Raw genomic sequence first — 97,234 nt, 5'->3', positions numbered from 1 at the left:
GCCCCTGTTGCTGTCAAGCGGTTATTTTAAGATGTTTTCAAAGTTTCCTCTGTAACATCAACCACTTACGCTTTCGATCTCTCGTCAGCGGGAGGCGAATTCTACAGCGTTACACGCTGCTGTCAACACCTCATTTCCTGCTTCGATAACTTGAAGCTGACACTTTCGAAATCGTTTAACTCTTTGATTCTCAAGGAGTTTTCCGTTTCGACTGCGCCGGAAGTGGGGCGAATTATAGGCCGATGGAATTCTGAGTCAAGCCCGAATTTCATATTTCTGTCATACCACCTAAAAGGCCTGCAAACGAAGAAGCCAGCCTGGCGGCTGGCTTCTCCTTTCAAACAACGAATGCGTCAGAGGCTAGGAAATGCAAACTGCGACGCTTCATGGCTCGCACGCTGCGGCCAGCGCTGGGTAATGGCTTTTCGACGCGTGTAAAAGCGCACACCGTCAGGCCCATAAGCATGCAGATCGCCAAACAGCGAGCGCTTCCAACCACCGAAGCTGTGATAAGCCACAGGAACAGGCAGCGGAACGTTAACCCCTACCATGCCTACTTCAATCTCATCACAGAACAAACGCGCAGCCTCGCCATCGCGAGTGAAGATGCACGTACCGTTGCCATACTCATGCTCGTTGATCAGTTGCATCGCCGCTTCCAGACTGTTTACACGCACGATGCACAGAACCGGCCCAAAAATCTCTTCCTTATAGATGCGCATCTCTGGCGTAACGTGATCGAACAAGCAACCGCCCAGGAAGAACCCGTCTTCATGACCCTTTACACTCAAGCCTCGCCCATCAACCACCAGCTTGGCTCCTGCCGCCACACCGTCAGCCACATACCCACTGACCTTGTCACGCGCTTGCCCCGAGACCAAAGGTCCCATATCGAGGCCGCAAGAAGTCCCTGCGCCAATTTTCAGCGCCTCGATTTGCGGCACCAACTTGGCCACCAAGGCATCCGCCACCTGATCCCCAACGCACACGGCCACCGAAATCGCCATGCAACGTTCGCCACATGAGCCATAAGCAGCCCCCATCAACGCACTCACGGCATTATCCAAATCGGCATCAGGCATCAGTACCGCATGGTTCTTCGCGCCACCTAATGCCTGAACACGCTTGCCGCGCCTTGTCCCTTCGGCATAGATGTATTCGGCAATCGGCGTCGAGCCGACAAAGCTCAGGGCTTTCACTTCTGGCGCTTCAATCAGGGCGTCTACGGCAGCCTTGTCACCCTGCACGACACTCAATACGCCTTTAGGCAGACCCGCTTCCTGAAGCAACTGCGCAATCAACAAGGTCGAACTTGGATCGCGTTCCGAAGGTTTAAGGATGAAACAGTTACCGCACACAATGGCCAACGGGTACATCCACAACGGAACCATGGCCGGGAAGTTGAAAGGCGTTATCCCCGCCACAACCCCGATCGGCTGAAAGTCAGACCATGCATCAATGTTCGGGCCTACGTTGCGGCTGTACTCGCCCTTCAGGATCTCCGGTGCCGAGCACGCGTATTCGACGTTCTCAATCCCGCGTTTGAGCTCACCTGCCGCATCCTCCAGCGTCTTGCCATGCTCTTCGCTGATCAACTGAGAAATGCGGGCCTCGTTCTGCTCTAGCAGCTGCTTGAAACGGAACATCACCTGGGCACGTTTGGCTGGAGGCGTATTACGCCAGGCGGGGAAAGCCGCCTTTGCCGTGTCGATTGCCTGTTGAATCGTCTCGCGGCTGGCCAAAGGAACCTGATGAATCACCTGCCCGGTCGACGGGTTGTACACATCGGCAGTACGGCCGGAATCACTTACCAGCTCACCATTGATCAAATGTTGAATCGTGCTCATTGCCACTCCAAAACAGGTCTGCAGACGCACACATTACGCGCACGTCGAAAGCCAAAAATGTCTCTTCTATATAGAAGGGATCAGTCGATCTGATTCAACGCCTCTCCCACTGCATCGAACAAGCGATCCAGATCCTGAGGTTTGCTATTGAAAGTCGGGCCAAACTGCAGCGTGTCACCGCCGAAACGAACGTAGAACCCGGCCTTCCACAGCTTCATCGCGGCATCGAAAGGACGCACAATCACATCGCCATCGCGTGGAGCAATCTGGATCGCACCAGCCAGACCGTAGTTACGGATATCGATGACGTTCTTCACGCCTTTCAAACCATGCAACGCATTCTCGAAATGCGGTGCAACCTCAGCGACGCTCTGTACCAGATGTTCTTTTTGCAGCAAGTCCAGCGCGGCAAGCCCTGCTGCACACGCCACCGGGTGGGCGGAATAGGTATAGCCGTGCGGGAATTCGACGGCGTACTCCGGCGTCGGCTGATTCATGAATGTCTGATAAATCTCGGTAGAGGCAATCACAGCCCCCATTGGAATCGCACCGTTAGTGACCTGCTTGGCGATACACATCAAGTCCGGCGTCACACCGAAACTGTCGGCTCCAAACATTGAGCCTGTGCGACCAAACCCGGTAATAACCTCATCGAATACCAGCAGGATGTTGTGCTGATCACAGATTTCACGCAGGCGTTTCAGATATCCCTGAGGCGGAACCAGCACCCCGGCAGACCCTGCCATCGGCTCGACAAACACCGCGGCGATATTTGAAGCGTCATGCAGCTCGATCAACTTGAGCAGTTCGTCCGCCAGCGCGATACCACCCAACTCTGGCATACCGCGTGAAAAGGCATTGCTCGCCAGCAAGGTGTGCGGGAGATGGTCGACATCCGCCATGGCCTGACCAAACAACTTACGATTGCCGTTCACGCCCCCCAGACTAGTGCCCGCAATGTTCACCCCGTGATAACCGCGTGCCCGACCAATCATTTTGGTTTTGGTCGATTGGCCTTTCAGCCGCCAATACGCACGCACCATTTTCACAGCGGTATCCGCACACTCCGAGCCGGAATCGGTGAAGAACACATGGTTCAAGTTACCGGGCGTCAACTCGGTAATTTTCTCGGCCAGCTGAAACGACAAGGGATGGCCATATTGAAAGGCTGGCGAGTAATCCAGCGTGCCGAGCTGCTTGGCCACGGCTTCCTGAATCTCTGTGCGTGTATGGCCTGCACCACATGTCCACAGACCTGACAATGAGTCATAAATTTGCCGACCTTTATCATCCGTCAGATAACTGCCCTTGGCGCCGATGATAAAACGCGGATCACGATGAAAATTACGATTGGCGGTGTAAGGCATCCAGTGCGCATCCAGCTTTAGCTGGCTGGCTACGTTTAACTCGGCGTTTTCAGGCATGTTCATCAGCAAAACCTCGCAAGACAGAGTGCAGTGTCGGGTCAAAATCGTGGTTGCAGCTAAATTGCCACGCCTATAAAGTCGATGAAATCCAACTCTTCTAACCTTCAGTTAGGCGTTTACTAAACTATGAGCAGCCGTCGTTCCGATGCCTTGGCGCAAGTCAGCGACTTCGATATTCGCTTGTTGCGCATCTTTCGCAGTGTGGTGGAGTGCGGCGGTTTTTCTGCAGCAGAAACAGTCCTCGGCATTGGCCGGTCTGCGATCAGCCAGCAAATGAGTGATCTGGAGCAGCGCCTGGGCTTGCGCCTATGCCAACGCGGGCGCGCGGGGTTTTCCCTGACGGAAGAAGGTCGCGAGGTCTACCAGTCAGCGTTGCAATTACTTGGCGCGTTAGAGAGCTTTCGCACAGAGGTCAACGGCCTGCATCAACACTTGCGCGGTGAGCTGACCATCGGCCTTACGGACAACCTCGTCACCCTCCCCCATATGCGCATCACCCACGCATTGGCTCAACTCAAAGAACGCGGGCCCGACGTTCAAATTCAGATCCGCATGATTTCGCCCAATGAAGTAGAACAAGGTGTGCTCGACGGACGTCTGCACGTGGGCGTTGTGCCTCAGGCCAGTGCGTTATCCGGTCTGGAATATCAACCGCTGTATAGCGAACGGTCGCTGCTTTACTGTGCTGTCGGTCACCCACTGTTTTATGTCGATGACGTCCAGCTACAAGACGACCGCCTCAACGATCAGGACGCCATTGCGCCGACTTTTCGTCTGCCCTCAGAGATTCAGGCGCATTATCAGGCACTCAAGTGCACCGCCAGCGCCTCAGACCGCGAAGGCATGGCGTTCCTGATTCTGACCGGACGCTACATAGGCTACCTGCCTGACCATTACGCCAGTTTGTGGGTGCAACAAGGTCGTCTGCGTGCGCTCAAACCCGAATCGCGTTTTTATGATTTGAGCCTGGCCTCGGTCACCCGCAAAGGCCGCCGCCCTCACCTGGTCCTTGAAAGTTTCCTTGAGAGCCTTGAATCGACACGCTAACGTTCACTTCTCCTCAGCCCCGCCGCGGAGCCTCCACGCCTCGCGCACAGCCCGGAACCGATATGCCTTCAACCCTGACCGGTCCATGCGAGCACCGCGAAGAAATCCGCAAGAGCCGCTTCATCACCTATGCCGCGCCCATCACCAGTGCTCAAGAGGCCTACGACTTTATTGAGCGGCACAGCGACCTCAACGCGTCCCATAACTGTTGGGCCTGGAGGCTGGGCGATCAGTACCGCAGCAGCGATGACGGCGAACCCGGCGGCACAGCTGGACGCCCCATTCTGTCGGCCATTGAAGCGCAAGATTGCGATCACGTTGTGGTGCTGGTGACTCGCTGGTATGGCGGCATTCAACTGGGCACGGGGGGTTTGGCACGTGCTTATGGGGGTGGTGCCAACAAATGCCTGCAAACGGCCGAAAAGTCACCGCTTATCACCCGGGTCGCACTTGAGTGCGCTTGCAGCTTCAGTGAATTGGCACTGGTCAAATTGCGCGTGTCAGAACTCAACGGCGTGCTGAGCAACGAAACCTTCACCGCCAACGGGGTGGAGTTATGCTTGGAAGTCTGCGACGCGCATATTCCTGTCTTGCAAGCGCAACTGGCCGACCTCAGTCGTGGCCGCATTATGTTGATCCGCAAGCCGATCAACGTTGAAGGCTGACAGGCTTTGTTCCCACCTAAACAGTTGCCCACAACCACTGTGCACCCGACTGTGGATAACCTGAGCACACACGGCTACAGCCCTTATCGGGCGTGGCCTGCATCACTTTGTACGTTTTTTGATCGACACCCACTTCTGAAAAGGAAAAACGCTGTGCAAGCAGCGCGTTAACCTGACTTATACCGCTTCGGACCATCGCCACTCGTACTTATAGCCGGCCGCCCGGGTTGCGCACAGATCCTGTGGAGCAACCTGTGGATAACCCGTGCAAACCCAACCTGAGCGCACATTCTGTAACGGGCGCTCAGGTTTGTATATTTTTTAACCAAACTGTACGGCTGGGCAGTGGCTGGCTGAAGGAGTAAAACCGTGTTCGGTGATCCTCATTTACCTTTCATAGGACGCGACTCATGACAGCTAAAAACGCACTTATCATTGGCGCCTCACGCGGACTGGGTCTGGGCCTGGTCGAGCAACTCATCAAAGATGGGTGGAACGTCACCGCCACGGTGCGTAACCCTGACAACGTGGAAAAGCTTAAAGCACTGGGCAAGGCCAGCATTGAACAACTGGATCTGGACAACGTTGAGGCCATCCGGGCCTTGAGCCAAAAACTGGACACCGAAGTATATGACCTGGTGTTTGTGAACGCTGGCATCAAGGGCCCGGACGATCAAGCGTCGGGGCGCGCCAGCCTGACCGACATCGGCCAATTGTTCCTGACCAACAGCGTAGCGCCGATCACCCTGGCACAAGCCTTTGTCAGCAAAATCCGTAAAGGCAGTGGGGTTTTGGCGTTTATGAGTTCCGGGCTCGGCAGTATTACATCGCCTGACGCGCCTGAACTTGCCCTCTACAAAGCCAGCAAGGCCGCACTCAACTCCATGACGAATACGTTCATCAGTCAACTGGGTGAAGACCGGCCTACCGTACTGACCCTGCACCCGGGGTGGGTAAAGACCGACATGGGCGGTGAAGGCGCCGATATAGATGTTGAAACCAGTACCCGTGGGCTGGTTGAACAAGTGAAGGCATATGCAGGGAAAGGCGGGCATTACTTTATCGACTACAAAGGTCAGACGATTCCCTGGTAAGCAGAACAGAGGGCGGCGCGTTCAAGCCGCCCTTTGCCTCAAAGCCCCAATAGCGACAGCATGATGAACGTCGCAAACAGCACAAAATGCGTCATGCCTTCGATCGCATTGGTCTCGCCGTCATTCAAGTTGATGGCACTCACGACCAACGTGATCAACACCATCACCGTTTGCACGGGCGTCATGGCCATCTGGAACGGCTGGCCGGTGTACAGCGCCATGGCCTCCATCACGGGCACCGTCAAGATAACAGTGGACAGCGAAGCCCCGAGCGCCACATTCACCACCGACTGCATGCGATTGGCCAATGCTGCACGCAGGGCCGTCAAGATTTCTGGCGCCGCCGAGATCGCGGCCACCACAATCGCGGTAATCACGGGCGGTGCGCCCGTCCCTTCCAGCCCCAAGTCGAGCGCCTTGGACATCACCTCGGCCAAGGCGCCGATCACGATAATGCCAAACACCAAAACCCCGACCGACAGTTTCAGGTTCGCGGGTTCCCCTTCTGGCGCACGTTTACGGCCCTTTTTTTCGGGGTAGCTGTAACTGAAAAAGTAACTGTGCGGCCCGACCTGCATGCGCAAGAACAGGGTGTACAGCAACACCATCGCGCCAATCGTGAAGGCCGAATAAATTTTCCAGTCAGCCTTGGGGATGAATTCCGGCACCACCATCGACACGCCCATGGCCGTCAGAATCATCACACTGTAGGTGCGCGCCGAATCGTCGTTGTAGGACTGTTCACCGTGCTTGATCCCGCCCATCAGTGCTGCCAGGCCCAGAATCCCGTTGATATCCAACATCACGGCCGAATAGATCGTATCCCGCACCAACGTTGGAGATGCTTCATTGCTCATCATGATCGCAAGGATGACGACCTCAACAAGAACGGCTGACAGTGTCAGGATCATCGTTCCGTAAGGGTCACCGAACTTTTCAGCCAGCACTTCAGCGTGATGGGCCACGCGCATGGATGCACACACAATGGCTGCAATCAGTACGCCACCAGCCACCAGCGCTGTCACTTGCCCGTTATGCAGCAGCCAGGGCTCCAGCGGGAAGGCAGCGCACGCCAGGACAATTGCCAGTAGCAGGAGTTTTTCATCTTTTAAGAAAGTCAGCATCGCGAGCCTTTTGCCTGAGAACCAATACACGTCGTTGGGTTACAGACTGCCGCAACTCGCTAACGTTTCGTTACATCTTAGTTCACTGAATGCACAACTCCGCGCTTGCGCACCTCACCAATGACAAAGGTGTGGCAAATAGCTTGGTCGGGTTTTACCAAATATGTCGGCCCGGGCCTGTAGAATGCCGCCATCTGCACGTGATTTGATGAGAAAAACTGATATGTATGACTGGCTAAACGCCCTGCCAAAAGCGGAACTGCACCTGCACCTTGAAGGATCTCTGGAACCTGAACTGCTGTTCGCTCTGGCTGAACGCAACAAGATCGCCCTGCCGTGGAACGACGTCGAAACCCTGCGCAAAGCGTACGCTTTCAACAATCTGCAAGAGTTTCTCGACCTGTATTACCGGGGCGCGGACGTATTGCGCACCTCGCAGGACTTCTACGACCTGACCTGGGCGTACCTGTTGCGCTGCAAAGAGCAGAACGTCATTCACACGGAACCGTTCTTCGACCCGCAAACCCATACCGACCGGGGCGTGCCGTTTGAAGTCGTGCTTAACGGCATTGCCGCTGCACTCAAGGACGGCGAACAGCAACTGGGCATCACCAGTGGTTTGATCCTCAGCTTCCTGCGCCACTTGAGCGAAGAAGAAGCCGAAAAAACCCTCGATCAGGCCTTGCCGTTCCGCGATGCATTTATCGCCGTGGGCCTGGACAGCTCCGAAATGGGCCACCCGCCCAGCAAATTTGTGCGCGTATTTGATCGTGCTCGCGCCGAAGGCTTCCTGACAGTGGCCCACGCTGGCGAAGAAGGTCCGCCGGAGTACATCTGGCAAGCCCTCGACCTGCTGAAAATTGAGCGGATCGACCATGGCGTACGCGCCATTGAAGATGAGCGTTTAATGCAGCGCATTATCGACGAGCAAATTCCGCTCACCGTGTGCCCGCTGTCCAACACCAAATTGTGCGTGTTTGATCACATGTCTCAGCACAACATCCTCGACATGCTGGAACGCGGCGTGAAAGTCACCGTGAACTCCGATGACCCGGCCTACTTCGGCGGGTACATGACCGAGAACTTCCACGCCTTGCACACGCATTTGGGCATGACCGAAGATCAGGCCAAGCGCTTGGCGCAAAACGGTCTGGATGCGCGTTTGGTCAAGCCGTAACGCCTTGTCCGTGATCGCTGCCGTCGCGTGCGGCGGCGATTACGGGTACCGAGCCAGTTCTGCACAACGCTCGCCAAGCATGTCCCGTAATAATTTCACCGGTTTGCTCAACTGTGCCCGGTGAGCACACAACATGTTCAGCGGTGCCCGCTCGCCCACCAGCTCTGGCATCAGCACGATGAGCCTTCCCGCTCGCACATCCGCCGACACGTCCAGCCAGGACTTATAAGCAATTCCCGCCCCGGCCAATGCCCACAAACGCACCACATCCGCATCATCGCTGAAACGGTCCCCGCTCACTGTCAGGCCTGACTCACGCTTGCCATCATGAAATCGCCAGTGGTCATGTACGCGTGTGCCGAGCATATACAGCAGGCAATTGTGTTGCAGCAGTTGTTCGAGTTGATGCGGCTCGCCAGCACGCGCCAGATAAGCGGGCGACGCGCATAACACCCGGCGATTGTCCGCCGCCACCGGCAAGGCAACCAAACTGGAATCCTCCGGCTCGCCATAGCGCAAAGCGATGTCCACCGGCTGACGAAACAGATCGGCAATGCGGTCCCCCAGCAGTAGCCGAACCGTCAGTTGCGGGTGCTCACGCTGAAAGGCATCAAGCCATGGCAACAGGACGTTTCGGCCAAAGTCTGAAGGCGCCGAGAGCTGCAAAACCCCACTGACCTGATCCTGCCCGCGGGACAAGAGTCGCCTTCCTTCATCCAGACTGCTCAACGCCTTACGGGCATACTCCAGAAAACCCTGCCCCTCAGCTGTCAAACGCAGGCTGCGGGTCGAACGCGCCAGCAAACGCGAGCCCAACTGAGCCTCAAGCCGTTTGAGTGCCGCACTCGCCACTGCTGGCGACATGTCCATCACCCGCGCCGCCGCGGACAGGCTGCCCAGATCGGCAGCGCGCACAAACACTTGCAGGTCATCAAAGCGCAGCATGGTGGATAAACCCGCCTATTATCAAAAATATATTGAAAGAGCCTGCCGTTTTAGCCGGTTTTACAACGGCAGGAAATAGCGAATCATCGCCCCACGTTTTCTCCCTCTTCAGGATGCGCCCTATGAAAGCTGTCGGTTATTACCATTCTTTGCCCATTGAAGATCCGCAGGCCCTGCAAGATATTGAACTGCCGGAACCGGTCGCCGGGCCGCGAGACCTGCTGGTGGAAGTCAACGCCATTTCCGTGAACCCGGTCGATACCAAAGTGCGGCAAAACGCACAGCCCGACCCAGGCACTGCCAAGGTTCTGGGGTGGGACGTGGCCGGTGTGGTCAAGGCCGTGGGCAGTGATGTGAGTCTGTTCAAGGTCGGCGACAAGGTGTTTTATGCCGGTTCCATCGCCCGCGCCGGTGCCAACAGTGAGCGTCACGTGGTCGACGAACGCATCGTCGGCCATATGCCAAAAAGCCTGGGCTTCGCAGAAGCCGCTGCACTGCCTTTAACGGCCATCACTGCGTGGGAACTGTTGTTTGACCGCCTCGGCATCGCACAAGGCAAGACTGACCTGCACCAACGCCTGTTGATTGTGGGTGCGGCGGGCGGCGTAGGGTCGATCCTGACCCAACTGGCCAGTCAGCTCACCGGGCTCAAGGTCATCGGCAGCGCTTCGCGTCCGGAAACCCAAGCCTGGGTGCGCGAACTGGGCGCCGATGTGATCGTCGATCATCGCCAGCCCCTGAGCGAAGCGTTGCTGCAGGCCGGTATCGACGCCGTAACTCACGTCGCCAGCCTGACCCAAACCGATCAACACCTGGCGCAACTGGTCGAGGCATTGGCGCCGCAGGGCAAACTGGCCCTGATCGACGACCCCAAGGCGCTGGACATCTCACTGCTTAAACGCAAGAGCCTGTCGCTGCACTGGGAGTTCATGTACACCCGCTCGTTGTTCGAAACCCCGGACATGATTGAACAGCATCACTTGCTGAACCGGGTCGCGGAACTGATCGACGCTGGCACCCTGCGCACCACCGTGGGCGAACATTTCGGCACCATCAACGCGAACAACCTGCGTCGCGCCCACACGCTGCTGGAAAGCGGCAAGTCCAAGGGCAAGATTGTACTGGAAGGATTTTGAGAGGCAGGTGACGGGACTGGACCGGCCATTTTGTAACCGTCAGTCAGAGACTTGATGCCCGTCATATTTCTCAGCGTTATCGGGCATACACTGGCCTCCTTTGCGAACCTGAGGAGGCCAGAAATGAAAATCCTGATAAAAGCGTTAGCAAGATCCCGCGACTGCCAGTGGCAGGTTCAAATCGACCAACAAGCGATCAATTTTCGCAGCGAGTCCGAGGCCAGAGCCTTTGTGGATACGCTGCGTACACGTTTGCAAGCCCCGCACAGATTGCCTGAACGAATGGCTGGCTAAATCAAATCGACGTTTGAGCGGCAATCCGCGCGGTGTACAGCCGCCGGGTTGCCAGCGCAATCGACACCGCCAAAATCCCGCACAAGCTGATGACCATGGCCATCGGCATGGCGCTGCCATCGTGTAAAACCCCCACCAGCCATGCCGCAGCCGCCGCCACGCTGAACTGCAGGCAACCGAGCAATGCCGAAGCGCTTCCCGCCCGTGCGCCCTGCCCGCTCATGGCGCAGGCCGAGGCATTGGGAATGATGCAACCCAGGCTGGCGATGCAGATAAACAGCGGGATCAACAGCGGCCACAGTTGCGCCGTGTGCAAGGCGCTGACGCCCAACAGAGTCAACCCGGCGGCCAGGTACACCCACACCATGCGCGACAGCAAAAAGGCCGGGCCACGCTTGGCCAGTAACCGCGCGTTGATTTGTGCCACAAGAATGAAGCCCGCCGCATTGCTGCCGAACAGCCAACCGTAGTGCTCGGCCGGGACGCCATACAACTTGATGAACACAAACGGCGAGCCGGCGATGTAGGCGAACATTCCGGCCATGGCAATCCCGCCGGTCAGCGCATGCCCCAGGTATTCACGGTCTTTGAGCAAGCGGCCGTATTGGCGTAACGCGCCGGACAACGGCTGACGCGGCACATTGGCCGGTAAACTTTCCGGCAGGCCCAGCGCCACGGCGAGCGCTGCCAGGGCACTGAAACCCGTCAGGACAATGAAAATCGCCTGCCAGCCGTACACATTCACCAGCAGGCCGCCGAGCATGGGAGCAAGGATCGGCGCCAGCCCCATGACCAGCATCAGTTGCGAAAACACCTTGGCTGAGCCCACTGCATCGCACTTGTCACTGACAATCGCCCGCGACAGCACCATCCCTGCACAACCGCCAAGGGCCTGGACAAAGCGCGCCCCGATCAGCCAATCCAGCGAGGGCGCAAAGGCACAGGCAAAAGACGCCGCAGTGAACAGCCCGACGCCCACCAACAAAGGCACGCGCCGCCCAAACCGATCCGCAATGGGGCCGTAGACCAACTGGCCGATGGACAAGCCCAGAAAGTAAACCGCCAGAGTGAGTTGAATGTGTTTTTCATCGGTCGCGAATGCTTGAGCCATCGCCGGGAAACCCGGTAAGTAAAAATCGATGGCCAAGGGACCGAAGGCGCTCAAGGCACCGAGAATCAAAATGGTTCTAAAGTTCATCAGGGATCCAGGTCGGACGAGTGTCAGCGCGACCCGGTAGTCTAGCTGTGCTGACGGATCTTGAACATAAAGATAGCGAGCTAGCTAATAAACTGGCGATTACATTCCATCGTGACCCCATGGCCTCCTCTGTTGCCGAGCAGCAACGTGCAGCTGCGATTGGCAACAGAAAATGCCAGGTATGTTAATGCTGAGCGCTCATGGAACGCGCTTCAAACCCTGCATTGGTGATCGCGTCGATGATATCCAGCTTGGGCAATTTGCTATCCACTGTGACGGTTTTCTTCGCCAGATCCACTTCAACTTTGGCGTCCTTGTCCACCCCGTGGACCGCCCGTGTTACCGAGTTCGCGCAACCGCCACAGGTCATACCGGAAACGTTAAGTACGTGCATTGTGTTCACTCCTTGGTGAGAGAGGTTCAAAGTGTCCACCTTGCCATTATGGCAAGGTCAAGCCCTGGTGCAGAGACACGATACTGGCAATCTGTTTCGCGGTCGGCCAAGCTGCAAACTTTCCGATTAGAAAACAGGATACGTAGCCATGCGCTGGTCCGCTTTGAGCCTAGTCAGCCTTTTAGGTCTTGCCAGCTTGCCGTTGTGGGCAAACGCTGATCAGGACTACGGTGTTTTGATCATTTCCCGCGAGCGCCTTGAAGTGCCCACCAATTGTGAAATCGGCCTCTATATAGATGACCAACTGGCGGGCCGCTTGTTTCAGGAACAAGCCACGTCCTTCAACCTCCCGCCCGGGCGTATCAACCTGCGCCTCAAGTCATTGCCGGGCCAGGCCCCGGGTTGTCTGCCGGGCATGCTGGCCCTGCCGTCTCAAACCATCACCTTGAAAGCGGGCGATGTGCGCAAATATCGCATTGCAATGCGAGCGAGCGGCCCTTACCTCACGCCTGCCCAGCTCGAATATTAAGCACCGCCCAGTAGACGGCCGCCACAATCAACAAGCGCCTTGACCTTCCCACCGGGTCAAGGTCGATTCTAGGGATAGATAACTTCTTGAGGAGGATTGTTCGTGCCCATTCAATACGACTTGCCGATCGCCGGCATGACCTGCGCCAGTTGCGCTGGCCGCGTAGAAAAAGCACTGGCCAACGTGCCGGGGGTGACATCGGTCAGCGTCAATCTGGCCACCGAACAGGCGCGTGTCGAGGCGCCTGCCGACAGCTTGCCGCTGCTGGTTGAAGCCGTTGCCCGAGCTGGCTACAGCGTGCCCAGCCAAACGGTGGAACTGACCATCGGCGGCATGACCTGCGCTTCCTGTGCTGGCCGGGTCGAGAAAGCGCTGGCTAAAGTTCCCGGGGTGAAAAACGTCAGCGTCAACCTGGCCAGTGAACGGGCGCATATTGAATCGATGGGGCATGTCGACCCTGCCGAGTTGATTAAAGCTGTGACGACGGCGGGCTACAGCGCCCACCTCACAGAAAACGTACACGCTACACAAGACGATCAACACCAACGCCTGCGCCGTGAGCGCTGGTCACTGGTGGCGGCCATCGTGTTGGCATTGCCGTTGGTGTTACCGATGCTGGTCGAGCCGTTCGGTCTGCACTGGATGCTACCTGCCTGGGCGCAGTTTCTGCTGGCCACGCCTGTGCAGTTCATCCTGGGCGCACGTTTTTATGTCGCCGCCTGGAAAGCCGTCAAAGCCGGTGCGGGCAACATGGACTTGCTCGTCGCGCTCGGCACCAGCGCCGGTTACGGCCTGAGCCTGTATGAGTGGGCCATCGCCGCCCCCGGCAGCATGCCGCACCTGTACTTCGAAGCCTCAGCCGTAGTGATCGCACTGGTGCTGCTGGGCAAATACCTTGAGAGTCGCGCCAAACGCCAGACCGCCAGCGCCATCCGGGCGCTTGAGGCCTTACGTCCCGAACGCGCCCTGCGGGTGGTCGACGGGCAGGAACAGGATGTAGCCATCAGCGACCTGCGCCTCAACGACCTGGTGCTGGTCAAACCCGGCGAACGCTTCCCGGTGGACGGCGAAGTGGTCGAAGGTCAAAGCCATGCCGACGAAGCGCTAATCAGCGGCGAAAGCCTGCCCGTGCCAAAACAGCCGGGGGATAAAGTCACCGGCGGCGCCATCAACGGTGAAGGCCGTTTGGTGATCAAAACCCTGGCGCTGGGCACTGAAACCGTTTTGGCGCGCATCATTCGCCTGGTTGAAGACGCGCAGGCGGGCAAGGCACCGATTCAAAAGCTGGTGGATAAAGTCAGTCAGATTTTTGTCCCCGTGGTACTGCTGATTGCGCTGGCGACGCTACTCGGTTGGTGGTTCTACGGCGCGCCGATTGAGACCGCGCTGATCAACGCCGTTGCGGTGCTGGTGATCGCGTGCCCGTGCGCGCTCGGTCTGGCCACCCCGACCGCGATCATGGCCGGCACCGGCGTCGCCGCGCGGCATGGCATTTTGATCAAAGACGCCGAAGCCCTTGAGCGCGCCCATGAAGTCAGCGCTGTGGTCTTCGACAAAACCGGCACGCTGACCTCCGGCACCCCGCAAATCGCCCACTTAAGCGCCATCGACGGTGATGAAGCGCAACTGCTGCAAGCTGCCGGAGCGCTGCAACGCGGCAGCGAGCACCCGCTGGCCAACGCCGTACTCGATGCCTGCGCAGCGCGTCAGCTGACAGTGCCCGATGTCACGGACAGCCAGTCGCTGACGGGCAGAGGCATTGCAGGCACCTTGCTGGACCGTCGTCTGGCGCTGGGCAACCGTCGCTTGCTGGACGAATCCGGCCTCGCTCCCGGCCCGCTGGCCGACGCCGCCGCGGCCTGGGAGGCTGAAGGCCGTACCTTGTCCTGGCTGATCGAGCAAAGCCCGCAGCCCAAAGTATTGGGCCTGTTCGCCTTTGGCGACACGTTAAAGCCGGGGGCACTGTCTGCCGTGCAACAACTCACCGAACGCCATATCAGCAGCCATTTACTGACCGGCGACAATAAAGGCAGTGCCAGGGTGGTAGCCGAGGCGCTGGGTATTCAGGACGTTCACGCCGAAGTTCTGCCCGCCGACAAAGCCGCTACGGTGTCTGCGTTGAAAAAGACCGGCGTGGTCGCCATGGTGGGTGATGGCATCAACGACGCTCCGGCCCTCGCGGCCGCCGATATCGGCATTGCCATGGGCGGCGGTACAGACGTGGCCATGCACGCAGCCGGTATCACCTTGATGCGCGGCGACCCGCGGCTGGTGCCCGCCGCGCTGGACATCAGCCGCAAAACCTACGCCAAAATCCGTCAAAACCTGTTTTGGGCGTTTATCTACAACGTGATCGGCATTCCGCTGGCGGCTTTCGGCTTTTTGAACCCGGTACTGGCCGGGGCAGCGATGGCTTTTTCCAGCGTCAGTGTGGTCAGCAACGCGTTGTTGCTGAAGTTCTGGAAACCCAAGGACCTTGAGTAGGAGACAGTCGTCATGAACATCGGTCAAGCCGCCAGGCACAGTGGATTGAGCGCCAAGATGATTCGCTATTACGAATCCATCGGCCTGCTCAAGCCCGCCCATCGCAGTGACAGCGGCTACCGGCTGTACAGTGACGACGACCTGCACACCCTGGCCTTCATCAAGCGTTCGCGGGATTTGGGATTTTCACTGGAAGAAGTGGGCAAGCTGCTGGCCCTCTGGCAAGACCGCCAACGCGCCAGCAGCGATGTGAAAGCGCTGGCGCGTCAACACATCGATGAGCTGAACCAAAAGATCGTCGAACTGACCAGCCTGCGCGACACCCTGCAAGAGTTGGTCGATACCTGCCAGGGTGACCATCGCCCCGACTGCCCGATCCTCAAGGGCCTGGCGTCGGGGCGTTGTTGCGCGTAAACAGGGGCGTTTGTCAAAGGTTGAACATCAGCACTTTGGCGAACATCAGCACACTGACGAGCGCACACAACACGGCAAACCCTTGTTGCAGCAACTGAGCGGAGACGTGGGGCGAAATCACCCGACCCGCGATCATTCCGACCAGTGTCGCGACAATAAACAGCACGCCGTCGGTAGACAGGCTCACGCCCTGACGCATCAAGTTGCCCAGGGTGCCGAGTGACACCAACGCCACCACCATCAGCGAGGTGGACACCACCGCATGAATGCGCACATCACTGAACTTGCGAAACGCAGGCACGATCAAGAACCCCCCGCCCACGCTCAACAGCCCCGTTAGCAACCCCGAGGTGGCGCCGATCGATACCAGTGTGAGGCTACAACGCGCATTCCACGTCAGGCGCCCGGTGGCAGGATTGAGCATGCAGTTTTTTTCCAGCACCCCTTCACTCGCCCCTTCCCGACCATCGGCGCGGGCCTGTAAAAACATGCGCCCGGCCACAAAAATCATCACGCAGCCAAACAGCAGCACCAGCACGTTGGCCGGCAACAACGTGGCCAGGTACAACCCCACCGGTGAGGTAATGGAGCCGACCAATGCCATGAGCGCGGCCGCTTTATAGCGCACTAACCCTTTACGCAGGCCGTCGAGCGCACCCAATGCCGCAGCAGTGCCTACCGCCAGCAACGCCACAGGCGTGGCTTGCGCCAGCGACCAACCCAACCCGAGCGTTAAAGCCGGAATCGCCAGAATGCCGCCCCCGGCACCGGTCAACCCCAGCACCACGCCCACCAACAGGCCAAACAGAATGGTCAACATACCTGGCTCAGCTTCCCGAGCAGTCGGTAAACCACTCGCGCCCCTTGAGCATCCCTTGCCAGTAGAACCACGGCAGGAATGACGCCTTGAGCCACCACGCCGACTGACGGGCCACGGTCGGGTCAAGCGGGAAAGTGGGCAGCAGTTTGCCCCCATAGCCGAACTCGGCGAGGATCACTTTGCCTTTCTCAACTGTCAGCGGGCAGGAACCGTAACCGTCATAACGCAGGGGCAACGCAGCCCCCTTGCGCAAGGCAATGAGATTCTCAGCCACCACCACGACTTGCTTGCGCACCGCCGCGGCGGTTTTGGCATTTGGCGTGCCGCACACATCGCCCAAGGCAAAGATCTCGGCGTGACGCGGGTGTTGCAAGGTGGCCGGGTCGGTTTCGAACCAGCCCGCACTGTCAGCCAAGGGGCTGCGACGAATCACATCCGGGGCCTGCTGCGGCGGGACGACATGCAGCATGTCGAAAGTTTTCTGTTGACGGGTCACGTTGCCGTTCGCGTCAGTGACCTCAAACCATGCTGTTTTATTAGGACCGTCGACCTTCACCAGTGTGGACTGAAACGCCAGCGTCGCGTTGTAGGCTTCAACGTATTTCATCAGCGCAGGTACAAAGGCCGATACGCCGAACAACGCCGCACCCGCCAGGTTGAATTCAACCGCAATCGCGTCCAGCACGCCCTGCTTGCGCCAGTGGTCACAGGCCAGGTACATGGCTTTTTGCGGAGCACCCGCACACTTGATCGGCATGGGCGGCTGGGTAAACAACGCCTTGCCGCCGCGTAACGTGCGCACCAGCTCCCAGGTATACGGCGCGAGGTCATAACGGTAGTTGGAGGTCACGCCATGCTGGCCCAGCGTGTCTTCAAGCCCCTCAATTTTCTCCCAGGCCAGTTCAAGCCCCGGGCACACAATCAGTTGCTGATAGGCCAACTCATTGCCATCACTGAGCAGCACCACGTGACGTTCGGGAGCAAATGCGGACAGCGACGCCTTGATCCATGTGGCGCCCTTGGGCATCACGTCAGCCGTTGGGCGCACGGTGTTTTTTACGTCATACGCGCCGCCACCCACAAGCGTCCACGCCGGCTGGTAGTAATGCTCGGCGCTGGGCTCAACCACGGCGATGCGCAACGCTGCATCCCGTTTTAGCAAACTCGCGCACACTGAAATTCCGGCCGAACCGCCACCAATCACCACCACGTCATAGGAGGCCGCACTGCGGGCACCTCGGGTCGCCAGTTCATACAGTTTGGAAGAGCGATTGCCGGTGCGGCAAAACGCCAGAACGGGCGTCGGCAGTTGCGCGAGCAAAGCGCGCATCTGTTCGACGTCCTGCGCCGTCGCCCCGGTGGTGGCCACTGGCACATACGCAAAACTCAAACCCAGGGCCTGCGCTGCGTCACGGAGTGCCGTGTGTTCGGGTTGTTTGGGGCCGCCTTCATGATCGGGCCGGTTGCAGATCACACTGCGAAACCCCTGCCCCGCTAACGTTTGGAGATCAGACTGACCGATTTGACCCGTCACCGAAAAGCACGCGTCGATTCGCTTGATGTTTTGCTCCATTGAGCACTCCAGGCACAACAAAAATGAATGGATCGGGTCCCGCTACGCCTTACTGCTTAAGCGCTTGACCACAGTACAACCCCGACAGGGTTTGCATGACCGAGACCACTTCGAAACTGGCGAGTGAATAGAAGATGAACTTGCCCATGCGCCGGGTATTGACCAATCCTTCGTCGCGCAACACACCCAACTGCTGAGACAGCGTGGGCTGCCGAATGCCGGTCAGCCCTTCAAGCTCGCCCACGTTGCGTTCGCCCTGTGTCAATTGGCACAACAGCAGCAGGCGATCTTCGTTGGCCAGCGCCTTGAGCAGCATGCAGGCTTTGGACGCTGAATCGCGCAGCAGACCTATTTCGTGGTGGGTGAGCTGTCCAGACATTAAAAATTCTCTGCCGATATAACGGTCGACAGTTTACGATTCAATAATATATATTTCAATATATTATGAATTGTATCGAATGATGTGAGGCCGCCATGCACCCCGAAATACAGGGCTTTTACGATCCCGCTACGTCCACTGTCAGCTACGTGGTCTACGCAGCCATAAATGGCCCCTGCGCGATCATCGACCCGGTGCTCGATTACGACGCCGCTGCCGGGCGTATCAGCACCCGGAGCGCGGACCGGATTGCGGCATTTGTTGAAGCCCGAGGCCTGACCGTGCAATGGCTGCTGGAAACCCATGCCCATGCCGATCACCTGTCGGCCAGTGCTTACCTGAAGAAAAAACTCGGCGGCCAGATTGGTATCGGAGCGCCCATCACCCGCGTGCAGGGTGTGTTCCGCGACCTCTATAACCTTGAGCCTGAATTCCGGCAGGACGGCTCGCAATTCGACAAATTGTTTACCCCTGACGAGGTGTTTCACATCGGCCCGCTCGAAGTGCGCGCCCTGCACGTGCCCGGGCACACCCCGGCGGACATGGCATACCAGATCGAGGGCAGCCATGTGTTTGTCGGTGACACGTTGTTCATGCCCGACGTGGGCACCGCGCGTTGCGACTTCCCCGGTGGCGACGCCAAGCAGCTGTATCACTCGATAAAACGCCTGTTGGCGATGCCACCGCACACCCGGCTGTACATGTGCCACGACTACCCGCCCGAGGGCCGCGACGTGGCCTGGACCACCACCGTGGGCGAGCAGCGGGCGCACAATATTCATGTCAATGACAGCATCGACCTTGAAGGGTTTGTGGCAATGCGCACCTCCCGTGACGCCACCTTGTCTGTGCCGCAGCTGTTAATCCCGGCGATCCAGATCAACATCCGCGCGGGTAACCTGCCGCCTGCGGATGACCAGGGCGTGCACAGCCTGAAAGTCCCGCTGAACCGCTTCTAAGCCAGGGTCATTAACGCGCCCACAAAAAATCCGGCCGCAGCCGGATTTTTTGTTTCAGCGAATTACTGCATCCACGGTGGTGGCGGCTCTTCGGTTTTGCCGGGTGGCGCCTCATCGGCGGCCCGCACGGCCTGACGTCGCTCTTCATCGAGGCGCGCCGCTTCGATCTCGCGCATGACGCCGCCCACATCGGCCAGCTCGTCCGGCTCATCAAACTCGCCCGTCAATACACTGCTCGGGTGCAAGGTGCCCGCTTCGTAGAGCGCCCACATTTCCTTGGCGTATTTGGTCGTTTTCAACTCCGGGGCAAATCGGCCGAAATACGACGCCATGTTGCCAACGTCCCGCTCCAGCATGCTGAACGCGTGGTTGTTACCAGCCGCATCGACCGCTTGCGGCAGGTCGATAATGACCGGGCCAGTCGGCGTCAGCAGGACGTTGAACTCGGACAAGTCACCGTGAACCAGACCGGTGCACAGCATCAGCACAATCTGCTGAATCAAAAACGCGTGGTATTCACGGGCTTGATCCGGCTCCAACACCACGTCGTTCAAACGTGGCGCCGCATCGCCGTATTCGTCGGCCACCAGCTCCATCAACAGCACGCCTTCAAGGAAGTCGAACGGTTTTGGAACCCGCACCCCGGCGCCAGCCAGACGGAACAGCGCAGCCACTTCGGCGTTTTGCCAGGCGTCTTCGGTCTCTTTACGACCGAACTTCGAGCCCTTGGCCATCGCTCGGGCCTGACGGCTGTTACGAACCTTGCGACCCTCCTGATATTCGGCGGCCTGGCGAAAACTTCGTTTGTTAGCCTCCTTGTAAACCTTGGCGCATCGCAGCTCATTGCCGCAGCGGACTACGTACACAGCTGCTTCTTTGCCACTCATGAGTGGGCGCAGCACCTCGTCGACCAGACCGTCCTCGATCAGGGGTTCTAAGCGTTTTGGAGTCTTCATCAGCTTTTATTGTGGGTCCTTTATTACCAAACACGCGAAAGTCACTCGTTATACGGCAATCCGCGCACCACGGGGAGAGGGGCACTGTATTCCAAGTCGCTTGCAGCACTCCCTGTACTCAAATCTGCCAGCCGCATCCTGCGTCAAAGCTTTTGAATAATAGACGAGCCCCGGTTGCCCGGCACCGCCTAATATCCCCAGCTTCAGTGTTGACGAAACAGTTCGCCGGGTGTGGCGCCAAACATTTTCTTGAACGCCGCGATGAAGGCCGATGTGGACTCATACCCGCAGGACAAAGCAGCCCGCGTGACATGGCCTCCCGCTTCGAGCACCTGCAACGACGACAACAATCGCACCCGTTGCCGCCACCCACGAAAGCTCAAACCTGTCTCACGCTGAAACAATCGCATCAGGGTTTTCTCGGACATGCCCAACCGGCCCGACCACAGCCCCACGTTGACTTCGGCATCGGGGGCTTCAATTAATTCATTGCACAACACCAGCAAGCGCGGGTGACGGGGCAACGGTAACGAAAACCCGACCTCCGGCAATTCAGCCAATTGGTCCAGCAACACACTCACCAGACGCTGCTCCGGGCTGCCGTGTTCGGGGTAATTCACGGGCAACGCACAAAAGCGTTTGATCAACTCGCGAGCCAGCGGCGTGACTTCCAGCACACGGCAGTGATCCGGCGCCCATCGACAGTCTTCGCGACGCACATACAAGCTGCGCATTTCGGCACGCATGGACGTAATGACTTCGTGCTCTAGCCCCGCCGGAATCCAGATGCCCCACTGCGGCGGCGCGAAAAAACTGCCTTCATCCGTGTGAACGCCCAACACGCCGCTGATGGCGTAAGAAAACTGCACCCAGTCATGCCGATGACGCGGCGTCCACGAGCCCGCCCCCAAACTCTCAGCCCGTGCATATAACGGCCGAGGCAGTGCATCCAACTGTGGAATCGCCCGTTGAGGGCCACGTTGTCCGTTTGGCGGCATGGATTGGCCTTATGTCGCGATACGTCAGAAAGGGCCAACGTTAGGCTACGTCATCAATTCTTACAATATTGCGGTGCCTGCCATGTCTGTGCTCAAACACTTCAAACGCCTATTCACCGACTGGTTTCTGTGCGGCATGTTGCTAGCCACGTTTCTGGCGTACGTGTTCCCTGCATTCGGCAGCACCGGCGGGGCGATGCACGCAGAATGGGTCATCAATATCGGCGTGTTCCTGGTGTTCTTCCTGCATGGGGTCAACCTGTCCAGCGAGCAGATCCGCCACGGCCTGAAAAACCTGCGCCTGCACCTAATGGTGCAAGGCTTCACGTTTGTCGTCTTCCCCCTGATCTGGTGGGTGGCCGACCTGCTGCTGGGCAGTCATGTACCGCCGTTGTTGATGCTGGGCTTCTTTTACCTGTGCGCGCTGCCGTCGACCATCTCCTCCTCGGTGGCGCTCACGGGCAGCGCAGGCGGCAACGTACCCGCGGCGATTCTCAATGCGAGCCTGTCGAGTGTGCTGGGGATTTTCCTGACGCCATTACTGGTGAGTTTCGTGGTCGGCAGCGGCACGGGCGGGATCGACCTCGGTGCCACCCTGCTCGACCTGTGCGCCCTGTTGTTACTGCCGCTGGTGCTGGGGCAGCTGGTACGCCCGCTGTTCGGCCGCTTTTTTGCCCGCCACAAGCGTTACACCGGCATCGTCGACAAGTTGGTGATTCTGCTGCTGGTGTACGCCGCATTCTGCAACTCGATGGTCTCGGGGATGTGGCAACAACAAGGGGCTTCGGTGATTTTCAGCGCCTTTGTCGGCAGCGCCCTGCTGCTTGCGGTCATTCTGTGGATGACCACTCGCACCGCTCGCGCGCTGAAATTCAGCACGCCGGATGAAATTGCCGCCGTGTTCTGTGCCAGCAAAAAATCCCTGGCGGCCGGGGCGCCCATGGCCGCGCTGATCTTCGGCGCCAACCCCGGGCTGGGCTTGATCCTGCTGCCCATCATGATCTATCACCCGCTGCAACTGATCGTGTGCTCGGTGATGGCAGAAAACTATGCCAGCCGCCAGCGGCAAGAGGCCGAAAGCCTTACCCTCAATGCCGCGCCAGCGCCGATGTAATCAGCAACGGGTCAGCGCTCAATAATCGCAGTGACGCCCTGCCCGCCCGCCGCGCAAATGGAGATAAGCCCGCGCCCTTGGCCTGCGGCGTCCAGCAATTTGGCAAGGTTGGCCACGATGCGGCCGCCGGTGGCCGCAAACGGATGCCCCGCGGCCAACGAACTGCCCTTGACGTTAAGCTTGCTGCGGTCAATCGCCCCCAACGGGGCGTCCAGCCCCAGACGGGTTCTGCAGTACTCGGGGTCTTCCCACGCCTTCAACGTACACAGCACCTGCGCGGCAAAGGCTTCGTGTATTTCGTAGTAGTCAAAGTCCTGCAAGCTCAAGCCATTACGCGCCAGCAAGCGTGGGACGGCATACACCGGAGCCATCAGCAACCCTTCGGCACCATGGACGAAATCCACCGCTGCGGTTTCGCCATCGCGCAGATACGCCAAAATCGGCAAGCCGCGCGCCTTGGCCCAGTCCTCACTGCCTAACAACACCACCGAGGCGCCATCGGTCAGCGGCGTCGAGTTACCGGCCGTCAGCGTGCCTTTGGCGCTGCGTTCAAAGACCGGCTTGAGCGCGGCCAGTTTCTCCAGGGTCAAATCCGTGCGCAGGTTGTTGTCCCGGGTCAGGCCTAAAAAGGGCGTCACCAGATCGTCTTCCCAACCTTCGTGATACGCCGTGGCAAGCGCCTGATGGCTGTGCAGGGCCAAGGCGTCCTGTTCGGCGCGCGGGATATGCCAGGTTTGCGCCATCAGTTCACAGTGCTGGCCCATCGACAGCCCGGTACGCGGCTCGCCGTTGCGCGGGAACGCGGGTTTTAAAAACTGCGGGCGCAAGTGCAGCACCGCCTTGAGTTTGTCCAGCGGCGCCTTGGTGCGATTGAGCTGCAACAACCACCGACGCAGCCCATCGTTCAGGCCAATCGGCACATCAGATGTGGTGTCGACACCGCCCGCGATCCCGCATTCGATTTGCCCCAGCGCGATTTTATTGGCCACCAGCAAGGCGGCTTCCAGTCCAGTGCCACAGGCTTGTTGCAGGTCGTAGGCCGGGGTCTGTGGCGACAGACGCGAGCCCAGCACGCACTCGCGGGTGAGGCTGAAATCCCGCGAGTCCTTGAGCACCGCACCGGCCACGACTTCGCCAAGACGCTCACCGTGCAGGTTAAAGCGTTCGATCAGCCCTTCCAGCGCGGCCGTCAGCATCGCCTGATTACTGGCCGTCGCGTACGCACCGTTAGCCCGGGCAAACGGAATTCGGTTGCCGCCAATAATCGCCACACGCCGCTGAGTCATAAGATTTCCCCTTTAATTGAGTCACCATTGGTCGTTACAGCGTAGGTGCTATCACCCTTTAACGAACGACCCTTGTATTTTTGTGGTCAACCCTTTGAACCCCATGTGTCGGAGAGTGTTCCATGTCAGACCGTTATATCGACTTCGCCAACTCATCCCTCGGCCAGCGTCTGGTCGGTGCGATAGGGCTTCCGTCACTGGTGCGACTGGAACGCTGGCAGGCCGGGCGCCTGCGTCCGGTAGAAGGCCCGTTGTTGATCGGCGGTGGCCCGCTGAGTGAACACATCACGGCCTTTGCCAGCAAACTCACGGATGCCGTGTTCAGCTACGGCCCAGAACCCTCAGTCACCAGCCCGTGGATTCCCGGTCAGGGGCCAACGCTCAAAGCGGTAGTCTTTGATGCCAGCCATTTGCTGCACACCGATCAACTCAAGCAACTGCGCGAATTTTTTCAGCCCTTACTGCGCAGCCTGCAACACAGCGCGCACTTGGTCATCCTGGGCCGTGCACCCGACACCCAACGCGATCCATTGGCCGCCAGCGCCCAGCGCGCCCTTGAAGGGTTCAGCCGCTCACTGGCCAAAGAATTGCGCAACGGCAGCACGTTGCAACTGCTGTACGTCGACGAGGGTGCCGAAGAGCAACTGGAAGGCGCACTGAGGTTTTTCCTGTCGCCCAAAAGTGCATTCATCAGCGGCCAAGTGCTGCGCCTGTCGGCCTGCGCGACCCAAGTCAGTGATTGGACCCGACCACTGGCCGGGCGCAAGGCGCTGGTCACCGGTGCTGCCCGCGGCATCGGCGCGGCCATTGCCGAAACCCTGGCCCGAGACGGCGCCGACATCATCCTGCTGGACGTCCCTGCGGCCAAAAACGACCTGGAAGCCCTCGCTGCCCGCCTGGGTGGGCGCAGCATCATGCTGGACATTTGCGCCGAAAACGCCGCCGCGCAATTGATTGAACAGCTGCCGGAGGGCATCGACATCGTGGTGCACAACGCAGGCATCACCCGGGACAAAACCCTGGCCAACATGACCCCCGAATACTGGGACGCCGTGCTGGCCGTGAACCTGAATGCGCCCCAAGTGCTGACCAAAGCCCTGCTCGACAGCGGCACCCTGCATGACAACGGACGGGTCATCTTGCTCGCGTCTATCAGCGGCATTGCCGGTAATCGCGGGCAAACCAACTATGCCGCGAGCAAGGCCGGGTTGATCGGTCTGGCCCACGCATGGGCGCCGTTGCTGAGTGAACGTGGCATCAGTATCAACGCCGTGGCGCCGGGCTTTATTGAAACGCAGATGACTGCGCACATCCCGTTTGCCCTGCGTGAAGCCGGTCGACGCATGAGTTCACTGGGCCAGGGCGGCTTGCCCCAGGACGTCGCTGAAGCGGTGGCATGGTTGGCTCAACCGGGGTCGGGCGCCGTCAGTGGCCAGGCGCTGCGGGTGTGCGGCCAAAGTGTATTGGGGGCCTGAGCCATGACTGTGAATTGGCTTGACCTCGACACCCCGCCGCACCTGACGGCGCTGTACGCCCACGCGGCGAGCAAGCGTAAAATCACCGGCGACACCTTGCCCGATAAAGGGCTGCGTTGCTGGGTGGCGGTGGACGCCAAACCGCTGGAGGCCTTTCGCGAGGCGTGCGACCTGCCCGCCAGTTCACTGTTGCCACCGACGTATCCGCACATCCTGGCGTTCGGGTTGCAAATGCAGTTACTGACCGACCAGGCGTTTCCGTTTCCGCTGCTGGGGTTGATCCACCTGAGCAACCAGATTCGCGTGTTGCGCCCCATGGGCAGCGTCTCTCAACTGCGCATTGGCGTGTACGCGCACAACCTGCAAAAACACCCCAAAGGCGCGACGTTTGACGTGATCACACGGGTGGACGATTTGATCGGCCCACTGTGGGAGGCGCAAAGTACCTTGCTGTGTAAAGGTGTCGATTTACCGGGCGAGGCGCACCAGCCTGCCACCCCTGTTGCAGGTGGCATGACCGAGTTGACGCGCTGGTATGCCGCCAAAGACATCGGTCGCCGTTATGCCAAGGTGTCCGGGGATTACAACCCGATCCACCTGAGCACCGCCAGCGCCAAACTGTTCGGCCTGCCGACGGCCATTGCCCACGGGCTGTGGCTTGAAGCCCGGACGCTGGCCGCGTTGAGTTCGCACTTGCCAGCGGCCAACGTCGAAATCACGGTGGACTTCAAAAAACCGGTGCGCCTGCCTGCAGAAGTGATTTTGCAAAGCAGCGCTGGCGGTTCCAGTGGCGACTTCCAGGTCAATGGTCATCCCGACCTGGTGCACATGGTCGGGCGTTGGCGGCCGCTGAGTTAAATAGCCCTCCCACGCGTCGCGGTTGTCGGATGCGCCAGCGACTACTTGCGCCCACGTCCATTCGGTCGCAAGCTTTGCGCCTTCTGGAGAGCACACCTGCAATGAACCTCGACGAACTGACCCAACGCCTGCACCGCATCCGCGACAAGAACGACTGGAAACCTTTCCACAGCCCGAAAAACCTGGCCATGGCCGCCAGTGTTGAAATGGCCGAGCTGGTGGAAATTTTTCAATGGCTGACCGAAGACCAGTCCCGCCAGCTTCCCGCTGACAAATTGGCCCATGCCGGTCAGGAAGTCGGCGATATCGTGCTCTACCTCTTGTTGCTGTGCAGCGAACTCGGCCTGGACATGAACGACGTGGTACGCAGCAAATTGGCGGACAGCGAAAGGCGTTTCGGCCAATGAGCGACCGTCACTTCGATCTGCTGGCCACCCGCTTCGCGGAAAAAATCTACGGCGGCGCCAAAGGGGCGATCCGCCTCGCCGTGTTGCAAGCCGACCTGAAAGAGTCACTGCCCAAACGCCGCTTGCGCGTGCTGGACATCGGCGCGGGGCTGGGGCACATGTCGCTGTGGCTGGCCGAACAAGGCCATGATGTCACGCTGGCGGAGCCCGCTGCCCCAATGCTTGAAGGCGCGCGTCAACGCTTTGCCGAAGCAGGCCAGAGCGGCACCTTTATTCAGGCGTCCTGGCAAGAGCTCTTGGGCCAACTGACCGAACCGTACGACCTGGTGCTGTGTCATGCGGTGCTGGAGTGGCTGGCCGAGCCCCATGCGATCCTGCCGGTGCTGCATCAACTGACAGCCCAGGGCGGCTGGCTGTCGCTGGCGTTCTACAACCGGGATGCGCTGATCTACCGCAACCTGCTCAAAGGTCACTTCCGCAAAATGCGCAAGAACGACATGGCTGGCGAAAAGCAGAGCCTCACCCCGCAGCAGCCCCTTGATCCACGGGAGCTGGGGCAGGCCATGCAAGGTCTTTGGCAGGTTGAAAGCCAAAGTGGCGTGCGTGTATTCCACGATTACATGCCGGTCGAGTTCCAGGCCCGCGCAGAACTCGACGCACTGGTTGAGATGGAGCTGGCCCATCGTCGCCACCCTGCGTTTGCAGGGTTGGGTCGTTACCTGCATTGGGTATGCCGCCCGCGTTAACTGTTCACCTCTTGGGGGAGTTTCATGTATCGCCGCATTGCGCTTGTGATTCTGAGCCTGGGGCTGGGCGCCTGCCAAAGCCCCAACCCGTATACCGCCACGTCGCTGCCTATGCCTGCCGCCCCGCCGCAGGCTGCCAACGCCATTGATTTGAGCGCCTACCCGGCGCCCCCGCGCGACTATGCTCGCTACCAGAGCTGGGCCTGGCTCAACGACCGCCTGCCTGCAGGTTCGGCCTGGGCCGACTCGGCACAGATTGCCGAAGCCGTGAGCACAGCCCTGGACCAGCGAGGCTTGCGCCCGGTCCAGCCTGGCCGCGCACCGGATTTACGGGTCAGTGCAGATTTACATACAGAAAAACGCTTGCGCCAGGTTCAGGACGACTATGGTTATGGGGCGGGTTACGGCGGGTTCTATGGAGATCGCTACAGTCGTTATGGCAATCAGTTCGGTATGTACAACACCGTACCCATCATTCGAACGTACGAAGTGGAAGTCATGGTGGTGCGGCTTAACCTGTACGACGGCAAAACCGGTGAGCCTGTCTGGAGTTCCAGCGCCGAAACCAGCAGCAAGGGCAGCCTGAGCGAGCGCGGCAACTCTTTACGCGAATCGCTGAACACAGCAGTACAGGCCTATCCTCCTCATTAAGACTCATCGTTGAAGTGGAGAATCATCATGCTACGTCGAATAGCGCTCGTGGGGCTGGCACTGCTGCTCAGCGCCTGCGAATCGATGCAGGTCACGCACGACTACAACCCTTCCGTTGATTTCGCCAGCTTCCACACGTGGGCCTGGAAGGAACCCGCACTGCAATTTGTCCCCAATAACCCGATGCTGAAAAGCGACCTGACCCAACAACGCATCACCCAGGCCGTGGCCTATCAGTTGGACCAGCGCGGCTTGCGCCAAGTGACCCCTGCAACCAAGGCCGACCTGTGGGTGCAGACCTACTTGATCGTTGCTGAGCGTCAGGAGCAAGTGGTGACTAATTATGGCTATGGCTACGGCGGCCCTTGGGGTGGACCGTGGGGCGGTTATTGGGGCGGCCCGTGGGAAGGTTACTGGGGCGCGCCGGTCTACGATGAAGTGCGCAACATCAACTACCAGGTAGGCACCCTTCAAATTGACCTGATCGACGCCAAAACCGACCAACTGGTGTGGCGTGGCAGTGCTGAAAAAGTGGTCGACACAAGCCCGACGCCTGCGCAACGCAGCGCGGCGATTCACGAAGCCGTGAGCAAGATCCTCAGCGACTACCCGCCCAAACCGCAGGCCAAATGACCGCCCGGCAGCAACTGCATACCCTGTAGTCGCTGCCGTTCAGTCCCCCGACTGGCAACTTGCCAGCGCGTGCTGCGCACCTTGACTACACTCCTTTGCACCCTTGGAGAGTTGCGCTCGGCAGCAAGCCGGCAAAGGAGTGCTCGATGTCTCCCCAATTGCGTGGCATCCGTTTTAGCAGCCCTCGTTCGCAGCGGGGAGCAATTGGTTTGATGGCGGCCCTGACCTTCGGCCTGGTGCTGTTGTTTATGTTGCTGGTAGTCGACAGCGGCCGCTTGTACCTGGAGCAACGCAAGTTGCAACGGGTCGCGGATGTCGCGGTATTGGAGGCCGTCAGTCGGGGCGGCAATTGCCTGGCGACCGGCACCAACACGGCCACCACGTACGCTATCGCCAGCGCGACGCGCAACAACTTCCCTCCCGGCAGTACACAAACCTTAAGCGCCACTTGCGGCACACTGGTGACCGGTAGCGACATGCTGCGCACATTCAGCGCCGATGCAAGCAAGTCTGACGCCATTCGCGTCATTACCACCACGGTAGTGCCAACCAGTGTGGCGGGCGGCTTGTGGAACCTGTTTTCCAACGGGAAATTTGGCTTCAATACCCGATTGACGGCGAGCGCGGTGGGGGCCTCGCCCAGTGCGACATTGGCGCAAATCAGTATTCGCAGCACGCTGACAACCATATCTACGAATTCACAAGCGGCCGTGCTCAACGCGGTGATCGGGGGATTGGCCGGCGGAAGCCTTAATCTGTCCGTTGCGGGCTGGAACGGTTTGATTAACAGCGACATCAATTTACTCAGTTACCTTAACCAACTGGCCATAGACCTGAAATTGACGGCGGGGGATTACACTAATCTGCTCGCAGCAAAAACAACGTTGACCCAGCTTATTCAAACAGCGGCCACGGTTATGGACATGAACGGCGCTACGGCTGATGTGAAAGCGGCGCTGCTGGGGTTACAAACTGCCGTAAAACTAAACCCCGCTGTGGTCACGCTTGGGGATTTGCTCAAACTCAACACAGGCAGTTCCACTGCCGGTCTGGATGCCAACCTTCAACTGATACAGATGATTCAGGCGTTCCTACAAGTGGCGAATGCCAACAATGCTGTTGCGCTCACTTTGCCCGTCGATATCCCCGGCGTTTTGAGCGTTAACGTACGTTTGAAAGTGATCGAGCCCCCGCAGTTTTCAATCATAGGCGATCCGGGCAAACAAACGTTGCAAGTCAGTACCGCTCAAGTCAGGGCACTGATATCGCTGAATGTTCCCTTATTAAGCAATATCGCCGGTCTGACCAATGCAGTCACCGACTTGGTCGGTTCGCTCACGCCCGTCCTGAACAGCCTGCTGAGTCTGAATCTGGTCGACACGCTGGGCAGCGCCCTGTGCCTGCTCGGTGCAGGCTGCCAACAACTCGACACGGTGCTACTGCCAACGCCGCAGATTGATATCAGCATCGATGCCGCTTCAGCTACCGCAAAAGTAACCGGTTATACCTGCCCCTCAGGGAGCGATAACACCAAAAGCCTGACGCTCTCCACCACCAAGTCACTGGCAACCCTTCGTGCAGGAAAAATTGATCCGGTTGCCGCTTTCGCTTCCAACGTCCCGCCCACTGCCCAGGCCGTACCGATTGTAGATATCGGGATAAAAACCTGTCATCGCATTCTTGGGTTCTTGGGCACTTGTGGCGCACGTGTACCGTTCGCGGGAGGCGGCATTGCATTAACCGTCAACGCGCCTCTTGGAAGCACGCCCCCCACAGCCAACGCGCAGACACTGATTTTCTCTAAAAACATCACCCCTGACGCCACGCCGCCCAACCTTAAGCTGCCGCCAGCTGTTCGCAGCCTTGCGCCCACAAACGATGTCGTCAACAGTTTGAGTACAACCCTTTCCGGCGTGAAAATCCAAGCATACGCACCGTCGAACAGTAATCCGTTAAGCACAGTAGTGGGGACGGCAACCACTGCGATTAGCGGGGTCGTCACTCTGTTGCTACCAACCCTTACCAAATTGCTGGGGGCCTTAGTGGACCCCATCGTTAATAGCCTGTTGAAGAACTTAGGCATCAGTCTGGTAGACGTTCAAGTCGGCGCTAACCTGACCTGTGGCCAAGGCGGCCGCGCTCAACTCGTGCTCTGATCCTCCGCCACGGGCAGTTCCACACAAAACCGGGCGCCGTGTTCGGTGTTGCTGACGCTGAGCCGTCCGCCCATGTTGTCGATGATGCCGTAGCTCACTGACAACACCAGCCCCGTGCCTACGCCGACGGGTTTGGTGGTGAAGAACGGTTCGAAGATGCGCTCCAGCAACCGAGGGTCGATGCCGCCTGCGTTGTCCTGTACCCACAACCGCACGTGGCGGGGGGCTGTTTCGATGCCAAGGCCGATCCACGGCGCGAAGTCACGGTCTTTTTCACGCTTGCCGAGCAAGGCATCACGGGCGTTGACCAGCAGGTTAATCAGCACCTGTTCCAATTGGTCGACATGGCCGCGCACGTTGACGCCGCAGTCCAGCCCTTCGCAGCGAATCTCTACGCCTTTGCCGCGCAGCCCGTCACTGAGCAGTGACAGCGTGCCATCGATGGCAATGGCGGGGTTAAACACTTGCTGTTCGATCTCCGAACGCCGACCAAACACCCGCATGTGGTCTACCACCCGCGCCGCACGTTGCACTTGGGTATCGAGGCGATTGAGTTTGTCTTGCAGGTAATCGATCTGCACATCGCCGTTGCTCAGGCGTTTGAGCACATTGACGATGGCCATGCGCATCACGTTCAGCGGCTGATTGATCTCATGGGCCAGCCCGGTGGCCATCTCGCCCAAGGTGGCCATTTTGGCGCTCTGGGTCAGCTGCTGTTGCGAACGCCGCACTTCGGTGTTGTCGCGCCCCACCGCCTGCACTTCGATCAACGTCCCGTGCTCATCAAACACGCCGCGGTCCGACCAGACCCACCACGCGTGTTCGCGCCCCGGCAGTTGCAGGCTGATTTCGGCGGTACTGACCGGGAATTCGGGGGTCAAGGTGGCCAAACGTTGTACAAACGCCAGATGTTGCTCCGGCGACAACCAGCCGCTGAGGTTGATGCCCGGTAACTGTTCGGGCGCGCACTCCAGGTAATTGGCTAACGGGCGATTGCCAAAGGTCAGGGTCAAGTCGGGGGTGTAGCGGCAGATCATCGCCGGGGAATCTTCCACCAGCATGCGATAGCGCTCTTCGCTGTGCTTGACCCGCTCCGCGGCTTCCGTGGCATCGGTGATGTCCAGCCACAGGCCCACGGCCTCGACCGGCAACCCCAAGTCGTCACGCAGCAACTTGGCCTCGTCCAGTAACCAGTGGTAGTCGCCCTGGAGGTCGCGCAGTCGATAGCGACTGCGCACACTGCCTTCGCGCAGCAGTCGTCGCGTGCGTTCGAAGTAATGCTCACGGTCCTCAGGGTGCACCCACTCGATCAACGCGGTGGCCGTGCACGCTTCCCGCGTCCAGCCCAACAAAGGTTGCAAGCTGGCGCTGAAGAATTCAGGCAGCAACGCGCCCTCAGCATAGCGCTGCACATAAATCACGGCCGGGGAGCTGGCAATCAGGTTGTCGAGCCGCGCATGGGCCGCCGCCGCTTGCTGTTGCTGGTTTTGCATGTCACTGACATCCAGCATGAACCCCACCACACGTGGCCCGCCCTCTGCGCCCAGCACCTGGCCCTGAATGCGATACCAGGTCACCGGCCGCGTACTGTCGGGTTGGCGCAAGCGCACGCACAACAACAACAACAACAACAGGGGGGTATCGTGGGACAACAAATCATTGAAACGGCTGGCCAGCTCTTCCCGGTCTGCCGGATGAAACAGCCCCAACCACGCGTCACGGGACATATGAGCAGCTTGAGCAGGGAGCAGGCTCGCAGCCAAAGGCGGGGCAAGCATCAGTTGCTGCGTGCTGGGCGACCACTCCCACCAGCCGCTGCCCAGCAGGCCCTGTAACGCCTCCATGCGCTCCATCTGCTGCACGTGTTGCTGCTCGCGCAGGCGATTAAGCAGCGGCCCCGCCAATGCCGCGCACACCTGTAGCCAATCGTTGTCGCCCATGGACGGGGCGTGACGACTGGCCGGGTAGTGGCCGAACAAGAGCCACGCACTCACCCCTTGATGATCGTTGTAAGGCACCAGCAAGCCATCGGTATTGCCAAACAGCCCGCTCAGCCGGGGCTTGTCATTGATGCCATGCAGCGCTTCAAAACGCTGGGGGACGTGACCATTGAAGCTGTCGAGGGTGCTGCCCAGCGCTTGGTCGACGTCCCACAACGCAGGCGCATCATGGCGCTGGTAAACACTGTAGATACGCCATTCGGTCTGCGTGGCGTCTGGCAAGGCCAGCGCCACACACGGGATATGCCAATGCTGCGCCACCTGCTGCAACAGATCGGTCACCACCGCTGGCACGCGCGCTGTGCCGCAGCGGCGCAATTGCTCGCCCATGTGGGTGGTGAGCAGGTGGGTGAGCTCGCGGTGGCGCGCCTGCTGTTGGCCCAACAACAAATCGCTGATGTCCAACAGTTGCAGCAACCAGCCGTCACCCTGTGGCTGTACCCAGCCGCGGGTATGCACAACAGGGCCACCGCCGACCTGAAACATGAGGTCCAGGCTTTGCCCATGCCAATCTCGGGGCGTGCCTTCGAGGGCCAGCGTGCTGCCCGGCACCAGATAATCGACTAATAGCCGCGGCGGGCCATTGCCCATCGCCATGACCAATGCATGGGGCTGCGCGGCCTGTATCTCCAGCACATGGCCGTGCTGATCGAGCCGTATTTGAATACCCGCCTTTACAAGCAGCGGGGTAGGCGCCAACGCAACGGGCTCATCAGCCCGGCCCAGTAGCCGCCCGAACAGGCGCTCGCCGCTGATCAAAACTGCAAACTCGATTGAGCCGTCAAGGTGGTCGGCAAGCTGGGCACCTTGATGTTCCCCGGCAGCACCAGCACCGGCATGATGGCGCTTAACGCGGAGGCTGGCAGGCTGACGGTGACGGTTAGCACCCCACCGCTATAGACCGCCTGTTTATTAAGGCTGCTTTTCAAGGCGGTCGGCACCCAAGAGAGTTGGTCACTCAACACGCTCAAGGCGCGATTTTGTACATCTTGCGTGTACGTCGCGGGGGAGACGGTCGGGTCCAGCGCCACACTGCGGCGCACCGCTTCAGCCGTGGAGTGGTTGAACGACTGCATCAGCAAAAGCGGCAGGCTGTAACTTACGACGCCGTAAAACACGGCGAAAAACACCACAAACACCAGCGAAAATTCGATGGCCGCTGCGCCTTTTTCCTTTGTGGAGAGGCTTGTTTTCATGACTGCGTCTACCCTGAAAACCACACGTCAAATGAGCATAGAATCATTCGCCAAAAAGGGACGCCGATTACGTGACACCGCTAATAGTCCTGTACCTCTGGTTAAGCGCTTGCGCACTTCAGGATCTGTACCAGCGCCAGATTGCCAACACCCTGACACTGGGCGGCATGGCGCTGGCCGTGTTGTATCTGCTCTGGAGCGGCCACACCTGGCTCGGCGCACCCGCCAGCGAAGCCGGGGTCGCGCTGCTGATCGTGCTGGTGCTGACGTTGCCTGGGTATGCGCTCAATACGTTCGGCGCCGGCGATGTAAAACTGCTGATCGCCCTCGCCCTGGCCACCGATCGTCTGACGGTGTTGGGCACGGTGATCGGCGCAGGTGTGTGTGCTGTGCTGTGGATGCTGATCGCGTCAAAAATCCTGCCGCTGCTTTATCAACGGGTTACAACGCCTGATGTTGAAGAGCCCGGGAATCTGTCAAAAAAAATCCCCTTCGCTCCCTTTTTGCTGGCGGGTTTTACCCTGGTTTGGCTGTGCATGCCCTAGTGCATGCGTAGGATTTATTCCGTGTACAGCAAGGGAAAGTGGGTCTACTTTTAAACCAGCCTTCTCATGATGAGAGGGGCAAGTTGCCTTGAATTGGCTTGCCAGGCATGGAGTAACGCGTGAACAAGCTTAGCCCACTCATAAAAGTGCTGGTGGTTGACGACCAGCCCTTGATCGTCGAAGAACTCTGCGAGTTTCTGGAAAGCAGCGGCTACCGGTGTGTGCCTTGTGAATCGAGCCGCGAAGCGATTGAAAGTTTCTGCGCAGACCCCGAAATCGGTCTGGTGCTGTGCGATTTGCACATGCCGGAGATGAATGGCATCGAACTGACCCAACACCTGCAAAAGTTCGCCGGCAAAAAGCGCTTGTTTGAAAGCATTCTGCTGACCGGCCGTGCCGATAAACAGGACGTGATCAAGGCCTTGCGTATCGGCATTGCGGATTACTACCAAAAACCGGTCGACCTCAATGAATTGCTCGAAGGCATTCAGCGTCAGGAAGAGCGCGTGCGCGAACGCATGAAAAGCGCGCAACTTGGGCACTTGAATCAGAAGCTACAGTTTTTGGCGGACTCGATTGACGACCTTTATCAGGACATGGAATCGGTAAGACGCCCGCCGCTGTCAGCCGCCGATGAGGGCGCCAGTGGCGACGTGTCTGAAACCATGCCAGCCATCTTTCAGCAGTTGTCACCACGCCAGCTGGACGTGGCCCGTCTGGTGGGCAAGGGCCAGACCAATTACCAGATCGCCTGCGACCTGGGCATCACGGAAAACACAGTCAAACTCTACGTGTCGCAAGTGCTGCGCCTGACCCACATGAACAACCGTACCCAGCTGGCACTGGCGCTGTCACCCAATGCCAGCGCCAAACAGCACCGGCTGACGGCCCACTGAAGCCCGCACGCCTATACGCGCGCCGGCCCAGCGAGTACAGGCGGTGGCGGGCGTTTTAATTGGACGTACCGCCCCCGCTGCCCGATTCCTGCTTGTAGTACTCAGGGATTTCGTGATCGTAACTTTTCAGCAACCGTTGCAGGCTTTGTTCGCGCTCCTGCGGCGTGACCGTTTGCGGCACGTTCGATCGCTCTTTACCGCTGACCTGAATCTGCAACCAGTTTTCGGTTTCCTGCTGATAACGTGACGCCGGGCCCGGCTCGATGGCCAGTGCGCTCAACGGCACCCACAGCAGTAACACCCCGACACGTACGCTTATTGCCATCGCACACCTCCGTTATTTGAGCACCGCCACCTGATTACTGGCCGGGGCTTTAAGTGCTTGCGCACGCGCTTGGGCTTCGGTCACTTGTTCCGGCGTCAATCCGGCACGGGTGACCAGTTCCGCCGCCTGCTTCCAGTTGTCCTGATAGATCAACAGCGTCACCAGGTTCAACGCCGCCAACGCGTCGTCATCTTTGCTGAGCTCCAGCGCGGTCAAAAATTCAAAGCGTGCGTCGTCGATGCGCAGCAGGTTCAGGTAAACCACCCCCAAGTCATTGCGAATCTTGTCATCGGTGGGCGCCAGACTGGCCGCTTTTTGCAGGTAGGCCAGCGCTTGCGCGTTGTCTCCGCGCCCCGCCGCCAATTGTCCCAAACCATGCTCGCCCTCGGCCGCCAGACAGGTGCCCAGCAAGCTTTGATAAAGGGCTTGCGCCTCGCTGCGGCCCAACTGGCGATAGATGCGTGCCTTACGCAACTGGACCTGCCCATAGCGCTCAGGCAGGCTTTGCAGGTTGGCCAGACTGGCGTGCAGTTTGCCTTCCTTGGCCATGTCGTCGGCCAGGTTCATCGACAACTCTTGATCGCCACTCAACTTGGCGCAACTGCCACTCAAGGCCAGCCAAGGCGGGTTACTCGCGCCCCCGGTCGCACAGCCGCCCAGCATCAGCAGCCCACACGCGACGATCACAGCTTTCATGCTCACACTCCCGGTCAAGAGCCAAAGGCCCGCGAAATAGCCATAAAACTGGGGCCGGCCAATACAATCAGTAATGCAGGAAACAGAAACACCATCATCACCACGGACATCTTGGCCGACATTTTCGAGATGTATTCCTGCATGCGCGTCAGGCGCCGGTCATCCAGCAACGCTTTCAGCGCCTGCAACGACTTCATTGCGCCGCCGCCCTGCTGGATCAGTTGTTGAAGAATCACGCAGGTATCGTCGAACTCATCGACCGCCAGCAGGCTCGCGGTTTTTTGCAGTTCCTGACCCAGCTCCAGCCCGGAGTCGACACGGGCCAGCACCAGCCGCAGTTCCCCGGTCAACACGGGTAACAATTGCTGCCCCTCCTGGCTCAACACGCGCAGCGCTTGCTCCACCGCCATGCCGGACTCAAACAGGATGCGCAGCAACGGGATAAACGTGGACACCTCATTCGCGATCTGTTGCTGGCGCCGGGCAGCCGCCAATGCCAGTAAGCGTTTGGGGATCAAGTAGCCGATGGCCAACCCGAACAGCAGTGCAACCCCGAGGTTGCCCGCGTCGGGGTAAAACACCTTATGGCCTACAAACACCAGTCCGGCCAGCACCACCGGGGTGCCCACCTGAAAAGCGGCAAACAATGAGCGCTGACTGGCCGTGCGCCAGCCCAGCCGGGTGAGCAACGCCTGAGTTTCGTTATCCAGCGACACCGAGCGCTGGCCCACCTTGCTGCTGCCCACCGCGCGCAGCCATGAACTGAATTTGCCCGGCCCGGTTTTCGCCCCCTCCAGACGCTGCATGACGCGTTGCTGGCGCATCCGCTGCTGGATCACGGTGTTGATCACCAGTGCCAGGGCGGCCAGCAACAAGACAACGCTTATCAGCAAGGCCATGTCATACGCTCCGCACCATGCGCCACAGGGTAAAGCAGCCAATCACCTGCATTGCCAGCGCTGTCAGCAACAAGTGCTGACCGGACGTGTCGTTCCACATCTTGGGCAGGTACTCGGGATTGGTCAGCATGAAATACACCATCACCAGCACCGGCAAGGCCGCCAGCACCATGGCCGTAAACCGTGTTTCACCGGTCATGGCTTTGAGCTGGCGCGCCCCTTGTTCACGCTCGCGGATCAGGGTGATGAGGTTTTCCAGCAGTTCGCTGGCGTTGCCGCCATAGCGGTTGTTGACCTTCAAGCCGAGGGCAAACAGGCGAAACTCCTCACGCTCGTAAAGCTCGGCAAAGTCCTGCACCGCTTCGGGCAAGCTGACACCCAGTTGCACGTTGCGCGAAACGCGACTGATAGCAGTTTTGAGGGGGTCACTGGACGCCTCGATTGCATTCAGCACCGCATCGGCCAACGTGCGCCCAGCCTTCAAACTGCGTACACAGTGGTCGAGCAACTGCGGCAACTGCTCAACCATGCGCCGCACCTGTCGGTGATAACGCCAGCTGAGGAACAGTTTCAGACACACAGGCGGCAACACCGCAAAGGCGACTGACAACGTCCAGCCACCCACGAGCCCCGCCACCACTATCGCCGCGGCCCACACGCCGAGCCACAGCCCCAGGCGCTCCGACGGCCGTGGCAGCCCGGCCTGCAAGAAGGCGCGGTCCAGCCAGGCCAGACCGCCGAATTTTGCGGCCGGTGGCGGCTGCCCTTCGGCCAGCCGACTGAGCACCCGGCTGGTGGTCGGATTACGCAAGACGCGAAAAACAATAAACAGCGCCAGGCCCAACATCAGTAAGGCAATCAGTAACAGCAGCAAGGCCGGGATCATGTTCTGCCCCTCAGCCGTGAAGGTTCGCAATCGGCTCGCGACGTAACTTGTCGCCTGCCGGGTTCAGCGCTTCGCGCATAAAGCCAAACCCCGTGCGTCGATCCAGCCGGAACAGGGTGTTGGTGACGTACACATCATCGCGCACGCCCACCACTTCCAACACTTCACTGACGCAGCGACGCCCGTCTGGCATGCGCGTGAGCTGGATGATGACGTCCAGCGCGGCGCAGATCATTTGGCGCAGGGTTTTCTCCGCCACTGTGCGCCCGGTCAGGCCCACCAGTGTTTCCAGTCGCAACAGCGCATCCTGTGCGGTGTTGGCGTGCACGGTGCTCATGGAGCCATCGTGCCCGGTGTTCATCGCGGTCAACACGTCGAGCACTTCAACCCCGCGGATTTCCCCGAGAATGATGCGGTCGGGGCGCATCCGCAGGGCGTTGCGAATCAGGTCGCTGGCTTTGACTTCACCATGGCCTTCAGCATTGGGCGCACGGGTTTCCAGGCGCACCACGTGCGGGTGACCGAGCTGCAATTCGGCCACGTCCTCGATAGTGACCAGCCGCTCATAGGGGTTGATCAACTGGCTGAGGATATTCAGCAAGGTGGTTTTCCCGGTGCCCGTGCCGCCGCTGATGAGGATGTTGCAACGCTTGCTCACGGCTTCCTGAATGAAGTCGAAAATCGCCTGATCGATGGTTTGCATGGCCATCAGGTCCGTGCTTTTGAGCATGTCCTTGCGAAACTTACGAATCGACAGGCACGGGCCGTCCAAGGCGATTGGCGGAATGATCGCATTGACCCGGCTGCCGTCGGGCATGCGGGCATCCACCATGGGCGAGGATTCGTCGAGGCGGCGCCCCAACGGCGCGAGAATGCGCTGCATCACCCGCTCGACATGGTGGTCGTCGATAAAACGCAACTCGCTCTGGTGCAGAATGCCGTCGCGCTCGACAAACACCCGGTACGGGCCGTTGACCAGAATTTCGGTCACCGCCGGGTCGCGCAGCAGCACTTCCAGCGGGCCAAACCCGGTAAGTTCATCCACGATTTCCTCGGCCAGACGCTCCATTTCATAACGTGAGATCGCCAGGTGCAGGCGTGACACGTATTCGGCCACTTTGTCCGTCACGAACTGGGCCAGCGCATGGCGCGAGTCTTCCAGCAGGTTTTTCCCGGTTTCTTCAATGGCATCGATGATGTAGCGGTGCAGCACCAGTTTCAGGCTGTCGTGATCGGCATGGCCATTCTTGCTGTGCAGGCCCGCGCCAAACAGTTTCTCGCTGCTCATTTAGGCCCCCAGAGGCGTGTCAGCCAATGGGCGGGCGGCTTGGCCAGCCCTTGCGAGCGTTTGGCCAAGCGCTCACCCAAGGTTTTCAGGCCTTGGCTCAGGGCCTCGCGCGGGCCCAGCTCGAACAGCGTGGTGGCCTGGTTTTTGGCGTTCATTCGCAACTCGTCGGCGGGCGGCAAGCTGACCAGCACTTCCAGGCCAAACGTCTTGGCCAGAGCGTCGGCGTCGGGCGCCACACCCCGCAGGTAACGGTCCACCAACAGCCGCGCATGTTCGAGCTTCATGCCTTTGGCGCGCCACAGGTTGAGGATCGCCAGATTGCGTCGGCAGTCGAGGATGTTCTGGTCGGTGTACCACAACAACTTGTCGCAATGGCTGACAAATGTGCGCAATGCTTCGCTGTCAGGCTGGCCCGTGAGGTTCACCACGATGTGTTGAAAATGCTGACGCAAAGCACTGAGCAGCATGTACAGCTCGGCCGCGCTGGTGTGCTCCAGCGGTTCATCGCTGTCGCTGTAGGCCAGGATGCGCAAACCGCCGGGGGCGGCGGTGAAGGCGCTGTCGATCAGCGTGCTGTCCAGTCGCCGCAAGTGGCGCAGGGCATCGCCAAAGTAGAACGAACTTTCCAGCCCCAATAGCGTGAGGCTGTCGCCACGGGGCAAACCCAAATCAAGCAACAGGGTTTGCTGATCGCTCTTCTGCACGACCAGCCCGAGATGACTGGACAGCAAGGCGCCATCGGCGTTGCACTGCGCGCTGTACATCACGGTCAGGCCGCCCAGCTGCGCATTGGGTGTAACGGCGGGCAGCCGCTTGTTCAAGCGTCGAACCAACCCGGCCACTTCGCTGGAGCGCGAACCATATGCGACAAAATCCCGCGCACCGGCGCGCATGGCGTTGAGCACCAACTGATTGTCCATGCCATCGCCCAGCGCCACGATGGCCAACATCGGTTTGGCTTCCAGCGCGCCTTCAATCAATGCGCACTGCGACACCACTTTCTCGCGGTCCAGTCCCACGAACACCAGCCCGGCGAAGGTGACATCCACCAGCGCCAGCAACTCATCCAGACTGCCCGTGCCAGCGCCCACCACTTGGCCCATGGGCGCCAGTGCGCCTTGTAACCACTCAAGATCGGTGTTGTTTCGCGTCAATGCGAGAAACGTCTGGCTCAAGCTCTGGCTCATTTGGATAACCCGCTACGGCGATTAAAGTTGCCGTTTTCGAGGAAGTACAAGCGGTACCAATTGGGGTCGTAATTGCGCAGTTTTTCTCCGGGCAGAGAAGGCAATTGGGCATTGGCCGCCAACGGTTGAATCAGGTGCGGGGTCACAATCATCAGCAACTCGCGCTCTTCGCGGCTGATGTTGGAGGAGCGGAAAAAGGCCCCGAGAATCGGGATGTCGCCTAACCCCGGAAACTTGTCCACCTGCGAGCTGTTGCGCGAACTGATCAAGCCGCTGATGACAAAACTTTCGCCATCGGCCAGGGAAATACTGGTATCGGTACGGCGCACATTCAGACCCGGCACCATCGTGCCCGCGATATTCACCGCATTGGTGTAGTCCAGTTCACTGACTTCAGGGGCGACTTTGAGCACGATGCGGTCGCGGCTTACGATGGTGGGGGTCAAGGTCAGGCGGATGCCGAACTCTTTGTACTCGATCGACACGTTGTCGCTGCCACTGCTGGGCACCGGCACTGGCACTTCGCCGCCGGCGAGAAACGTTGCGCTCTGGCCGCTCAGCGCCACCAGACTCGGGCGCGCCAGGGTGTAGGCAAAGCCGCTGCCTTCGAGGGCATTAATCATGGCCCTGACACGCCCGCCGCCAAAACCGATGTTGAAGTACTTGTTGTTGGCCGGAGGACCGCCGGTGATGACGTTTTCCGCCGTGGTAATCAGCGAGCCCGGCGAACCGAACAGGAAGTTGCTGCCCATGCCGAAAATCGAGGTACTGGCTTCTTGCAGCTTGGTGCGGCTGACTTCTACGAAGCGGATATCCGTCTGTACCTGACTGGGCAACGTCGGGTCTTCAGACGGTGACAGCGCGGCACTGGTCAGCGCTGCAGTCGCTTTGCCCTTGACGAACACCATGCTCTGGCGCGGTGATTTGGAACAGGCGGTCCAGACCATCAGGCTGGTAGTACCCGGCGCAACGCCGGTCAGTAAAAAGGCACTGTCGCCATTGGCGTGTACATCGGCAATGGTCGGGTCACCCACGGCAATGCGGGTGATGCTGACGGGTGAATCCAGTGCTTGTTGGGTGCCCTGCGCCACTTCCAGCACAGCGGGCAACGCCCCCAGTGACGCGCATTGGGCCGATGCCGCCACAGCCATTTGCACAGACAGGCCGCTCAACATCAGCGTCCAGACAACTTGTTTGAACAGCGGCACACAACGTTGACTCATGCGAGGGCTTCCTTGCAGATCGGGCATTTCTTATTGGGTTGACGGCTGGGCTGCTTGATTGCCGCGGATGATTTCGATGCCACGGGGTCGCGGCACACCGGTCGGGGCATTGAGTGGCGCCTTGAGCGGGCTGGCCATCGCCAGTTGATTGAACTGATACAGGCTGCGCCTGGCGGTCTCCAGATTGGCCGCAGCGTCCTGCTCACCTGACCAGTATTTGCTCAAGCGTTGTTCTTGTGCGCTGCGCACCGCCAGGCGCAAAGTGCCAGCTTGTGCGGCGAGCATCAGTTGATTGACCAGTGGCTCCGGGATCGCCAGGACTACGGTGCGGGCCGCCACGCGCCGCTGAGCTTGTTGCTGCGCCTGCTCGGCGGTCAGCGCCTGACTGAGTGGCTGGCCATCGCTGCTCAGGCCTAATTCATCGCCGATGCTCAGGACCCGCACTGCGGGCAACACCACTTGGGTCGAAGGTTCAGGGTTGGCGGTGTCCTGACGCAGAAACAGCAAAATGTCGACGTAATCGCCGGGACCGAACTGCCCGGCAGCGCCGGCCACTTCATCAATCGCCACCGCCAGTGCGCGTTCGTCAGGGCGAATCATGCGCGCCAACGGTCCGCCGATTTCAAAGCTTTGCTCATTGAGCCACGTGCCAGCATTCAGCCCGCGCCACGGGGTGCGACCCACCGCCTGATCGATAGAGGTAAGGCTGCCGACAGGCGCCGTGCGCAATTTTTCCAGCGTCAAATCATCGGCGGTCAGGGCCACATGCGGGGCTACATCGCGGGTTAACACCACCACGGCATGTTTGGTCTGGTCTTCAACATTGGCCACACCTTGCTCCATCACCTGCGCCACAGGAGCAGGTGGCACAGGCTGATGACGGGTCAGCATCAGCCCCCAAAAACCGGCGGCAATGGCCCCTAAAAACAGCACCGCTGCTAGCACCAGACTGCGGCGATTGTTCATATGGTTCTCCCTTCCCCACTGCGTACAACAGACAAAAAATCATGCGCAATCAGGTAGCTATGAACGGTCGGACGGTTGCAACCATTTCGCTATTTGAAGGTAGCGCAGGTAGGACAAAACGCCATTACTGACCGGATTATTTCTGACAGGAGATTTAAGGACTTTGATTTGTTTACGTTTTTTGGATCCGCACCTCATCGTCCGTTTGGATTAGTACTTTGTGATTAATCCTTTATTACAGTTGTGAGGTCCGGCTTTGTTGACAATGCTCTGATGGCACATCGGAAGTATGTAGCACCCACGTTACACAGTGCCCGTTGCGGCGCACTAAGGAGAAGTCAGATGCTTCTAGATACTGTTCTGAAAGTGTATGTGCCGACTCAGGCGTTTTGCGTGTACCAGACCCGGCAACTGATCAAACGCCGGGATGGCGCTTCAGGTATTGAATACGCCCTGATTGCCGCGATGGTTGCCGTGGTGCTTGCATTGTTTGTCACGCCGCTGTCGGGTGTGGTCAAGTCCACATTCAACGACTTGGTCAGAGGATTGGGCGGAACGCCAGTGACATAGGTCTGTGCATCAGGCCTACACTCTGCACCCTACCCTTTTTCAGGAATGCAACATGACCTCCTCTTCGACACGCCAACAGCTTCTCCTAGTGGATGACGAAGAGGATGGACTTTCTGAACTGGCCGAGTTGCTGGAGGGCGAAGGCTTTTGTTGCCACCTCGCCACCTCGGTCAAGATCGCTTTGCAACAGCTGACCAACCACCCGGACATTGCCCTGGTGATTACCGACCTGCGCATGCCAGAAGAGAGTGGTATTGCCCTCATCAGGCGCTTGCGTGAACACACCTCGCGTCAACACCTGCCGGTGATCGTCGTATCCGGACATGCCGACATGGATGATGTCAGCGACCTGTTGCGTTTGCAGGTATTGGACCTGTTCCGCAAACCCATCTATCACATGCGTCTGCTCGATACGCTGGACAGCCTCTTCCCTAAGCCGAACCCCAAGTCCATCGACAGCTGAAGCCCCGATTTGCGCGCCGAAAAGCCCGCGAGGTTGCCCTCGCGGGCCTGGCTCGCTATAGCTGATAACTGAAACTCAAGGTGTAGCGCGGGCGGCGGTTGAAGCTGTCCAGCGCCATGTCGGACATCGGCTTGGCCGCTTCAAGGGCAATGTTGTAATAACGCTTGTCGCCAAAACGCAGCCCGACTGCCGCCGAGGACATGTCCGAGCCCTTAAACGGCAAATCGTTAAACCAGGTTTTGGCCTTGTCCAGCACCACGTAGGGCTGAAGCAGTTTCACCCACGCACCCTCGCGGTTGAAGCTGTAATTGACCTCGTAGGCGACCCCCCACCCCTTGTCGCCGGACGCTTGATCGTCGGGGTAACCGCGGCCAAAGTTTTGCCCGCCAAACACTGCCCGTTCGCTGTCGGGCAAGCTGTCTGCACTCCAGTACAGGGCGCCGGACATCACACCCTGCCAATTCTCGAAAAAGCTGTCGCTCTGCACGCCGGATAAACGCAGCCGAAAAAAATCCAGGTCGTACTGATTGCCGGTCAGGTTGGTTTCACTCTTGGCGCCCAAACCTTTCATGCCCTGATAGACACCGGCGCTGACGATGCGCAGCTGCTGTTTATCAGACTTGCGCCAGTCGCCCTCGAACGCCAGGGCGCGCACATCCGTTTTTTCGCTGAGGCTGACCGGGTAACCGACCACGTCGTAATCGGTACGGTCATTCACGCCATACAACCGGGCACCGACACTCAGCCATTGATTGGGCGCTGCAATCAGCGGGTGACTGACGCCTACCGAGAAGCGGTCGTTTTCGCGATGCGGCTTGAGTTCGAAGCCGTCGCTGGTGGCAATGCTGCTGCCCGGGTCGCTGCGATAGCGCGCTCCGTACAGGCTTAACTGAGTGCCTTCGGCGTTCAGATACTGGCTGTAGTCGATGCGGTAGTAATGCTCTTTGTCGTTGCCCGGCGGGAACAGCCCACTGATGCTCAACTGCTCGGCCATCGACGTTTGTGAATTGCTGCTGACCCCGAACAGTGCCTGCGTACTGTCACGGCTACCTTCGGTGAGGCTCATGCTGGTGGTGAAGGGTTTGCGGCTGGCGTTAATGGTCAGGGTCGAGGCACCATCTGTAGTGCCGGGGGGTGGCACTTGAGCTTGCAGCGTCACACCGGGAAGACGGCCCATCAGCGTTGCGTAACGGTCGAAGGTTTTGCGGGTCAGCGGACGCTCGCCCTTGAGCTTGTCCACCAGTTCATCAATAAAGCCCTTCACACGCCCCACATCACCCTGCACGGTGTAATCGCGGATATACCCCTCGACCAGCACCACGCGCACTAACCCTTGATCAAAATTTTGCGGCGGCAAAAACGCGTACGACAGCAAATAGCCATCCGCTTGGTAACGCTGGGTAATGGTGCGCGTGGCATCGATCAATTGGGCCAGGGTGATCTCATGGCCCAGTAACGATTGATAGGCGGCGCCCAACTCCTTGAGCGGGTACACAGTGCCACCTTCAATCTGCAATTTGCGGATGGTCAGTTTGGTGCCCATCACCAACGGTGGCGGCTCGACCGCGCCCGGCTTGGGCAATTGCAACGCAGGCTTTTGCGGGCGGTAAGCATCTACCGGCAGGTTGGGGGTGGGCAGGGTCTGCATCATTTCGTTGCTGTTCAGGTAGCGCGGCAAGGGCTCGGCCGTGACGCACGGGGTCAGCACAAAAAGTACGAGGGGAACGTAAGTACGCATATGACACTCCATGGTCAACAACAGCGACATAACCAGGTGGGCGCGTCATCTCAGGGCGACGCTACCCGGTGCAAGCCCTAGATCCTTGGCTCAAAAAAAAGACGAGAGGCTCATCAGAACCTCTCGTCTCAACCAAGCGTAGGCGCTGTAGGTGAGGCCGTCGAACCGGCCAGGTGCAATTCGTTAGTTTTTCTTGCCCAGATTGCCCAGGCCTCCGAGTACCCCACCCAAACCGCCCAAACCACCGGTTGCCGCACCGCCTTCAGCGGTGGTGCCGCCGTTCAACAGCCCCCCGACCGCACCCACCGTTGCGCCCACGGTATTGACCGTTTGACCGACTGCGCTCACGACTTGGTTGTTGCTGCCCGCATCCACTTTGACGCCAATACTGCTGACCGCGCCGCCGACCTGATTGAGCAAGCCACTGACCGGAGCACCCACACCTGTGGCGGCGCCTACGTTTTGCGTCACCGTCGTCACAGCGCTGGTGACCGGATTAAGCGCTGTGCCCACCGTGGTGGTGACCGCTGCCAGCGGGGCGCCCGCTGCATTATTCGCAACCCCGGTGCCGCCCAGCGCGCCGCCAACAGACGCCACGGTATTGCCGATGGCATTGCCGTTGGCGCCTGCCGCATCCACCACACCACTGGTGCTACCACCAGCCAGGCCGGTGCTGACTCCGTTGACCACACCGCCCACAGTCTCCAGCAGGCCCGCCCCCCCGACACCCGGCAAACCGCCGATACCCCCGGTTCCGCTGCCTGTTCCCCCACCCGCAGCAGGCGCCGGATTGACATAACCGCCCGCTTTGTCAGTGGCACCGGCGACACCGTTGAGTACGCCACCTACCAAGCCGGTCACTGGATTGCCATTCCCTGTCCCCGCCACTTTGTCGCCCAGACCGCCGACGACGCCCCCTACCTTATTCAGCAGGCCATCTACAGGCGCACCGATTCCGGTCGCTGTTCCCACTTTGCCCGTGGTGTTCTCCACCAGTGAAATCACTGGCACCACCACTTTGTCATTCAGCCCGCCGGTCACTTTGCTCAACGGGCCCGTGGTGGCTGCACCGGTGAGGGTGTTGCCGATCATGGTGACCGTTGTGCCGACATTGCCGACCAAACCTCCCGTTGCATCCGTGACTTTATTGACCATCCCGCCGACCACAGGGATCTGGCTGATCGGTGTGTTGTCGATCAACGTACTGACACCTGTGCCGAGGGAGGTCACGCCCTTGCCGACATCGCTTACGGCATTGGTTGCGCCTGCCACAGTGATGCCCAGCGAGTCTTTATTGGTGCCCAACGAGCCAAGGCCATTGGTGACGCCATTGGTGACAGAGGTCACCGCGTTCCCGGTATTGGTCACCAGCCCGCCTGCCACACCGACCACCGGAACAGCGGCCAGAGAAGTGCCAATATCACTGACGGTCGTGCCCACGCCGCCGAGTGCTGCCCCCACCTGACCGACGACTTGACCGGTCACCAATGGGGTCGTGCCTGCGCCTGTGCCGCCACCGGTTCCACCACCTGTGCCACCGCCTGTGCCGCCACCGGTTCCACCACCCGTGCCGCCGCCTGTGCCGCCACCGGTTCCACCACCCGTGCCACCGCCTGTGCCGCCACCGGTTCCACCACCTGTGCCGCCGCCTGTGCCGCCACCGGTTCCACCCCCCGTGCCGCCGCCTGTGCCGCCACCGGTTCCACCACCCGTGCCGCCGCCTGTGCCGCCACCGGTTCCACCACCGGTTCCACCACCCGTGCCGCCGCCTGTGCCGCCACCGGTTCCACCACCTGTGCCGCCGCCTGTGCCGCCACCGGTTCCACCACCCGTGCCACCGCCTGTGCCGCCACCGGTTCCACCACCCGTGCCACCACCCGTGCCACCGCCTGTACCGCCGCCAGTGCCTCCATCTGTACCGCCACCGGTTCCACCATCAGTGCCGCCATCGCCGCCACCCGTGCTGCTATCAGGTGTGCTGGCCGCTACATGACTTTTAGACCCGCCACCACCGCTGTGGCAGCCACTGAGGCTGACAGTCATTACCAACAGTAGGGCAGTACTTGTTTTTAACCACAGTTGAGTATTCATGATTGAGTCCCTTGCACCTGCTTGCCTGAGTTCAAACGTTTCCTGATCTGTCGTCAGAAATACGTTTATCCGTGGCAGACATAACAACCCCGAGGGACGCTTTGAACAATTCACAACTTGGTATTAACCCCTTCTATAACAGGCGTTTCCTTGCTCTTTTGGGTTAATACTTTTGTCAGGGTGAGTGATTCAAAAATCGTTATTTATCAACACGCCGCATAGACACACTGCGGCCCTATCACCAACGTGATAAACACAATTAGCAGCGTTTTTTTTGCACTACGCAGTCGCTGACGGGCAGCGACTCGCCATTACTCCACCACGCTGAATTCGACGCGTGCGGTTTGACCGCCTTCGTCCAGTACGCTCAGCTCGTAGCGCCCGAGTTGTTCAAGGGCGGTGGTGAGTGCCTCCTGATGGGCGCTGTCCCCTAATGGCACACCATTGAGAAACCACCAACGACGCCCGTCGCCGCCCAACGCTGTCAAGGTGAGCCGCAGCGCTTGCACACTCGCCGCAGGCCTGCGCAACCGGTCGCCTTCGCGCACGCCGACAATCGACAACGGCGTGACCGAATGCAGCGCCGGTGGCGGGCACTCGACGGAGGCTGGCGGCAAGCGAGCGTCCCGTCGTTCCGCCCGCGGTAACCAAGGCTCCAGCGGCGCGGGCCACAGGGCTACTTCTCGGGGGTGCGCGCCGGGGCATTGCGGCCCGACGCGCTCCCCTTGCGGGTTGACCCACATTTTTTCGCGCAGCCCCACGCCCAACGGCTGATCGGCCGCCAGCAAAGTCGGCGGCGTGGTGTGGTCCAGCGTCCAGGCAAAACGCTGGCGGCGGCAATTGGGATCGCCTTTGCTCAACGGCTGGCCCAACGGCCAACAAATTGCAGCCACACCTACATTGGCCGGCACTGCCTGCACCGGTGCAACGATGCCACGTTGGCTGTCGCGGTTACTCAGTACATCGTGCACTTGCAGCATCAGCGGTGCTGCCGAGGCCAGCCCGAACTGACCCGGCACCGGCGTGCCGTCCGGGCGCCCGATCCACACGCCAATCAGGTAACGCGGGCCTACGCCAATGGCCAGTGCATCGCGAAAGCCATAGCTGGTACCGGTCTTCCACGCCAGCGAGGGGCGTTGGACGAGTTCGGCGCGCGGGTCACGGTCCGGGCGTGCCTGACCACTCAGAATGCGCCGGATGACCCACGCCGAGCCCGGCGACAGTAGGCGTCGCTCATGCAGCTCATCGTCAGGCTGCAAGCGTAAATTGGCACTTTTGCCGTCGCGGGCCAACGCGCTGTAGCCACTGACCAAATCTTCCAGGCGGCTGCCCGCGCCACCCAGAATCAACGCCAGATTGGGTTCTGCCAACGCGGGCAGCGTCAACGGCACGCCGCCGTTGCGCATATCTGCCGCGAACCGTTTCGGTCCATAAGCTTCAAGTAACTGCACCGCAGGCAAGTTGAGGGACATGGCCAGCGCGGCGCTGGCTGAGACCGGGCCACTGAAGCCCATGGAGAAATTCCCCGGACGGTAGTCGCCGTAGCGCCGGGGCACGTCTTGGAGCAGCGACTCGGAATGAATCAACCCGGCGTCCATCGCCATCCCGTACAAAAATGGCTTGAGCGTTGAGCCCGGCGAGCGCATGGCGCTGATCATGTCGACATGACCAAAGCGCCGTGCGTCGTTGATGTCCACCGACCCCAAATAGGCACGTACCGCCATGTTGTCGGTTTCTACCACCACGATGGCCGCCGAGGTGTGATCGGGCAAGCGCGCCCGCCAGCCCAACAACAGGTCTTCCAGACGACGCTGCAGGTTGGCGTCCAGCGTGGTACGTATCAACGGCGGGCTGTGGGGGCGATTCAAACGCCGCGCCAGCAAAGGGGCGAGGCTCGGTTCCAGGCGCGGCGCCAACAGCAGCGGCTCTTGCAAAGCATCGTCCACCACGGTGTGCGGCCACACATCGTACTCGGCCAGCCGCCGCAACACTTTGTCGCGCGCCACCTGCGCGCGCGCCGGGTGGCGGTCCGGGCGCAAACGGCTGGGGGCTTGCGGCAACACGGCCAGCAGCGCGGCCTCCGAAGGCGTGAGGTGTTGCGCAGACTTGCCCAAGTACGCCCAACTGGCAGCCGCCACCCCTTGCAAAGTGCCCCCGAACGGTGCGCGGTTAAGGTACAGGTTGAGGATTTGCTCCTTGGACAAATGCCATTCCAGCTGAGCCGTACGCCACAGCTGGCGCAGCTTGCCGGGCAGCGTACGTGCATGCGGGTCAAGCAAGCGCGCCACCTGCATCGACAACGTACTGCCGCCCGACAACACGCGTCCGCCACTGAGGTTTTGCCAGGCCGCACGCGCCAGCGCCAGCGGATTAACACCGGGGTGATGGAAAAACCAGCGGTCTTCGTAGGTCAGCAAAGCGTCGAGGTAATAGGGCGACACCTCGTCGGTAGTCACCGGGTAACGCCACACGCCGTTGGCATCGGCAAAACGCCACAGCGGCGTGCCATCTTCGGCCAGCACCACGCGTGCCAGATCATCCTGGGGCAAGGGCAGCGGCCAGATCCTGTCGGCCAGCCACAGTGCGGCACACAGCAGCACAATAGCGACGAACAACCCGCGCAGGCATTTTTTAAGCCGCGATCCCATTAACATCCGCCCGTTACGCAACTTTGCGCCCTGACTGGTTGCCCAAGGGGTATCTCTGGCACAGTGGCCGTCTTCTTAATCGGAACATCCCCATGCACGTCGAAAGTTTTGTAGGAAATCTGGGCCTTTGGTTGGGCACGCTGGTTCGCTGGATCGTTGAAAGCCTGAGCGGTCTGTTCAATGCAATCACCCAGGCCGGCAGTAATTTCATTGATGGCATGGCCCGTGCGCTCGGCATGGACACCTCGATCGTCAGCATTGCGGTGCTGGTGATCGGCCTGCTGTTTTTGTACAACGCGGTGCGCGCCTTCATGCGGGCTTCCATCATCGGCGGCGTAATCTGGCTGTTGCTGGGGTTGTGGGTGTTGAGCTGGGTCATTAGCTGACACGCCACGAGGCTGCAGGGATGCCGTCGATGCCCCCTGCTCCAGCCTCGTGCCGCGTGTCAGCGGCGACCGGGCTTACCGGCCCTTGATCACCATGTCACCGGGCGTCTCGCCCACGGCTTGCCAGTTCGGGCGGTACATCGACTCCACTTGCGGCGGCGGCACGCGGTAGGTACCGGGTGTCACAGCCCGCGCCAGATACAGCAAGTGCGTAGTGCCGTAGCCGTCCAGATTCAACGCTGCCACATAACGGTCATCGCGGTATTCCTGATGTTGCACACCCGCGTTCTGCATGGATTCGCGCCATTGTTTGACCTGGCTACTGGCGTTCTCAAGGCTGGCCGCGCTTTGGCCCAGGTTCTGGTTTTCCAGCTCCAGCCCCGCTGGCAACAGGTCAACCACCAGGGCATCCGGCACCCGTTGCTTGGCCGTTACGGCCAAGTGCACCAGCACCAGATCGCCGCTCTGCAAGTTGTTCAGGTTCAGCGGTTCGCCATTCATGCCCAGGTAATCACGGCGAATGCTCATGTTTTCGCCTCCTGCAGGCGGCGCTTGCTGTGGATACCCTGAAATCGTCAACTGTTGGTACACCGGCACGCTGCCTTCATTGCGCAGGCTCAGGGGCGAAGCCAGCAATGGCCCTTCCAGCTTGAGACCCGGCTGAGCGTTGTTCAGCTCACGGGTTTCGCTGCCACTGGCCAGTTGCACGGCCCACGGTTGCTCTGGCTGGCTCAGCAAATCCCGACCGGCGAGGAACAGCGAATTGCGCTCCTGAGTCGACAGCCATTGGCTCGCGGCTAGCTGGTCGGCCAGCGCGAACACCCGCGCTTCGCGCTGGCCGCTCATCACGTTGTTCTCTTCGAGCAGGGCCAGAATCAGTGCTTGATCGCGCAGCGGACTGCCGTAGTCGCCCAGCCATTGATTGGGTTTGCGCGTCACGGCCAGACCGGCGACCAGCGCTTGATCGGCACGCGGCTGGTCACCCATCTTCTGCAAGGCAATCGACAACTGCACCAACGGCAAGCCGGAGCGCGCATCGCTGCGACGTTCGAACAGGCTGCGCAAAGCACCCAACGGCGCCTGCTGGCTGCGGGCCAGCACCAGCGCGGCGTACGCTTGCACGGCAAAACGGGTGTGATCGAGGTTTTCGCTGTAATCCGCCTCGATCAGGTTGCGTTCCTGGGTGTAGCGCAGCAGTCGCTCACTCGCCTTCTTCAGCGCTTCAGGGGGCACGGCATAGCCTTGATCGCGCGCGCGCAGCAAGAAGTCGGTGATGTATGCGGTCAGCCAGTACTCTTCCTGACCGTCTGCGCCCCACAGGCCGAAGCTGCCGTTGTACCGCTGCATGCCCAGCAGGCGCTCGATGCCCAGTTCAATTTTGCGTTTACGGTCGGCATCCGGCTCGCCTTCCAGTCCCAGACGCTTGAGCAAGGCGGCATCGGCATACAACGCCGGGTACAGACCGCTGGTGGTCTGCTCGGAACAGCCATACGGGTACGCCTTGAGCGCACGGATCTGCTCGCCAAGGTTCAACGGCGGACGGCTCGACAAGCTGAGCAAGGCTTCACGCCCGGCCGGTTCGAAGGCCTGCAGCCCGGCTTCTGGCAACGTCCATGGCTGATCGTTGAGCACGGCGCGGTAGTGCTTGAGCAACGCCGGGTAAGCCGGGCGCACACCCAGCGTCCATTCGCGGGTGAAAGGGGGCAGCGTCTCGCCGGGCAGGTTGAGACCATTGACGGTCACGCTCACCTTGCCGGTGCCATAGCCGCCCAGCGCTTTGACCGGCACCTGCAAGGTGCTGCGCTGACCGGGGCTGAGGGTGAGTTTTTGGCTGCTCAGACCTGACAGGCTCAGTTGGCCTTCGGCATTCAACTGCACCTCAAGGGTTTGTGGCGTGGCCGTCAGGTTGGACACGTCCAGCGCCAGCCGGGTCTCGTCACCCCCCGCCATGAAACGCGGTGCGGCCAGTTCGGCCACCAGCGGCGCGGCGACCACGGTTTTGGCTTGCGCCATGCCGTAGCGGTCGTCGGTCCAGGCTTGGGCCATCACGCGCAACTCGCCATTGAAGTCGGGGATGGCGAGGCTGACTTCACCTTCGCCCTGTTCGTTGAGGGTCACGGGCGCACTTTGCAGGGCAACGATGGTGACACTGGTGGCCGGGCGCTTGCCGCCCTTGGCCAGCCCTGCATCACCGCCAAAGGCCAGGCTGGCCAGGCGGCCTTGCCCGGCTTCAATCAGTTGCCCATAAATGTCCAATTGGTCAGCGCCATAGGCCTTGCGCCCGAACAGGCTCGCGTAAGGGTCTGGCGTCGGGTAATCCGTGATGTTCAACACCCCGACATCCACTGCTGCCAGCAGCACATGGGCGTGCTTGGGGACGCTGCCGTCAGCGTTTTTAGCCTGAACCTTGACCGTTAATGGCTGCTTGGGGCGCATGGTTTGCGGAGCATCGAGGGTCAGTGCCATTTTGCGCTGCGTACGGTCCAAGGGCAGATGCAGCACACCCACAGCACGCTTGGGCGTCACGTTGGCTTTGCGCTCGCCGGGACGAATCACCAGTGCGCTGACGTACAGGTCGTGGCGTGCCCAGCTCGGGTCGAGTTTGACCTCGAACGTTTTGCCCTCGGCCGGAACGTCGATTTCTTCCCACCACAGCGGACCGTCGCTGCCTTCGAGCAGCAGATAGCCTTTACCGGCGGCCGGAGGTGTCACCGTCACGTGCGCGGTTTCGCCATCGAGATAGGCGGCTTTATCCAACGCCAGCTTGACCTGATCGGGACGTACAGCGCCGCCTTCGGCATTGTCCTGCGCCTGATAGCCCGCCCAGAAACGCAGGCTGCTGATCAAACCGGTTTTCGGGTCTTGCACTTCAACCCGATACGGGCCCCACTCCACCGGAAAGCTGACCTTGGCCGTGCCACCTGCCTTGAGGTTCACGGTTTCTTCGCCCAGGTTCAGAAACTTCTCGTTGTAGTGATAGCTCCAGCCGTCGTTGTCCGAGTAGTTCCAGTAGTAGTCCCGACGCTCGCGCACCAACCGGACGGTGACGTTGTCAGCCGCCAGTTTGTTGCCCGCGTAATCGGCAATCAGCACCTCGAATTCAGCAGGGCCGTCGCCATCCGTTTCAGTGCCATCGAACAGACCGCGCAGCCCCGGCAGACGCTCGGCAGGCCACACCGGTTGCACCAGGCGACGGGTAATCGGGCGCCCGCCGGACTCTTGCAGGCTGGCTTGCACAATCAGTTGCAGCGGTGATTTGGCGTCGCTCCATTTGCTCTCCAGGCGCAGGGTTTCTTCGCCCTGGGCGTTGAGCACGCTTTCATCCAGCTCAAAATCCTGAGTCAGTTCTTCTTCGGTCAACGAACCGAACTGATACCCCGGCAATGCTGTAACCGCTTCACGCAATGGACGCACATACACCTGCCCGCTCAAGCGGTTCCCGGCAGCCGGCGCGCCATACAAGTAGCGGCCGTTCACGTGAATGTCGGCGGTTTGATCGGGACGCAGCGGTGTATCACTGCCCTTGAGCTCCAGCGCCAGGCGTTCGGGCAAGAAGTCTTCCACCAAAAATTCATAGAGCTGCGGCTTGCCGTCACCCAGGTCGAACACCAGTTGCCAGCGACCGGTGGGGGCTTCGGCTGCCAGTTGCAGCGGGTATTGATAGAAGCCGGACGCGTCGGGCTCCCATACAAACTTGCGGCTGACCTGCTCGTCCGGGCGACGGACTTCTACGCTGACCGGCTGCGGCTTGACCGGATTGCCATCACGGTCGCGCAGCAAGGCATTGAGCAGCACGGTCTCGCCGGGGCGGTACAGGTCGCGTGGGCCAAAAACGAAGAATTGCAACGGATGCGCCTTCGGCCCGCCGATGTCGAACTCGGCCAGGTCGAGCGCCGCCGTATTCAAACGCAACAGACTGGTTTGATCGCCCTGACGCGCCAATAGCACCTCAGCCTTGGGCGGCAGGGCCAGCTCGGCATGACCGTCCTTGTCGGTCTTGCCCTGCGCCAGCATTTTGCCCTTGCCGTCGAGCAGTTCCAGCTCCACGTCGCCCAGCGCACTGCCGCCTTCGAGTGCCTGGGTGAACACATCCAGGCGTTTCTGATAACGGTGTACGGAAAGGCCAATGTCACTGAGGGTGAACAAGGTGGCCGGGGCTGAATAGTTGTAAGTGCCGGAGGCTTTCATCACCGCCAGGTACACACCCGGCTGCTGCAAAGGCTTGATACCGGAGGTTGGCAGGATCACGGTTTCACGCGTGTTGCGTGCCGGATTCAGGTCAAACCGGGCGCCGTACACCAGATCGGCCATGCCCAGCAGGTCTTTGGCTTCGTAGCTTTGCAGGCTGCTGTTGCGGCCCCACTGGCTAAGGAATGCAGGCAACGACTGGGGTTTGACGCGGAAAAACTCCACATCGACTTTATCGACATTGAGCGCGATGACGGGCAAGCCTTCAGCCAACCGTGTCGGCAGCAACGTGCCGCGACTGGCAAAACCGACCGTGGGTTGCAGGTCACGGGTTTCAAGACGGCTGACATACTCGGCGGCCAGTTTGGCATCGTTGACCGCGCGCAGGCCGGGGTCGACGGTGAGGATCAGTTTGCGTTGCGGCTCAAGGTGACGCAGGCGCAGTTCCATCAGGTTGTCGGAAAGCTCCCAGGCACCATCGACCTTGCCGGATTTGGCATCCACCAGATGCAGTTTTTCGGCAAAGGACTGATCCGGGTCCAGTGGCACCGAAAAACTCACGGACAGGGTGCTGGCACCGTCCACTTGCACTTCGGAGACATCCACCACACTTAACTCGCGCCCTGCGTAGCGTTGCGCGAGGGCTTTGACATCCTGCACTGGCTTGGCCGCTTGCGTGCCGACCGCCGCCGACGGCGCAGGAGGGCTGGCGGTAGAGGAAGCATCACAAGCGCTGAGCAGCGCCAGTGCGCAGGCCAGGAACAGTCCTTTGTTAAGCATGGTGTACTCGTTGGCTAGGCAATGAAGGGCACGACTATATAACAAATACCCCGGCCCCTCACCCCGCTGGGTATAGGCCGCGTCAGCTACAATGCCGCTCCCTCAAGGAGCCTGCATGTCGTCTTCCCTACTTGCTGACTGGCGCGACCGCCTCACCCATCGACGGGTGTGGGCGCTGGCGGCGCCGATGATTTTGTCCAATATTTCCGTTCCACTGGTGGCGCTGGTCGACAGTACGGTCATCGGCCACCTGCCCCACGCGCATCAGTTGGGCGCCGTAGCCGTGGGCGCCAGCCTGTATGTGTTTCTGGCCTGGATGATGGGCTTTTTGCGCATGGGCACCACCGGTTTCGCGGCCCAAGCTGCAGGACGGGGCGATGGCACGGCGCTGCGCCAGATTCTGTTACAGGGTTTGCTGCTCAGTGTGCTCCTCTCGCTATTTTTAGGGGCAATCGCACTGCCATTCAGCAGCCTTGCCCTGACCGTGATGCAGCCCTCCCCCGCGTTGCACGCGCTGACGCTGGATTTCTTCTATACCCGCCTGTTTGGCCTGCCCGGCGCATTGGCCACCTATGCGCTGGTGGGCTGGTTCCTCGGCACGCAAAACGCCCGGGCCCCGCTGGGGATTTTGCTCACCACCAACCTGGTGAATATCGCGCTCAACCTCTGGTTTGTCCTGGGGCTGGACTGGGGCGTGGTCGGGTCGGCCCGTGCCTCGGTGATTGCCGAGTGGAGCGGCGCTCTGCTCGGGCTGTGGCTGACACGCGGCGCGCTGCGGCACTTTCCGGGCAAGGTGGTGTGGCAGGCGTTACGCGTGTGGCAAAACTGGAAGCCGTTGCTGGGGGTCAACCGCGACATTTTTATCCGCAGCCTGATGCTGCAATCGGTGTTTTTCCTCATTACCTTGCAAGGTGCGCGGCTGGGCGATGCCACCGTGGCGGCCAACGCACTGCTGCTCAACGGCTTACTGCTGGCGGCCCATGCGCTCGACGGCCTGGCCCATGCCGTGGAGGCCCTGTGCGGTCACGCCATCGGCGCCAGGGACCGCACGGCCTTGCGCCGTTCAATGGTGGTCGCCAGTGGCTGGTCGCTGATCGCCAGCGCAGGTTTTGCGGTGTTGTTTCTGTTTGGCGGGCACCTGTTTATCACGGTGCAAACTGACATCCCGAGCGTGCGCGAAACAGCCTTTCAATACGTGCCGTATCTGGCGCTGCTGCCGTTGATTGCCGTGTGGAGTTACCTGCTGGACGGGCTCTTTATTGGCGCCACGCGCGCCCGCGAAATGCGTAATGCCATGGTCATCAGCGTCATCATCGCCCTGCCTGTCGCGTGGGCGATGCAAGGCTTCGGCAACCACGGGCTGTGGATAAGTTTCCTGTTGTTCATGGTGCTGCGCAGTCTGACGCTGGCGGGGTATGCATGGGGGATGCAGCGCAGGGATCAGTGGTTCAACCCCAACACCTGAACCGGGGGGGGATTGTGCGCGCATAAAAAACGCCGCCCGAGGGCGGCGTTTTTATCTGGCTTGGAACGGTTACGAAGACAGGTACGAGGAACGGGTCAGGCCCAGACGCAGGGCGTCGAGGTACTGGGCGCGTTCTTTGACGCTGATGTTGGCGCTGGCCACTTTGTCGCGGTAGTGGTTCATCAGTTCTTCAGGCGACAAGTGCACGTAGCGCAGCATGTCTTCGATGGTGTCGTGGGTCTCGATACCGGCGTGGTACACGCTGCCGTCTGCCTTCTGGTAGATGTTCACCGAGTCGGTATCACCGAACAGGTTGTGCATGTCACCCAGAATCTCCTGATAGGCGCCCACCAGGAAGATGCCCAGCAAGTAGTCTTCGCCTTCGTTGAGGCTGTGAACCGGCAGGCTGGTTTCGATGCTCTGCTCGTCGACGTATTGCTTGATCTTGCCGTCGGAGTCGCAGGTCAGGTCTTGCAGCACGGCGCGGCGCAGCGGCTCTTCGTTCAGGCGGTGCAGCGGCAGGATCGGCAATACCTGGCCGATTGCCCATGTGTCCGGCAGGCTCTGGAACACCGAGAAGTTGCAGATGTACTTGTCGGCCAGCTTGTCGTTGAGTTCGTCCAGCACCTGACGGTGCGAACGCTGACGCGCTTTGAGCGAGTTGTGCAGGCGACGGCACACGGCAAAGTAGCATTGCTCGGCCAGGGCTTTTTCGGCCAGGCTGATTTTGCCATCGGCATACTGGGCAGCCACGTCGCTCATGTAGTGGGTGGCGCGCCAGTAGGTTTCGGTCACCATCTCGATGTCGGTCGGGCCCAGCAGGTCGATCAGCCACTGCACGGTTTCGGGCAGGCTTTCTTTGTTCTCGATCACCGGCACGTCGTCGTTGTGTTTCTCAACGTCGGTCACTTGCACCACCAGCATGGCGTGGTGCGCGGTCAACGAGCGGCCGCTCTCGGAGAATATGTGCGGGTGCGGCAAGCTCTGCGCATCGCAGAACTCTTTGAGCATGCCCACCACCACACCGGCGTAATCGTCCATGTCGTAGTTGATCGAGCTGGCGTTGCGCGAGTGCGTGCCGTCGTAGTCAACGCCCAGACCGCCGCCCACATCAATGTGGTCAACCGGCAGACCGAGGTTGCGCAGTTCGCCGTAATAGCGAATCGCCTCTTTGAAGCCGTGCTGGTAATCAGCCAGGTTGGCGATCTGCGAACCCATGTGGAAGTGCAGCAGGCGGATGCCTTGGTCCAGACCCGCCGTGCGGAAACGCTCGACCACCGACAGCAACTGTGCCGCCGACAGACCAAACTTGGATTTCTCGCCGCCGGTGTCTGCCCACTTGCTCGATGCCAGGGACGACAGGCGCACGCGCAGGCCGACCTGCGGCTTGACCTTGAGCGATGCTGCTTCTTCGATGACCAGGTCCACTTCGGATTCTTTTTCGATCACGATGAACACGTTATGGCCCAGCTTCTGGCCCATCAGCGCCAGACGGATGAACTCGCGGTCCTTGTAACCGTTGCAGACGATGGTGCCGCCTTTCGGGGCCAGCGCCAGCACGGCCAGCAGCTCAGGCTTGGAACCGGCTTCAAGGCCGATCGACACGTCCTGGGTGGCGATGATGTTTTCAATCACGGCCTCTTGCTGGTTGACCTTGATCGGGTACAGCGCGGTGTACTGGCTCTGGTATTCCAGACGCGCGATGTTGGCATCGAAAGCGCCGGTCAGCTGGCGTACACGGTCTTGCAGGATATCGGGAAAGCGCACCAGCAACGGCAAGGACAGACCGCTGCTTTTGCGCAACTCGTCAACTTGCTCGTACAGGTCGATGGGCGAGCTGTTCGGGCCGTTCGGACGTACTTCTACGCGACCGGCTTCATTGATCGCGAAATATCCGGCCCCCCAATGGCGAATCCCATAAACGCTGCGGCTGTCCGCAACTGTCCATTGGCTGCCATCGTCTTTGCGTGTGCGTCGTACGGACATCGAAGTCCCCTATATATAAGTCAAATAGCCCAACCTGAAACCAGGCTGGCGCAGTCTAAGGCGTGAAAGTGACGATTCGTCTGTGCAAGGTAGACCCTGGCAACAGCGCGGAGTTTAGAAACCCGTCATAACAGGCTCTGTGAAAACCATGGCCGCGCAACACCTGTCAGCCCGGCAGGGCAACAGGCGCGCTCAACGGTGGCTTTCACAGAGGCTGCTAACCGCCGGACTTTTTGGCCTTGAACCCATGCTTGACCAGTTCGGCCAGCAGTAGGTCGACGTGATCGCCCTGGATCTCGATGATGCCGTCTTTCAACGCACCACCGGTGCCACAACGTTTTTTCAACGTGGTGGCCAGCTCCTTGAGCGCGTCTTCAGCCAGCGGCACACCGGTGATGGTGGTCACGGTCTTGCCGCCACGGCCTTTGCTTTCGCGGCGCACGCGAGCGATGCCGTCACCGTCGGGGATGCGGGTCTGTTTGCAGGTACAGGCGTCCACCGGCTGGCGACAGTCCGGACAGTGACGACCTGCGTCGGTGGAAAATACCAGGCCACCAAGGGCGGCGAAGGATGCGGCTTTTTTGGCCACCGGCAATCCTCTAGATGGAGGACAAAAAATTGGCCGGTGCAGGACGCGGGAGCGCCATGGGATACCGACCGCGAAGCCCCACTCTGGCAGGGGCAGCGCAACTCAGGCGGGGACGCCGCTTGAGCCTGAAAAAGGTCGCGCAGTGTAACGACAAATTCGCCGGTGCCCAAGAGCCAATCGGCGCAATTTTTTTGTATCGCGTTGGGTCGCTTGCGCGGGACAAGGCTGCAATCAGGCGCTCTCGAGATAACGCTTGAGCGCTGCCAGTGAATCCGGGCAATACGGCTGGGTTTGACTCAAACGCAAGGCTTGCTCCACGGGCATGAAGCAGGCTTGCTGGACCTCTTCGGGCTGCACGTGCAACGGCCCGTCCCACACGGCCGAGAACACGGCGCACCACAGGTGGTTGTCCGGGCAGTCGAAGTAAAAGCGTTCGTGCGCCGTCAACGGTACGCCACTGACGCCAAGCTCTTCGTGGAGCTCCCTGGCCGCTGACTCGGCATAGGTTTCGTCCACCCCGACCATGCCGCCAGCCGCCACGTCCCAATAACCCGGATACAGCGCCTTGCTCATCGTGCGTTGGTGCACGCACAGCTCGCCGGACGAGTTGAACAACAAAATGAACGTGCCGCGCCCGATTAACCCCCGATCACGAAGCTCGGCACGGGGCAATCCGCCCAGCAGCGTGTCTTCGCGATCGACCCAAGCCACCTGCTCGGCATCAGAGGCCGCACGGTGGGCGGCCTCCTCGGGTGAAATAGCCATCACCTAACCCTGTGAAAGCAATTGACGAAGGTCCATGACCGCCGCGTTGGCGCGGGAAATGTAGTTGGCCATGACCAGTGAGTGGTTGGCGAGCATGCCGTAGCCGCTGCCATTGAGGATCATCGGGCTCCAGACCGGCTCTTGAGCAGCCTCCAGTTCACGGATGATCTGACGGACACTGACGGTTGCATTCTTTTTAGCCAGCACGTCGGCAAAGTCGACTTCGATGGCACGCAACAGGTGCGACAAGGCCCAGGCCTGACCACGCGCTTCATAGAACACGTTATCAATTTGCATCCAGGGGGTTTCGACGACTTCTTCGTCAACCACCGGCACTTGACCCGGCTGCAACGATTCGGTCTTCAGCGTGCTGTTAAGTTTGACCCGGCCCACACTGGCAGACAGACGCTGCGACAGCGAACCCAGGCGCGTGCCCACGTCACCCAGCCAGTTGTTCAAATTGTCGGCACGGGCATAGAACAGCGCGTTTTTTTGGTTCGGGTCAGACAAGCGGGCCTGATAGCGACTCAGCGAATTGATGCCTTCCTGATACTCGGACTCGCTCGACGGCAGCATCCAGCTCTTGTTGTCAAAGTTGAAACGCGGTTCGGCCTTGGCCAGATCCGCGTCTTCAGCCGATTGCGACTGGGAGCGGGCGAAGTCTTTACGCAGGGCACGGGTCAGGTCGCGGACTTGCACCAGCACGCCGTATTCCCAGCTCGGAATATTGTCGAGCACAAGGCCTGGTGGAAAACGGTCATTGGACAGGTAACCGCCCGGTTTGTTGAGCAACGTGCCGGCCACGGTTTTCAGGGTTTCGACGGTGGTGAAGCCCGGCACCATTTGCTTGCCTTCACGCTCGGCAGCCTGCTGGGCGTTTTGCTGCACCGGGAACAGATCCGGCTCCTGGCTCCAATACCAGCCGAGCCCCAGGCATACCAGCACATAGACAACCAACAGGGTTGCAATGGAGCGGCTCAGCAAGATGCTTTTGAAATAGCCACGCGGCTCTGTCCTGGTCTCCTTGACCGACTCGTGGGCACTGCCCTCACGTTTTTTCCAGTCCAGCATGGCTATATCCTTTCGATTACTGAATTCAACGGTTCGACCACAACCCTAACCCATCGTGCCTCATCTGCCTGTTTTTAATCGAAGGCCGGTTGATCTGCAACAAGGCGCTTGCGACAGGCGGGGGCCACTATAAATGATGCTCACAGCACCGCCACACACATCGCGACGCATAAATGTAACCGGGCCTGCGTAAATTTCGCGTCAGGGCTCGTGCATTTCCAAAGAGCTGCTAGCATAGAGCCACTAGTCGAACCTCAGCATGCCCCCTCACGAAGCAGCCAGGATATGACCGAGCAAGAAGACCCGAGCCGCGAGCGCCTCAAGAACCACTTTGCCCAGCGGGTCATCCATCAGGCACGTCAAATTCTTGAGATCTGGCAGCGCTTGCAGGGCAATGAGTGGGCTCCTTGCGACCTTGCTGAACTCAGCGATGCAAACCTGCGCTTGCTGCGATTTGCCGAACGCTTCGAGCAACCCGAGCACTCGCAACTGGCCCGTGCCATCAGCCAGGCATTGCAGCAGGTCGAGGCCAACCGCGGGCGCCTGAGCAGCACGCTGATCACAGAACTCAATCGTTTGATGCAGCGTTTGTCGCGGACCGGTTTGCGCCACGGCGATCAATTGGACCACACCTTCCTGCCGCCGCTGCGCAAGCCCGTGTACATCCTGCTTCAGGACCATGACCGGGCCGAACGACTGGCCAAACAACTGGAATTTTTCGGCCTGGGCGCGCAATCACTGCCCAGCGTGAATGCCTTTCGCAGCGCCATGGGTGAGCGCCTGCCCTCCGCGATTGTGATGGACGTGGATTTCAGCGGTTCCGGCAACGGGCTGCTGCTCGCGGCTGAAGCGCAGTCAGGGCTTGAGCAAAAATTGCCGCTGCTGTTTTTCAGCCTGCACGAAACCGACACCCCTACCCGCCTGGCCGCCGTGCGCGCTGGCGGGCAAGAGTTTCTGACCGGCACCCTCGAAGCCTCCAGCCTGATGGAAAAAATCGAGGTACTGACCTGCGTCGCGCAGTACGAACCGTACAAAGTGCTGATCATCGATGATTCCCGGGCTCAGGCGTTGCACACCGAACGCCTGCTCAACAGTGCCGGGATCGTGACCCGCACCCTGATCGAGCCGATTCAGGCCATGGCCGAACTGGCCGACTTCCAGCCCGACCTCATCATCCTCGACATGTACATGCCCGCCTGCACCGGCACCGAGCTGGCCAAGGTCATTCGCCACAATGATCGCTACGTGAGCGTACCGATCATTTATCTGTCGGCTGAAGACGATCTGGACAAACAACTGGACGCCATGAGCGAGGGCGGCGACGACTTTCTGACCAAACCGATCAAGCCGCGACACTTGATCACCACCGTGCGCAATCGCGCTGCCCGCGCGCGGCATTTAAAAGCGCGCATGGTGCGCGACAGCCTGACCGGCCTGTACAACCACACGCATATCCTGCAGCTGCTCGAAGATTGCACCTTCCGCGCCCGCCGCGAAGACCGGCCGCTGAGCTTTGCCATGATCGACATTGATCATTTCAAGCGCGTCAACGATTCCTACGGCCATCCGATGGGCGATCGGGTAATTAAAAGCCTGGCGCTGTTCCTCAAACAGCGTCTGCGCAAGACCGATTTTATTGGGCGATATGGCGGCGAAGAGTTTGCGATTGTGATGCCAGACACCGATCAAGAAGCGGCCCATGCGGTGTTGAACACCATCCGCGAGCGCTTCTCGGAGATTCATTATCCGGCCCAACCCAAGGACTTATGCTGCACCTTCAGCGCGGGCGTGGTGGAACTTAAAGACGACACAGACGGCCTGGCCATGGCTTCCCAGGCTGACGAAGCGCTGTACCGCGCCAAGCACAACGGGCGCAACCGGATCGAGCGATTCCATGCAAAAAGGCCAATTGCCACTATTTCTGCGACCTTGCCGGACGCCGTCACATCGCTGTAACGCAGGTGCAATAACTTCAGCCGCTTCTCATTGCGTCGTAGGCAAAATTCCACATGCGCCTGAAGCTGCTTACCAACCTCAACACCCTGTTGCTGGTCGCCGTGTGCCTTGCCCTCGGCGCCACCCTCGGGTGGTCGCAACACGCGCTTGAACGACCGTTTCAACTGATGGAACGCTACTTGAGCCTGTCCCAACAGTTCCAGAACCAGGTAGCGCGCAATATTGAGGATTACCTGACCAGCGGCGACGCCCTGCGCTTGAGCGGTGCCACGCGCGCGCTCAAGACACTGGAAACCGAACTGACCCCGCTCCCTGCTGCGCTGTCCAACGCCCTGCGCCCCAGCCTCGAAAGCCTGAATACCTACAGCGCCAACGAGCTGTTGGCAGCGGGCAAACTGGCCGGTGACCCGCAAGCGTTACTGCTGCAGGCCGAGCGGGAGCTGGGCGCCAATCTGGAGCAACTCAGCCAGTACGCCAATCAAGCCACCGGCGCCGATGCTCACGCTTACCTGATGCCGCTGCTCAATGCTTCCCAACACTTGGCAAAGCTCTCTTTAAGCCGCGACAAACTGGTCAGTAGCGGGCGCAGTGAACTGGCCGCGGACGTGGCCCGCGAACTGGACGCCCTGCGTGCGCAAGCGCGCACCATCGAGGCGCTGCCCTTGCTGGGGGTCAGCACCAAAAGCGACTCGGGGCGTGACGATTTTGCGGCCTTGATGGGCCTTGATTCGCAACAAACGGGCGCAACGGAGGACGCAGGCATCAGCCTCAAGCGCGAACTCAACAACCTGCTGAGCCGCTATCCCGCCGAGTTGCAGCGCACCCGCAGCCAGATCGAACAACGCGCTCAACTGGCTGACGCCACCCATGAGAAGTTGAGCGCAGTGCAACAGGCCATCGCCGGGCTGGAGCCAGCCGTACGCGCCGAACACGGGCAGATTCAAGACGAAGTGCGGCTGATTCAGGGGGCGATGATTGCCCTGATTTTGCTGATCGCCCTACTGATCGACACGTTGCAGCGCAGACTGGCCAATGTGCTGACCCGACTGGCGCCGCTGCTGTCGACCTGGGCGCAAGGGGATTTCAGCCACGACATTCAACTGGGCAAGACCAATCGTGAACTGCGCGATATCCAGGCCTCGCTCAATCACCTGCGCAACTATCTGGTCAATCTGGTAGGCACCTTGCGCGTCAATGCCGAGCAAGTGGCAGGCAGCAGTCAGGCGCTGGCCGAGGTGAGTAACGGCTTGCACAGTGGCGCCGAGCGTCAGGCAGGCGATACGGCCCAAATCCGCGACGCCTTGGGTGAACTGGAAGCGACCATTTCACAAGTGGCGGGCGACGCCAGTCAGGCGGCCGATGCCAGCCGCAGCGCCGGGACTGCGGTTGCACAGGGCCAGCGGGTAATTGGTCAAAGCTTGACCGGGCTGCATGCGCTGGTGGGCGAAGTGCAAAGCAACGCGCAAATGATCGAGCAACTGGCCGAAGAGTCGGCCACCATCGGCGGCGTGCTGACGGTAATCCGCTCCATCGCTGAACAGACCAACTTGCTGGCGCTCAACGCCGCCATTGAAGCTGCCCGTGCCGGCGAAATGGGACGCGGGTTTGCGGTGGTCGCCGAAGAAGTGCGCACCCTGGCCCAACGCACAGCAGGCGCGACTGGCGAAATTCAGACCCTGATCGGAGGGTTGCAAACGGCTGCCCGCCAGTCAGTGGAGGGCATGCGCGCTCAGGTCGTGCATGCTCAGGCCACGGCCCGACAGGCGCAGGCAGCCGATGGCGCGCTGGATGAAATCGTCGACGCGATCGTCACCATTTCCAATACGGCCATTCGCATCGCAGACGTCACCGCCCAGCAAAGTGGCGCAGTCAGTGAAATCCGCGACCACAGTGAGCGCATCCATCAGTTGGGTGACGATAACTTGCAACGCATAGGCCAGGGGCGCCAGCAAGGTGAGCGATTATTGGTGTTGGGTGGCGAGTTGAATGCTGCCGTGCAGGCGTTTCGGGTGTAATGCCGGGCAAGCGGGTGGTTGCCATGCAGGCGCTTCCCCTCAGCGGCCGGCCTCGCTCGGCACAGCGTTTCTCACTCCGCTATCATGCGCGCACGTTTGATAAGCGAGATCACTATGCGCCGCCTGTTTTTGCTTCTGTGTTTGCTCGTCGCCGTGCCCGCCATGGGCGCGGGGCTGCTCGATAATCGTCCAAGCGCCACATTGGGCGCGGTCAACAACAGCCGCGATTTTCTGCCGGTCAGCGAGGCGTTCAAGCTCAACCTGATCGAAAGCACGCCCGATAACATCAAGCTGCGTTTTGTGCCGACCGACGGTTATTACCTTTACCAGCACCGTTTCGCGTTCAAGACCGACCCCGCCGATATCGCCATCGGCCCGGTCCAACTGCCGCCAGGCGAACCCAAGCATGATGAGTATTTTGGCGATGTGCAGGTGTATCACGGCATTGTCGACGTGGACGTGCCGCGCCCGGCGAACGCTCAAGGCGCCTTCACGCTTGTCGTGACCTATCAGGGCTGCGCCGACAAGGGCTTGTGCTACCCGCCCGAAACCGTGCGTTTGAACATCGAAAGCACGCCCGCCGCGTTGGATGACACTTCAAAAGCGCCCGCCACCACCTGGAGTTGGCGAGAACTGGCGATCTTTTTCCTTGCGGGCCTGGGCCTGACCTTTACCCCATGCGTTCTGCCGATGCTGCCGATTCTGTCGGGCGTGGTGCTGCGGGGCCAAGTGGGCGGGTGGCGCGGTTTCAGCCTGTCGCTGGCCTACGTGCTGCCCATGGCGACCTGTTTTGCCCTGCTCGGCGCCCTGATGGGAATGTTCGGTGCGCAGCTCAACCTGCAGGCGCGCCTGCAGTCGGCGTGGGTACTGGTACCCTTCGCGCTGTTCTTTGCCGTGTTTGCACTGGCGATGTTTGGGGTGTTCGAACTCAAACTGCCACGTGCCATCAGTAATCGCCTGGACCGTGTGGCCAATAACACTCAGGGTGGCTCGCTGTGGGGCGCCGCCGTGCTGGGCGTGGTTTCCAGCTTGCTGGTTTCGCCGTGCGTATCGGCGCCTCTGGCCGGTGCGTTGCTGTATATCAGCGCCAGCGGCGATGCGCTGGGCGGTGGCTTGAAGCTGCTGGTGCTGGGGCTCGGCATGGGCACCCCGTTGGTGCTGGTGGCGACCGGCGGCGCGGCTTGGCTGCCCAAAAGCGGCCCGTGGCTGGTGACCGTGAAAAACACCATCGGCGTGTTGTTGCTGGGGCTGGCGGTGGGGTTGCTCAGCCGGGTGCTGCCGGGCCCGGCTACCCTGCTGTTGATCGGTTTTCTGGCGGCAGGTGTCAGCCTGTTTCTGGGCACGCTGGAGTTTGCGTTTAAATCACCACGCCAACGTCTGGCCCAACTGCTGGGCCTTTTCTTGCTGGTATATGCCCTCTTCTGTTGGTACGGCGCCTTGAGCGGGCAAGGCGATCCACTCAAACCTTTGACAGTCCAAACGTCCACGGCCGTCGATAGCAGTGCCGAACCCGTAACAACTCAATGGCAAACCGTCAGCACCCCGCAACAGCTGGATGCCGCACTGGCCGAAGCAAAGGCCGCGGGTCAGCCCTTGTTGCTGGATTGGTACGCCGACTGGTGCATCAGCTGCAAAGTCATCGAGCACGAGGTGTTGAATAACCGGCACGTGCTGGATTTGCTCAAGGGTTATCGACTGGTGCGTTTTGACATCACGGCCAGTAATCCCGAGCAACGCGCCCTGCTCGACCGCTACCAATTATTCGGCCCGCCGGCACTGATGTTCTTTGCCAAAAACGGCAGCGAAATCAGTGACCAACGGGTCATCGGTGAGATCAATGCCGCGGACTTCGCCGAACGTGTCGCTAAAGCAAATGACCAGATTTAAAGCCTGAGTCACAAACTTTGCGTGAACATCGGGCATCGTGCTGGCTATTGCAGTTAACTGGACAGCGTTTACGCTTTTGGGCATAGTCGCCCCGCACTGACATAACAAGGAAAAGCAGATGGCGACCTTTCTGGTGCTGCATGGCCCCAACCTGAACCTGCTGGGCACCCGCGAGCCGGGCGTCTACGGCGCCACTACCCTGGCGCAGATCAATCAGGATCTCGAACAACGGGCCCGCGAGGCCGGCCACCATTTGCTCTACCTGCAAAGCAATGCCGAGTATGAATTGATTGATCGCATCCATGCCGCACGCGATGAAGGCGTGGATTTTATTTTGATCAACCCGGCTGCTTTTACCCACACCAGCGTGGCATTACGTGACGCGCTGCTGGCGGTGAGCATCCCATTCATCGAAGTGCATTTGTCCAACGTGCACAAACGCGAACCTTTCCGCCATCACTCCTACTTCTCCGACGTTGCGGTAGGTGTGATCTGCGGCCTTGGCGCCAGCGGTTATCGACTGGCCCTGGAGGCCGCCCTGGAACAGCTTGAACTACAAGCTAAACGCCCCTGACCGACCCATTGGGAGTTGACGATTCATGGATATCCGTAAAGTTAAGAAACTGATCGAACTGCTGGAAGAGTCCGGCATCGACGAGCTGGAAATTAAAGAAGGCGAAGAGTCCGTACGCATCAGCCGTCACAGCAAGACTCCTGCTCAGCAGTTCTACGCACCGGCTCCAATGCAAGCTCCGGCGGCCGCTGCTCCTGTTGCCGCGACCCCGGTAGCAACCGTAGTTGACGCACCGGCTGCACCAAAACTGAACGGTTTTGTAGTCAAGTCGCCAATGGTGGGTACGTTCTACCGCACGCCGTCGCCAACCTCGCCAGCGTTCGTGGAAGTGGGCCAGACCGTTAAGGTCGGCGACACCATCTGCATCGTTGAAGCGATGAAAATGATGAACCACATCCAGGCTGAAAAAGCCGGTGTTATTGAATCCATCCTGGTCGAGAACGGTCAGCCGGTTGAGTTCGACCAACCGCTGTTCACCATCGTTTGAACCACGGGGAGCCAACGATGTTGAAGCCTCAGAAGCTGGAAAAAGTTCTCATCGCCAACCGCGGCGAGATCGCCTTGCGCATCCTGCGGGCGTGCAAGGAACTGGGCATCAAGACCGTCGCGGTGTACTCCACTGCTGACAAGGAACTGATGCACCTGGGCCTGGCAGACGAAACCGTTTGCATCGGTCCGGCACCAGCCAACCTGTCTTACCTGCACATCCCGGCCATCATCGCGGCAGCCGAAGTGACCGGCGCCACGGCGATCCACCCGGGCTACGGCTTCCTGGCGGAAAACGCCGATTTTGCCGAGCAGGTGGAGAAATCCGGTTTTGCGTTCATCGGCCCGAAAGCTGACACCATTCGCCTGATGGGCGACAAGGTATCGGCCAAGCACGCCATGATCGCTGCGGGCGTTCCAACGGTTCCAGGTTCCGACGGCCCACTGCCCGAAGACGCTGAAACCGCCCTGCGCATTGGCCGCGAAGTCGGCTACCCGGTGATCATCAAAGCCGCTGGCGGCGGCGGTGGTCGCGGCATGCGCGTGGTGAACCGCGAAGAAGACCTGATCGAAGCCGCCAAGCAGACCCGCGAAGAAGCGGGCGCCTGGTTTAGCAACCCGATGGTCTACCTCGAAAAATACCTGACCAATCCGCGTCACGTGGAAGTTCAGGTGCTTTCCGATGGCCAGGGTAACGCGATCCACTTGGGCGACCGCGACTGCTCGCTGCAGCGCCGTCACCAGAAAGTCCTGGAAGAAGCGCCGGCGCCGGGTATCGACGAAACAGCCCGCCAGGAAGTGCTGGCTCGCTGCGTTCAGGCCTGTATCGATATCAACTACCGTGGCGCGGGCACCTTCGAGTTCCTGTACGAAAACGGTCGTTTTTACTTCATCGAGATGAACACGCGCGTGCAGGTAGAGCACCCGGTATCCGAAATGGTCACCGGCATCGACATCCTGAAAGAGATGTTGAGCATTGCGGCAGGCAACACGCTGTCCTTCACCCAGGACGACGTGAAGATTCACGGTCACTCCCTGGAGTGCCGGATCAACGCGGAAGACCCGGCCACGTTCATGCCAAGCCCTGGCATGGTCAAGCACTTCCACGCACCGGGCGGCAACGGCGTTCGCGTCGATTCGCACCTGTACAGCGGCTACAAGGTTCCGTCCAACTACGACTCCCTGATCGGCAAGCTGATCACCTGGGGCTCGACCCGTGACGAAGCCATGGCGCGCATGCGCAATGCCTTGGACGAAATCGTGGTAGACGGGATCAAAACCAACATCCCGCTGCACCGCGATCTGGTGAATGACGAAGGCTTCTGCGAAGGCGGCGTCAACATTCACTACCTGGAACACAAACTGGCTAACCAGTAAGTTTGTTTTCTGCTCAACAAAGCCGCTTTCGAGCGGCTTTGTTGAGTCCGGGGTTCCAGGTTTTTGAGTACCCGGCTACCGAATTGATTCAGGCCGCGTAGAAGCGATGGGTGAAGGCATGGCGTTCATTGTTTGCGCTTTTATTCGCGGGGTTATCGCCTGTGCAATCGGGGAGATCGGAGGCGATGATGATCAAACCGGTCACAACATAGCCCCGAGCCATAAGCCTCTTCTTTTACGTAGCCCCTAAAGGGAGCACGGCTGAGAACCATGAAGCCCAGTCATTGAATGAATGAACCTCATACACAGTAATCAGGAAGAGAGTGCCCAGATTGGCGATCACGGTATGTAGGACGTGTCCATAAGCACCATCCGCCCAATTCGAATTCCTGCTCGAATGGCCCTGGCACACCCCTACAGATGGCCTGCCATAGCAGGGTGGCCTGCGTTGGCGTAAACTTGCGCGCTTCTCGCAGCCCGCTGGCTGCACATTCCTATTTTTCAAAGGTGCCCGCCATGCCTTGGCTGCAAGTACGCCTCGCCATCAGCCCGGAACAAGCCGAAACCTACGAAGACGCGTTCCTCGAAGTCGGTGCTGTTTCGGTCACATTTATGGATGCCGAAGACCAGCCGATCTTCGAGCCCGAGCTCAACACCACCCCGCTGTGGTCGCACACCCACTTGCTGGCACTGTTCGAAGGCGGCACTGAAGCCGAACTCGTCCTGTCCCATCTGGCACTGCTGACCGGTGCGCCATTGCCGGAACATCACGCTGAAGTCATCGAAGATCAGGACTGGGAACGCAGCTGGATGGACAACTTCCAGCCCATGCGTTTTGGCCAGCGCCTGTGGATTGTGCCGAGCTGGCACGCCGCGCCTGAACCCGAGGCTGTGAACCTGCTGCTCGACCCGGGCCTGGCGTTCGGCACCGGTACCCACCCGACCACGGCGCTGTGCCTTGAGTGGCTCGACGGCCAGGACCTCAAAGACTGCAACGTGCTGGACTTCGGCTGCGGTTCGGGCATTTTGGCCATCGCCGCGTTGCTGCTGGGCGCCAAACAGGCCGTCGGCACTGACATCGACGTACAGGCACTCGAAGCCTCGCGCGACAACGCAGGCCGTAACAACATCGCTGAGGCGTTGTTCCCGCTGTATTTGCCAGAAGACCTGCCACCCGTTCAGGCAGACGTACTGGTGGCCAACATTCTGGCCGGTCCGCTGGTCGCCCTGGCGCCACAACTGTCGAGCCTGGTCAAGCCAGGTGGCCGTCTGGCGCTATCCGGCATCCTTGCCGAGCAAGGCGACGAAGTGGCAGCAGCCTACGCGCAAGACTTTGATCTGGACCCGATCGCCAATCGCGATGGCTGGGTGCGCATCAGTGGTCGTCGGCGCTAGAATGCACGCCTGTCTAATCCGGGTGGCCGCATGAGCGATAGCTTCGTAACACAGTGCCCACATTGCCAAACCAGCTTCCGCGTCAACCATTCTCAATTGAGCATGGCCCGCGGCGTGGTGCGCTGTGGCGCTTGCCTGCAGGTGTTCAATGCTGCGCAGCAACTGCTCAACAAGAGCGCTGAAAAGCAACAGCAAACCGCTGTTTCTGTCGCCGCGCCTCAGCCCGTCGAGCCGCCTGCCCAGCCTGAGCCCATCAGCCAGAAACAATGGCAGGCTTCTGAGCTGGACCTCGACCATCTGGATCTGGACAAAGAACTGGCCCGGCTTGAAGAGCTGGAGATTCAGCCCAGCAAAAGCTTCGGCCAGGCCTCTGCCAGCAAGCAAGATACGCTGAGCGCACGTCGCGACAGCGATGCCAACGAAGAAAGCCAGTGGTCGGACAGCCTGTTCAGCGAATCGGCCGCCGAGCGCGCCGAAGCCATCGAGGCAGAACCTGCGCATGTTGAGCCTGCCGAGGCTGGCCGTACCGAACCGTCGTTGTCCCTGGACCTCGACGATCCGGATGACACTCCGCCCCTTCAGCTATCGCTGGATAAGGATTCGGAGCCGCCGCTGATGCACCTGTCGGCCGTGGATGATGACGATGACGACGAGCCATTGGCGCCGCCATCTGTCCTCAAGGACAAACGCAAGCGGCACGAACCTGGGGTACGAGAAGAGGTTCTGCAAAACCTGGTCGACGATCCACTGCACCTCGACTGGCAAAAACGCCGCACACCCTGGGGCAAGCGCCTGTTGTGGTTATTGCTGGTATTGGTGGCCGCCGCTGCGCTGGGCGGCCAATACATTGCCTACCACTTTGAAGAACTAGCCCGCCAGGACCAATACCGCCCGATTTTCCAGCAACTGTGCCCGACTCTCGGTTGCACCGTGCCGTCCAAGGTTGACATCGACCGCATCAAAAGCAGCAATCTGGTCGTGCGCAGTTACCCTGAGTTTGCCGGAGCGCTGGTGGTCGATGCGATCCTCTATAACCGCGCGCCCTTTTCGCAACCTTTCCCCTTGCTGGAGCTGCGTTTTGCGGACCTCAACGGAAAAATGATTGCCAGTCGTCGTTTCAAACCCGGCGAGTACCTGAGCGGGGACATGGCGGACAAGGCTGAAATGCCACCTCAAACCCCGATCCACGTGGCACTGGATATTCTGGATCCGGGGCCAAAAGCGGTGAATTACAGCTTGAGTTTTCATTCTCCGGAATGAAAAGCCCGCTTTTTTGGCCGAACGCTTGAGCCCCCCCCTGAACAGCGACCTGCTTTTAGCGCCTCCATAGGCGACTCTTGCATTGGCCCGCTGTTCAATTTTTATCCAATTGCGTCTTTATCCGGTCATCGAGAGCGGGTATCATGCCAACCCTTTTTCGAACTCCCAAGATCCGGCCCCACAACAGGGAAGTCCTATGTCGGCGGTACGCATCGGCCCATATACATTGCACAACGGTTTGATCCTCGCCCCGATGGCGGGTGTCACCGATCAGCCCTTTCGTCAGCTTTGCCGACGAATGGGTGCAGGCCTGGTTGTTTCGGAAATGGTCACCAGTGACATGAGTCTCTGGAACAGCCGTAAATCGCGCCTGCGCATGATTCACGACGGTGATCCCGAGCCCCGTTCGGTACAGATCGCCGGCGGTGATGCGCACATGCTGGCAGACGCCGCCAGGGCCAATGTGGAACTGGGCGCACAGATCATTGATATCAACATGGGTTGCCCGGCAAAAAAGGTCTGCAACAAGGCTGCCGGCTCCGCGCTACTGAAAGACGAAGCATTGGTGAACGAGATCCTGCAGGCTGTCGTGGCTGCGGTTGATGTGCCGGTCACCCTGAAGATCCGTACCGGCTGGGACCGGGACAACAAAAACGGCCTTACCGTGGCAAAAATCGCCGAACAGGCCGGCATCACAGCACTGGCGGTTCACGGCAGAACCCGTGCTGACCTCTACACCGGTGAAGCGGAGTACGACACCATCGCCGCGATCAAGCAGGCGGTGTCGATTCCGGTCTTTGCCAACGGCGACATCGATTCACCCCACAAGGCCCGTCACGTCCTCGACGCGACCGGCGCAGATGGACTGTTGATAGGCAGGGCGGCTCAAGGGCGGCCCTGGATTTTCCGCGAAGTGGATCATTTTCTGCGTACCGGGCAGCTATTGCCGGCACCGGAGATGAGCGAAGTGGAACGTATTCTGCTAGAGCATCTGGCCGCATTGCATGCCTTCTATGGGGAGGTGTTGGGCGTTCGCATTGCCCGCAAGCATGTCGGCTGGTATCTCGCAACCTTGCCGGGCGCCAAGGAGTTTCGCGCCCACTTCAATCGTTTAGAAGATACGGAAGCACAATGCGCCAACGTTCAGGCGTTTTTCGCCGAACGACACAAGAGCCTGGGGACAGGGGACGAAGGATGGGTGGCCGCATGACGATGATGACCGAGACATTAGTGAGTGGAACAACGCCCGTGAGCGACAACGTCAATTTGAAACAGCACCTCAATACACCGAGCGAAGAAGGCCAGACCCTTCGCGGGAGTGTCGAAAAGGCGCTGCACAACTATTTCGCCCACCTGGAGGGCGCTGAAGTCACGGACGTGTACAACCTGGTTCTTTCCGAAGTCGAGGCCCCCTTGCTCGAATGCGTCATGAACTACGTCAAGGGCAACCAGACCAAGGCTTCCGAGATGCTGGGGCTCAATCGCGGCACCCTGCGCAAGAAACTCAAACAGTACGATCTGCTGTAAGCATTCAATCAAACCTGAAAGGCGTCCTCGTAAAACGGGCCGCCTTTTTTGCTGACTCCTTTGCTTTTGATGGAAATCGAGATGACCGATCAGACTACCCGCCTGCCGATCCGCCGCGCTCTAATCAGCGTTTCCGACAAAACCGGAATCCTTGATTTCGCCCGTGAACTGGAAGCCCTCGGCGTCGAGATCCTGTCCACTGGCGGTACATTCAAGTTGTTGCAAGACAACGGTGTGGCCGCAGTTGAAGTCGCCGATTACACCGGCTTCGCGGAAATGATGGACGGCCGGGTGAAAACCCTGCACCCGAAAATCCACGGCGGCATCCTGGGCCGTCGCGGTATTGACGATGACATCATGAACGAGCACGGCATCAAGCCGATCGATCTGGTTGCGGTCAACCTCTACCCCTTCGAAGCAACGATCAACAAGCCCGGTTGCGACCTGCCGACCGCCATCGAGAACATCGACATTGGCGGCCCGACCATGGTGCGCTCTGCGGCCAAGAACCACAAAGACGTCGCCATCGTGGTCAATGCCAGCGACTACGCCAATGTGCTGGAAAACCTCAAGGCCGGCGGCCTGACGTACGCCCAGCGCTTCGACCTGATGCTCAAGGCGTTCGAACACACGGCGGCCTACGACGGCATGATCGCCAACTATTTGGGCACCATAAACCAGACGGCTGACACCCTGAGCACCGAAGACCGCGGCCAGTTCCCGCGCACCTTCAACAGCCAGTTCATCAAAGCGCAGGAAATGCGCTACGGCGAGAACCCGCACCAGAAAGCGGCGTTCTACGTGGAGGCCAAACCGGCCGAAGTCAGCATCGCCACGGCTACCCAGCTGCAAGGCAAAGAGCTGTCGTTCAACAACGTGGCCGATACCGACGCTGCGCTGGAATGCGTGAAGAGTTTCGTCAAACCAGCCTGCGTGATCGTCAAGCACGCCAACCCGTGTGGCGTTGCCGTAAGCCCGGACGCCGAAGGCGGCATCCGTCAGGCTTACGAACTGGCCTACGCCACAGATACCGAGTCTGCGTTCGGCGGCATTATCGCCTTCAACCGCGAGCTGGACGCCGAAACGGCCAAAGCCATCGTTGAGCGTCAGTTCGTTGAAGTCATCATCGCCCCGTCCGTCAGCGAAGAAGCCCGCGCCATCGTGGCCGCCAAAGCCAACGTGCGCCTGCTGGCTTGCGGCCAGTGGAGCGAGAACCGCGCCCCGGCGTGGGACTTCAAGCGTGTGAATGGTGGTCTGCTGGTTCAAAGTCGCGACATCGAGATGATCGGCAGCGAAGACCTGAAAGTCGTGACCCAACGCGCACCGACCGAACAAGAGATCCACGACCTGATCTTTGCCTGGAAAGTGGCCAAATACGTGAAGTCCAATGCCATTGTTTACGCTAAGGGCCGTCAGACCATCGGCGTGGGCGCTGGCCAGATGAGCCGCGTCAACTCGGCACGCATTGCAGCCATCAAGGCCGAGCACGCAGGTTTGCAGGTTCAGGGCGCGGTCATGGCCTCGGACGCGTTCTTCCCGTTCCGTGACGGCATCGACAATGCAGCCAAAGCCGGCATTACTGCGGTGATCCAGCCAGGCGGTTCGATGCGCGACAACGAAGTCATCGCCGCGGCTGATGAAGCCGGTATTGCCATGGTGTTCACCGGCATGCGCCATTTCCGTCATTAATTAGGCGACGACCGTTCTGAACCCGGCCTCTGCTGCGCAGGGGCCGACCTCGATGATGTGTATTGCCAACAGGCGACTGCGCTCACCAAGGTCGACTCCGCCTGCATCGACCGGTCTCAGTACGGGCTCCTGAAGCGTCAAGCGTTTTGGGCTCTCATTAGAATTCAGCGTCATCCGAGGTTTTTGAAATGAATGTTTTGATCATTGGCAGCGGTGGCCGCGAACACGCACTGGCCTGGAAAGTCGCTCAGGACCCACGCGTTGCAAAAGTGTTCGTAGCCCCGGGCAATGCCGGTACAGCCATTGAAGCCAAGTGCGAAAACGTCGCCATCGACGTGCTGGCCCTTGAGCAACTGGCCGACTTTGCCGAGAAGAACGTTTCCCTGACCATCGTGGGCCCGGAAGTGCCGCTGGTGGCAGGCGTGGTCGATCTGTTCCGCTCCCGTGGCCTGGACTGCTTTGGCCCTACCGCAGGCGCGGCACAGCTGGAAGGCTCCAAGGCGTTCACCAAGGATTTCCTGGCGCGTCACAAGATCCCGACCGCCGATTACCAGAACTTCACCGAAATCGAACCGGCGCTGGCCTATCTGCAAAAAGTCGGCGCGCCGATCGTGATCAAGGCCGACGGCCTGGCTGCAGGCAAAGGCGTGATCGTGGCCATGACCCTGGCCGAAGCCGAAGACGCCGTGCGCGACATGTTGGCCGGCAACGCCTTTGGCGAAGCGGGTTCGCGTGTGGTAATCGAAGAGTTCCTCGACGGCGAGGAAGCCAGTTTCATCGTGATGGTCGACGGCAAGAACGTATTGCCTATGGCAACCAGCCAGGACCACAAGCGCGTTGGCGATGCGGACACTGGCCCGAACACCGGTGGCATGGGCGCGTACTCGCCTGCTCCGGTGGTGACCGCCGAGGTTCACCAGCGCGTGATGGATCAGGTGATCTGGCCGACCGTTCGCGGCATGGCCGAAGAAGGCAATGTCTACACTGGCTTCCTGTATGCAGGCCTGATGATCGACAAAGCTGGCAACCCTAAGGTCATCGAATTCAATTGCCGTTTTGGCGACCCAGAAACCCAACCGGTGATGCTGCGTCTGCAGTCGAGCCTGGTGTTGCTGATCGAAGCTGCCCTGGCTCAGGCACTGGACAAGGTTGAAGCGCAATGGGACCCGCGTCCAAGTCTGGGCATTGTCCTGGCAGCCGGCGGTTACCCGGGCGATTACGCTAAAGGGGCGGTGATTCACGGTCTGGACGCTGCGGCGAAGCTTGAAGGCAAGGTATTCCATGCCGGTACGGCGTTGAATGCTGCGCACGAAGTGGTCACAGCCGGTGGTCGTGTACTGTGTGCAACGGCCATGGGCGACACCGTGGAAGCGGCCCAGCAGCACGCTTACGCGCTGGCCAAAGCCATCGAATGGGATGGCTGTTTCTACCGTAATGACATTGGTTATCGTGCAATTGCACGCGAACGTGGCGACCGTACGGAATAAGCAATCCATATGGATAGGCAAGGGCATCTCACCCTTGCCTAACTATTCCTGCGCCGCGCATAGTTATCTTTAGGCTTTACTCTACGAAGGGATTTCGCCGTGCGCTGGCTCAGGATCGCCACTGGTTTTTTTGTCAGTTTATTGACCGTTTTACTTGTTTTACTGCCGGCACATGCTGCTCAGGGCAGCAATTGGTCAGTGCTGTCAGATCCCCAGGGCACCCTGCAAATCAGCGATGTACATTCGCCACGATTTGCCACTCAATTCAGCCCCATTGAACTCGATCAGCTTAAAGCCGCTGAGCCGGGCGAAGCACTGTGGCTGCGGTTCCGGCTGGTGCCGGACAAACACGAACAAATCCTGAGGGTATTTGCGCCCGATGTGTCCCGGCTGGACCTGTATGTGCTCGACGATCAGAAACTGATCGAAGAAGTCACCGCCGGCAACAGCCTGACCCAAGCCGACAAACCCTTGCCAAGCAGCGACTACATGCTGCCGCTGCCCCAGAGCAGCCGTACGCTCGACGTCTACTTACGGCTGGTTTCCGACCATCAGTTGCGCCCGTACATCACCCTCGACACGGCTGTCATGCTGGCGGCCAATCAAGGTAAGCCCTTGATGTACGGCTTGATGCTCGGTTGCCTGCTGATGCTGATACTGCACAACCTCACACGCTTTGCGTTCACCCGCTCGATCAGCAGCCTGTGGCTGGCAATCTGTGAAGGGCTGCTGCTCACCAGTTCTGCGCTGTTCCTGAACCTGCTAGGACCCTGGCTGCCCGAGTGGCATGGCGCGCAAACCCCCGGCGCTTATCTGGCGCTTCTGCTGACAGCGCCTTGCGGGCTGATGTTCGCCTACAGTTTTTTCTCGTCCCGCGGCCCGCATCCGCTCAACAGGCTACTGCTGGCCGACATCCTCATCATCGCCCTCGGCGGCCTGCTGTTACTGTTCATCGACGGCTTGCCCCTGAACGTAATGACCTACGTCCTGGTCGCCCTGGCGAGCCTGAGCATCTTGTTGGTGTCGGTCTATCACCTGCAAAAAGGCTATCGCCCGGCACGCCTGTTCGTGGTGGCCATTGCCATTTTCAATCTCGGCACATTGGTGATTCTGCCCGCCCTGCTGGGCCTGACCCTGATCGCACCGCAAGAGTTGGTCATGGCGTTGATGTTTATCGTCTGCGTCAGCGGCTTCCTGATGAGCCTGGCGTTGAGTGAGCGCAATCGAAGCATCACTGAAGACGCATTCAGCATCAGCCGCGAACTGGCGGCCAGTAACGCCGAAGTCAATGCCAAGGCCGAGTTTCTGGCCAAGATCAGCCATGAGATCCGCACCCCGATGAACGGCGTGCTGGGCATGACCGAGCTGCTGCTGGGTACGCCGCTGTCCGTCAAACAGCGGGACTACGTGCAAACCATTCACAGCGCTGGCAACGAGCTGCTGACGCTGATTAACGAGATCCTCGACATCTCCAAGCTGGAGTCCGGGCAAATCGAGCTGGATGACGTTCAGTTTGACCTCAATGCCCTGATTGATGACTGCCTGAGCATTTTCCGCACCAAAGCTGAGCAGCAGAACGTTGAACTCATCAGTTTTATTCAGCCGCAAGTGCCGCGTGTCATCAGCGGCGACCCTACCCGCTTGCGCCAGACGTTACTGAGCCTGCTCGAAAGCGCGCTAAAGAAGACCGACGAAGGCGAAATCCTCATCGTTGTGGCACTCGAAGAACGAAGCGACCCGCCACGCCTGCGCATCACCGTTCAAGATTCTGGCCAGCCCATGGATGAGCAGGAACGCGACGCCCTGCTGCACGCGGAGTTACACAGCAAGAACTTCCTCGCCGCCACACGTCTTGGCGGGCATCTGGGGCTGGTGATTGCACGGCAATTGATCATGCTGATGGGCGGCGAGTTCGGCATCAAACCCGGCCAGAGCAAAGGCAGCAGCCTGTGGATGACCTTGCCGCTGGACCCTCAGCACCTGGAACACCAGACCTCGGACCTCGACAGCCCGCTCAAGGGCGCACGCGTGCTGGTGGTCGACGACAACGACACCTGCCGCAAAGTATTGGTGCAGCAATGCACCGCTTGGGGTTTGAACGTCAATGCCGCAGCGTCTGGCAAAGAAGCCCTGGCACTGCTGCGGACCAAGGCTCACTTGCGTGACTATTTCGATATCGTCTTGCTCGACCAGAACATGCCGGGCATGACGGGAATGCAGTTGGCGGCCAAGATCAAGGAAGACCCGAGCCTCAATCACGACATTCTGCTGGTCATGCTCACAGGCATCAGTAATGCGCCGAGCAAAATCATTGCGCGAAACTGCGGGATCAAACGCATCCTGGCAAAACCAGTGGCCGGTTACACCCTGAAAACAACGTTGGCCGATGAGCTCAGCCAACGCAATAAAGGTCAGGCCCTCAGTAAACCCGTGCCGGGCAAGCCCACGTCGCCCACCACCGTTCCAAGTGACTTCCGGATCCTGGTGGCTGAGGACAACAACATTTCCACCAAAGTGATTCGCGGCATGCTCGGCAAACTCAATTTGCAACCCGACACTGCCTGCAATGGCGCCGAGGCACTGAAAGCCATGAAGGCCGAACGCTATGATCTGGTGCTCATGGATTGCGAAATGCCGGTGCTGGATGGCTTCTCGGCCACTGAACAATTGCGGGCGTGGGAAGTCAGCAACCAACGGGTACGCACGCCCGTTGTGGCATTGACCGCTCACATCCTGACCGAACATAAAGATCGCGCCCGTCAGGCTGGCATGGACGGTCACATGGCCAAACCGGTGGAACTTTCGCAACTGCGCGAACTGGTCGAATATTGGGTTGCACAACGTGAGCTGCGTCAATCTCAGGAACAATCGCCCTCGCTACATTAAGGGTGAGTTTGCCGACAGATTTCCAACCGCCTGATAGACTTTCGGCGCCTTCCCTCGATGTGAGCCCATACCATGCTCCATATACTGTTCAGTGTGTATTTGAAGATGCTGGTGCTCTACAGCCCGTTCTTCGTGCTGTCGTGCTTTATCAGCCTGACGCGGGGTTACTCGAACAAGGAACGTCGCCGTCTGGCCTGGAAAGTCGCTCTGGCAACCCTGATCTCCAGCGTGTTGCTGTACCTGTTCGGGCGCACGATATTCAACGTCTTCGGGATCACGGTTGATGCGTTCCGCATCGGCGCCGGCAGTGTGCTGTTCATCTCGGCACTGGGCATGGCTCAAGGCAAGTCGGCAGTGCAGACAGACAACGTGCAGCAGGACGTCACCATCGTTCCACTCACTATCCCGTTGACGGTCGGCCCGGGGACGATCGGTGCATTATTGGTGATGGGGATTACCCAGCCGCACTGGGACGACAAACTCATGGCAATTACCAGCATCGCGCTGGCCAGCCTCACGGTCGGAATCGTGCTGTACCTGTCTAACCGTATTGAACGCATTCTGGGGGAACAGGGGCTGCAGATTGTCAGTCGCTTGATGGGTCTATTCGTATGCGCGCTTGCAGCACAGATCATCTTTACCGGGGTTAAAGGGTATCTGGTGCCTTGAGCGCTTACTTATTGCTCTGCACAACGTAGCTGCGGCCTTAATGCTTCAGGTTTCTGAAAAATTCATCGCCAATTTCACTCAACTTTTGCAGGACAGTTTCCCGGTATGGGTCATAGGCTTCAGTCTTCAAATAAAACCCTGCCCAGGCTGTTTGTACATCCAAAGCAGCATCCGTCTGAATTTTTTCGTTGTTGAAAAAAATATTATCGAGCTCGATGCGTGTTGTAACCCTCATCCCGCTTATGAATATAAAACTCCCCAATTCGTTACGCGGCTCGCAAGGAACAAACTGGTAATGGGCCATTGAGTTTTTACGATTACGGCTTTCAAATATTTCTTGAGACGCTTTATCCAGCCTCAACATCTCAATTGAATGTTTAAGTGCTGCGCGAAGCGATGCTTGCTTAACGTGTTTAAGGTCATCTAAAACAGCCTCTTCCAAACTATAAAATATGCCCGCTTTCGGAGCGTGGGGCAGCACATCTTCATCAACCTCCCACCCAACATCCAGCAAGCTATCACAGAACAAGTCGAACCAGTCCGTAAGAGGACTGTTCGGCTTTACGTTCTTGTCTGCACTGTATTGAGCAAGTGCAAGGCTGTCCATAATATCCTGTTGTTCTTGGGGCGAGAATCCGTCAACAAATGAAAGAAGACTACCACCGACCATAACGACGCGATTACTCATTCAGTATGTTCCTTTGCAGCACGTGTGCTTTAAATAAGTTGCCGCGCAAACCCGCCGGGCTCGGCAAATCACATTTCTGTTCCATCCCTATTCGTTGCGCGGGGTAGAGGGGGTATCTACTCGATTAAACAGCCCGATACTTTAATTAATCGCCACGTCGACAATCTGATCGGCTGCTACATCTTTCACAAAAGCATTTATATTACCTCTGACCTTTTCGTACATACGCGCATTCAACTCAGCACTTGATACCGTCAGCGAGGGCGTGCCAATCAGTTCTTTTCCCTCTAAGGGCCGAATAAAAATACTTGCGCCCAGATCCCCATGAACGCTCATACGAACCTGAACCGTTAACAACTGATTATGAGGATTGAGCACACTGAGCAGGAAAGAAACATTTAAAGAATCTTGATCATTCGGGGTCAGATCAGAGACAGAACGCTTGAATACTGAATCAAAAAACACTTTCTGCGCCCGCGCGTCACACATTAAAGCCTTTAGCCCATCGCGCAGCAGCTCCAGTGAAACCCCGGGGTTAATAGCGTGCGCGTGATTAATTAGCTCTGATACCACAGAGAGCACGTCAAAAAAGCATCCTCACTTGGCTTTACATCAACATTCTGCGAAAGCGTTGTTATCCACTTCGTCTGTACGCGCGCCTCACCAATACGTTGATCCCAGCTGCCGAGCGAAGAGAATCTGTCAGCTCTACCGTCCGCGTAAAACTGCATAAACAATTGCGAACAGGCAAGATCACTTTCAAACGGTACAGGTAAGTTATCCGGTAAAAAAATTAACTGCCCTGATACGACTTTGAGCTTGTACTCCATGTAGCCCCCTATTCGGACAAAGCGCTAATGAACGAGGCGACACTATAAAATGCCGCCCCGCTGACGAATTATTTCATATTTATTTTTGCAAAAAACTCATCAGAAGACTTATCCAGCTGACCGAGTATATGGTGCTCACGGCGCTTATACGATTCAAAGTTCAGGTTCATCTGAGTCGCCGCTTTTTGAACACTCAGACTCGAAGCCTTCCACTTCCAGAACCAGGCACCGCCTTCGGAGGAGTTAAAAGTACATTCCAGACCGGCCAGGACAGTCACTGCAATACCGCCCTCAGACTCCATGCACGGCATGATCTGACAACTGCCTACGCTACTGCCCTTACTGTTGTTATCAAACAAGGTGATGATGGCATTATCTTTTTTGATTCTATCGAAGACTTTACCCAGCAAAGGAACGATCGCTGCGGCATTCGCCCCTGCAGCCATAGCAACTATTTCCAAAACGAGACTGTCCATGGTGACATTGACATTCTTCGTATCATGGGTGGTGTATATATAATTCGTGAAGGTCCAACCACAATACTTCATTGCTTCATGGTAAGCCTCGTACCATGCCAGGGCATTGGTTTTACGGTTTGCTTGTGTATCGGCATGAGATTCAGCGAGCTGGGCAATATTCATAACCGCCTCACGCTTCTCACGCGCCACACCATCAGCAAATGCAATAACGATTGGCGTTTCCTTCCCGACCAGCGCAGTTTCTTCTTTTGCCTCGCCTGCCACGTTTGGCGATTCAGGCGTCGTTAAAAACTGCATTTTTTGCTTGACTGGCAATGCATTAAAAAACTGTTCGGCTTCTTGGTCTGTGACAGCAACGCCTTCACTAATAATCATACAATCACTCCATTTAATTTTATTTAGCGAGCCTTCCCGACCCGTTAAATAAAACATAGCCTGCTTTTTCTACAATACAAAAAGGGTTCCATACTTAATATTACAGAAACACGCATTACTAAAACTCTGCTTCCCACCCCGATCAACTCCATCCGACGTTTATCCCTGAATAGAACAATAAGACAGCACTTATCAGACTGGACTGGAGAGTCGCCCCGACTACCTTGATGTACCCTGGGGTTTGGTTGCAGATATAGTCGAACAACCTCGCCGTGGCGGGCGCACGAGAGCCGATGGTCGATTGATGCTCAACGGTTTGTGCGATGCCGTGTTTGTGACATTACTTTTCGTACAGCGCCGAACCAACGCCCTGAACACTTTCCAATGGCCTGCCCGTCAACCGAATCCTTCGCATTAGAAGCAATGACGCTTAAATCGCGTTCATTACAGCTAACTTAATCGACTTCTCCCCCTTCGCACACGTGCTTTTGCCACGCACTCCACCTGAATCAAACTTTATATAGCCAGCATAAGAGTTATTCACACTGCCAAACTAATAAAAGCCAGTAAGCCTCATAGACTTATTTGACGCACACTGACGAATATTCCGACAGTGTTAAGGCATCAGGATGGCAAAACATTACCGTTTATAAAAAAATGGCCTCATTAAAGAGGCCATTTATTCAGTACGTCAGGGCTTTTGCCCATACCAACGCGGCGTGTAGACCCATTCCAGTCCGTCAGCACGACGGAATGCGCATGTCGTCGACGAACCAATGATGACCATGGTGCGCATGTCCACCTGATCCGGGGTCAACGCGCCAAGGGTCGTGACACGTAGCGTCTGGCCCGGACGGCCGATATCGCGACCCAAGACGACCGGCGTAGCAGGCAGACGATGACGGGCGACGATGTCCAGTGCCACACCTAGCTGCCAGGGGCGTGAGCGGGAAATCGGGTTGTAGAACGCCAGCGCCAGATCCGCCTCGGCCGCCAGGTCCAGACGTTTTTCGATGATGGCCCATGGCTTGAGGTTGTCCGAAAGCGACATCACGCAGAAGTCATGCCCCAATGGCGCTCCGGCCTGCGCCGCCGTCGCCAGCGAGGCCGACACGCCCGGCAGGATTTCCAGGTCAACGCTGTGCCAGAGCGGATTGTTGGACTCGTGCAGCGCTTCCAGTACGGCTGCTGCCATGGCAAACACACCAGGATCACCAGACGACACCACCACCACTGAGCGCCCTTGGGCCGCCAGCTCAAAGGCATGCCGGGCTCGCTGCATTTCTTCGCGGTTGTCGGTGCAGTGCATCACTTGATCGTCACGGAACGGCCCGGCCATGCGCACATAAGTTTCATAGCCCAACACGTCGTTGGCCCGTTCCAGCTCGGCCTTGACGGCGGGCACCATCAGCTCCGCAGCGCCTGGCCCCAACCCGATGACGGCCAGGCGTCCACGCGCACGTCCCAGTCGCTCAATGACCAGTGGCGCGGGCGCCACCCCCACGGTCACAGCATTCACAGGCTCACCCCAGGCGACTGACTGCTCGGCAAACTCATCATCGTCAGTTGCAAAGCGTAGCGGCACACCCAGTTCAGTGGCCACTTCACGCAGTTGGGTGTCAGCCATCAGGGGGTCGTCGGCCACGACGCACGCCAGGGATTGCCAAGCGACCTTCGCTTCGCGCAGCACGTCGCCAACGGTTTGCGCTGACACCACGGCGTTGACTTTCACCAGCACATTGCGCGGGTAAATCCGCAACTCGTCCGCCACAGGCTCGCGCGCTTCGCTGCCCACATGAATCGCCAGACGCGCGTCCCGGTGTTGGGGCAGTTGCGCACTGTCCAACCAGGGCGCGTCCCCTTCGATGCGCACGGATTCCCCGGCCAGCAGGTCTGACACAAAGCGCTTGCCCAGCTCCAGATCACCCAAGGCATAGCCGCTCGGCGGGTTTAGCAGGCAGGTGCCAAACCGCAGTTCTCCGCTGGTCGTAATCGCCGGTGCAATGCCCAGCCCGGCAGCGATTTCCCGAGCCAGATCGTTCACACCGCTCAGGCCACCCAACAAGGGGACCACGGCGCTGGCATCTTCTGCCACCGCCAGCACCGGCGGCTCTGCGCCTTTCTCCAACAACAACGGCGCGAGCGTGCGAATCACAATGCCCGCCGCACACAGGGCAATGATGGGCGTGTCCTGTTGGTACAACTGACGCAGGTTGGCGCCAAAGTCGCTGTATACCCGGTCCGCGCCATCAACCCGCTCGGCCAAACCATGAATCAGCGAACTCGGGTACAGCTGCTGGATACGCCGGGCAGTCGCGAGGCTGCCATTGCCAAGGATCACAATGGCCGCAGCTGGGCGGTTCATCCTTGCCACCGTTCGCCGGGCACGATAATCAGCGAGAAATACGGCGATGACATCGGGTCCACGTCATTGAACGGGACGATTTTCTGATTGCTCATGGTGGCGCGTTCCACATACAACGCGCGCTCGGCCAGGCCAAGCTCGCTCAATACTTCACGCACCTTATGGAAATTTCGCCCCAGCTTCATGATGACCGCAGCATCAGCATCCGCCAGACGACGCTTGAGTTCTTCATGAGGCAGTACCCCCGAGAGCACTGACAGGCTCTGATTGCGGTACACCAGCGGCACGCCCAGCACCGACGCGCCGCCCAGCATCGAGCAAACACCGGGCACGACTTCAGCCTCAAATTGTTGCGCCAGTCGGTCATGCAGATACATATATGAGCCGTAAAAGAACGGGTCGCCTTCGCAGATCACCGCCACATCACGCCCTGCTTGCAGATGCTGCGCCACCTCAACCGCAGCGTGATCGTAAAAATCGCTAATCACTTGTTCGTACGACAACGGCGCCGGTAAGGCTTCAGTGGTCACCGGGTACACCAATGGCATCAGCGTTTGCGCACCTTGCAAGTGCGCTTCGATAATGCCGAACGCGTTGCCTTTTTTACCTTTGGCAACGAAATACGCCACCACGGGCGACTCGCGCAGCAGGCGCAACGCCTTGACCGTAATCAGCTCAGGATCACCGGGCCCTACGCCCAGTCCGATCAAACGTCCTGGTTGCACCATCACTCGATCTCCGTCGCCAAGGCGTTAACTGCAGCCGCTGCCATTGCACTGCCACCACGACGGCCTTGCATGATTACAAACGGTACGCCACGGCTGTCCGCGGCGAGCATGGCCTTGGATTCGGCGGCGCCGACAAAACCCACCGGGAAGCCCAGGATCAGCGCCGGTTTGGGCGCACCTGCGTCGATCATCTCAAGCAGATAAAACAGGGCGGTCGGCGCGTTGCCGATCACTACAACGCTGCCTTCGAGGTACGGACGCCACAGCTCAAGGGCGACAGCTGAGCGGGTGTTGCCCTTCTCCAGCGCCATCTCGGCAACACCCTCTTCCTTGAGCGTGCAAATCACTTTGTTGTGGGCCGGCAAACGCGTGCGGGTCACGCCTTCAAGCACCATGCGCGCATCACACAAAATCGGTGCACCGGCGGCCAGCGCGTCGCGCCCGGCCTTGCCCGCACCCGGTGAGAAGCGCAGGTCGTCGACGGCATCGACCATGCCGCACGCATGAATCACCCGCACGGCCAGTTTTTCAAGGTCCGCCGGGATGTTGTCGAGGTTGGCCTCGGCACGAATGATGGCGAACGAGTTGCGATAGATCTCTTGACCGTCGCGGATGTAATCAATCATGGGTGTTGCTCCGTTGACGGGCTTCAAGCCAGGCGCCCGCCGCTTCAATAGTAAGGTTGCGCTCACGCAGCACACCGAATCCGGCGTGCTGCGGGTCACGTAAATAGAGGTCGTAATGACCGGGCGCCACGGCCAGCAACGTGACCGGGACCACATGGGCCGCCGCGCAAGAGCGCTGGCATCCCGTCAGGTGAATGTTCTGTGGCACAGCCATCAAGTGTGCGAGACGACGCGCATCCTGCTTGGTATCGGCCAGCCCTTTGGCACAAGCACTGGAGCCGGTGCAGGCAATCAGTTGCGTCAGCGGGTTGTGCGCATCACACAGCAAACCCAGTGTTTGCAGCGCTTGAGTGACCAGCGCCCCTTGATCGGTGCGCACATTTGGGACGATTACGCTTTGCCACGGGGTAAATCGCAACGTGCCGTCGCCATAGCGAGTGGCAATCCTCGCCAGCCCGCTGAGCATGGCGGCATCGAGTCGACCCAACGCCGGGGCGGCCCCTACGTAAACCCGGTTCGGTTCACGCTGTGGATAACAGCCGATGGGCGATTGCCCGCCCCTGGCCTCACGATGCCACGTGTACGCAGGGACGATTGCCACGCTGATTCGCTGCGCCAGTTGCTCGACAAAGTCTGTAACCGCCCGCTCCTTGAACAGGTGGCGCATGCGTGTTTGCTCGGGACGCGCTACATCGAGAAACAACGACAGGACGGCCATCACCAGCTCATGCCCCTGTTCGACAGGCACGCAGCCCAACGCTGCATCCTGCGCCGGGCTGCCCGCAAGGCCGAAGGCCAACAGGCGCTGGCCCTCGCATTCATAAGCCGATAACCACAGGTCGTGATGATGTTCCAGCATCGCCAGCGCTTCGCCGCCGTCCAGTTGCACGGCAAATTTGGCCGACAATTCGGCATAGCGCGGTGTGCTTTCTAGGCTGGCGAGAACCTGACGCGCCAAGGGCCACGTGTCGACCACCTGTTGCGGATCAATCCCCGCTGCGGGGCTGAGCATCAGGTTGCGCACGTCGTCACTGGCGGCGTTCGCCGGCCCTAAGCCCGCGTCCAGCAGTGGTTTAATCAGCGCTGCATGCGCCGGCCCCACACCCCGAATTTGCAGGTTGCTACGATTGGTCGCTTCGATAACCCCGCTGGCATACCGCTGCGCCACGTCAGCCACGGCTAGCGCTTGTGATGCGGTGATTAATCCGCCTGCGAGTTTGACGCGACAAATTCCGCCATCCATCGCCTGGACAATGCGCAATAGCCCCGGGCAACCCGAAGGGCGCACAGGCGTCGTGACAGGGAACTCAGGTGGCAAGGTCAAGGATCAATCCAGAGCAGGCAATGCGCTATTGCGGGTCGCGCATTATGCCTGCTTTGGACCGGCGCATGAAAAGCTTGCCGGACGGAATGCCCGTGCCGTTCACTTGCCCGGCACCCACGGCCTATGACAAGACCGGGTAAAGGCGCCCCAAATGAACAATCAACAGCACCAGCGAATCGGCATTGGCCAGCATCAGTTCTACACGTTTGATCGAGTCATTTCTAAAGACCAAACGTGCCTGGTCCAGCGTGCTCACACCCGCAATCTCCAGGAGACGACTTTTGGCGGTGCCATTGGGGATGTCTTTCCACCCCATGGTTTCGGGGTTGAGTTCCTGAAAAAGGTTCTCGGTTGGGACGTGCGGGGAATGGATTTTCTGAATCTCGACTATCAGATCCTGAAGGTAGCGGCCAAACGGCAGATCGGTGTCTATCAAGTCCAGATACGGAAACCCGGGGTTCAAATAATGAATGTCCTCTGTTTCCAGAACCTCATGGGTAAGCTCGTGCAGCAAAAATGAGGCGCGCATTTGCTGACTCACCGGAAAGGGTGGCGACGCGGCTTTTAAATACGGATGAGTCAGCGCATAGGGCTGCTCGAACAGGGTGGAAAAGAACTCATCGGTCAGGTAGATCCGCCTTGAACTGTCAGCACGGTTCACAAACGCCGAAGCCGTTGAGTTGAATCGCGAGCGGCACACCACATATTTTGGCGAAGTCGCGGGCGACAGGTCGGGGTGAAGGAAGCGCGCCAGCAGCGCATCCACACCAGACTGAACGCGCTCAAGGTGAGCAGGCACCAATGCGTCCAGGTCGAAGAAATGTTGCAAAAACTCCCGATTCCTTCTGTTCGCACTGCCGGGTGCATGCAAGTCATGCAGCGCTTGAGTAGTGCGCTGCAAATACGTGGTAGCCAACTCATGCGCTTTACGGATGCTCAATGCCTTATCCGGGAAGCGCCGCTGGATGCTGTCCATGCCGATTGCCTGAATCTCATAGGTCAGGGCGTTAGCCGCTAATGTTCCGTACCCGCTCATCGTCGAAGCGACGGGGCCGCCCCCCAACAGCGGCTCATTCACATCGATCTCCCACTGTTGATCTGTATTGAGCTTGATCAGCGGGCCCTCTCGCACATCGTCCAGATAGAGTCGCCAGCGATTGCGCCACGCCAGTACGCGGTACACCTGCCCACTCAGCTGTATGTAATGGAGACCGGATGGCGGATCGCTGTAAATCCGGGTCTGCGCGTCAAACGTCAAGTCCATCAGCGCCACCTGGTTGGCACGCAGTGAGGCCAATCCAGAGGCCGAACCTTGAAACTGCACATCGGAGCGCGGTATTGCAGCAGGGAAAGGTTCCAGGTCGTGCGCCGAAACGGCGTCAACCGAGCGAATCACTGAGTGCCAGGCTCGGCGGGTCGTCGCCAGCAGAACCAGCGACATGGCGAACTCGCTGACAGACTCCGCCCACCTGCCCTGCCTGGCTGCACTGACGCCTTCGCGCAGCAGGCCCAGCCCCTGCCAGACCACAATGGGCAGGCTCAGTTTTCCGGGGGCAAACATCGCGGCCGTGTTAACCACCAGCGTCAACACGTACTTGAAGGACTCCCAATCGACCTGGGCTGTGGTTTTGGATTGCTGGGCCGCCATGTCCAGCAACAGCCGGTAGTTATCGCGGTACAGGGTCGCGAACAGATTGCCCAGGATGGGCCGGTTGGCCAGCGTTACCGGGGCCGGGGTTTGCCAGCCGTTGAGCAATATTGAATCTTGAAAGTGCGGCAAGTGCGGCTCGACAAAACCGCCATGTGCGTAGGTTTTGCGTTCGAAGGCCGGCAAGCGTTGCAACACCAGGTTTTGCAGGGATTCGCGGGTGTACAGATCTGCCAGCAGTTGACCTTCACTGGCGTATTCCTTCAGGGAAAAATGCTCGCTGTACATCGTCCACAACAGGTGCGGGCCCGTATCGCCTGACTGTGGCCCCAGCACATACATACCTGTCGCCAAATCCGGTTCGCGACCACTTTCAGCCACCAGCTCCAGGGGCCTGATGATCAGCGAAACGCCGTTAAGCGGATTACGGGCCAGGCCGTCAGGACGTTCAATCACATGCTTGAGGCAGGCATATGCGTTGGCCGAAAGCGCGCCGTCCAGTTTTTCTCTCAACCCTTGCTCCAGCACTTGCAGCAACAATTGTTCGGCAAACTGCTGTTGTCGTCGGGCCGAGCCCTGTTTTTCTGGCGCCAGGCTGCTGTTAAGCAGCGCCTGGTAGTGACGGCCAATGTCCAGTTTGCGCACCAGCCGTTTGGCATAACGCGGGTCCAGCCCCAGGGGTAAGGTACTTTCATCGAGCGCACGCAAAAGCATGGCGCCGCCTTCAAGCCGGTTGAAGCCGTTCAGTGCAAAGCGGGTGAGTGACTGGATTTCGCGCGTCGTCGCTGCAGCCAGAAAGGACGGGGTGCTGCCCACAGCAACCGGCGCGGGCACATACGTGTCGAGCACCACTTCAATGGCGTCCGGCTCCAGGACCTGATCGGGAAAATCCAACGCCAATTGCGCCCTCACCGCCTCGCGCGCATAGGCCTCGATGTCAGGGATGCCGTGGAGATAAGACCCCTTGTCTTGTACTGCGAATTGATAGCGTTGCAGCACGTTGGCGTACGCCAGTTGATCGGCTCGGGAAGCGTTTTTTAACCAGGATGGCAACGCGCTTTCAAATTGCTGCGTCGCGGCCACTTCACGGTGGAGCTCAAAATGAAGACCCGCATGTTCTTCAAGCAAAAGGCTGCGACTGAGGTTTTCAAAACTTTGCGCCGTTAACGGGACTTCACGGGCTTGTCGGCACACGTAATGAGCGTCCACCACTACTTTGTTGATCGCCGCAACCTGACATTCATAGACAAAATCGTCTTCGATACGCTCAAAGTAGACCCATTGATTCTGCCCCTCCACCGCCCAATCGCTGCGCCTGTCCAGGTGGGCGCAGATCAGTGATTGGACATCGCACCGAACATTGGCCAACACGTCTTGGCGCAGGCTTTTGTCGAGTAGCAGCGCCTCAAGGTGAGCCTTGCATTGATCCACTGTCGCAAAACGTTCAAAGCCCGACACCGGTGTCCAGAGTATCGCTCGCCCGGCGGTACTTGATTCCTGCCCGCCACGCTCGGTTATCAACACACAGTTGCAGACGCTGATAGCGTCCAGCCCCCCGCCCATGTCCAGAAAAACGGCGAATACGTCCGGTACAAACTGGTTGAGGGCCGGCCGGTGAGTACTGACCGGGTAGGTTAATACCGTCGTGATGACGCGCTTGTCATCGGCCTCAAGGTGGTTGCCCCTCAACATCAATCGCATATCGGCGCGCAACATGACGTGCCGCAAGGTCGCCAGATGCTGGGCAAGCGTATCTGAAGGTTGCGAGGTAGAAGCTGTGTAAAAGAACGCCGACAGATGTTGCGTGTATGCCTGCTCGAAGCCTTTGGCAAGCGCGTCGAGCAAGGTCAGCAGTTTGGTCCCGCTCAGGCGCCGAAGCGGCTTGATCGTCTCATCACGTGAAGACCTGAGACCGCCTTCAATGAATGCCGGATTGTGCGGTAACGGGTTGCGACCGGTGACCCGTTCAAGCAGGGCGTCGACCAGGGTCAGCATGCGTATCGGCACACGCGTCAACACAGCCGCATCCACGTCGAAGACGTGCACCCACACCTCAGCCACATTGACGAAGCGTTGACCGCCTTCATTCAATACCTCTGCCAATAAATGCCGGGCAAGCATGCGCGGAGTCGGCCAGTGCTTGAGTAATGCGTCTCTCTGGGATTGGGTTTTGGGCAGTTTGAGGCTCAACACGTCGGACAACCCATTTTCGTTCAGGGCTAACGGCAGCCCATTGCTGCCTGGCAAAAATCGGCTGTCCCAACGCCCATGGCTGTTGAGTTTCAGTAACTGTGGGTCAATCAGCTCACGCACGTCGAGTGCATGGTCCACTGCCGCCAGTGTCAGGCGGCGGGCCTGGTACTGCCCCGTCAGATAGACAAAATCGCGGATCTGCCTGGCGCGCACCGCATGGATGCAATCATCAAACACGCTGCCCACGACGTTCTCGACCCGTAGCATGGGGGCGACCATCCCGGCTAGCAGCGGATGCTGATCCTGAGGGGCATAGCGCGCAATGGCGTCGAAGGCTGTGGGGCTTCTCAGTTTGCTCAGCACATAACTGGAAAGCCGGGCCCGGGACGAGATCTTTACCAGCCCGGTCGAGGCTCCAAACAACCACACCCCGTTGCTCTGCCCCGGAAAATAGAAGCACATCAAACCTGCGAGCTCGACCTCCGGGCCTTTGGCCTCATACACCAGCAAGCGCGCCGCACTGATCGTTGTCACGTCATGCCGGGCTGCAAGCAGTTGCTGCAACGCGTGAAAAGCGTCCGATGACATCTCAGGACGATGGCGGGCCTGTAATAACTGCTGAAAGAAATGGTCGCCCAACCGCGCCGCACAATAGGTATGCGGGCTCGGCTGCGCCCCTGCCGGTTGATCCCAAAAAACTGAAAGCGCCTCGCTCATGTGAGGGATTAAGTGCTCCGTGGCTGAGGTGAGCACGCGAGCGAATCGCTTATCAAGGTCTGCGTCACTCTCATGCGGCAGGCGCGTAAAAGGCCCGGTGTAGGTGTAGGCATGCCCCGTGGTCTGCGGGCCACTGATAAAAAGCTCCAGCGCAGCACTGCTCAAGGTGGTGCTGAGTTCGGGCTGTTGCTCGCCATTAGGTGTGACGAACCGGTGGACGTTGTGAGCATTCACCGGTTGCCCCGCAAATGCGCGCTCTAGATGAATCTGTAACTGGGCATCCACCAACGCCCGCAGGGTGGGCGTAGCCAATAACCGCTCAAGGGTATCTGCCTGACAGCTGCTCAAAAAAATACGTAGCGCCTCGCTGATGTGCGCCACGAACGGCACGGGCACCTCCCGGGTTCTGAGGGTCAGGTCTCCCGCCAGGCTCAAGAGCGGCCGCACATCCACGGGGCAGAATCTCAGCACGGCCTCTCGGTGCGCGGGATCGTCCAGTTGACGCTCAAGCGCGTCTCGCAGCGCGTCGAGGTCCGTGAACGTTTGAAGCGCGCCCAAGGGGGTCAGCAGAAACAGTGGCGTGGGGTCTGTAAGGGCTTGCGCGAGCAGCAATGCCCCAGCCCACTGAACCGGCCGGGATTGGTTTCGACTCAAAAATACACTGTTGGCGCGTACAGGCAATGGGCCAACCGGGCCGACTGGCAGGTAACTCAACGCTTTACTCAGCCAGTCATGCTCAAACGAGCTGATGGCGCCGGATGCCTGCGCCGCGTCAAGACGGCTTCTGTACAGGGCCTGCAAGGCCTGCGCGGAATGAAACGGGGGCACATTAACGGTCACGGGAACTCCTGACGGTTGCCGGGCCGCATATCGCGTCCCGCAAAGGGTTCGAACGCTACCGTGCCCGTTACACCCCCTGGCGCTACATAGTTAAGGCATCAGGCCCGTGCGCAGGCACCCTCACTGGCACGTGCAAGGCGCGCTATCATGCGCACCGTCCCTGCCTGTGGGCAGACGCTTACATCAGTGTTCAACAAGAGGATTGGCATGTCGCCCTGGCTAACAGTTGTGGGAATAGGTGAAGACGGCTTCAGCGGTCTGGGCAAAACGGCCCGGCGCGCGCTGTTGAGCGCTGCCCGGGTGTTCGGCGGGCAGCGCCAGCTGGATTTACTGCCCGCGTGTATCGGCGCTGAACGCCTGGCGTGGCCCAGCCCCTTTTCGCTGGCGCCGGTACTGGCGTTACGTGGTGAACCCGTATGCGTGCTGGCCAGCGGCGACCCGATGCTGTTTGGCGTGGGCGCAAGTCTGGCGCGCGTCATTCCGGGCGACGAAATGCACGTGCTGCCGTCACCGTCGTCCTTCTCACTGGCGGCGGCGCGACTGGGTTGGGCGCTGCAGGACGTCGTAACCCTGTCGGTTGTGGCCCGTCCCGTCGCGGCGCTCAATGCCCACGTGCACAGTGGCGTACGCCTGATGGTGCTGAGCAATGACGGCAGCAGCCCTGCCCTGGTCGCAGCGCTGTTGCGCGAACGCGGCTTTGGCCCGAGCCGAATGCATGTTCTGGAACACCTCGGCGGCCCGACTGAGCGGTGCATCGAAGCGAACGCCGATGACTGGTGCGCTGGCGACAGTGCCGCGTTGAATCTGATTGCTATCGACTGCATTGCCTCTAACGACGCCCACCCGTTATCGCGCATCGGCGGGCTGCCCGACAGCGCGTTCAAGCATGACGGTCAGTTGACCAAACGCGATGTGCGCGCCATGACCCTTGCGCGTCTCGCTCCGCTGCCCGGCCAACTGTTGTGGGACGTAGGCGCAGGCAGCGGTTCGATTGGCATCGAATGGATGCGCAGCTACCCGAGCTGCCGGGCGCTGGCGATCGAAGCGGATGAAGGCCGTCAGCACTTAATCGAACAGAACCGTGACGCACTGGGCGTGCCCGGTCTGCACGTGATCCGGGGCAAGGCCCCGCAGGCGTTGGCAGGGCTCGAACGCCCGGACGCGATTTTCATTGGCGGTGGCGTCACCCGTGAAGGTGTGCTCGACACGTGCTGGCAGCAACTCAAGCCCGGCGGCCGTTTGGTGGCCAATGCCGTCACCCTGCAAAGCGAACTGCACCTGATGAACTGGCGCGCACTGCATGGTGGGGAACTGACCCGCCTGCACGTTGCTCACGCCCGGCCACTGGGAGAGTTCGATACTTGGCGCCAAGCGCTGCCCATCACCCTGTTAGACGTGACTAAACCCCTTGATGCGTGACGAGACCGCTGAACAACCCGCGCCGCTGCGCAGCGGCCTGACCACAGGCAGTTGCGCGACGGCCACCAGCCTGGCTGCCGCCCGCCTGTTGCTGAGCGGCGTGAGCCATGACGCCGTTGAAATTACGTTGCCCAAGGGCAAGGTGGTGACGATGCGCCTGGAGTTTTGTCGCCTGCTGGCCGCGGGCGCCGAAGCCGGCACCCTGAAGGACGCCGGCGACGACCCGGACGTGACCCATGGCGCGCTGCTGTACTCGCAGGTGCGCCTGATCCCCGAGGCGAGCATTGTCTTCGTGGCCGGCCAGGGCGTGGGGACCGTTACCCGTCCCGGGCTGGTGCTGGCGGTGGGCGAACCGGCGATCAACCCGGTGCCGCGCAAAATGATCACTGATCATTTACTGCAACTGGCCCGCGAATGCGATTACGCCGGGGGGTTTGAAGTGACTGTCAACGTTCGCGATGGCGAAGCACTGGCACTGAAAACCATGAATCCGCGGCTGGGTATTCTTGGCGGACTGTCGATTCTGGGCACCAGCGGCATCGTGCGACCGTTCTCTTGCGCGGCGTACATTGCCTCGATCCATCAGGGCATCGACGTCGCCAAGACCAACGGTTACCTGCACATTGCCGCCTGCACCGGCAATGCCAGCGAAGACACCATGCGCCGCGTGTACAACCTGCCGGAGATCGCGCTGATCGAAATGGGCGACTTCGTCGGTGCAGTGCTCAAGCATCTGCGCAAAGTCCCTGTGGATAAATTGAGCCTGTGCGGCGGCTTCGGCAAGATCAGCAAACTGGCCGCCGGGCACATGGATTTGCACAGTCGTCACTCCAGCATCGACCTGCCGCAACTGGCTGACTGGGCCGCCGCCATTGGAGCTGACGCCGAGCTGCAAATAGCCATTCGCCAGGCCAATACCAGCCAACAAGCGTTGGCAATGGCCAGTGCCGCCGGTATCGCATTGGGCGATGCCGTGTGTCAGCACGCGCTGAATTTTGCCCGCAGCGTGGTGCCCGCGCAGGTGCAGATTGAAGTGTTCGCCATCGACCGCCAAGGCGGGATCGTGGGCCATGCGGGAGCATTTGAATGAAACGGCTATTGTTGCTGGGCGGCGTTACCGAAGCGCTGGCCATTGCACGCACCCTTGGGCCCCAGCACGTCTATAGCCTCGCCGGGGTGGGCCGTGTGCCGACCGACCTTCCCTGTGAAGTCCGGGTCGGCGGCTACGGGGGCGCCGAGGGCTTGACCCGCTACATCCGCGAACAGCACATCGATTTGCTGCTGGATGCGACCCACCCGTATGCCGCGCAAATCAGCCGCAATGCCGCCTTGGCCGCCCGTGCCAGCGGCATTGAATGCTGGGCGTTGCGACGCCCGGCCTGGGAACCGCAACCGGGCGACGATTGGCGTGAGGTGGCGGACTGGGACGAGCTGGTCAGGGCGCTCACGCCTTTCAAGCGTCCGTTGTTCACGCTGGGTAAAGAACCGCTCGGGCATTTGGATGAGATTCCCGCCGATCAATTCTGGACCTTGCGGGCGCTGGACCCGTATCCCGGCAACGCACGCTGCAACGTCATCGGCGCCCGTGGCCCGTTCCGCATCGACGACGAACGGCAGCTGTTTGAACAACACCATATCGATGTATTAATCAGCAAAAACAGCGGCAGCAGCGCGACCGAGCCCAAACTGGAAGTCGCCCGCGAACGCGGCGTGCCCGTGTTGATACTCAAACGGCCCGAGCTGGCGCAGGTGGACCGGGTGTTTGGGGCGGTGGGAGATGTGCTTCAGGTCTTGAAGCAAGAAGAATATTTGTGAATGTGTATTCAGTGGCGATGCTGTATCCCGAGGGATACGATTCGCTCCATGATCAATCTCGAGCAACCCCTTGAATTCGCAAAATGGCTAAGCTCATTAAAAGACAAGAGTGGGCAAGCACGCATTCTGGCACGCATTAGAGCCGCAGGATTAGGGCATTTCGTTGACTGTGAACCTGTAGGAGATCGTGTGTACGAAATGCGCATTCATTGCGGGCAGGCTATCGGGTTTACTGCACCCGCAAGGGAGAAGTCATTTACCTGTTGCTCATTGGCGGCGACAAAAAAACCCAGGTGCGAGACATAAAACGCGCACAACATATAGCCAAAACATTGAGTTGTGAGGA

The 97,234-nt window shown here is 59.5% G+C and carries 79 protein-coding genes and 2 pseudogenes (1 of these 81 cut by a window edge); 43 read left to right on the top strand and 38 right to left on the bottom strand.

Features of this window, described 5'->3' with window-relative positions; genetic code table 11:
• Positions 1-353 precede the first annotated feature (353 nt).
• Positions 354-1,847 carry a CoA-acylating methylmalonate-semialdehyde dehydrogenase gene (locus HBN61_RS01095; protein WP_170046000.1) on the bottom strand — a complete coding sequence of 498 codons (1,494 nt, stop codon included), beginning with the start codon at positions 1,845-1,847 and terminating at the stop codon, positions 354-356.
• A gap of 80 nt (positions 1,848-1,927) precedes the next feature.
• Positions 1,928-3,277 carry an omega-aminotransferase AptA gene (gene aptA, locus HBN61_RS01090; RefSeq protein ID WP_094992092.1) on the bottom strand — a complete coding sequence of 450 codons (1,350 nt, stop codon included), beginning with the start codon at positions 3,275-3,277 and terminating at the stop codon, positions 1,928-1,930.
• A gap of 123 nt (positions 3,278-3,400) precedes the next feature.
• On the opposite strand from aptA, the gene HBN61_RS01085 reads away from it, so the two are divergent.
• From HBN61_RS01085 to HBN61_RS01075, 3 genes are all read left to right on the top strand, one after another.
• Positions 3,401-4,321 carry a LysR family transcriptional regulator gene (locus tag HBN61_RS01085; RefSeq protein WP_169963874.1) on the top strand — a complete coding sequence of 307 codons (921 nt, stop codon included), beginning with the start codon at positions 3,401-3,403 and terminating at the stop codon, positions 4,319-4,321.
• 62 nt (positions 4,322-4,383) lie between these two features.
• A complete protein-coding gene (locus HBN61_RS01080) occupies positions 4,384-4,986 on the top strand; it encodes an IMPACT family protein (RefSeq protein WP_170045999.1) in 603 nt (200 codons plus the stop codon).
• Positions 4,987-5,396: 410 nt separating this feature from the next.
• Positions 5,397-6,080, top strand: a complete 684-nt coding sequence (locus HBN61_RS01075) for an SDR family oxidoreductase (protein WP_170045998.1) — start codon at positions 5,397-5,399, stop codon at positions 6,078-6,080.
• A gap of 38 nt (positions 6,081-6,118) precedes the next feature.
• Here HBN61_RS01075 and HBN61_RS01070 read toward each other — a convergent pair whose 3' ends face one another.
• A complete protein-coding gene (locus HBN61_RS01070; protein WP_094992088.1) occupies positions 6,119-7,204 on the bottom strand; it encodes a calcium:cation antiporter in 1,086 nt (361 codons plus the stop codon).
• Positions 7,205-7,427: 223 nt separating this feature from the next.
• Between HBN61_RS01070 and HBN61_RS01065 the strand changes: the two genes are divergently transcribed.
• Complete coding sequence (locus HBN61_RS01065; RefSeq protein WP_094992087.1) at positions 7,428-8,381, top strand: adenosine deaminase; 954 nt, start codon at positions 7,428-7,430, stop codon at positions 8,379-8,381.
• 39 nt (positions 8,382-8,420) lie between these two features.
• Here HBN61_RS01065 and vimR read toward each other — a convergent pair whose 3' ends face one another.
• Positions 8,421-9,326 (bottom strand): transcription regulator VimR, encoded by a 906-nt coding sequence (gene vimR / locus HBN61_RS01060; RefSeq protein WP_094992086.1) that lies wholly within the window; start codon positions 9,324-9,326, stop codon positions 8,421-8,423.
• A gap of 122 nt (positions 9,327-9,448) precedes the next feature.
• Here vimR and HBN61_RS01055 point away from each other — a divergent pair, with 122 nt between their 5' ends.
• Both HBN61_RS01055 and HBN61_RS01050 read left to right on the top strand, forming a co-directional pair.
• A complete protein-coding gene (locus HBN61_RS01055) occupies positions 9,449-10,462 on the top strand; it encodes a zinc-binding alcohol dehydrogenase family protein (RefSeq protein ID WP_094992085.1) in 1,014 nt (337 codons plus the stop codon).
• A 123-nt stretch (positions 10,463-10,585) separates the two neighbouring features.
• Positions 10,586-10,756, top strand: a complete 171-nt coding sequence (locus HBN61_RS01050) for a hypothetical protein (RefSeq protein ID WP_162841622.1) — start codon at positions 10,586-10,588, stop codon at positions 10,754-10,756.
• A 1-nt stretch (position 10,757) separates the two neighbouring features.
• Here the strand turns inward: HBN61_RS01050 and HBN61_RS01045 are convergent, their stop codons facing one another.
• Together HBN61_RS01045 and HBN61_RS01040 are read right to left on the bottom strand one after the other, a co-directional pair.
• The gene (locus HBN61_RS01045) at positions 10,758-11,954 is read right to left on the bottom strand and encodes a multidrug effflux MFS transporter (protein WP_094992084.1); all 1,197 of its coding nucleotides are present in this window, start codon (positions 11,952-11,954) and stop codon (positions 10,758-10,760) included.
• A 184-nt stretch (positions 11,955-12,138) separates the two neighbouring features.
• Positions 12,139-12,348: a heavy-metal-associated domain-containing protein gene (locus HBN61_RS01040; RefSeq protein ID WP_094992083.1), complete on the bottom strand. Its 210-nt coding sequence runs from the start codon at positions 12,346-12,348 to the stop codon at positions 12,139-12,141.
• A 148-nt stretch (positions 12,349-12,496) separates the two neighbouring features.
• Here HBN61_RS01040 and HBN61_RS01035 point away from each other — a divergent pair, with 148 nt between their 5' ends.
• The 3 genes from HBN61_RS01035 (at position 12,497) to cueR (ending at position 15,775) form a co-directional block, all read left to right on the top strand.
• Entirely contained in the window at positions 12,497-12,877 is a 381-nt protein-coding gene (locus HBN61_RS01035) for a hypothetical protein (RefSeq protein WP_094992082.1), read from the top strand.
• A gap of 102 nt (positions 12,878-12,979) precedes the next feature.
• The gene (locus tag HBN61_RS01030; RefSeq protein ID WP_170045997.1) at positions 12,980-15,361 is read left to right on the top strand and encodes a heavy metal translocating P-type ATPase; all 2,382 of its coding nucleotides are present in this window, start codon (positions 12,980-12,982) and stop codon (positions 15,359-15,361) included.
• Between the two features lie 12 nt (positions 15,362-15,373).
• Positions 15,374-15,775, top strand: a complete 402-nt coding sequence (cueR, locus tag HBN61_RS01025) for a Cu(I)-responsive transcriptional regulator (RefSeq protein WP_169963864.1) — start codon at positions 15,374-15,376, stop codon at positions 15,773-15,775.
• 13 nt (positions 15,776-15,788) lie between these two features.
• Here cueR and HBN61_RS01020 read toward each other — a convergent pair whose 3' ends face one another.
• Genes HBN61_RS01020 through HBN61_RS01010 form a run of 3 tightly spaced genes read right to left on the bottom strand, consistent with a single transcriptional unit; the run spans position 15,789 to position 18,547 of the window.
• Positions 15,789-16,595 (bottom strand): sulfite exporter TauE/SafE family protein, encoded by an 807-nt coding sequence (locus tag HBN61_RS01020; RefSeq protein ID WP_094992079.1) that lies wholly within the window; start codon positions 16,593-16,595, stop codon positions 15,789-15,791.
• Between the two features lie 7 nt (positions 16,596-16,602).
• Positions 16,603-18,168, bottom strand: a complete 1,566-nt coding sequence (locus HBN61_RS01015; protein WP_170045996.1) for a bifunctional protein tyrosine phosphatase family protein/NAD(P)/FAD-dependent oxidoreductase — start codon at positions 18,166-18,168, stop codon at positions 16,603-16,605.
• A 49-nt stretch (positions 18,169-18,217) separates the two neighbouring features.
• A complete protein-coding gene (locus HBN61_RS01010) occupies positions 18,218-18,547 on the bottom strand; it encodes an ArsR/SmtB family transcription factor (protein WP_094992077.1) in 330 nt (109 codons plus the stop codon).
• A 95-nt stretch (positions 18,548-18,642) separates the two neighbouring features.
• Here HBN61_RS01010 and HBN61_RS01005 point away from each other — a divergent pair, with 95 nt between their 5' ends.
• Entirely contained in the window at positions 18,643-19,506 is an 864-nt protein-coding gene (locus HBN61_RS01005; RefSeq protein WP_169963858.1) for an MBL fold metallo-hydrolase, read from the top strand.
• Positions 19,507-19,568: 62 nt separating this feature from the next.
• On the opposite strand, the gene HBN61_RS01000 is transcribed toward HBN61_RS01005, so the two are convergent.
• Complete coding sequence (locus tag HBN61_RS01000; RefSeq protein WP_094992075.1) at positions 19,569-20,462, bottom strand: PA4780 family RIO1-like protein kinase; 894 nt, start codon at positions 20,460-20,462, stop codon at positions 19,569-19,571.
• Between the two features lie 203 nt (positions 20,463-20,665).
• Positions 20,666-21,460: an AraC family transcriptional regulator gene (locus HBN61_RS00995; RefSeq protein ID WP_094992074.1), complete on the bottom strand. Its 795-nt coding sequence runs from the start codon at positions 21,458-21,460 to the stop codon at positions 20,666-20,668.
• 82 nt (positions 21,461-21,542) lie between these two features.
• Between HBN61_RS00995 and HBN61_RS00990 the strand changes: the two genes are divergently transcribed.
• Positions 21,543-22,574: a bile acid:sodium symporter family protein gene (locus HBN61_RS00990; protein WP_170045995.1), complete on the top strand. Its 1,032-nt coding sequence runs from the start codon at positions 21,543-21,545 to the stop codon at positions 22,572-22,574.
• 11 nt (positions 22,575-22,585) lie between these two features.
• Here HBN61_RS00990 and HBN61_RS00985 read toward each other — a convergent pair whose 3' ends face one another.
• The gene (locus HBN61_RS00985) at positions 22,586-23,860 is read right to left on the bottom strand and encodes an acetyl-CoA C-acetyltransferase (protein ID WP_169963855.1); all 1,275 of its coding nucleotides are present in this window, start codon (positions 23,858-23,860) and stop codon (positions 22,586-22,588) included.
• A 122-nt stretch (positions 23,861-23,982) separates the two neighbouring features.
• On the opposite strand from HBN61_RS00985, the gene HBN61_RS00980 reads away from it, so the two are divergent.
• From HBN61_RS00980 to HBN61_RS00950, 7 genes are all read left to right on the top strand, one after another.
• Positions 23,983-25,335, top strand: coding sequence for a 3-oxoacyl-ACP reductase (locus tag HBN61_RS00980; protein ID WP_170045994.1), 1,353 nt, complete (start codon positions 23,983-23,985; stop codon positions 25,333-25,335).
• Between the two features lie 3 nt (positions 25,336-25,338).
• Positions 25,339-26,193, top strand: coding sequence for a MaoC family dehydratase (locus HBN61_RS00975; protein ID WP_170045993.1), 855 nt, complete (start codon positions 25,339-25,341; stop codon positions 26,191-26,193).
• A 101-nt stretch (positions 26,194-26,294) separates the two neighbouring features.
• Positions 26,295-26,600, top strand: coding sequence for a MazG-like family protein (locus tag HBN61_RS00970; RefSeq protein WP_094992070.1), 306 nt, complete (start codon positions 26,295-26,297; stop codon positions 26,598-26,600).
• Positions 26,597-27,346, top strand: coding sequence for a methyltransferase (locus HBN61_RS00965; protein ID WP_169963851.1), 750 nt, complete (start codon positions 26,597-26,599; stop codon positions 27,344-27,346). Before HBN61_RS00970 ends, HBN61_RS00965 begins: the two co-directional genes overlap by 4 nt.
• 24 nt (positions 27,347-27,370) lie before the next feature.
• Positions 27,371-27,997 (top strand): DUF4136 domain-containing protein, encoded by a 627-nt coding sequence (locus HBN61_RS00960; protein WP_170045992.1) that lies wholly within the window; start codon positions 27,371-27,373, stop codon positions 27,995-27,997.
• A gap of 27 nt (positions 27,998-28,024) precedes the next feature.
• Positions 28,025-28,630, top strand: coding sequence for a DUF4136 domain-containing protein (locus HBN61_RS00955; RefSeq protein ID WP_094992067.1), 606 nt, complete (start codon positions 28,025-28,027; stop codon positions 28,628-28,630).
• Positions 28,631-28,776: 146 nt separating this feature from the next.
• On the top strand, positions 28,777-30,786 hold the full coding sequence (locus HBN61_RS00950) for a pilus assembly protein TadG-related protein (protein ID WP_170046007.1): 2,010 nt from the start codon (positions 28,777-28,779) through the stop codon (positions 30,784-30,786).
• Here the strand turns inward: HBN61_RS00950 and HBN61_RS00945 are convergent.
• Together HBN61_RS00945 and HBN61_RS00940 are read right to left on the bottom strand one after the other, a co-directional pair.
• Positions 30,771-33,545, bottom strand: a complete 2,775-nt coding sequence (locus tag HBN61_RS00945) for a PAS domain-containing sensor histidine kinase (protein ID WP_170045991.1) — start codon at positions 33,543-33,545, stop codon at positions 30,771-30,773. The genes HBN61_RS00950 and HBN61_RS00945 overlap by 16 nt on opposite strands.
• Positions 33,542-33,982: a TadE/TadG family type IV pilus assembly protein gene (locus HBN61_RS00940; protein ID WP_094992064.1), complete on the bottom strand. Its 441-nt coding sequence runs from the start codon at positions 33,980-33,982 to the stop codon at positions 33,542-33,544. The genes HBN61_RS00945 and HBN61_RS00940 overlap by 4 nt, the downstream gene beginning before the upstream one ends.
• Before the next feature lie 71 nt (positions 33,983-34,053).
• On the opposite strand from HBN61_RS00940, the gene HBN61_RS00935 reads away from it, so the two are divergent.
• Both HBN61_RS00935 and HBN61_RS00930 read left to right on the top strand, forming a co-directional pair.
• Positions 34,054-34,527, top strand: a complete 474-nt coding sequence (locus HBN61_RS00935; RefSeq protein ID WP_170045990.1) for a prepilin peptidase — start codon at positions 34,054-34,056, stop codon at positions 34,525-34,527.
• Positions 34,528-34,646: 119 nt separating this feature from the next.
• Positions 34,647-35,423, top strand: a complete 777-nt coding sequence (locus tag HBN61_RS00930; protein WP_170045989.1) for a response regulator — start codon at positions 34,647-34,649, stop codon at positions 35,421-35,423.
• Positions 35,424-35,478: 55 nt separating this feature from the next.
• Here HBN61_RS00930 and HBN61_RS00925 read toward each other — a convergent pair whose 3' ends face one another.
• The 8 genes from HBN61_RS00925 to cpaB are packed head-to-tail and all read right to left on the bottom strand — an operon-like array spanning position 35,479 to position 42,893.
• Positions 35,479-35,748 carry a DUF3613 domain-containing protein gene (locus HBN61_RS00925; protein WP_094992061.1) on the bottom strand — a complete coding sequence of 90 codons (270 nt, stop codon included), beginning with the start codon at positions 35,746-35,748 and terminating at the stop codon, positions 35,479-35,481.
• A 12-nt stretch (positions 35,749-35,760) separates the two neighbouring features.
• Positions 35,761-36,444 (bottom strand): tetratricopeptide repeat protein, encoded by a 684-nt coding sequence (locus tag HBN61_RS00920; protein WP_094992060.1) that lies wholly within the window; start codon positions 36,442-36,444, stop codon positions 35,761-35,763.
• Positions 36,445-36,458: 14 nt separating this feature from the next.
• Positions 36,459-37,343 (bottom strand): type II secretion system F family protein, encoded by an 885-nt coding sequence (locus HBN61_RS00915; protein ID WP_094992059.1) that lies wholly within the window; start codon positions 37,341-37,343, stop codon positions 36,459-36,461.
• Position 37,344: 1 nt separating this feature from the next.
• Complete coding sequence (locus tag HBN61_RS00910) at positions 37,345-38,229, bottom strand: type II secretion system F family protein (RefSeq protein ID WP_169963817.1); 885 nt, start codon at positions 38,227-38,229, stop codon at positions 37,345-37,347.
• A 10-nt stretch (positions 38,230-38,239) separates the two neighbouring features.
• Positions 38,240-39,517 (bottom strand): TadA family conjugal transfer-associated ATPase, encoded by a 1,278-nt coding sequence (locus HBN61_RS00905; protein WP_170045988.1) that lies wholly within the window; start codon positions 39,515-39,517, stop codon positions 38,240-38,242.
• Positions 39,514-40,704, bottom strand: coding sequence for a CpaE/TadZ family protein (locus tag HBN61_RS00900; protein WP_169963813.1), 1,191 nt, complete (start codon positions 40,702-40,704; stop codon positions 39,514-39,516). Before HBN61_RS00900 ends, HBN61_RS00905 begins: the two co-directional genes overlap by 4 nt.
• The gene (locus HBN61_RS00895; RefSeq protein WP_094992055.1) at positions 40,701-41,927 is read right to left on the bottom strand and encodes a type II and III secretion system protein family protein; all 1,227 of its coding nucleotides are present in this window, start codon (positions 41,925-41,927) and stop codon (positions 40,701-40,703) included. The genes HBN61_RS00900 and HBN61_RS00895 overlap by 4 nt, the downstream gene beginning before the upstream one ends.
• A 30-nt stretch (positions 41,928-41,957) precedes the next feature.
• Positions 41,958-42,893, bottom strand: coding sequence for a Flp pilus assembly protein CpaB (gene cpaB / locus HBN61_RS00890; RefSeq protein WP_170045987.1), 936 nt, complete (start codon positions 42,891-42,893; stop codon positions 41,958-41,960).
• A gap of 342 nt (positions 42,894-43,235) precedes the next feature.
• On the opposite strand from cpaB, the gene HBN61_RS00885 reads away from it, so the two are divergent.
• Together HBN61_RS00885 and HBN61_RS00880 are read left to right on the top strand one after the other, a co-directional pair.
• Positions 43,236-43,463, top strand: coding sequence for a Flp family type IVb pilin (locus HBN61_RS00885; RefSeq protein ID WP_094992053.1), 228 nt, complete (start codon positions 43,236-43,238; stop codon positions 43,461-43,463).
• Positions 43,464-43,515: 52 nt separating this feature from the next.
• Positions 43,516-43,926 carry a response regulator gene (locus HBN61_RS00880; RefSeq protein ID WP_169963808.1) on the top strand — a complete coding sequence of 137 codons (411 nt, stop codon included), beginning with the start codon at positions 43,516-43,518 and terminating at the stop codon, positions 43,924-43,926.
• Positions 43,927-43,981: 55 nt separating this feature from the next.
• On the opposite strand, the gene HBN61_RS00875 is transcribed toward HBN61_RS00880, so the two are convergent.
• Positions 43,982-45,664: a ShlB/FhaC/HecB family hemolysin secretion/activation protein gene (locus HBN61_RS00875; protein ID WP_094992051.1), complete on the bottom strand. Its 1,683-nt coding sequence runs from the start codon at positions 45,662-45,664 to the stop codon at positions 43,982-43,984.
• A gap of 183 nt (positions 45,665-45,847) precedes the next feature.
• On the bottom strand, positions 45,848-47,149 hold the full coding sequence (locus HBN61_RS00870; RefSeq protein ID WP_346266449.1) for a collagen-like triple helix repeat-containing protein: 1,302 nt from the start codon (positions 47,147-47,149) through the stop codon (positions 45,848-45,850).
• On the opposite strand from HBN61_RS00870, the gene HBN61_RS22535 reads away from it, so the two are divergent.
• On the top strand, positions 47,138-47,719 hold the full coding sequence (locus tag HBN61_RS22535; RefSeq protein ID WP_262498657.1) for a hypothetical protein: 582 nt from the start codon (positions 47,138-47,140) through the stop codon (positions 47,717-47,719). The genes HBN61_RS00870 and HBN61_RS22535 overlap by 12 nt on opposite strands.
• A gap of 347 nt (positions 47,720-48,066) precedes the next feature.
• Here the strand turns inward: HBN61_RS22535 and pbpC are convergent, their stop codons facing one another.
• Positions 48,067-50,403, bottom strand: a complete 2,337-nt coding sequence (pbpC, locus tag HBN61_RS00865; protein ID WP_094992049.1) for a peptidoglycan glycosyltransferase PbpC — start codon at positions 50,401-50,403, stop codon at positions 48,067-48,069.
• A 92-nt stretch (positions 50,404-50,495) separates the two neighbouring features.
• On the opposite strand from pbpC, the gene HBN61_RS00860 reads away from it, so the two are divergent.
• A complete protein-coding gene (locus HBN61_RS00860) occupies positions 50,496-50,789 on the top strand; it encodes a hypothetical protein (RefSeq protein WP_094992048.1) in 294 nt (97 codons plus the stop codon).
• 75 nt (positions 50,790-50,864) lie between these two features.
• Here HBN61_RS00860 and HBN61_RS00855 read toward each other — a convergent pair whose 3' ends face one another.
• Positions 50,865-55,757 (bottom strand): alpha-2-macroglobulin family protein, encoded by a 4,893-nt coding sequence (locus HBN61_RS00855; protein WP_170045985.1) that lies wholly within the window; start codon positions 55,755-55,757, stop codon positions 50,865-50,867.
• Between the two features lie 115 nt (positions 55,758-55,872).
• On the opposite strand from HBN61_RS00855, the gene HBN61_RS00850 reads away from it, so the two are divergent.
• Positions 55,873-57,222: an MATE family efflux transporter gene (locus HBN61_RS00850; protein ID WP_169963799.1), complete on the top strand. Its 1,350-nt coding sequence runs from the start codon at positions 55,873-55,875 to the stop codon at positions 57,220-57,222.
• A 69-nt stretch (positions 57,223-57,291) separates the two neighbouring features.
• On the opposite strand, the gene speA is transcribed toward HBN61_RS00850, so the two are convergent.
• From speA to HBN61_RS00830, 4 genes are all read right to left on the bottom strand, one after another.
• The gene (gene speA, locus HBN61_RS00845; protein WP_094992045.1) at positions 57,292-59,208 is read right to left on the bottom strand and encodes an arginine decarboxylase; all 1,917 of its coding nucleotides are present in this window, start codon (positions 59,206-59,208) and stop codon (positions 57,292-57,294) included.
• 217 nt (positions 59,209-59,425) lie between these two features.
• Positions 59,426-59,797: a translation initiation factor Sui1 gene (locus HBN61_RS00840; protein ID WP_094992044.1), complete on the bottom strand. Its 372-nt coding sequence runs from the start codon at positions 59,795-59,797 to the stop codon at positions 59,426-59,428.
• A 231-nt stretch (positions 59,798-60,028) separates the two neighbouring features.
• Positions 60,029-60,562 carry an NUDIX hydrolase gene (locus tag HBN61_RS00835; protein WP_094992043.1) on the bottom strand — a complete coding sequence of 178 codons (534 nt, stop codon included), beginning with the start codon at positions 60,560-60,562 and terminating at the stop codon, positions 60,029-60,031.
• 3 nt (positions 60,563-60,565) lie between these two features.
• Positions 60,566-61,633, bottom strand: a complete 1,068-nt coding sequence (locus tag HBN61_RS00830; protein ID WP_094992042.1) for a DUF2333 family protein — start codon at positions 61,631-61,633, stop codon at positions 60,566-60,568.
• 285 nt (positions 61,634-61,918) lie between these two features.
• On the opposite strand from HBN61_RS00830, the gene HBN61_RS00825 reads away from it, so the two are divergent.
• The 14 genes and pseudogenes from HBN61_RS00825 to tspR all read left to right on the top strand — a co-directional run bounded on the left by HBN61_RS00825 (position 61,919) and on the right by tspR (position 80,841).
• On the top strand, positions 61,919-63,589 hold the full coding sequence (locus tag HBN61_RS00825) for a GGDEF domain-containing response regulator (RefSeq protein ID WP_170045984.1): 1,671 nt from the start codon (positions 61,919-61,921) through the stop codon (positions 63,587-63,589).
• Between the two features lie 1,499 nt (positions 63,590-65,088).
• Positions 65,089-65,604, top strand: a pseudogene (locus HBN61_RS22870) (methyl-accepting chemotaxis protein); the annotation flags it as partial.
• Positions 65,605-65,718: 114 nt separating this feature from the next.
• Positions 65,719-67,491: a protein-disulfide reductase DsbD gene (locus tag HBN61_RS00815; protein ID WP_170045982.1), complete on the top strand. Its 1,773-nt coding sequence runs from the start codon at positions 65,719-65,721 to the stop codon at positions 67,489-67,491.
• A gap of 118 nt (positions 67,492-67,609) precedes the next feature.
• Entirely contained in the window at positions 67,610-68,065 is a 456-nt protein-coding gene (gene aroQ / locus HBN61_RS00810; RefSeq protein WP_019408789.1) for a type II 3-dehydroquinate dehydratase, read from the top strand.
• A gap of 25 nt (positions 68,066-68,090) precedes the next feature.
• On the top strand, positions 68,091-68,552 hold the full coding sequence (accB, locus tag HBN61_RS00805; RefSeq protein WP_094992038.1) for an acetyl-CoA carboxylase biotin carboxyl carrier protein: 462 nt from the start codon (positions 68,091-68,093) through the stop codon (positions 68,550-68,552).
• A 17-nt stretch (positions 68,553-68,569) separates the two neighbouring features.
• Positions 68,570-69,928, top strand: a complete 1,359-nt coding sequence (accC, locus tag HBN61_RS00800) for an acetyl-CoA carboxylase biotin carboxylase subunit (protein ID WP_170045981.1) — start codon at positions 68,570-68,572, stop codon at positions 69,926-69,928.
• A gap of 516 nt (positions 69,929-70,444) precedes the next feature.
• A complete protein-coding gene (gene prmA, locus HBN61_RS00795) occupies positions 70,445-71,323 on the top strand; it encodes a 50S ribosomal protein L11 methyltransferase (RefSeq protein WP_094992036.1) in 879 nt (292 codons plus the stop codon).
• Positions 71,324-71,353: 30 nt separating this feature from the next.
• Positions 71,354-72,583 carry a DUF3426 domain-containing protein gene (locus HBN61_RS00790; RefSeq protein ID WP_170045980.1) on the top strand — a complete coding sequence of 410 codons (1,230 nt, stop codon included), beginning with the start codon at positions 71,354-71,356 and terminating at the stop codon, positions 72,581-72,583.
• Positions 72,584-72,779: 196 nt separating this feature from the next.
• Positions 72,780-73,793: a tRNA dihydrouridine synthase DusB gene (gene dusB, locus HBN61_RS00785; protein WP_094992034.1), complete on the top strand. Its 1,014-nt coding sequence runs from the start codon at positions 72,780-72,782 to the stop codon at positions 73,791-73,793.
• Positions 73,790-74,110, top strand: a complete 321-nt coding sequence (fis, locus tag HBN61_RS00780) for a DNA-binding transcriptional regulator Fis (RefSeq protein ID WP_019408796.1) — start codon at positions 73,790-73,792, stop codon at positions 74,108-74,110. The genes dusB and fis overlap by 4 nt, the downstream gene beginning before the upstream one ends.
• Positions 74,111-74,191: 81 nt before the next feature.
• Positions 74,192-75,799, top strand: a complete 1,608-nt coding sequence (gene purH / locus HBN61_RS00775; RefSeq protein WP_094992033.1) for a bifunctional phosphoribosylaminoimidazolecarboxamide formyltransferase/IMP cyclohydrolase — start codon at positions 74,192-74,194, stop codon at positions 75,797-75,799.
• Positions 75,800-75,987: 188 nt separating this feature from the next.
• The gene (gene purD, locus HBN61_RS00770) at positions 75,988-77,286 is read left to right on the top strand and encodes a phosphoribosylamine--glycine ligase (protein WP_094992032.1); all 1,299 of its coding nucleotides are present in this window, start codon (positions 75,988-75,990) and stop codon (positions 77,284-77,286) included.
• A 99-nt stretch (positions 77,287-77,385) separates the two neighbouring features.
• Positions 77,386-80,172, top strand: a complete 2,787-nt coding sequence (locus HBN61_RS00765; protein WP_170045979.1) for a response regulator — start codon at positions 77,386-77,388, stop codon at positions 80,170-80,172.
• Between the two features lie 72 nt (positions 80,173-80,244).
• On the top strand, positions 80,245-80,841 hold the full coding sequence (gene tspR / locus HBN61_RS00760) for a type III secretion system genes modulator TspR (RefSeq protein WP_094992030.1): 597 nt from the start codon (positions 80,245-80,247) through the stop codon (positions 80,839-80,841).
• Positions 80,842-80,878: 37 nt separating this feature from the next.
• Here the strand turns inward: tspR and HBN61_RS00755 are convergent, their stop codons facing one another.
• From HBN61_RS00755 to HBN61_RS00720, 8 genes are all read right to left on the bottom strand, one after another.
• Positions 80,879-81,529, bottom strand: coding sequence for a hypothetical protein (locus HBN61_RS00755; protein ID WP_170045978.1), 651 nt, complete (start codon positions 81,527-81,529; stop codon positions 80,879-80,881).
• Positions 81,530-81,670: 141 nt separating this feature from the next.
• On the bottom strand, positions 81,671-82,111 hold the full coding sequence (locus HBN61_RS00750; protein WP_170045977.1) for a hypothetical protein: 441 nt from the start codon (positions 82,109-82,111) through the stop codon (positions 81,671-81,673).
• A 316-nt stretch (positions 82,112-82,427) separates the two neighbouring features.
• Positions 82,428-83,213, bottom strand: a complete 786-nt coding sequence (locus HBN61_RS00745) for a hypothetical protein (protein ID WP_170045976.1) — start codon at positions 83,211-83,213, stop codon at positions 82,428-82,430.
• A 691-nt stretch (positions 83,214-83,904) separates the two neighbouring features.
• Positions 83,905-85,578, bottom strand: a complete 1,674-nt coding sequence (gene cobJ, locus HBN61_RS00740) for a precorrin-3B C(17)-methyltransferase (RefSeq protein ID WP_170045975.1) — start codon at positions 85,576-85,578, stop codon at positions 83,905-83,907.
• The gene (locus tag HBN61_RS00735; RefSeq protein WP_094992025.1) at positions 85,575-86,306 is read right to left on the bottom strand and encodes a precorrin-2 C(20)-methyltransferase; all 732 of its coding nucleotides are present in this window, start codon (positions 86,304-86,306) and stop codon (positions 85,575-85,577) included. Before HBN61_RS00735 ends, cobJ begins: the two co-directional genes overlap by 4 nt.
• On the bottom strand, positions 86,306-86,932 hold the full coding sequence (locus HBN61_RS00730) for a precorrin-8X methylmutase (RefSeq protein WP_094992024.1): 627 nt from the start codon (positions 86,930-86,932) through the stop codon (positions 86,306-86,308). Before HBN61_RS00730 ends, HBN61_RS00735 begins: the two co-directional genes overlap by 1 nt.
• Positions 86,925-88,256 (bottom strand): precorrin-3B synthase, encoded by a 1,332-nt coding sequence (gene cobG, locus HBN61_RS00725; RefSeq protein ID WP_262498656.1) that lies wholly within the window; start codon positions 88,254-88,256, stop codon positions 86,925-86,927. The genes HBN61_RS00730 and cobG overlap by 8 nt, the downstream gene beginning before the upstream one ends.
• 121 nt (positions 88,257-88,377) lie before the next feature.
• Positions 88,378-93,654, bottom strand: coding sequence for a dermonecrotic toxin domain-containing protein (locus tag HBN61_RS00720; RefSeq protein WP_170045974.1), 5,277 nt, complete (start codon positions 93,652-93,654; stop codon positions 88,378-88,380).
• 207 nt (positions 93,655-93,861) lie between these two features.
• Here HBN61_RS00720 and cbiE point away from each other — a divergent pair, with 207 nt between their 5' ends.
• The 4 genes and pseudogenes from cbiE to HBN61_RS22530 all read left to right on the top strand — a co-directional run.
• Positions 93,862-95,073 (top strand): precorrin-6y C5,15-methyltransferase (decarboxylating) subunit CbiE, encoded by a 1,212-nt coding sequence (gene cbiE, locus HBN61_RS00715; RefSeq protein WP_170045973.1) that lies wholly within the window; start codon positions 93,862-93,864, stop codon positions 95,071-95,073.
• On the top strand, positions 95,066-96,163 hold the full coding sequence (locus tag HBN61_RS00710; protein ID WP_170045972.1) for a cobalt-precorrin-5B (C(1))-methyltransferase: 1,098 nt from the start codon (positions 95,066-95,068) through the stop codon (positions 96,161-96,163). The genes cbiE and HBN61_RS00710 overlap by 8 nt, the downstream gene beginning before the upstream one ends.
• Positions 96,160-96,888 (top strand): cobalt-precorrin-6A reductase, encoded by a 729-nt coding sequence (locus tag HBN61_RS00705; protein ID WP_170045971.1) that lies wholly within the window; start codon positions 96,160-96,162, stop codon positions 96,886-96,888. Before HBN61_RS00710 ends, HBN61_RS00705 begins: the two co-directional genes overlap by 4 nt.
• Positions 96,889-96,936: 48 nt before the next feature.
• Positions 96,937-97,234: pseudogene (locus HBN61_RS22530) on the top strand (type II toxin-antitoxin system RelE/ParE family toxin) (it continues 4 nt past the right edge of the window).

The sequence above is a fragment of the Pseudomonas sp. WS 5071 genome (assembly GCF_012985765.1).
Taxonomy (GTDB): domain Bacteria; phylum Pseudomonadota; class Gammaproteobacteria; order Pseudomonadales; family Pseudomonadaceae; genus Aquipseudomonas; species Aquipseudomonas lundensis_A.
The sequence above is the reverse complement of the archived record's forward strand: the minus strand, read 5'-3'. Positions and strand labels throughout refer to the sequence as shown.

Coding starts and splice junctions, on each gene's coding strand:
- accC (WP_170045981.1), top strand. CDS start 68,570: ATGTTGAAGCCTCAGAAGCTGGAAAAAGTTCTCATCGCCAACCGCGGC.
- cbiE (WP_170045973.1), top strand. CDS start 93,862: ATGTCGCCCTGGCTAACAGTTGTGGGAATAGGTGAAGACGGCTTCAGC.
- HBN61_RS01000 (WP_094992075.1), bottom strand. CDS start 20,462: ATGAAGACTCCAAAACGCTTAGAACCCCTGATCGAGGACGGTCTGGTC.
- HBN61_RS00735 (WP_094992025.1), bottom strand. CDS start 86,306: ATGGTGCAACCAGGACGTTTGATCGGACTGGGCGTAGGGCCCGGTGAT.
- HBN61_RS01080 (WP_170045999.1), top strand. CDS start 4,384: ATGCCTTCAACCCTGACCGGTCCATGCGAGCACCGCGAAGAAATCCGC.
- tspR (WP_094992030.1), top strand. CDS start 80,245: ATGCTCCATATACTGTTCAGTGTGTATTTGAAGATGCTGGTGCTCTAC.
- HBN61_RS01050 (WP_162841622.1), top strand. CDS start 10,586: ATGAAAATCCTGATAAAAGCGTTAGCAAGATCCCGCGACTGCCAGTGG.
- HBN61_RS00905 (WP_170045988.1), bottom strand. CDS start 39,517: ATGAGCAGCGAGAAACTGTTTGGCGCGGGCCTGCACAGCAAGAATGGC.
- vimR (WP_094992086.1), bottom strand. CDS start 9,326: ATGCTGCGCTTTGATGACCTGCAAGTGTTTGTGCGCGCTGCCGATCTG.
- HBN61_RS00850 (WP_169963799.1), top strand. CDS start 55,873: ATGTCGTCTTCCCTACTTGCTGACTGGCGCGACCGCCTCACCCATCGA.
- HBN61_RS00985 (WP_169963855.1), bottom strand. CDS start 23,860: ATGACTCAGCGGCGTGTGGCGATTATTGGCGGCAACCGAATTCCGTTT.
- HBN61_RS00915 (WP_094992059.1), bottom strand. CDS start 37,343: ATGGCCTTGCTGATAAGCGTTGTCTTGTTGCTGGCCGCCCTGGCACTG.
- HBN61_RS00900 (WP_169963813.1), bottom strand. CDS start 40,704: ATGAGCCAGAGCTTGAGCCAGACGTTTCTCGCATTGACGCGAAACAAC.
- HBN61_RS00980 (WP_170045994.1), top strand. CDS start 23,983: ATGTCAGACCGTTATATCGACTTCGCCAACTCATCCCTCGGCCAGCGT.
- HBN61_RS01040 (WP_094992083.1), bottom strand. CDS start 12,348: ATGCACGTACTTAACGTTTCCGGTATGACCTGTGGCGGTTGCGCGAAC.
- HBN61_RS00925 (WP_094992061.1), bottom strand. CDS start 35,748: ATGGCAATAAGCGTACGTGTCGGGGTGTTACTGCTGTGGGTGCCGTTG.
- HBN61_RS00790 (WP_170045980.1), top strand. CDS start 71,354: ATGAGCGATAGCTTCGTAACACAGTGCCCACATTGCCAAACCAGCTTC.
- aroQ (WP_019408789.1), top strand. CDS start 67,610: ATGGCGACCTTTCTGGTGCTGCATGGCCCCAACCTGAACCTGCTGGGC.
- HBN61_RS01065 (WP_094992087.1), top strand. CDS start 7,428: ATGTATGACTGGCTAAACGCCCTGCCAAAAGCGGAACTGCACCTGCAC.
- HBN61_RS00710 (WP_170045972.1), top strand. CDS start 95,066: ATGCGTGACGAGACCGCTGAACAACCCGCGCCGCTGCGCAGCGGCCTG.
- HBN61_RS01015 (WP_170045996.1), bottom strand. CDS start 18,168: ATGGAGCAAAACATCAAGCGAATCGACGCGTGCTTTTCGGTGACGGGT.
- HBN61_RS00830 (WP_094992042.1), bottom strand. CDS start 61,633: ATGCTGGACTGGAAAAAACGTGAGGGCAGTGCCCACGAGTCGGTCAAG.
- HBN61_RS00825 (WP_170045984.1), top strand. CDS start 61,919: ATGACCGAGCAAGAAGACCCGAGCCGCGAGCGCCTCAAGAACCACTTT.
- HBN61_RS00860 (WP_094992048.1), top strand. CDS start 50,496: ATGCACGTCGAAAGTTTTGTAGGAAATCTGGGCCTTTGGTTGGGCACG.
- HBN61_RS00960 (WP_170045992.1), top strand. CDS start 27,371: ATGTATCGCCGCATTGCGCTTGTGATTCTGAGCCTGGGGCTGGGCGCC.
- HBN61_RS00815 (WP_170045982.1), top strand. CDS start 65,719: ATGCGCCGCCTGTTTTTGCTTCTGTGTTTGCTCGTCGCCGTGCCCGCC.
- HBN61_RS00955 (WP_094992067.1), top strand. CDS start 28,025: ATGCTACGTCGAATAGCGCTCGTGGGGCTGGCACTGCTGCTCAGCGCC.
- HBN61_RS01035 (WP_094992082.1), top strand. CDS start 12,497: ATGCGCTGGTCCGCTTTGAGCCTAGTCAGCCTTTTAGGTCTTGCCAGC.
- pbpC (WP_094992049.1), bottom strand. CDS start 50,403: ATGGGATCGCGGCTTAAAAAATGCCTGCGCGGGTTGTTCGTCGCTATT.
- prmA (WP_094992036.1), top strand. CDS start 70,445: ATGCCTTGGCTGCAAGTACGCCTCGCCATCAGCCCGGAACAAGCCGAA.
- fis (WP_019408796.1), top strand. CDS start 73,790: ATGACGATGATGACCGAGACATTAGTGAGTGGAACAACGCCCGTGAGC.
- HBN61_RS01075 (WP_170045998.1), top strand. CDS start 5,397: ATGACAGCTAAAAACGCACTTATCATTGGCGCCTCACGCGGACTGGGT.
- cpaB (WP_170045987.1), bottom strand. CDS start 42,893: ATGAACAATCGCCGCAGTCTGGTGCTAGCAGCGGTGCTGTTTTTAGGG.
- HBN61_RS00910 (WP_169963817.1), bottom strand. CDS start 38,229: ATGATCCCGGCCTTGCTGCTGTTACTGATTGCCTTACTGATGTTGGGC.
- HBN61_RS00990 (WP_170045995.1), top strand. CDS start 21,543: ATGTCTGTGCTCAAACACTTCAAACGCCTATTCACCGACTGGTTTCTG.
- HBN61_RS01070 (WP_094992088.1), bottom strand. CDS start 7,204: ATGCTGACTTTCTTAAAAGATGAAAAACTCCTGCTACTGGCAATTGTC.
- speA (WP_094992045.1), bottom strand. CDS start 59,208: ATGTCCGTACGACGCACACGCAAAGACGATGGCAGCCAATGGACAGTT.
- HBN61_RS00940 (WP_094992064.1), bottom strand. CDS start 33,982: ATGAAAACAAGCCTCTCCACAAAGGAAAAAGGCGCAGCGGCCATCGAA.
- HBN61_RS00705 (WP_170045971.1), top strand. CDS start 96,160: ATGAAACGGCTATTGTTGCTGGGCGGCGTTACCGAAGCGCTGGCCATT.
- HBN61_RS00880 (WP_169963808.1), top strand. CDS start 43,516: ATGACCTCCTCTTCGACACGCCAACAGCTTCTCCTAGTGGATGACGAA.
- HBN61_RS01010 (WP_094992077.1), bottom strand. CDS start 18,547: ATGTCTGGACAGCTCACCCACCACGAAATAGGTCTGCTGCGCGATTCA.
- HBN61_RS00885 (WP_094992053.1), top strand. CDS start 43,236: ATGCTTCTAGATACTGTTCTGAAAGTGTATGTGCCGACTCAGGCGTTT.
- purH (WP_094992033.1), top strand. CDS start 74,192: ATGACCGATCAGACTACCCGCCTGCCGATCCGCCGCGCTCTAATCAGC.
- HBN61_RS00745 (WP_170045976.1), bottom strand. CDS start 83,213: ATGATTATTAGTGAAGGCGTTGCTGTCACAGACCAAGAAGCCGAACAG.
- dusB (WP_094992034.1), top strand. CDS start 72,780: ATGTCGGCGGTACGCATCGGCCCATATACATTGCACAACGGTTTGATC.
- purD (WP_094992032.1), top strand. CDS start 75,988: ATGAATGTTTTGATCATTGGCAGCGGTGGCCGCGAACACGCACTGGCC.
- HBN61_RS01045 (WP_094992084.1), bottom strand. CDS start 11,954: ATGAACTTTAGAACCATTTTGATTCTCGGTGCCTTGAGCGCCTTCGGT.
- HBN61_RS01020 (WP_094992079.1), bottom strand. CDS start 16,595: ATGTTGACCATTCTGTTTGGCCTGTTGGTGGGCGTGGTGCTGGGGTTG.
- HBN61_RS00950 (WP_170046007.1), top strand. CDS start 28,777: ATGTCTCCCCAATTGCGTGGCATCCGTTTTAGCAGCCCTCGTTCGCAG.
- HBN61_RS00920 (WP_094992060.1), bottom strand. CDS start 36,444: ATGAAAGCTGTGATCGTCGCGTGTGGGCTGCTGATGCTGGGCGGCTGT.
- HBN61_RS00855 (WP_170045985.1), bottom strand. CDS start 55,757: ATGCTTAACAAAGGACTGTTCCTGGCCTGCGCACTGGCGCTGCTCAGC.
- HBN61_RS00755 (WP_170045978.1), bottom strand. CDS start 81,529: ATGAGTAATCGCGTCGTTATGGTCGGTGGTAGTCTTCTTTCATTTGTT.
- aptA (WP_094992092.1), bottom strand. CDS start 3,277: ATGAACATGCCTGAAAACGCCGAGTTAAACGTAGCCAGCCAGCTAAAG.
- HBN61_RS00730 (WP_094992024.1), bottom strand. CDS start 86,932: ATGATTGATTACATCCGCGACGGTCAAGAGATCTATCGCAACTCGTTC.
- HBN61_RS00835 (WP_094992043.1), bottom strand. CDS start 60,562: ATGGCTATTTCACCCGAGGAGGCCGCCCACCGTGCGGCCTCTGATGCC.
- HBN61_RS01085 (WP_169963874.1), top strand. CDS start 3,401: ATGAGCAGCCGTCGTTCCGATGCCTTGGCGCAAGTCAGCGACTTCGAT.
- cueR (WP_169963864.1), top strand. CDS start 15,374: ATGAACATCGGTCAAGCCGCCAGGCACAGTGGATTGAGCGCCAAGATG.
- cobJ (WP_170045975.1), bottom strand. CDS start 85,578: ATGAACCGCCCAGCTGCGGCCATTGTGATCCTTGGCAATGGCAGCCTC.
- HBN61_RS00895 (WP_094992055.1), bottom strand. CDS start 41,927: ATGAGTCAACGTTGTGTGCCGCTGTTCAAACAAGTTGTCTGGACGCTG.
- HBN61_RS00970 (WP_094992070.1), top strand. CDS start 26,295: ATGAACCTCGACGAACTGACCCAACGCCTGCACCGCATCCGCGACAAG.
- accB (WP_094992038.1), top strand. CDS start 68,091: ATGGATATCCGTAAAGTTAAGAAACTGATCGAACTGCTGGAAGAGTCC.
- HBN61_RS00975 (WP_170045993.1), top strand. CDS start 25,339: ATGACTGTGAATTGGCTTGACCTCGACACCCCGCCGCACCTGACGGCG.
- HBN61_RS00995 (WP_094992074.1), bottom strand. CDS start 21,460: ATGCCGCCAAACGGACAACGTGGCCCTCAACGGGCGATTCCACAGTTG.
- HBN61_RS01095 (WP_170046000.1), bottom strand. CDS start 1,847: ATGAGCACGATTCAACATTTGATCAATGGTGAGCTGGTAAGTGATTCC.
- HBN61_RS01005 (WP_169963858.1), top strand. CDS start 18,643: ATGCACCCCGAAATACAGGGCTTTTACGATCCCGCTACGTCCACTGTC.
- HBN61_RS00965 (WP_169963851.1), top strand. CDS start 26,597: ATGAGCGACCGTCACTTCGATCTGCTGGCCACCCGCTTCGCGGAAAAA.
- HBN61_RS00875 (WP_094992051.1), bottom strand. CDS start 45,664: ATGCGTACTTACGTTCCCCTCGTACTTTTTGTGCTGACCCCGTGCGTC.
- HBN61_RS01055 (WP_094992085.1), top strand. CDS start 9,449: ATGAAAGCTGTCGGTTATTACCATTCTTTGCCCATTGAAGATCCGCAG.